General features: G+C 37.2%; 113 protein-coding genes, 1 other RNA gene, 3 pseudogenes and 1 riboswitch (1 of these 118 running past the window's edge). Of the genes and pseudogenes, 80 read left to right on the top strand and 37 right to left on the bottom strand.

Features of this window, described 5'->3' with window-relative positions; all coding sequences use genetic code 11:
* The 9 genes from APS80_RS00645 to ssrA all read left to right on the top strand — a co-directional run.
* Positions 1-147, top strand: a 147-nt coding sequence (locus APS80_RS00645) for a triose-phosphate isomerase (protein WP_211259532.1), incomplete at its 5' end; no start/stop codon positions are given.
* A gap of 1 nt (position 148) precedes the next feature.
* Positions 149-1669 carry a 2,3-bisphosphoglycerate-independent phosphoglycerate mutase gene (gpmI, locus tag APS80_RS00650; protein WP_059106356.1) on the top strand — a complete coding sequence of 507 codons (1521 nt, stop codon included), beginning with the start codon at positions 149-151 and terminating at the stop codon, positions 1667-1669.
* Positions 1670-1759: 90 nt separating this feature from the next.
* On the top strand, positions 1760-3064 hold the full coding sequence (eno, locus tag APS80_RS00655) for a surface-displayed alpha-enolase (protein WP_059106357.1): 1305 nt from the start codon (positions 1760-1762) through the stop codon (positions 3062-3064).
* 257 nt (positions 3065-3321) lie between these two features.
* Positions 3322-3783 carry a hypothetical protein gene (locus tag APS80_RS00660; protein ID WP_059106358.1) on the top strand — a complete coding sequence of 154 codons (462 nt, stop codon included), beginning with the start codon at positions 3322-3324 and terminating at the stop codon, positions 3781-3783.
* A gap of 64 nt (positions 3784-3847) precedes the next feature.
* Entirely contained in the window at positions 3848-4081 is a 234-nt protein-coding gene (gene secG, locus APS80_RS00665) for a preprotein translocase subunit SecG (RefSeq protein ID WP_059106359.1), read from the top strand.
* 330 nt (positions 4082-4411) lie between these two features.
* Complete coding sequence (locus APS80_RS00670; RefSeq protein ID WP_059106360.1) at positions 4412-5152, top strand: alpha/beta hydrolase; 741 nt, start codon at positions 4412-4414, stop codon at positions 5150-5152.
* Between the two features lie 96 nt (positions 5153-5248).
* Positions 5249-7609: a ribonuclease R gene (gene rnr, locus APS80_RS00675; protein WP_059106361.1), complete on the top strand. Its 2361-nt coding sequence runs from the start codon at positions 5249-5251 to the stop codon at positions 7607-7609.
* 22 nt (positions 7610-7631) lie between these two features.
* The gene (gene smpB, locus APS80_RS00680; protein WP_059106362.1) at positions 7632-8102 is read left to right on the top strand and encodes an SsrA-binding protein SmpB; all 471 of its coding nucleotides are present in this window, start codon (positions 7632-7634) and stop codon (positions 8100-8102) included.
* Between the two features lie 121 nt (positions 8103-8223).
* Positions 8224-8585, top strand: a transfer-messenger RNA (tmRNA) gene (gene ssrA, locus APS80_RS10500).
* A 425-nt stretch (positions 8586-9010) separates the two neighbouring features.
* Here ssrA and APS80_RS00685 read toward each other — a convergent pair.
* On the bottom strand, positions 9011-9424 hold the full coding sequence (locus APS80_RS00685; protein ID WP_059106363.1) for a hypothetical protein: 414 nt from the start codon (positions 9422-9424) through the stop codon (positions 9011-9013).
* Positions 9425-9819: 395 nt separating this feature from the next.
* Positions 9820-10065 (bottom strand): hypothetical protein, encoded by a 246-nt coding sequence (locus APS80_RS10955; protein ID WP_232234370.1) that lies wholly within the window; start codon positions 10063-10065, stop codon positions 9820-9822.
* 779 nt (positions 10066-10844) lie between these two features.
* Here APS80_RS10955 and APS80_RS00700 point away from each other — a divergent pair.
* From APS80_RS00700 to APS80_RS00710, 3 genes are all read left to right on the top strand, one after another.
* Positions 10845-11228: a hypothetical protein gene (locus tag APS80_RS00700; RefSeq protein ID WP_059106365.1), complete on the top strand. Its 384-nt coding sequence runs from the start codon at positions 10845-10847 to the stop codon at positions 11226-11228.
* The gene (locus APS80_RS00705; protein ID WP_083498135.1) at positions 11218-11880 is read left to right on the top strand and encodes a Panacea domain-containing protein; all 663 of its coding nucleotides are present in this window, start codon (positions 11218-11220) and stop codon (positions 11878-11880) included. Before APS80_RS00700 ends, APS80_RS00705 begins: the two co-directional genes overlap by 11 nt.
* Before the next feature lie 577 nt (positions 11881-12457).
* Positions 12458-12658 carry a cold-shock protein gene (locus tag APS80_RS00710; protein ID WP_059106366.1) on the top strand — a complete coding sequence of 67 codons (201 nt, stop codon included), beginning with the start codon at positions 12458-12460 and terminating at the stop codon, positions 12656-12658.
* Between the two features lie 224 nt (positions 12659-12882).
* Here the strand turns inward: APS80_RS00710 and APS80_RS00715 are convergent, their stop codons facing one another.
* Positions 12883-13629, bottom strand: a complete 747-nt coding sequence (locus APS80_RS00715) for a poly-gamma-glutamate hydrolase family protein (RefSeq protein ID WP_059106367.1) — start codon at positions 13627-13629, stop codon at positions 12883-12885.
* 149 nt (positions 13630-13778) lie between these two features.
* The gene (gene tsaT, locus APS80_RS00720) at positions 13779-13973 is read right to left on the bottom strand and encodes a type II toxin-antitoxin system toxin TsaT (RefSeq protein WP_059106368.1); all 195 of its coding nucleotides are present in this window, start codon (positions 13971-13973) and stop codon (positions 13779-13781) included.
* A gap of 212 nt (positions 13974-14185) precedes the next feature.
* Here tsaT and APS80_RS00725 point away from each other — a divergent pair, with 212 nt between their 5' ends.
* Positions 14186-14395 (top strand): TM2 domain-containing protein, encoded by a 210-nt coding sequence (locus APS80_RS00725; protein WP_059106369.1) that lies wholly within the window; start codon positions 14186-14188, stop codon positions 14393-14395.
* Between the two features lie 307 nt (positions 14396-14702).
* Positions 14703-14921: a YozE family protein gene (locus APS80_RS00730; protein ID WP_059106370.1), complete on the top strand. Its 219-nt coding sequence runs from the start codon at positions 14703-14705 to the stop codon at positions 14919-14921.
* On the opposite strand, the gene APS80_RS00735 is transcribed toward APS80_RS00730, so the two are convergent.
* On the bottom strand, positions 14922-15158 hold the full coding sequence (locus tag APS80_RS00735; RefSeq protein ID WP_059106371.1) for a hypothetical protein: 237 nt from the start codon (positions 15156-15158) through the stop codon (positions 14922-14924).
* Between the two features lie 389 nt (positions 15159-15547).
* On the opposite strand from APS80_RS00735, the gene APS80_RS00740 reads away from it, so the two are divergent.
* From APS80_RS00740 to APS80_RS00750, 3 genes are read left to right on the top strand one after another with little or no spacing between them, the layout of a single operon-like run.
* On the top strand, positions 15548-16102 hold the full coding sequence (locus APS80_RS00740; RefSeq protein ID WP_059106372.1) for a restriction endonuclease subunit S: 555 nt from the start codon (positions 15548-15550) through the stop codon (positions 16100-16102).
* Positions 16103-16119: 17 nt separating this feature from the next.
* Positions 16120-17676 (top strand): type I restriction-modification system subunit M, encoded by a 1557-nt coding sequence (locus tag APS80_RS00745; protein ID WP_059106373.1) that lies wholly within the window; start codon positions 16120-16122, stop codon positions 17674-17676.
* Complete coding sequence (locus tag APS80_RS00750; protein WP_059106374.1) at positions 17669-18877, top strand: restriction endonuclease subunit S; 1209 nt, start codon at positions 17669-17671, stop codon at positions 18875-18877. The genes APS80_RS00745 and APS80_RS00750 overlap by 8 nt, the downstream gene beginning before the upstream one ends.
* 100 nt (positions 18878-18977) lie before the next feature.
* On the opposite strand, the gene APS80_RS00755 is transcribed toward APS80_RS00750, so the two are convergent.
* From APS80_RS00755 to APS80_RS00765, 3 genes are all read right to left on the bottom strand, one after another.
* Positions 18978-19214, bottom strand: coding sequence for a hypothetical protein (locus APS80_RS00755; RefSeq protein WP_059106375.1), 237 nt, complete (start codon positions 19212-19214; stop codon positions 18978-18980).
* Positions 19215-19403: 189 nt separating this feature from the next.
* Positions 19404-19913 carry a GNAT family N-acetyltransferase gene (locus APS80_RS00760; protein ID WP_059106376.1) on the bottom strand — a complete coding sequence of 170 codons (510 nt, stop codon included), beginning with the start codon at positions 19911-19913 and terminating at the stop codon, positions 19404-19406.
* A gap of 347 nt (positions 19914-20260) precedes the next feature.
* Entirely contained in the window at positions 20261-20692 is a 432-nt protein-coding gene (locus tag APS80_RS00765; RefSeq protein ID WP_059106377.1) for an organic hydroperoxide resistance protein, read from the bottom strand.
* A gap of 170 nt (positions 20693-20862) precedes the next feature.
* On the opposite strand from APS80_RS00765, the gene aroD reads away from it, so the two are divergent.
* Positions 20863-21579 (top strand): type I 3-dehydroquinate dehydratase, encoded by a 717-nt coding sequence (gene aroD, locus APS80_RS00770; protein WP_059106378.1) that lies wholly within the window; start codon positions 20863-20865, stop codon positions 21577-21579.
* A 61-nt stretch (positions 21580-21640) separates the two neighbouring features.
* Entirely contained in the window at positions 21641-22180 is a 540-nt protein-coding gene (locus APS80_RS00775; protein ID WP_059106379.1) for a nitroreductase family protein, read from the top strand.
* Positions 22181-22243: 63 nt separating this feature from the next.
* Here the strand turns inward: APS80_RS00775 and APS80_RS00780 are convergent, their stop codons facing one another.
* Entirely contained in the window at positions 22244-22567 is a 324-nt protein-coding gene (locus APS80_RS00780; protein WP_059106380.1) for a thioredoxin family protein, read from the bottom strand.
* Between the two features lie 138 nt (positions 22568-22705).
* On the opposite strand from APS80_RS00780, the gene APS80_RS00785 reads away from it, so the two are divergent.
* The 7 genes from APS80_RS00785 (at position 22706) to APS80_RS00815 (ending at position 27420) form a co-directional block, all read left to right on the top strand.
* On the top strand, positions 22706-23062 hold the full coding sequence (locus tag APS80_RS00785) for an arsenate reductase family protein (RefSeq protein ID WP_059106381.1): 357 nt from the start codon (positions 22706-22708) through the stop codon (positions 23060-23062).
* Between the two features lie 151 nt (positions 23063-23213).
* A complete protein-coding gene (gene gcvH, locus APS80_RS00790) occupies positions 23214-23594 on the top strand; it encodes a glycine cleavage system protein GcvH (RefSeq protein WP_059106382.1) in 381 nt (126 codons plus the stop codon).
* A 333-nt stretch (positions 23595-23927) separates the two neighbouring features.
* Positions 23928-24320, top strand: coding sequence for a toprim domain-containing protein (locus APS80_RS00795; protein ID WP_059106383.1), 393 nt, complete (start codon positions 23928-23930; stop codon positions 24318-24320).
* Entirely contained in the window at positions 24317-24616 is a 300-nt protein-coding gene (locus APS80_RS00800; RefSeq protein ID WP_059106384.1) for a thioredoxin family protein, read from the top strand. The genes APS80_RS00795 and APS80_RS00800 overlap by 4 nt, the downstream gene beginning before the upstream one ends.
* Before the next feature lie 55 nt (positions 24617-24671).
* Positions 24672-24783, top strand: a riboswitch (SAM riboswitch).
* 82 nt (positions 24784-24865) lie between these two features.
* Positions 24866-25891 carry a methionine ABC transporter ATP-binding protein gene (locus APS80_RS00805; protein WP_059106385.1) on the top strand — a complete coding sequence of 342 codons (1026 nt, stop codon included), beginning with the start codon at positions 24866-24868 and terminating at the stop codon, positions 25889-25891.
* Complete coding sequence (locus APS80_RS00810) at positions 25884-26579, top strand: methionine ABC transporter permease (RefSeq protein ID WP_059106386.1); 696 nt, start codon at positions 25884-25886, stop codon at positions 26577-26579. The genes APS80_RS00805 and APS80_RS00810 overlap by 8 nt, the downstream gene beginning before the upstream one ends.
* Before the next feature lie 22 nt (positions 26580-26601).
* On the top strand, positions 26602-27420 hold the full coding sequence (locus APS80_RS00815) for a MetQ/NlpA family ABC transporter substrate-binding protein (protein WP_059106387.1): 819 nt from the start codon (positions 26602-26604) through the stop codon (positions 27418-27420).
* A 341-nt stretch (positions 27421-27761) separates the two neighbouring features.
* Here the strand turns inward: APS80_RS00815 and APS80_RS00825 are convergent, their stop codons facing one another.
* The 3 genes from APS80_RS00825 to popT form a co-directional block, all read right to left on the bottom strand.
* Positions 27762-28460, bottom strand: coding sequence for a type II toxin-antitoxin system PemK/MazF family toxin (locus APS80_RS00825; RefSeq protein ID WP_059106389.1), 699 nt, complete (start codon positions 28458-28460; stop codon positions 27762-27764).
* A gap of 703 nt (positions 28461-29163) precedes the next feature.
* A complete protein-coding gene (locus APS80_RS00830; protein ID WP_059106390.1) occupies positions 29164-29772 on the bottom strand; it encodes a stage II sporulation protein M in 609 nt (202 codons plus the stop codon).
* A gap of 230 nt (positions 29773-30002) precedes the next feature.
* Entirely contained in the window at positions 30003-30863 is an 861-nt protein-coding gene (popT, locus tag APS80_RS00835) for a polyprenyl-phosphate transporter PopT (protein ID WP_059106391.1), read from the bottom strand.
* A gap of 448 nt (positions 30864-31311) precedes the next feature.
* Here popT and sufC point away from each other — a divergent pair, with 448 nt between their 5' ends.
* The 5 genes from sufC to sufB all read left to right on the top strand — a co-directional run bounded on the left by sufC (position 31312) and on the right by sufB (position 36868).
* The gene (gene sufC, locus APS80_RS00840) at positions 31312-32076 is read left to right on the top strand and encodes a Fe-S cluster assembly ATPase SufC (protein ID WP_059106392.1); all 765 of its coding nucleotides are present in this window, start codon (positions 31312-31314) and stop codon (positions 32074-32076) included.
* Between the two features lie 68 nt (positions 32077-32144).
* Positions 32145-33452 (top strand): Fe-S cluster assembly protein SufD, encoded by a 1308-nt coding sequence (gene sufD / locus APS80_RS00845; protein ID WP_059106393.1) that lies wholly within the window; start codon positions 32145-32147, stop codon positions 33450-33452.
* Positions 33453-33659: 207 nt separating this feature from the next.
* Positions 33660-34898: a cysteine desulfurase gene (locus APS80_RS00850; RefSeq protein ID WP_059106394.1), complete on the top strand. Its 1239-nt coding sequence runs from the start codon at positions 33660-33662 to the stop codon at positions 34896-34898.
* Entirely contained in the window at positions 34888-35337 is a 450-nt protein-coding gene (gene sufU, locus APS80_RS00855) for a Fe-S cluster assembly sulfur transfer protein SufU (protein ID WP_059106395.1), read from the top strand. The genes APS80_RS00850 and sufU overlap by 11 nt, the downstream gene beginning before the upstream one ends.
* Before the next feature lie 133 nt (positions 35338-35470).
* A complete protein-coding gene (sufB, locus tag APS80_RS00860; RefSeq protein WP_059106396.1) occupies positions 35471-36868 on the top strand; it encodes a Fe-S cluster assembly protein SufB in 1398 nt (465 codons plus the stop codon).
* 66 nt (positions 36869-36934) lie between these two features.
* Here the strand turns inward: sufB and APS80_RS00865 are convergent, their stop codons facing one another.
* The 7 genes from APS80_RS00865 to APS80_RS00885 form a co-directional block, all read right to left on the bottom strand.
* On the bottom strand, positions 36935-37708 hold the full coding sequence (locus APS80_RS00865) for a DUF1828 domain-containing protein (RefSeq protein ID WP_059106397.1): 774 nt from the start codon (positions 37706-37708) through the stop codon (positions 36935-36937).
* 52 nt (positions 37709-37760) lie between these two features.
* Positions 37761-37916, bottom strand: coding sequence for a hypothetical protein (locus APS80_RS10690; protein WP_103170805.1), 156 nt, complete (start codon positions 37914-37916; stop codon positions 37761-37763).
* A 1-nt stretch (position 37917) separates the two neighbouring features.
* Positions 37918-38580, bottom strand: a complete 663-nt coding sequence (locus APS80_RS00870) for an ABC transporter ATP-binding protein (RefSeq protein ID WP_059106398.1) — start codon at positions 38578-38580, stop codon at positions 37918-37920.
* Positions 38577-38894: a hypothetical protein gene (locus APS80_RS10890; protein WP_197708587.1), complete on the bottom strand. Its 318-nt coding sequence runs from the start codon at positions 38892-38894 to the stop codon at positions 38577-38579. Before APS80_RS10890 ends, APS80_RS00870 begins: the two co-directional genes overlap by 4 nt.
* Before the next feature lie 155 nt (positions 38895-39049).
* A complete protein-coding gene (locus APS80_RS10895; RefSeq protein ID WP_197708588.1) occupies positions 39050-39472 on the bottom strand; it encodes a hypothetical protein in 423 nt (140 codons plus the stop codon).
* A gap of 65 nt (positions 39473-39537) precedes the next feature.
* Positions 39538-39795, bottom strand: coding sequence for a hypothetical protein (locus APS80_RS10900; RefSeq protein WP_103170836.1), 258 nt, complete (start codon positions 39793-39795; stop codon positions 39538-39540).
* A 549-nt stretch (positions 39796-40344) separates the two neighbouring features.
* Positions 40345-40674, bottom strand: a complete 330-nt coding sequence (locus tag APS80_RS00885; RefSeq protein WP_059106400.1) for a hypothetical protein — start codon at positions 40672-40674, stop codon at positions 40345-40347.
* A gap of 472 nt (positions 40675-41146) precedes the next feature.
* On the opposite strand from APS80_RS00885, the gene APS80_RS00890 reads away from it, so the two are divergent.
* The 4 genes from APS80_RS00890 (at position 41147) to APS80_RS00905 (ending at position 47008) form a co-directional block, all read left to right on the top strand.
* Positions 41147-42682: an NADH dehydrogenase subunit 5 gene (locus APS80_RS00890; protein WP_059106401.1), complete on the top strand. Its 1536-nt coding sequence runs from the start codon at positions 41147-41149 to the stop codon at positions 42680-42682.
* Positions 42672-45239 (top strand): DUF2309 domain-containing protein, encoded by a 2568-nt coding sequence (locus APS80_RS00895; RefSeq protein WP_059106402.1) that lies wholly within the window; start codon positions 42672-42674, stop codon positions 45237-45239. Before APS80_RS00890 ends, APS80_RS00895 begins: the two co-directional genes overlap by 11 nt.
* Positions 45240-45477: 238 nt before the next feature.
* The gene (locus APS80_RS00900; protein ID WP_059106403.1) at positions 45478-45861 is read left to right on the top strand and encodes a Na-translocating system protein MpsC family protein; all 384 of its coding nucleotides are present in this window, start codon (positions 45478-45480) and stop codon (positions 45859-45861) included.
* Between the two features lie 106 nt (positions 45862-45967).
* Positions 45968-47008 carry a hemolysin family protein gene (locus APS80_RS00905; RefSeq protein WP_059106404.1) on the top strand — a complete coding sequence of 347 codons (1041 nt, stop codon included), beginning with the start codon at positions 45968-45970 and terminating at the stop codon, positions 47006-47008.
* Between the two features lie 250 nt (positions 47009-47258).
* On the opposite strand, the pseudogene APS80_RS00910 reads toward APS80_RS00905, so the two are convergent.
* Positions 47259-49106, bottom strand: a pseudogene (locus tag APS80_RS00910) (purple acid phosphatase family protein).
* 155 nt (positions 49107-49261) lie between these two features.
* Here APS80_RS00910 and APS80_RS00915 point away from each other — a divergent pair.
* From APS80_RS00915 to APS80_RS00935, 5 genes are all read left to right on the top strand, one after another.
* Positions 49262-50110: a DUF72 domain-containing protein gene (locus tag APS80_RS00915; RefSeq protein ID WP_059106405.1), complete on the top strand. Its 849-nt coding sequence runs from the start codon at positions 49262-49264 to the stop codon at positions 50108-50110.
* A 13-nt stretch (positions 50111-50123) separates the two neighbouring features.
* On the top strand, positions 50124-50948 hold the full coding sequence (locus tag APS80_RS00920; protein ID WP_059106406.1) for a sulfite exporter TauE/SafE family protein: 825 nt from the start codon (positions 50124-50126) through the stop codon (positions 50946-50948).
* 18 nt (positions 50949-50966) lie between these two features.
* Positions 50967-52286 (top strand): bifunctional metallophosphatase/5'-nucleotidase, encoded by a 1320-nt coding sequence (locus APS80_RS00925; RefSeq protein ID WP_059106407.1) that lies wholly within the window; start codon positions 50967-50969, stop codon positions 52284-52286.
* Between the two features lie 82 nt (positions 52287-52368).
* Positions 52369-53292 carry a lipoyl synthase gene (gene lipA, locus APS80_RS00930; RefSeq protein ID WP_059106408.1) on the top strand — a complete coding sequence of 308 codons (924 nt, stop codon included), beginning with the start codon at positions 52369-52371 and terminating at the stop codon, positions 53290-53292.
* Positions 53293-53404: 112 nt separating this feature from the next.
* Positions 53405-53788: a YutD family protein gene (locus APS80_RS00935; protein ID WP_059106635.1), complete on the top strand. Its 384-nt coding sequence runs from the start codon at positions 53405-53407 to the stop codon at positions 53786-53788.
* Positions 53789-53918: 130 nt separating this feature from the next.
* Here the strand turns inward: APS80_RS00935 and APS80_RS00940 are convergent, their stop codons facing one another.
* The gene (locus APS80_RS00940; RefSeq protein ID WP_059106409.1) at positions 53919-54185 is read right to left on the bottom strand and encodes a DUF3055 domain-containing protein; all 267 of its coding nucleotides are present in this window, start codon (positions 54183-54185) and stop codon (positions 53919-53921) included.
* A gap of 145 nt (positions 54186-54330) precedes the next feature.
* On the opposite strand from APS80_RS00940, the gene APS80_RS00945 reads away from it, so the two are divergent.
* The 9 genes and pseudogenes from APS80_RS00945 to dltD all read left to right on the top strand — a co-directional run bounded on the left by APS80_RS00945 (position 54331) and on the right by dltD (position 61790).
* Positions 54331-54762, top strand: coding sequence for a DUF86 domain-containing protein (locus APS80_RS00945; protein ID WP_059106410.1), 432 nt, complete (start codon positions 54331-54333; stop codon positions 54760-54762).
* Positions 54763-54768: 6 nt separating this feature from the next.
* Positions 54769-55548: a TIGR01457 family HAD-type hydrolase gene (locus APS80_RS00950; RefSeq protein ID WP_059106411.1), complete on the top strand. Its 780-nt coding sequence runs from the start codon at positions 54769-54771 to the stop codon at positions 55546-55548.
* A 3-nt stretch (positions 55549-55551) separates the two neighbouring features.
* Entirely contained in the window at positions 55552-56523 is a 972-nt protein-coding gene (locus APS80_RS00955) for a 2-hydroxyacid dehydrogenase (protein WP_225309966.1), read from the top strand.
* 387 nt (positions 56524-56910) lie between these two features.
* Positions 56911-57317: pseudogene (locus tag APS80_RS00960) on the top strand (YjdF family protein).
* A 254-nt stretch (positions 57318-57571) separates the two neighbouring features.
* Positions 57572-57712 (top strand): teichoic acid D-Ala incorporation-associated protein DltX, encoded by a 141-nt coding sequence (locus APS80_RS00965; protein ID WP_059106412.1) that lies wholly within the window; start codon positions 57572-57574, stop codon positions 57710-57712.
* A gap of 14 nt (positions 57713-57726) precedes the next feature.
* Entirely contained in the window at positions 57727-59190 is a 1464-nt protein-coding gene (gene dltA / locus APS80_RS00970; RefSeq protein ID WP_059106413.1) for a D-alanine--poly(phosphoribitol) ligase subunit DltA, read from the top strand.
* Entirely contained in the window at positions 59187-60401 is a 1215-nt protein-coding gene (gene dltB, locus APS80_RS00975; protein ID WP_059106414.1) for a D-alanyl-lipoteichoic acid biosynthesis protein DltB, read from the top strand. Before dltA ends, dltB begins: the two co-directional genes overlap by 4 nt.
* Positions 60402-60416: 15 nt before the next feature.
* The gene (dltC, locus tag APS80_RS00980) at positions 60417-60653 is read left to right on the top strand and encodes a D-alanine--poly(phosphoribitol) ligase subunit 2 (RefSeq protein ID WP_059106415.1); all 237 of its coding nucleotides are present in this window, start codon (positions 60417-60419) and stop codon (positions 60651-60653) included.
* A gap of 21 nt (positions 60654-60674) precedes the next feature.
* On the top strand, positions 60675-61790 hold the full coding sequence (dltD, locus tag APS80_RS00985) for a D-alanyl-lipoteichoic acid biosynthesis protein DltD (protein ID WP_059106416.1): 1116 nt from the start codon (positions 60675-60677) through the stop codon (positions 61788-61790).
* A 158-nt stretch (positions 61791-61948) separates the two neighbouring features.
* Here the strand turns inward: dltD and APS80_RS00990 are convergent, their stop codons facing one another.
* On the bottom strand, positions 61949-62191 hold the full coding sequence (locus APS80_RS00990) for a NifU family protein (protein WP_059106417.1): 243 nt from the start codon (positions 62189-62191) through the stop codon (positions 61949-61951).
* Between the two features lie 217 nt (positions 62192-62408).
* On the opposite strand from APS80_RS00990, the gene APS80_RS00995 reads away from it, so the two are divergent.
* A complete protein-coding gene (locus tag APS80_RS00995; RefSeq protein WP_059106418.1) occupies positions 62409-62735 on the top strand; it encodes a YuzD family protein in 327 nt (108 codons plus the stop codon).
* Positions 62736-62825: 90 nt separating this feature from the next.
* On the opposite strand, the gene APS80_RS01000 is transcribed toward APS80_RS00995, so the two are convergent.
* Entirely contained in the window at positions 62826-63890 is a 1065-nt protein-coding gene (locus tag APS80_RS01000) for an NAD(P)/FAD-dependent oxidoreductase (protein WP_059106419.1), read from the bottom strand.
* Between the two features lie 484 nt (positions 63891-64374).
* On the opposite strand from APS80_RS01000, the gene APS80_RS01005 reads away from it, so the two are divergent.
* The 6 genes and pseudogenes from APS80_RS01005 (at position 64375) to APS80_RS01030 (ending at position 70228) form a co-directional block, all read left to right on the top strand.
* Positions 64375-64611 carry a YuzB family protein gene (locus tag APS80_RS01005; RefSeq protein ID WP_059106420.1) on the top strand — a complete coding sequence of 79 codons (237 nt, stop codon included), beginning with the start codon at positions 64375-64377 and terminating at the stop codon, positions 64609-64611.
* Between the two features lie 57 nt (positions 64612-64668).
* Positions 64669-65028: a HesB/IscA family protein gene (locus tag APS80_RS01010; RefSeq protein ID WP_059106421.1), complete on the top strand. Its 360-nt coding sequence runs from the start codon at positions 64669-64671 to the stop codon at positions 65026-65028.
* Between the two features lie 504 nt (positions 65029-65532).
* Entirely contained in the window at positions 65533-66747 is a 1215-nt protein-coding gene (locus APS80_RS01015; RefSeq protein ID WP_059106422.1) for an NAD(P)/FAD-dependent oxidoreductase, read from the top strand.
* 129 nt (positions 66748-66876) lie between these two features.
* Positions 66877-68348 (top strand): annotated as a pseudogene (locus tag APS80_RS01020) (M17 family metallopeptidase).
* Positions 68349-68486: 138 nt separating this feature from the next.
* Positions 68487-69803, top strand: a complete 1317-nt coding sequence (locus APS80_RS01025) for a Na+/H+ antiporter family protein (RefSeq protein WP_059106423.1) — start codon at positions 68487-68489, stop codon at positions 69801-69803.
* 47 nt (positions 69804-69850) lie between these two features.
* Positions 69851-70228 carry a PaaI family thioesterase gene (locus APS80_RS01030; RefSeq protein WP_059106424.1) on the top strand — a complete coding sequence of 126 codons (378 nt, stop codon included), beginning with the start codon at positions 69851-69853 and terminating at the stop codon, positions 70226-70228.
* Positions 70229-70275: 47 nt separating this feature from the next.
* Here the strand turns inward: APS80_RS01030 and APS80_RS01035 are convergent, their stop codons facing one another.
* The 10 genes from APS80_RS01035 to APS80_RS01080 all read right to left on the bottom strand — a co-directional run bounded on the left by APS80_RS01035 (position 70276) and on the right by APS80_RS01080 (position 78546).
* Positions 70276-70629, bottom strand: a complete 354-nt coding sequence (locus tag APS80_RS01035; protein ID WP_059106425.1) for a DUF3139 domain-containing protein — start codon at positions 70627-70629, stop codon at positions 70276-70278.
* 334 nt (positions 70630-70963) lie between these two features.
* Positions 70964-72121 carry an NAD(P)-binding domain-containing protein gene (locus APS80_RS01040; protein WP_059106426.1) on the bottom strand — a complete coding sequence of 386 codons (1158 nt, stop codon included), beginning with the start codon at positions 72119-72121 and terminating at the stop codon, positions 70964-70966.
* Positions 72122-72274: 153 nt separating this feature from the next.
* A complete protein-coding gene (locus tag APS80_RS01045) occupies positions 72275-72631 on the bottom strand; it encodes a Na+/H+ antiporter subunit G1 (RefSeq protein ID WP_059106427.1) in 357 nt (118 codons plus the stop codon).
* Positions 72609-72902 carry a Na(+)/H(+) antiporter subunit F1 gene (locus APS80_RS01050; protein ID WP_059106428.1) on the bottom strand — a complete coding sequence of 98 codons (294 nt, stop codon included), beginning with the start codon at positions 72900-72902 and terminating at the stop codon, positions 72609-72611. The genes APS80_RS01045 and APS80_RS01050 overlap by 23 nt, the downstream gene beginning before the upstream one ends.
* On the bottom strand, positions 72899-73381 hold the full coding sequence (gene mnhE1 / locus APS80_RS01055) for a Na+/H+ antiporter Mnh1 subunit E (protein ID WP_059106429.1): 483 nt from the start codon (positions 73379-73381) through the stop codon (positions 72899-72901). Before mnhE1 ends, APS80_RS01050 begins: the two co-directional genes overlap by 4 nt.
* A gap of 1 nt (position 73382) precedes the next feature.
* A complete protein-coding gene (locus tag APS80_RS01060; RefSeq protein WP_059106430.1) occupies positions 73383-74879 on the bottom strand; it encodes a Na+/H+ antiporter subunit D in 1497 nt (498 codons plus the stop codon).
* On the bottom strand, positions 74866-75213 hold the full coding sequence (gene mnhC1, locus APS80_RS01065) for a Na+/H+ antiporter Mnh1 subunit C (RefSeq protein ID WP_059106431.1): 348 nt from the start codon (positions 75211-75213) through the stop codon (positions 74866-74868). Before mnhC1 ends, APS80_RS01060 begins: the two co-directional genes overlap by 14 nt.
* Positions 75213-75641 carry a Na(+)/H(+) antiporter subunit B gene (locus APS80_RS01070; protein ID WP_059106432.1) on the bottom strand — a complete coding sequence of 143 codons (429 nt, stop codon included), beginning with the start codon at positions 75639-75641 and terminating at the stop codon, positions 75213-75215. Before APS80_RS01070 ends, mnhC1 begins: the two co-directional genes overlap by 1 nt.
* A complete protein-coding gene (locus tag APS80_RS01075; RefSeq protein WP_059106433.1) occupies positions 75625-78039 on the bottom strand; it encodes a Na+/H+ antiporter subunit A in 2415 nt (804 codons plus the stop codon). Before APS80_RS01075 ends, APS80_RS01070 begins: the two co-directional genes overlap by 17 nt.
* A 123-nt stretch (positions 78040-78162) precedes the next feature.
* On the bottom strand, positions 78163-78546 hold the full coding sequence (locus APS80_RS01080; protein ID WP_059106434.1) for a kinase-associated lipoprotein B: 384 nt from the start codon (positions 78544-78546) through the stop codon (positions 78163-78165).
* 67 nt (positions 78547-78613) lie between these two features.
* Between APS80_RS01080 and APS80_RS01085 the strand changes: the two genes are divergently transcribed.
* The 7 genes from APS80_RS01085 to APS80_RS01115 all read left to right on the top strand — a co-directional run bounded on the left by APS80_RS01085 (position 78614) and on the right by APS80_RS01115 (position 86173).
* Positions 78614-79210: a peptidylprolyl isomerase gene (locus APS80_RS01085; protein WP_059106435.1), complete on the top strand. Its 597-nt coding sequence runs from the start codon at positions 78614-78616 to the stop codon at positions 79208-79210.
* 22 nt (positions 79211-79232) lie between these two features.
* A complete protein-coding gene (locus APS80_RS01090; RefSeq protein WP_059106436.1) occupies positions 79233-79490 on the top strand; it encodes a DUF1871 family protein in 258 nt (85 codons plus the stop codon).
* Positions 79491-79737: 247 nt separating this feature from the next.
* Positions 79738-80118: a S1 domain-containing post-transcriptional regulator Ygs gene (gene ygs, locus APS80_RS01095; protein WP_059106437.1), complete on the top strand. Its 381-nt coding sequence runs from the start codon at positions 79738-79740 to the stop codon at positions 80116-80118.
* A 301-nt stretch (positions 80119-80419) separates the two neighbouring features.
* Positions 80420-81550 (top strand): NADH-dependent flavin oxidoreductase, encoded by a 1131-nt coding sequence (locus APS80_RS01100; protein WP_059106438.1) that lies wholly within the window; start codon positions 80420-80422, stop codon positions 81548-81550.
* 350 nt (positions 81551-81900) lie between these two features.
* Positions 81901-83445, top strand: a complete 1545-nt coding sequence (pruA, locus tag APS80_RS01105) for an L-glutamate gamma-semialdehyde dehydrogenase (RefSeq protein WP_059106439.1) — start codon at positions 81901-81903, stop codon at positions 83443-83445.
* Between the two features lie 184 nt (positions 83446-83629).
* Positions 83630-84826 carry an ornithine--oxo-acid transaminase gene (locus APS80_RS01110; protein ID WP_059106440.1) on the top strand — a complete coding sequence of 399 codons (1197 nt, stop codon included), beginning with the start codon at positions 83630-83632 and terminating at the stop codon, positions 84824-84826.
* Positions 84827-84928: 102 nt separating this feature from the next.
* A complete protein-coding gene (locus tag APS80_RS01115) occupies positions 84929-86173 on the top strand; it encodes a Glu/Leu/Phe/Val family dehydrogenase (RefSeq protein WP_059106441.1) in 1245 nt (414 codons plus the stop codon).
* Between the two features lie 190 nt (positions 86174-86363).
* Here the strand turns inward: APS80_RS01115 and APS80_RS01120 are convergent, their stop codons facing one another.
* Positions 86364-87380 carry a glycerophosphodiester phosphodiesterase gene (locus APS80_RS01120; protein WP_059106442.1) on the bottom strand — a complete coding sequence of 339 codons (1017 nt, stop codon included), beginning with the start codon at positions 87378-87380 and terminating at the stop codon, positions 86364-86366.
* A gap of 285 nt (positions 87381-87665) precedes the next feature.
* Here APS80_RS01120 and APS80_RS01125 point away from each other — a divergent pair, with 285 nt between their 5' ends.
* The 8 genes from APS80_RS01125 (at position 87666) to APS80_RS01160 (ending at position 99952) form a co-directional block, all read left to right on the top strand.
* Positions 87666-88997, top strand: coding sequence for a glucose-6-phosphate isomerase (locus APS80_RS01125; RefSeq protein WP_059106443.1), 1332 nt, complete (start codon positions 87666-87668; stop codon positions 88995-88997).
* A 227-nt stretch (positions 88998-89224) separates the two neighbouring features.
* Positions 89225-89731 (top strand): TVP38/TMEM64 family protein, encoded by a 507-nt coding sequence (locus tag APS80_RS01130; RefSeq protein ID WP_308447163.1) that lies wholly within the window; start codon positions 89225-89227, stop codon positions 89729-89731.
* Positions 89732-89806: 75 nt separating this feature from the next.
* Positions 89807-90331: a signal peptidase I gene (gene lepB, locus APS80_RS01135; protein ID WP_059106444.1), complete on the top strand. Its 525-nt coding sequence runs from the start codon at positions 89807-89809 to the stop codon at positions 90329-90331.
* A 10-nt stretch (positions 90332-90341) separates the two neighbouring features.
* Positions 90342-90920, top strand: a complete 579-nt coding sequence (gene lepB / locus APS80_RS01140) for a signal peptidase I (protein WP_059106445.1) — start codon at positions 90342-90344, stop codon at positions 90918-90920.
* A gap of 149 nt (positions 90921-91069) precedes the next feature.
* The gene (addB, locus tag APS80_RS01145; protein ID WP_059106446.1) at positions 91070-94555 is read left to right on the top strand and encodes a helicase-exonuclease AddAB subunit AddB; all 3486 of its coding nucleotides are present in this window, start codon (positions 91070-91072) and stop codon (positions 94553-94555) included.
* Positions 94533-98186: a helicase-exonuclease AddAB subunit AddA gene (addA, locus tag APS80_RS01150; RefSeq protein WP_059106447.1), complete on the top strand. Its 3654-nt coding sequence runs from the start codon at positions 94533-94535 to the stop codon at positions 98184-98186. Before addB ends, addA begins: the two co-directional genes overlap by 23 nt.
* Before the next feature lie 262 nt (positions 98187-98448).
* The gene (locus tag APS80_RS01155) at positions 98449-99351 is read left to right on the top strand and encodes a fumarylacetoacetate hydrolase family protein (protein WP_059106448.1); all 903 of its coding nucleotides are present in this window, start codon (positions 98449-98451) and stop codon (positions 99349-99351) included.
* Between the two features lie 214 nt (positions 99352-99565).
* Positions 99566-99952, top strand: coding sequence for a YisL family protein (locus tag APS80_RS01160; RefSeq protein WP_059106449.1), 387 nt, complete (start codon positions 99566-99568; stop codon positions 99950-99952).
* 451 nt (positions 99953-100403) lie between these two features.
* Here APS80_RS01160 and APS80_RS01165 read toward each other — a convergent pair whose 3' ends face one another.
* On the bottom strand, positions 100404-101726 hold the full coding sequence (locus APS80_RS01165) for a CoA-disulfide reductase (RefSeq protein WP_059106450.1): 1323 nt from the start codon (positions 101724-101726) through the stop codon (positions 100404-100406).
* A 50-nt stretch (positions 101727-101776) separates the two neighbouring features.
* Positions 101777-102613 carry a Cof-type HAD-IIB family hydrolase gene (locus APS80_RS01170; protein ID WP_059106451.1) on the bottom strand — a complete coding sequence of 279 codons (837 nt, stop codon included), beginning with the start codon at positions 102611-102613 and terminating at the stop codon, positions 101777-101779.
* Between the two features lie 111 nt (positions 102614-102724).
* Between APS80_RS01170 and APS80_RS01175 the strand changes: the two genes are divergently transcribed.
* The 3 genes from APS80_RS01175 to clpB all read left to right on the top strand — a co-directional run bounded on the left by APS80_RS01175 (position 102725) and on the right by clpB (position 107971).
* A complete protein-coding gene (locus APS80_RS01175; protein ID WP_059106452.1) occupies positions 102725-103033 on the top strand; it encodes a metal-sulfur cluster assembly factor in 309 nt (102 codons plus the stop codon).
* A 280-nt stretch (positions 103034-103313) separates the two neighbouring features.
* On the top strand, positions 103314-105119 hold the full coding sequence (locus APS80_RS01180) for an acyltransferase family protein (protein WP_059106453.1): 1806 nt from the start codon (positions 103314-103316) through the stop codon (positions 105117-105119).
* A gap of 239 nt (positions 105120-105358) precedes the next feature.
* Positions 105359-107971 (top strand): ATP-dependent chaperone ClpB, encoded by a 2613-nt coding sequence (gene clpB, locus APS80_RS01185; RefSeq protein WP_059106454.1) that lies wholly within the window; start codon positions 105359-105361, stop codon positions 107969-107971.
* A 167-nt stretch (positions 107972-108138) separates the two neighbouring features.
* On the opposite strand, the gene APS80_RS01190 is transcribed toward clpB, so the two are convergent.
* A complete protein-coding gene (locus APS80_RS01190) occupies positions 108139-108327 on the bottom strand; it encodes a DUF2929 family protein (RefSeq protein ID WP_059106455.1) in 189 nt (62 codons plus the stop codon).
* A 305-nt stretch (positions 108328-108632) separates the two neighbouring features.
* Here APS80_RS01190 and APS80_RS01195 point away from each other — a divergent pair, with 305 nt between their 5' ends.
* From APS80_RS01195 to APS80_RS01220, 6 genes are all read left to right on the top strand, one after another.
* A complete protein-coding gene (locus APS80_RS01195; RefSeq protein WP_059106456.1) occupies positions 108633-109574 on the top strand; it encodes a beta-ketoacyl-ACP synthase III in 942 nt (313 codons plus the stop codon).
* A gap of 11 nt (positions 109575-109585) precedes the next feature.
* On the top strand, positions 109586-110830 hold the full coding sequence (gene fabF / locus APS80_RS01200) for a beta-ketoacyl-ACP synthase II (protein WP_059106457.1): 1245 nt from the start codon (positions 109586-109588) through the stop codon (positions 110828-110830).
* Between the two features lie 563 nt (positions 110831-111393).
* Positions 111394-112320, top strand: coding sequence for an oligopeptide ABC transporter permease (gene opp3b / locus APS80_RS01205; protein ID WP_059106458.1), 927 nt, complete (start codon positions 111394-111396; stop codon positions 112318-112320).
* The gene (gene opp3C, locus APS80_RS01210; protein ID WP_059106459.1) at positions 112320-113381 is read left to right on the top strand and encodes an oligopeptide ABC transporter permease; all 1062 of its coding nucleotides are present in this window, start codon (positions 112320-112322) and stop codon (positions 113379-113381) included. The genes opp3b and opp3C overlap by 1 nt, the downstream gene beginning before the upstream one ends.
* Positions 113382-113398: 17 nt before the next feature.
* Entirely contained in the window at positions 113399-114481 is a 1083-nt protein-coding gene (locus APS80_RS01215) for an ABC transporter ATP-binding protein (RefSeq protein WP_059106460.1), read from the top strand.
* Positions 114471-115343 carry the 5' portion of an ABC transporter ATP-binding protein gene (locus APS80_RS01220; protein WP_059106461.1) on the top strand. It continues 69 nt past the right edge of the window, so only the first 873 of its 942 coding nucleotides appear in the window; the start codon lies at positions 114471-114473; its stop codon lies beyond the right edge, outside the window. The genes APS80_RS01215 and APS80_RS01220 overlap by 11 nt, the downstream gene beginning before the upstream one ends.

Raw genomic sequence — 115343 nt, forward strand, 5'->3', positions numbered from 1 at the left:
AATGAAACACGCAATCAATACGGCGGTAGCGTGAAACCTAACAACATTAAAGAATACATGGGTCAAGATGACATCGATGGTGCGTTAGTTGGCGGAGCTTCACTTAAAGTTGAAGACTACGTACAATTGTTAGAAGGTGCAAAATAAGATGGCGAAACAACCTACTGCACTCATTATTTTAGATGGTTTTGCGAATAGAGAAAGCGAACATGGGAACGCCGTAAAACAAGCGCACAAACCTAACTTTGACAGATATTATAATGCCTTTCCTACAACTCAAATCGAAGCAAGTGGCTTAGATGTTGGGTTACCAGAAGGTCAAATGGGTAACTCAGAAGTAGGACACATGAACATTGGTGCAGGCCGCATCGTTTATCAAAGTTTGACACGTATCAATAAATCGATTGAAGACGGTGAGTTCTTCGATAATAGTGTGCTCAACCAGGAGATGGATCATGTGCTTGATCATGACTCAGCGCTTCACGTATTTGGCTTATTATCAGATGGTGGTGTTCACAGCCACTATAAACATCTTTTTGCAATTCTAAAATTAGCGAAACAACGTGGCGTATCTCAAGTTTATGTTCATGCGTTCCTAGATGGTCGTGACGTCGATCAAAAATCAGCACTCAAATATATCGAAGAAACAGAAGCACAATTCGAAGCACTCGGCATCGGACAATTCGCATCTGTCTCTGGTCGTTATTATGCGATGGACCGTGATAAACGTTGGGAACGTGAAGAACGCGCTTATAACGCCATTCGTAATTTCGACGGACCAGTATATGAATCTGCTAAAGCAGGTGTAGAAGCCAATTACGATAATGATTTAACAGATGAATTTGTCGAACCGTTCATCGTTGAAGGACAAAATAATGGCGTGAATGACGGAGATGCAGTCATTTTCTATAATTTCCGTCCAGACCGAGCTGCTCAACTATCAGAAATCTTTACAAATAAAGCATTTGATGGCTTTAACGTCGAACAAGTCAATGACCTATACTATGCGACATTTACAAAATACAACGATGATGTCGATGCAGCAATCGTATTTGAAAAAATTGATTTAGTGAATACTATTGGTGAAGTCGCACAGGACAACGGCTTAACACAATTGCGTATCGCAGAAACAGAGAAATATCCACACGTGACTTACTTTATGAGCGGTGGACGCAACGACACATTTGAAGGTGAACGTAGACGTTTGATCGATTCACCTAAAGTCGCTACGTATGATTTGAAACCTGAAATGAGTGCATATGAAGTTAAAGATGCACTATTAGAAGAATTAGACAAAGGTGATTTAGACCTTATTTTACTCAACTTCGCTAATCCTGATATGGTCGGCCACAGTGGTATGTTAGAACCGACAATTAAAGCGATTGAAGCGGTTGATGAATGCTTAGGTGAAGTCGTAGATAAAATCTTAGACATGGATGGCTATGCGATCATCACTGCAGACCACGGTAACTCTGACATGGTCTTAACCGATGATGATCAACCGATGACGACACATACAACAAATCCTGTCCCAGTGATCGTGACGAAAGATGGCGTCACATTGCGTGAAACAGGCCGCCTTGGCGATTTAGCACCAACATTATTAGACTTAATGCAAGTGCCACAACCAGAAGAAATGACAGGCGAATCACTCATCAATCACGAATAATCTCAATCAATTGTTTTGTATCTCAACATGAGCAAGCTATAATAAAATTGAAATAGCTGATTCAACTATTTATATAAGGAGAATGATATTATGCCAATTATTACAGACGTATATGCACGTGAAGTCCTTGATTCACGTGGTAACCCAACTGTTGAAGTTGAAGTATTAACAGAAAGCGGTGCATTTGGACGCGCACTCGTACCATCAGGTGCCTCTACAGGTGAACATGAAGCGGTTGAACTTCGCGATGGAAATAAAGATCGTTATCTTGGTAAAGGTGTGACTAAAGCCGTAGATAATGTGAACGAACTCATCGCTCCAGAAATTTTAGAAGGTGAATTCTCAGCATTAGATCAAGTTTCTCTTGATAAAATGATGATTCAATTAGACGGTACAACAAACAAAGGTAAACTCGGTGCGAACGCTATCCTTGGTGTTTCTATCGCTGTAGCACGTGCTGCTGCTGACTTCTTAGGCCAACCACTTTATAAATATTTCGGTGGTTTCAACGGTAAACAATTACCAGTACCTATGATGAATATCGTCAACGGTGGTTCTCACTCAGATGCGCCAATCGCATTCCAAGAATTCATGATCTTACCAACAGGTGCAGATACATTTAAAGAATCACTTCGTTGGGGTGCAGAAATCTTCCATAACTTAAAATCAATCCTTAAATCACGTGGTTTAGAAACTGCAGTCGGTGACGAAGGTGGTTTCGCGCCTAAATTTAAAGGTACAGAAGACGCTGTAGAAACAATCCTTGAAGCAATCAAAGCAACTGGACTTACTCCAGGTGAAGATGTGTTCTTAGGCTTTGACTGTGCATCATCAGAATTCTACGAAGATGGTGTTTATGACTACACTAAATTCGAAGGTGACCAAGGTGCAAAACGCAGCGCTGAAGAACAAGTGGATTATCTTGAAAAATTAGTGAACGACTACCCAATCATCACAATTGAAGATGGTATGGATGAAAATGACTGGGATGGTTGGAAATTATTAACTGACCGCATCGGTGACCGTGTTCAATTAGTAGGTGACGACTTATTCGTTACAAACACAGCTAAATTAGCTGAAGGTATCGAAAAAGGTATCGGTAACTCAATCCTTATCAAAGTAAACCAAATCGGTACATTAACTGAAACATTTGATGCGATTGAAATGGCTCAAAAAGCAGGTTACACAGCAGTTGTTTCACACCGTTCAGGTGAAACTGAAGATACAACCATCGCTGACATCGCTGTAGCGACAAATGCCGGTCAAATCAAAACAGGTTCTCTATCAAGAACTGACCGCATTGCGAAATACAACCAACTTCTACGCATTGAAGACGAATTATACGAAACAGCTAAATTCGACGGCATTAAATCATTCTATAATTTAGAAAAATAAACACTTTAATATAGTGTAAAGATTAATCATTTCAAGTCCCTGCTAGGATGCCTAGTAGGGACTTTTTGTGTTGGCGAACTGACCAGCTTGAGAGGCACGCTTGATGACCTCATTCATCACGTTGATTACCCGGGTAATAAGATTGTATTCAAAGCTGCCACATGCACGACTTTTTTAAAACGCTTACCATTCATCTTTAAATCATAAACTGTTATAATGATGAGAGTAGTTTACTGAAAGGAAGGCCTGTTGCACAAATGGAGAATAACGAAAAAACGAGAGAAGAAAAGACAGGTAATTTTATAGCGTATGCGTCGTTAATTATGGCGATATTAATGGCTATTCATCTCTTTGTCGTGTTAGATTATCAAGTCGTCAGACAAATGCTTTTAGATAGTAGCCAGAAACCCACAGACAATGCGATAGGTCAAATTATTAACAGCTTCCGCTTTACAGGTGTCATGTACACGATTGCGTATGCGACAGGTATACTCGCAATTTGGAGCAGACATATGTACTTGTGGTGGTTCCTCTTTGTCGTTTATACTACAAACGTATTAACAAATTTAGTCAATCTCAATATGATGTTAAGTGCAATCGCCACACAAAAAACATGGCTTGCGACAATGCCAATTATCATCGTGCTAACCGTTTCTATCATTTTAGCGATCTGGATGGTCGTTGTCTCAGTTAAACGTAAAAGCACATTTAATAGATAATTGATAATTGTCCATCGCATGTGATATAATGCAGGGCGTATATTATGAATGGAGGACAAAATGTATGCATACACTTTTTACAGTTTTACTAATCATAGATTGTATTGCATTAGTCACTGTTGTGTTACTCCAAGAAGGTAAAAGTAATGGACTATCTGGTGCGATAAGCGGTGGCGCCGAACAATTATTTGGTAAACAAAAACAACGCGGTATCGATTTGTTTTTGCATAGAGTTACAATTGTATTGTCCGTCATTTTCTTCTTGTTAATGATTGCGATTAGCTATTTCGGATTTTAGTCTCATAGCGCAATGATATGGACGTAGATAATAGAAAAGCACATATCCATGCGATCATTACATAGGATGTCACTGAGTGTGAAAGAGAAAATCAGCGATAATGTTGCAAGGCAGGACTTGGAAATCTCATGTTACACGTGTACAATGGATCAATCCGTTGTAGTCGGCTACTTGATCGTGAACGTTCAAGTTGGCAAAGATAGATTTCTGTCTTGCCTCTTTTTTTATTTCTTTAAATATAAATGATAAAATAATAGTAATCCATGTTAACCGAGATCACTTACGCCGTTTAGCGCAATAGGGTGGGATCAAGGGAAAGGAAGGGACGTATTGCCTATGAAATTACCTGAACCATTTTTCTTTGAAGAAGGACAACAAGCAGTCTTGCTGCTACATGGTTTTACTGGTAGCTCAGCCGATGTCAGACAGCTCGGCCGTTATTTACAAAAGCAAGGTTACACATGTTATGCACCCCAATATGAAGGACATGGCGCACCGCCAGAAGAGATCCTCCATTCAAGTCCACACGTCTGGTTTAAAGATATGTTAGATGCTTATGACTTTTTAGTCGATCAAGGTTACGACGATATCGTTGTAGCTGGGCTATCGCTCGGTGGTTGCTATGCCTTAAAATTAAGCTTAAACAGAAATGTAAAGGGTATTATAACAATGTGTGCGCCTATGTATATCAAGACAGAAGGTGCCATGTTTGAAGGCGTATTAGATTATGCCCGTAATTTCAAAAAGTACGAAGGGAAAGATCAAGCGACCATCGATCAAGAGATGGAAGCCTTTCATCCAACAGAAACACTTCGCGAATTACAAAGCCAAATTCAAGATGTGCGAGATCACATTGACGAAGTGATGGATCCGATCTTTGTCGTTCAAGCAGAACAAGATAAAATGATTAACACAGACTCAGCGAATATCATTTATGATGAAACGGACGCTGAAACGAAATCCATTAAATGGTATCATAACTCAGAGCACGTCATTACAATTGGCAAAGAAAAAGAACAATTATTTGAAGACATTGAACAATTCTTAAAATCTATTGATTGGGATATGTAAGCACATTAAAGTGCGAGAACCAAAATACACAACGAACACATTCATTATAGACCCAAGTCACAACACACACGCAATTAATGAGAAAGGAGGGGCATGATGAATTTAAAGCAATCCGTTGAAGAAATTATCAAACAACCTGACTATGAACCGATGTCTGTTTCAGACTTTCAGGATGCATTAGGTTTAGACAGTGCTGACTCATTTAGAGATTTAATAAAGGTATTGGTGGAACTCGAACAAAACGGTCTCATCGAACGGACGAAGAAAGATCGTTATCAACGTAAGGAAAAAAGTAAAGATAAAACACATCAATTGGTCAAAGGGAAACTCAGCCAGAATAAAAAAGGCTTCGCATTCTTAAGACCTGAAGAGGAAGATCGTGAAGATATCTTTATCCCACCAAACAAGATCAATCGTGCACTCGACGGCGATACGGTACTCGTTGAACTTCAACGCTATAAAGGTAAGATTGAAGGCGAGGTCAAACAAATTGAACAACATTCTGTGACACAAGTGGTCGGTACCTACAGTGAAGCAAGACATTTCGGCTTTGTCATTCCGGATGATAAACGGATTATGCAGGATATCTTTATTCCAAAAGGTCACCACTTAGGTGCAGTCGACGGCCACAAAGTGTTAGTACAAATTACGAAATATGCTGATGCGACCGATAATCCAGAAGGTCAGATTTCTGCAATCTTAGGCCATAAAAATGACCCAGGTGTCGATATTCTTTCTATCATTTACCAACATGGGATTGAAATTGAATTCCCAGATAATGTGTTAGAAGAAGCGGAAAATGTACCCGACGAAATTAAACCAGAAGAAATTAAAAATCGTCGTGATCTCCGTGATGAGTTAACGATTACGATTGATGGCGCAGATGCGAAAGACCTTGACGATGCGATCAGTGTTAAAGCGTTAAATAATGGCCATACGCAATTGACCGTCAGCATTGCGGACGTCAGCTATTATGTCACAGAAGGTTCAGCCCTTGATCAAGAAGCCTACGAACGTGGTACAAGTGTTTACCTCGTCGATCGCGTCATTCCAATGATTCCACACCGTTTAAGTAACGGTATTTGTTCATTAAATCCAAACGTGGATCGACTTACACTCAGCTGTCGCATGGAACTCGATCAAAAAGGTAATGTCGTGAAACATGAAATCTTTGATAGTGTCATCAATTCTAATTATCGAATGACTTACGATGCGGTAAATAAAATCATTACCGATCATGATGAAGCAACACGCCAACAATATGCAGAACTGACGCCGATGCTCGATTTAGCACAAGACTTATCTAATCGCTTAATTGATATGAGACGCCGTCGTGGTGAAATTGATTTCGATATCAGTGAAGCACAGGTCATTGTGGATGAAGATGGTATTCCGACTGATATTCAATTAAGAAATCGCGGTGAAGGGGAGCGCTTAATCGAATCCTTCATGTTGGCAGCGAACGAAACCGTTGCGGAACACTTTAACCGTATGGAAGTGCCATTCATTTACCGTATTCACGAACAACCGAAATCAGATCGTCTCACTCAGTTCTTCGAGTTTATTACTAACTTCGGTATTGTCGTACGTGGTACAGGTGAAAATATTCATCCATCAACACTGCAAAAAATTCGCCAAGAAGTAGAAGGTAAACCAGAACAAATGGTTATTTCTACGATGATGTTACGCTCTATGCAACAAGCGCGTTATGAAGATACCAACTTAGGCCACTTCGGTTTATCTGCAGAATATTATACGCATTTCACATCACCAATTAGACGTTATCCAGACTTAACGGTTCACCGTTTAATTCGAAAATATCTCATCGATAACTCTATGGATGGTAAAGAAAAACATGAATGGGAAGAAAAACTCCCAGAAATTGCAGAACATACCTCACAACGTGAACGCCGTGCCATAGATGCTGAACGCGACACAGACGAATTGAAAAAAGCTGAATACATGGTGCAACACATCGGCGAAGAATTCGAAGGTGTTATCAGTTCAGTCGCAAACTTCGGTATGTTTATCGAATTACCGAATACAATCGAAGGTATGGTCTCTGTAGCGAATATGACAGATGATTTCTATCACTTTGATGAACGTCACATGGCAATGATTGGTGAGCACAGTGCGAAAGTGTTCAAGATCGGTGACACAGTGAAAATTAAAGTAACCAACGTCGATGTCGATGAACGCATGATTGATTTCCAAATCGTAGGAATGCCGTTACCGAAAAATAATGGTAAGCAACGCCCAGCTCGTGAAAAAACAATCCAAGCGAAAACACGTGGTAAAGCTGGAAACGATAAACAAAATAAATCTAAAAATAAAAACAAGAAGAAACAACGTAAAGGTAAAAACCAACGCAAACGTGAAAAGAAAGGCAACAATCAACACAAACCATTCTATAAAGACAAAAACATCAAGAAAAAAGCACGGAGAAAGAAAAAATAATTCAACAAAGAGGTGACACGTAATGGCGAAGAAAAAGAAAAAATCACCGGGCACACTAGCTGAAAATCGTAAAGCGAGACATGATTATAATATTGAAGATACGATTGAAGCGGGTATTGTGCTTAAAGGTACAGAAATTAAATCCATTCGTCGTGGCAGTGCCAACTTAAAAGATAGCTACGCACAGGTGAAACGTGGTGAAATATATCTTCAAAATATGCATATCGCACCCTATGAAGAAGGCAATCAATTTAATCATGATCCACGTCGACCAAGAAAATTACTCTTGCATAAACGCGAGATCGCCAAATTAGGTAACCAAACGCGAGAAGTAGGTTACTCTATCGTACCGTTGAAGCTCTATTTGAAACACGGTCATTGTAAAGTGTTAATCGGTGTAGCACGAGGTAAGAAAAAATATGATAAACGTCAAGCACTGAAAGAAAAAGCAATGAAACGTGACGTAGATAGAGCGATGAAAGACCGTTATTAAGCGAAACCGTTGCTTAATATGAAAGATTTTGGTACGATAATATGTGCTTTCTGTTAAAAGGTTAAGAAGTTGTAAAATTTTCGTTAATCCCTTTCAGAAAGTACATGTCATTTTTTATAACGGGGGCGTTCTTGGATTCGACAGGGGTCCCCCGAGCTTATTAAGCGTGTCGGAGGGTTGACTCCGTATCAACACATTCAGTTAATAATAACTGGCAAATCAAACAATAATTTAGCAGTAGCTGCGTAATAGCACTCTGCATCGCCTAACAGCATCTCCTATGTGCTGTTAACGCGATTCAACCCTAAGTAGGATACGCTAGACACTGCCGCTTGAAGTCTGTCTAGAAGAGATTCAAACAAGCTAGCATGATGTTGGTCGTCTATCACCGTGCATCATGCGAAATTCCGAGATAGACTACACACGTAGAAAGATTTGTATCAGGACCTCTGGACGCGGGTTCGAATCCCGCCGTCTCCACTTTGATATTTTTTAATATAGCCTAAAACCTTGATATTACAGGGTTTTAGGCTTTTTGTTTTGTGACAAAACATAACAAAAATGAACTATTTTGGCACAAATCTGGCACAAAAAACACTCTTCATATAATAAAGGGGTGGATCTAACAGGTGTCAAAAAGTGTCGAGAAAACAATTCTCTGACTCGTTGACCTTGCTCTTTTTTTATGTTCATAAAGCAAATGCAAGTAAGGGTCGAGTATCTGATAAATTGTCGCATGTCCCAATAAATAAAAAGAGAACTTGGATTTGTATGAATGGCCTCAAATAAAAGAAAAATAGTAGCTCATCGAGTTACTTTATTATTAGAAAATGAAAACAGTGGTTATTGCTATCATTTACAGCAAATAACCACTGTTTTTTCTGAAGTAATAACGTTTTGTCCTAACATCAAATAATAGACTTTATATTTTTAATAAATAGATCAAACGAATCTTTCGTAATATTCATGCGTATTGAAAATCCTGAGTCAGTAGCTATATTCGTATGAATTAAACCGGAATCAAAATTTATATATAAAATCAAATCATTATTGTTTAACTGAATAACTGTTAACCAAAAATCTGGCTCAATAAAGAAGTAGTCAGGGGAGTCATTGGTAAAATTACTAATATTTAAGTTTAAAATATCATCTTCAAAGAGCATAATTTCTCTTTTGATACTAGAGTTTTCATAAGTAATAATCATATTGAAGTAGATATGTTTCATATCATCAATAGTTTTTGATTCTGTATGGTCTAGTGATAAAAGTATATTGTTTTCTTTAAAAGATACATCTTTTAATACTGTTGGATTTATAGACAATGATTAGAGCCCCTTTCTCCAGACTTTATTGGACTATTTTGTTTGTAAGTAGTAACAACTGTTATACAAGATTTGTCTAATACTAAAGTTGTTTTAGAATTTTTATCATACAGTATTTTAGCACCAGTTTCTTTATCAGTGTACTTTTGACCATATCTCATTGCATGAGCAAACTGTTGTTTTGTAATTACTCTTTGACCAGTTTGTTGTAAAGCATGCTTAGTAATTTTCTTAACAAGATGTTTACCCCCCTTGATTAATAACTAAGCTAGTTACAGCTGAGGCTAAATAAGGAATTAACGGAGTGATACGCAGAGTAATAACTCTCTCATCAATGTCATCGTTAATTATATTATGTAATTCAGCTAATTCTTTATCAGATAACTTCGGGTGTATTATTTAATGTATTTCATAGCCAAAGTATTGTCAGGATCTTTTTCGAGTACTTTATTTGCAACTAATTTAATATGCTCCTTAGAAATCATGTCAAAATCAGGTTCTCCCAGTATTTCTAAAAATTCATTTATCAACTTTTCATCTTCAAAATGTGAAAGCTCTAGTGACTGCCAATAGTGATAATATGCTAGGTCATAAGCATGTTCCAAATAATTAAAGTGAAAATGAAAAATACTTCCAGCCATTTCATGATATTCAATCGTATTGATTTGCAAGATTTGATAAATAAAATACTAAATTTTCATTAGCAATGTTATTAGACATAAAATAAGTTGAAACATTATCTAACTGATTAGTTTTTAGTATATCTTGTAATTCTTGTGGTAGTAGTTTTAGTAAAATGTTCATACTTGTCATTTGTTTAACCAATCCGTTCGTTTATTTAATAATTCTTATGAAAAAGATAATTAAAGGTATTTCGAGTAAAATTATCCTACATTTTTCTGTGATATTTGAAATAATTATTTCATATTCCTCTTTTACATGTTTCGTACTATGTAAAACAAAAAGTTTCATTTAAGCAATTATTCGTTGCAGTTAGCACAAAGTTTCAAGCAGTATAATAACGAATTATTTTAAAGTAAAATTTCAGTAAAAACATCTTATTGCTTTAAGGCTGTAGCGTGTTTATACTCTATTTAAATAATAGTAGAGTAGAGGTCATGAAATGCTATACGAAGAAGAACTTTATTATTTAAAGCAACTTATAGCCACTATTTATAGTAAAATGAAATGCTACCATGATGAATTTGTTTCTGCAACACAATTTCGTTATAACTTAAAAAAGACGTGCGTGTATGACGTTTTTGATTATACTAAAATGGAGATAGACGAGCGAGTTATACAAACGATATATTTGTTCCAGGATTTAGTGAAAAAAGATAAGATTGAAATTATACGTGAAGAATTATTTGAATTGGATATTAATAGAAGATTAAAGAACAGCTGATCAATCCATCTTAAATTGTTTAAATATTTAGTCAAAGAGGGCGGAGGTAAATATCCGATAAATAAGTGTTTAAACGACTTATTAGGTTATAGGTTTATTTTTCATAGTGATTTAACTCTCGATGACGTTTATAGGGAGATAGAGCACTATATAAATGAAAACTATAGTGATAATATGGTCAAAATCCAAAATGCTAGTAAATTAGATTATAAAGCTTTACACATATATTTTAAAATCAGCAATCAGTGTTTTCCTTGTGAATTACAAGTGTGGCTTCAAAAAGATCATAGTAATAATGTAAAGTCACATCGAATACAAAAACAAGCTTATTTAGATTGGAATATATACGAAAGAGATGTGCTAAATGCTAAGCGAGAAGGTGAATTTGATGTTTTATAAACACTATTTAATCTTTCTGGAAAACGAAAAAGTGGGTAGAAGACAGGCATTTCACAAATTGATACAACAAGAAAGTGATTTTGATAATATAAATAGTTATGGCTCCCAATTAGATCATTTAGGTCTTGAATATTATACACATATAATTAGTACTTCGTATCAATCAATATCAAGTATTGAAGATAAGGATAGTTTTTTTAGAGATATCGATTACTATGAAGATTTTGAAGAATTTTTAGAGGTTGCTAAAACTACACAAAGTCTATGTGCGATGGATGTGGCGAGATATATTTTAATGCTTCAGCCTACAACTCCATTAAAATTACAAAAATTGCTCTACATTGTTTACGAACGCTATATTTTACAATTTCAAACGCCATTATTTAATGAAGCGTTTTTAGCTTCTAACTACGGTCCAATCATCATTGAAGACTATGATGCATCTCAAAAAGAAAATCAATTACTTTCAGTAGAAGATGATCAATCCATTTTTAGTATGTCAGACAAAGCAACCTTGCCGATAAAATATAAAATTTCTCGTCTCAAAAATAGTGTTTATTTAAGAGAGTTAGTTCAAAGTGTCATAGCAGAATATAAGGACTATAGTGCAGAGGATATGTTAAACATCATTCAATCAAACGATACAGCTTAGTCTAGAGCACATGATTATGCACAAAATGAAACAATGTCTACAGAATTGATTAAAGAAGCTGAACCTGTAAAATACGCTATTAATTAAAAAAACGTGACAATATATTTTATAAAGTATGGTACAATTTTCATATTTCATGTATAAGCATCATAAGGAGTAGTATAGTTAATAATGAGGTGAACAATACAGTGAACAAAAAAATAGAATAATTTATAAAAATAAAGGCCCTTCACTGTAAAATATATGAAAGCAACAATAAATGTAAGAAAAACAACTAAAAAAGAGAAAGTGGAATTTTTAAGATCTTTATTCATCCTTATAACTGTCATTTTATTAATTAAATGGTTGAAATCGTGACAAATAAGTCATTTCGTATATGCTAAACACGTGTTAATTCGATGTTTTAAAAAATTAATTTCAAAAATAGTTTTACATTTACGACAAATGCGTGTATAGTGAGAGTTAAGTAATAAAAGAACGTGAAATTGATTGTGAGTTATTTGTTTAGAATATTCTCCTTTTAATGAAATGTATTTGTTACAAAAATTTCGTGCAAAAGCACATGGAGGTATTTTAGATGAATAGCGGTACAGTTAAATGGTTTAATGCAGAAAAAGGTTTTGGATTTATCGAAAGAGAAAATGCGAATGACGTATTCGTACACTTCTCAGCAATCCAAGGCGAAGGATACAAAACGTTAGAAGAAGGCCAAAATGTTGAATTCGACATCGTTGAAGGTGACCGTGGCGAACAAGCAGCTAACGTTGTTAAAATGTAATTAAACTTAAATTTAATAGATCGTAGCCCTTTATTAGGGCTGCCCTCAAACTGCCGATTGCGCGATGGACGTTATTGGCAGTTTTTTTGTGTCTTATAAATTTTATTCTGATAGGGGATTTAAAATTTCCATCTTTCTATACGTTTAAATTACCGTAATAAAAAATTCTGCCATGTTTGTACATGACAGAATGGGGTGGGGGCGACATAGTAGCACGCCCCTTATTATTCGGCTGTTTTCAACCCGCGGATTAAAGCTGCTGAGAAGTCTTCCATTGCTTCACTGTAATTGTCTGGATTCTCTCTTGAAGCGCGTGTGAGTTCATCGTCTTTAAAGAATTCTCTGCGCAAGCCTTCGGAGATTTCCAATTGCACACCGTTACTGCTTTCGTATTTATTAGTAATGTTCAGGTGAGATTCACCTTCTAAAGCTTTCGGCGCTTTTTTTACAGTGAAATTGGCGTTTTCTAATTCTTCTCTAATTGATTTCTTCAGTGTCGCGTCTTCACCGCCCATGTAGACGACGGATTCATCGCTATCCATGCCGTGTAAAGACACCACGACTTTGGAACGTTTAATCATACGGATTAAGCGTGGTTCGTTAAACTCTGTAGATGTGACGTGTAATCTTGAGTTATGCTCTTTTAATAAACCTCTAAAGGTATACATATTGTATTCGCCTTTGTCAGCGGTCACTTTCGCAAGTTCAGTTGTCCCGGGCTCAATGCCTCCACCATGAATCGCTGTGATGAGAATATCACTATCAGCGTTTTGATGATCAATCTGATAATCTTCACCTTCAGTATTATCTTTCTTCATTTCTTTGAAGTTCTCATAATAATCGGATGAAGTATGATTTTCATTCGAAAAAGGTTTTGCAAAATAAACATAAGCTGCTAGTGCGATGAGGCCAATGACGAGAATTATCGTTAATACAAAGAATATGTAAGAATAAATTTTTTCTCTTCTCATAATTACTCCAGAAATTATTTGATATATCACTATAATTATAGCAGAAAGAAGGTGCAAAACCATATGTATTTTTCATAAAGTTTTGAGCGGTTATATCAGTTTTCGGAGTAGAGAAACCATTTGTGAATTTATACACACCTGATCACAAATTATGTTAAAAATCTACTAAATACTAAGGAGAATAACAGACCTAACGCGCCAAATATGAGTAGCATGACCGTCACACCTAGTAGAGATTCTTTCGATTCTTGGCCGCGTTTTGTTAAATAGAGTGTCAGTGTGATCCCACCAATAATTAAAAAGATGATGGACACCCATAACACGACTGTGAAATGTTGACTCATGACGACACCTCCTAGATTGTACAACTTATCGTAGTTGATACTGCGGATAATGATTAATTCCAATCATACCACTCTTTCTTTACACATAACAGTACAGCGCAATCAAGACACTGACGATAAGATGAAGTTTAGTTTCAATCACTAGCGGCTATATAAGTCACAGGTAAAAAATTGTCACCGTCGATCTGACAACATTACGGGAGGTGAAATCAGTGAGAGAGGTAAACAAAGTCATCTACATCGTACTTGCTTTCCTACTTGGTGGATTCGGTATCCATAATTTTTACGCTGGTAAAATAGGACTTGGTATCTTATTCTTACTTTTCTTCTGGTTAGCAGGTATTACTCACATCATTGCAATCATTCAAGGTATCTTAGCGATATTTAAAAAATCAGATAAAAATGGGAATATACAAGTTTAATTAGACATGATTAACAGCTTCATAAACCTAAAAATTCGTATTGCGCCATCATTCAACGATGGGTGATACGAATTTTTTATACATTATTTTAATATATTCCGTTGTGATTCATAAAATTTATTTTTTGAGAGAAAATGAATGGCTTAAACTTTACATAAAGTTTAGTTTGAAATAAAGTTTAAATCATATTCGTACGTTATACTTTGTGTAACACCTTGTCGAATAGTGAGAAATAAAATAGAGAAAACAACATGTGTTGTGAAGTTTGGATTCATTGAAGAGAGAAAATCCATTTAGGGGTGAGGGTATGTCATTTTATGATTTCGCTGTTGATTTTATCGGTGATGACACGCCGTTAGGTACACTGGCTCTGTCAATCACCTTGGATAAAGATTTTCCTAGAAATGAAACAAATCATCAAAGACTGAGTGATTACTTTTACGGTACATATGTAGACCACGAATTGCTAGAAATAGCAAATCGTGCTTTAAGTTTATATCTATATAATAAAGCGGTAGAATTTTAATTAAGATTCGTAGCACCAATTTTGTGCAGTGAGCGCGTCCCACACGTCTTGGGTTTTGAAGTTGATTTCATCGTTGTATTCATTAAAAGGCTCTAATATACCTTGACGCATCCAACTATTAATTAATGCATTCGGTACACCATCTAAGACCATTTCACTTTTGCTAACTAACAAACACTCCCATTCTAATGAAATATTTGTAAGGTTTACATATTTACATGTATCTAGCTCTTGCAACGGTCTCCCTCCTTATTATTGAAGTTCGTGTATTAAGTTTTACCCATGTTGGCGGGAATAAAACCAGATTTAGGGAATTTGTAAAAAAACAGTAAAACTTTTTTCATTTAGTTTCATTTCGAGACATAGCTAGGGTTTACACCTTTTATTATACCAAAAAATCACTTTAAATGTTAAAAATATATAAAGACATCGCACAACTAAAATAAAAATTTAGAAGTAGGGAATATAAATATATAGATCACATTGGGAATGAAGACGAGGTGCACACACCTTGTCTTTTTGTGGTGAAATCGTTTTAAAAATCTTTGTATCGGTGGATGGATTATGCTATACTAGATCCACAACGATAAATGAAATAAAATATTATTACACTGAAGGGAATGTCAATGAAACTAGAAGAACATGCACAAATTTTACCTGGAGTCTTAACGTCACGGATTGTGGAAGACGAAGCGGGGATGCGTTATAAACTTTACGACAATCATGACTTTTATAAAGATGTATTTGCGCATGTCCCGGTGAAAGTGACACCGAAATATGTCAATGTCGCAGAGAAGAGTGCGAAAGTGATTGTGAAACATGGGAATGTTGTGATCAACTTAACACTCCAAAGAGCTGCGATGGTACATAATGATAACGCAACATTTTTAACCTTTAATTATGCACGCGTAGAATTGAATGATGAGATTGATCCACGATACTTTGTTTATTGGTTTAATCGTTCTAAAGAAGCACAGAATCAAATTTATCGTGCGGTCCAAAGCGGCACACAGACCAAAAAGATATCCATCAGCAGTATACGCGCGATGCACATCACGTTTCCTTCTATAGAGGAACAACGCATTATTGGGAAATTATTTGAAGCAAAAGCAAAAATGAAATTATTGAAACAACAACGCTATGATTTGGAAATGAAATACTTATCCGCAACATTATTTTAATTACTGGAGGAACAAATATGTCAGTCACTGAGAAACAGCGCCAGCAACAAGCTGAATTACACAAACATTTATGGAATATAGCGAATGAATTAAGAGGGAATATGGATGCGAGTGAATTTCGTAATTATATCCTCGGGTTGATCTTCTATCGCTTCCTATCAGAGAAAGCAGAAGAAGAGGTCGCAGAGGCACTTGCAGATGAAGATGTGGAATATGATGAAGCATGGGAAGACGATGAATACCGCGATGATTTAAAAGAAGAACTGCTAGATAATGTCGGTTATTACATCGAACCTCAAGATCTCTTTAGTACGATGGTGAAAGAAATCGAAAACCAAACGTTTGATATCGAACATTTATCACAAGCGATCCGAAAAGTTGAAACATCAACACTCGGACAAGATAGTGAAGAAGACTTTATCGGTCTCTTCAGTGATATGGATTTAAGCTCTACGCGTTTAGGAAATACCGTTAAAGAACGTACACAGCTTATTAGTAAAGTCATCGCTCACTTATCTGAAATACCTTTTGTTCATAGTGATATGGAAATCGATATGTTAGGTGACGCTTACGAATACCTCATCGGTCGCTTTGCGGCAAGCGCTGGTAAAAAAGCAGGGGAATTCTATACACCGCAACAAGTGTCTAAAATTTTAGCCAAAATCGTGACGCTTGGTCATGATAAATTAAGAAACGTCTATGACCCTACATGCGGTTCAGGCTCACTCCTACTTCGTGTCGGTAAAGAAGCAACAGTTTATCGTTATAATGGTCAAGAACGCAACAACACCACATATAACTTGGCGCGAATGAACATGTTGCTTCACGATGTACGTTATGAAAACTTTGATATTTACAACGGCGATACATTAGAAAATCCAGCATTTGAAGAAGAAAAATTCGATGCCGTAGTAGCCAATCCACCTTATAGTGCGAAATGGTCAGCAGATTCAAAATTTAATAATGATGAACGTTTCAGCAGCTACGGTAAACTCGCACCTAAATCTAAAGCCGACTTTGCCTTCGTTCAACATATGATTCATTATCTTGATGATGACGGTACGATGGCGGTTGTGCTTCCACATGGTGTGTTATTCCGTGGGGCTGCAGAAGGTACCATCCGTCAATATCTCATTGAAGAGAAAAATTATTTAGATGCGGTCATCGGCTTACCAGCTAATATCTTCTATGGAACAAGTATTCCAACATGTATTCTCGTATTTAAAAAATGTCGTAAAGCCGATCAAGATTTGCTATTTATTGATGCATCTAATGAATTTGAAAAAGGTAAAAACCAAAACCACTTAACCGACGAACAAGTTGAGAAAATCGTCAATACGTATGCGGAGAGAGAAACGATTGATAAATACAGCTACGCTGCTACGTTAGATGAAATTGAAGAAAACGACTACAACCTCAACATCCCACGCTACGTCGATACTTTTGAAGAAGAAGAACCTATCGATTTAGAACAAGTCCAACAAGACATTAACGACATCGATGATCAAATCGTAGACATTGAAAACGAAATCAACGGTTACCTCAAAGAACTAGGAGTGGCACAACATGACTGATGAAACAAAGCACGTACCAGAACTTAGATTTCCAGAGTTTAAAGATGAGTGGGTAAAAAATGAGATAGGAAAATATATTGATGAAATAAGAAAATTTGATACGCAACAAGATTCAGGTTTCCCAGTAGTTACTTCTTCAAGAAGAGTCTTATATAAACAGGATAATTATTTCGACGGGGAACGAGAATTTAGCAAGAAGAATGTTTTATATAGCGTAGTTCCACCTAATATGATTACTTATAGACATATGAGTGATGACAATATATTCAAATTTAATATAAATTTTTTTAATGAAAACGTACTTGTTAGTAAGGAATATCCAGTTTTTGATGTAAATGAATATGCAGATAAATTTTTTATCTTTTATGAACTGAATAACAATATTAGATTTTTGAAATTTTGCATTAAGCAAAAAAAGGGTGGAACTAGAACACGTTTGTATTTTAATGTTTTAAAAAAATATCAAACTTTTATTCCACATAAATCGGAACAACAAAAAATTGGTGATTTCTTCAGTAAACTCGACCGTCAAATTGAACTTGAAGAGCAAAAACTTGAGCAATTAGAAGCTCAGAAAAAAGGCTATATGCAAAAAATATTCTCACAAGAATTAAGATTTAAAGATGAGGATGGAAATGATTATCCCGAGTGGAAAGTTGAACAAATAGATAATATACTTTCTGAAAGAAAAACTTATCAAAAAAAAGAAAGTAATATACCACATGCAACTCTTTCTACTAATGGTATAAGTTTAAAAAGTGAACGATATGATAGAGATTTTTTAGTTAAAGATAAAAATAAGAAGTATAAAATCAGCAATAAAGATGACATTTGTTATAACCCTGCTAACTTAAAATTTGGTGTTATAACTAGAAATAAAATTGGGACAGTTATTTTTTCACCTATTCATATAACTTTTGAAGTTAATGAGAATTATGATCCTATTTTTATCGAAAAGATGATTACTAGATGGGATTTTATAAATAAAATTAGAAAGTTTGAAGAGGGTACTGTTTATGAAAGGATGGCAGTAAAACCTGAAGATTTCTTAACTTATGAAACGGCTATTCCATTTTTAGAAGAACAACAAAAAATAGGTGATTTCTTTAACGATTTTGACATATTAATCGAAAAGCAATCTCAAAAAATCGATTTACTCAAACAGCGTAAGCAAGGTTTCTTACAAAAAATGTTTGTTTAATTAAAAATAACCACAAAAATAAATGGGTCGGGACAGTCTCGTCGTGATTGGATTCATTAATATGAATATCCAACCATTACGAGGTGTCCCGACTTTTTTGTTATAAAGATACAAATAATAATCCGAAGCCAATGCAGCTGACGGCGAGTGCAAAGAAGTTTGCGAGTCGATCGCCGCGGATGAGCGCAAAGATATTAAATAGTACTACACCTAAGATAAATAGGCTGCATGCAATTTCGACATAGTTCCCTTTAAATACATCATTTAACACCAATAACGGTAAACTTAATGTCAGTAATGCGAGTAATAATGACAATAACGTTGTCGCATGTTTCAAAGTGTCCACTCCTCTTCTTCTCATTTCTTCATTATGGACAGGTGGAAATGAAATCTTTTTCTAAACAAACTCAGCGTTATTATATTGAATTTTTATTTGTTTGACAAATGTGAAGATGTGTTCCTTTGTTGAATCTTTTTTTAAACAGTAGCGATAGGGAATATTATGTCGAAGTGCAAATGGGCTTATTTATAAGTGATAGCTCAACCAGTGTTCATCAATGTAGTTGGAGTCGAGCTTGCGTGCGTTAGGTTCAAAGGCTAACATTTCGAAGTTATGTTGACTAAAGAATATTTTGGCGCTGATGTTATTAGAGGCAACGGATGTTAATAAGATTTCGATGTGCTTAGAGTTACAGAGTTCAATGATGTGATCAAATAATGCGGTAGCGATGATTTCTTCTTCTATGGTTGAGGTTGTTTTCGTAGCTAAGTTCTCCAAGTAAGCTTTGTGTTGTTCTCCTGATGATAGTAACAGTTTGAGACTGATGATACCAACCAGCTCTTCTCCATCGAAGGCACCGATGAATTGGTAGTTGAAGATGTGATTGGTGAGCAAAGTGGTGATGTAATCTTCTACAGAATCTTTAGATGTGTACAGGTTCCATGCGTAGACTTTGCATTTTTTCTTCGTACAGAGTTCAAGAAACTGTGTGTGGTTTAAGATTTCTTTTTGCGTTATAGTTCGAATTTCTAACATTGTAAACTTCACTCCTAATTGAAAAAACGTAACCATAAAGAATAAGAAATTTCAGATAATTAAACTTATCATAAAGGATAACTCTGTGGAGGACAACAGTATTTTTAAAATAATTTAGAAAATCTACATTAGAAGAGGTGAAATAATGAAAAATGTTCATACTTAATTCACAATTACATAGAGATAGGTCAGAAATGAGTGGAGAACTGCAGAAAAGTGAAAAAGTTTGTATTTGGCTTCATGCCTTTCATTTTCAAAAACAATATAAAAAAAGCGACTGAAAGACGAGTAGCAAATCTTTCAATCGCTCCTATTAACGTAAGTCGTGTATGATGCGTTGAAGTGAATTAACCTTCGACTTCAACGCTTAAGTTTGCTTCAATGTTACCGTTTGTTGCTTTAGAGTAAGGGCAGAATTCGTGTGCTTCTTGTAAATATTGTTCAGCGTCTTCTTGAGATACGACGTCTTTTACTTTAGCGTGAATGTCTACGCTTAATTTAGGACTTTCAACATCTGGATTAGGATCGTCTTCTAATCTAACTGTTAAAGTTACTTCTGGTTCTGCGCCTCTTACATTGTGTTGTTTTAAGATTAAATCGAACGCACCGTTGAAGCAAGATGCGTAACCTGCTGCGAATAATTGTTCAGGGTTTGTACCTTTTTCTGAATCTGCTTGAGCTGGAGGTATCACTGCTGTGTCAATCGCTTTATCGTCTGTATGCACATGACCGTTACGGCCACCAGTATTAATTGCTTTTGTTTCATATTGTACTGCCATTATTAAAACCTCCTAATTGTATTGCTTAATCTATGTCTACCCGGTAGCAACTTCGTTTAATCATGAGAGGGTTACTTCAACAATTAAATAAAGCGCTTTAATTACTGTCAGAACTTGACTATTTCATGTACAATAAAATTAAGCAAACGTACGAGAGAAAGGGTGGTTTGATGTCACACGTGGACATTGCGGTCACGATTGCACCAGCGCAACAACTCACAGATTCAATGCTCAGTGATTTGCACCAGTATCAAGCCGCTTACGATATCATTGAACTGCGTATAGATCAGTGGGAAAGTAATCCGATTGCGTTGCTAGAACGTGTGATTGAACAACTTACTTCGCTACAATTAGAAAAACGATTGCTTGTCACGTATCGCACGAAAGCACAAGGTGGTGCAGGTCAGTTAGAAGGGCAAGACTATTTGGAACTACTTCAACAATTATCAACATTTGAAGCGGTCGATATGATTGATGTGGAGTTTGATAAAGCCGCCGATAAAAATGCGTTAATTGACGTGGTTCAACAATTAGGTGAAACGCAAGAGGTCATCGTCTCATATCATGACTTTAATGGTACACCGACGTTAGATGAGCTGAAGCATCTATACTATCAAATGCATAAATTGAGCCCAGACTATTTAAAAGTCGCAGTGATGCCGAAAGATGCTCAAGACGTGTTGAACTTACTGTCAGCGATGGAACTGTCACAACGCACATTACCGCAGCATATCGTGGGTATTGCGATGTCTCAATTAGGTTTAGTCACACGTACCGCACAAGGTGTCTTTGGTGGCAGTATCTCGTATGGTTGTCTCGACGAACCGAAAGCGCCAGGTCAAATCCATGTCGAGAAGCTTAAGCAGTATTTAACAATGTATCGTTAATTTGATACGATACATAGAGTGATTTTTTATATTAATATCCTTTAAGAAGGGGCGAAAATAGATGGAATTACAAGAAGCAATTGCGAACAGAAGAAGTTATAAAAAATATAAACGTGATATGCAAATCGATGATGATGCATTACATGAAGCAATCAAACAAGCAGCCGATGCACCGAACCATAAATTCAGAGAACCTTGGAAAGTCGTTCATGTAACGAAAGATCATTTAGGTGACATGAGTAAACAATTATCACAAATTGCTTATCCAAACGATCCAGAAAAACAACAAAACCACTACAACGATGTAACAAAATTAGGCGGTATGCTCGTTGTTACCGCTCAACAAGATCCACGCCAAAAACAAAATCTTGAAAACTTCATGGCTGTGGGCGCATTTACACAAAACTTGCTCCTATTATTACATGAAGCAGGTATCGGTTCATGCTGGAAAACACCAACATTCATCTTTAATCCTGAAGTTAAAGAAATGTTTAATGTAGCAGCAGATGAAAGTATTGTTGGCTTCATCTATTTAACTGATATGGAAGAACGTGTGATGCATCGTAAACGTCATACAGACGATATCATTCGTACATTTTAAGCATTAAAAAGAGGCCGGGAACATCAATATATGTCCTGGCCTCTATTATATATTTGAATTCAATTATTTATTGAATGTGTCGTTTAAGAATGATTCGACTTGTTCTGGTGATTTGGCATTTGCTGAATGTAAGTGCGCTAATTTTTCACCGTTTTTGAAAACGAGTAGACTTGGGATACCCATCACTTCATTTTCTTCAGCGAGTGATTCGAATTGGTCACGGTCTACAGCATACCAGTTATAGTCATTATATTTTTCAATGATTGGATCAATCCAAAGATCCATTGCTTTACAATCGCGGCACCAGTCGGCTTCGAATTTGACAATCACGGGTTGATCGCTATTGATGACTTCTTTAAAGTTGTCTGTTGATTGAATTGCTTGCATGTATTGTATGCTCCTTTATACAAATTTGTCTTTATTATAACGGACAATGCTCATAAAGAAAAAAATATAGCTTAAAAAAAGAGATTTTTATTTTTTATTTTGATATATTAATGTTAATAAAAAGAGGAGGTACAGTTAATGATCAAATTTTATCACTACAAGAATTGTACGACATGTAAGAAAGCTGCCAAATTTTTAGACACTTATGGCGTGAGCTATGAACCGATCGATATCGTGCAACATACGCCGACTAAAAGAGAGTTTGAAGATATTCTTGAAAAAACACAGCTCGACATCAATAAATTATTCAATACCCGTGGTGCGAAATATCGTGAGCTCGGTCTCAAGGATAAATTAAAATCCATGTCAGATGATGAAAAGCTTGAATTATTAGCGTCTGACGGCATGTTGATTAAACGTCCATTAGCTGTAACTGATGATAAAGCGACGGTTGGTTTCAACGAACAACAATATCAAGACGCATGGGTAAACTAACAACAGAGATCGCTCAAAGTATTGTAAACGCTTAACAGAGCGCGGTGAACGAAAAGTTTATGCAAATTTTTTTGTTTAAAAAGTTGCTTGTAAATATATCATGTGGCATCATTAAGTATGTAAATAGATATTTTTTAGGAGGGGAATTTACGTGTCAGTACCAAGTGAATTAAAGTACACTAAAGAACATGAATGGGTAAAAGTAGATGGAAACGTTGCAACAATCGGTATTACTGAATACGCACAAAACGAATTAGGTGACATCGTATTCGTTGAATTACCAGAAGAAGACGACGAAGTTTCAGAAGGGGATTCTTTTGGTAGCGTAGAATCAGTTAAAACTGTTTCTGAACTTTATGCACCTATCAATGGTAAAGTAACAGAAATTAACGAAGAATTAGAAGACAGTCCAGAATTTGTCAATGAATCACCATATGACAAAGCTTGGATGGTAAAAGTCGAAGTAGAAGACGAAAGCGAATTTGATAACTTATTATCTGCAGACGACTACTCTGAATTAATCGGTGAATAATCACCTGATTCATCCGTCGACTGAGATATAAATTGAAAGATCTTACTTGATTTGGGAGCGGGCCAGAGATTTGCGTGACTCACGTAGATTTCTGTTCTGCTCCTATTTTTTGCGTACATTTTCCACGAGAAAAGGGATGTCTATGCGATGTCTCGTGCTTTTCCTTTTAAACGATATATTAAGACATTGTTAATATTGCTTTAAGCGGAACAGTTTAAATGGACATTTAAAATTAAAACTATTACGCTTGAAGTAGCACAACGATGTTTACAAATACACCAATATGAGAAAAGTAAAGTTGTAGTTAAACATAACTTATTAGAGGTGGATTGCATGAGCATACTCAATAAAGTGATTATTGTCGAAGGCAAGTCTGATAAGAAACGTGTAAAGCAAGTCATAGACGAACCCGTCCAAATCATATGTACGCACGGTACGATGAGCGTGGATAAGCTTGATAACATGATAGAATCATTATATGATCATCAAGTGTACATCTTAGTCGACTCTGACTGTGAAGGTGAAAAAATCCGCAAATGGTTCAAACGTTATTTAAGTGAAAGTAAGCATATACGCGTGGATAAACAGTATTGTGAAGTGGCAAACTGCCCGAAACCTTACTTATCCAAAGTCCTTAGTAAACATGGTTTCCAAGTCCAAGATGAAGAACAAAAAGCTAAAGAACAATTAGCGTATATTGCAGAAAGGGTAAGTTTATTAACATGACATCAATCAGTGATCAATTAACCAATCCAGAACAGAATTTTTCAGAGGATAAGCACTTGATATTCGGTTATACACCGACATGCGGCACCTGTAAAATTTCTGAACGAATGCTGGATGTTGCCAACGAGCTGGCGCAACTGCCACTTATAAAGTTGGATTTAAACTTTCATCCCGAATTCAGCCAACAATTCGAAATCCAATCGGTGCCGGTGTTGTTGATCATGTCGCAAGATCAAGAATGCGACCGTGTTTATGCGTTCCAATCCGTCCCCGATTTGTTAGAAAAATTAAAATAGTTGTTGACGAATCTTGAGCGTGATGATAGGATATATATTAATCAAATAAAAGTAACTCTTATCGAGAGAGGTGGAGGGATGTGCCCTGCGAAGCCCGGCAACCGTCTTATAAAGAAATGGTGCCAATTCACATAAAGTTAACGCCGTTTAACTTTTGAAGATGAGAGAAGGTTAAATGATGCTTTCTCTTATATTCAGAGGAAGCATCTTTTTTATTTGAGAATCAAGGTAAGGAGGTATGGCATTGCGATGATTGAATTAAACCAAGTTGTGAAAAAATATCATACGAAAAAGCAAGACGTCCTCGCTGTGGATCACGTAGATTTAAACATCCAGTCGGGTTCCATTTTCGGCGTGATTGGTTTTTCTGGTGCAGGGAAGAGTACGCTAGTCAGAATGTTTAATCTGCTAGAACGTCCGACTTCTGGCGATATTATCATCGATGGCGAGAATATTGGACAACTTTCCAAAGCCGCACTCAGAAAGAAACGGCAGAAGGTCAGTATGATTTTCCAACATTTTAACTTATTATGGTCACGTACAGTGCTTCAAAATATTATGTTTCCGTTAGAAATTGCTGGTGTGAACCGCAATGAAGCGAAGAAACGAGCAGCAGATTTAGTCGAATTAGTAGGATTGAAAGGAAGAGAGTCAGCGTATCCTTCAGAACTGTCGGGTGGGCAGAAACAACGTGTCGGTATCGCTAGAGCGCTCGCAAACGAACCAAATGTGCTGTTGTGTGATGAAGCAACAAGCGCGCTCGATCCACAAACTACAGATGAAATTTTAGAATTATTATTAAAAATCAAAAATGAGCGAAAATTAACAATCATCATTATTACGCATGAAATGCATGTCATACGTCGAATTTGCGATGAAGTCGCAGTCATGGATAGCGGTCATGTCATCGAACAAGGTACCGTGAAAGAAGTATTTGAAAATCCTGAACATGAAGTGACACGTCGCTTCGTTAAAGACGATTTAAACGATAACTTTGAAACCGCGATTGATGAATTCGTCGATTTATCGCCTAATGAGTATGTAGTGAGATTAAACTTTACGGGTGACAATACGACTAAGCCCATCATTTCATACATAACGAAGACGCAGCATATCGACGTGAATATCCTCGAAGCAGACATCAAACACAGTAAAGATGGAGCGATTGGTTTCCTTCTCGTGAAACTGTCTGCGTTAGACACAGACCAATTCGAGGACTTTAAATCTTATTTAGAATCACAACAAGTAACGGTGGAGGTGTTGAAACATGGATAATTCTTTAGGTGGACTCCTCCAAGAAATGTTAACAATGCCGAATGTAAGATGGGATGACGTTTGGGTAGCGACTTATGAAACACTCTATATGACAGTGATTTCAACGATTTTCGCATTTATCTTTGGATTGATTTTAGGTGTCTTACTCTTTCTTTCAGCGAAAAGTAAATCCAAAGTCGCACGCGTGTTTTATAGTATCGTTTCCTTCATTGTAAACTTGTTCCGTGCCATTCCGTTCATCATTTTGATCTTGTTATTAATTCCATTTACAAGCTTGGTACTCGGCACAATCAGTGGTCCAACTGGTGCATTACCGGCACTCATTATCGGTTCAGCACCATTCTACGCACGCTTAGTTGAAATTGCTTTTAAAGAAATTGACAAAGGGGTTATTGAAGCTGCTTGGTCAATGGGTGCAAATACTTGGACGGTTGTTAGAAAAGTATTAATTCCAGAAGCAACACCAGCTCTTGTATCTGGTATTACCGTTACAGCGATCGCACTCGTTGGATCTACAGCGATTGCCGGGGTTATCGGTGCAGGTGGTTTAGGTAACTTAGCATACTTAACAGGTTTCACACGAAATCAAAACGACGTCATATTAGTTTCAACGATTCTAATCTTAATTATTGTATTTATAATCCAATTCCTAGGTGATTGGTTTACAAATAAACTAGACAAACGATGAAAAACAAAGGGGAGATTTAATTATGAAAAAGATTTTAAGTTTAGTAGTTTTATTTATTGTAGGTGTAACATTAGCTGCTTGTGGTAACGACGGTGACTCTAAAGAGAATAAAACAATCACAGTTGGGGCTTCTCCAGCACCACACGCTGAAATTTTAGAACAAGCCAAACCGATTTTAGAAGATAAAGGTTACGACCTTAAAATTAAAACAATCAACGACTACACTACGCCAAACAAATTATTAGATAAAGGTGAATTGGACGCCAACTTCTTCCAACACACACCTTACTTAAACACTGAGAAAAAAGACAAAAACTACAAAATTGAAGCTGCAGGTGACGTTCACTTAGAACCAATGGCTGTATACTCTAAAAAATATAAAAGCTTAAAAGATTTACCAGAAGGTGCAACAGTTTACGTTTCTAACAACCCAGCAGAAGAAGGACGTTTCTTAAAATTCTTCGTTGACGCTGACTTAATTAAATTGAAAAAAGGCGTTAAAATTCAAGATGCTAAATTCGACGACATTGTAGAAAACAAAAAAGACATCAAATTCAACAACAAACAATCTGCAGAATACTTACCTAAGATTTATCAAAACGAAGATGCTGACGCAGTTATCATCAACTCAAACTTCGCAATCGACCAAAAATTAAGTCCTAAGAAAGACTCAATCGTCTTAGAAAAAGCAGAAGACAACCCTTACTCTAACTTAATCGCAGTTAAAGAAGGACACAAAGATGACGACAGCATCAAAGCATTAGTTGATGCATTACAATCTAAAGAAATCAAAGATTACATCAACAAACAATACGATGGTGCAGTAGTACCAGCGAAATAATAAGAAGTAGAGGCTGAGACGAGACGTCATAGCTTCAGAGAAAAAGCAGTGGTTATTGATTTAACCACTGCTTTTTTCGTTTCTTTATGAGATTTTGGAGGCGTTTCTTTATTACATGGGCCCCTGGACTTTTCATAGTAACTATAGCGCCTATGTAGTGTTTAATAGTGACAAGTCTAAATATATTGATGACATTTTAATGGTTATTACAAAAAAGAGGCCAGATGATGTATCATCTGACCTTCAGCTAAAAGCTGAGAATATGTCATTCTATGAAAGAATGAAGCCGGAATGGTTACCGAGAATTTGTTAACTAAGTATACTAAAAGAAATGTGATTAATCAACTAGAAAAGTATTTTATCTTGAGTTGTTCTTCGATTCTACTCATGTCTTCTTGTGATATTTTAAATGTCCCAGTAGGATCAGAATCATTTATTTTACTTATACGTCTCTTGCTAATAGTAGTGATTGCTGAGATATTAGCATATGTTTCTTTACCTTTGTGATTATAATAAATCCCTATTACTGTTCTAAGTTCTTCAATTTTTTGGTTTAAATCAGACAATAGGTTCTTATCTTGAGAACTAAAGTTAATATCATTTTGGGCAACTCTATATTTTTGAGCTAACTTATTTACTTTACTGCTGGTACTAAGGATTTGCTTTTTTAAATTATCGACTGTCAAGTTTAGAACTGACTCTTTTAACTTCAAATAATTTTTATTGTTTTTTGAAGACAGAGGTAATATGGTAACTGTTTCTTTACCTTTATTATCTTTATTATCTAATACTACACAAAAGTGATTACCTGAGAATTCACTGCCTATGTTGCTCCCTAATTTTGTATATACAACAGTCCCTTTACTATAGTATTTATAAAACCTTTTTTTATCGTTTGTAACGTCATTATATATTGCATATGAATAAAACTCTAGCCAATGAGGCATATACATAACCTTTATGTTTTTGGAATTTGATTTTATATAAGATTGTTTGAGTTTATTGTTTGATTTATTTAATTTGGTTTTTGCTAAATTAATATTTTGGCATCTACTACAATACTCCTAATTATTATATTATTCTTTTTATCACTAAACCTATGTTAAGTATTACTACTACTAAAATCAGCACAAGTACAGTGAATATAAACGTATAAGATGTTTGCTGAAATTGTCATAATTACACTCCTATTCTGAAAATTTTACTGAGGGGGTTAAAACTAGTAACTTTTTAGATGATGTGTTAGATTCAATGATATAAAATGAAGACTTTTTAAAGTGGGGCTATGTACAATAATATCATGTTCTTTCAATAACTCAGTAAAATAAAAGTAACTGCAGTAGTAGGGAGTCAAAAATCATCAGTAAACAGCTAAGAAAAATTAGTTTGAGTAAAAAGATTGCAGTTATAGCTGCAGTAAATTTTATGGTAGTACTAAGATAGAGGTGATACTATTCCTAAATCTCAACAAATTATTTTAGCTATTTTTTTAGTATTATTAGGTTTTAATGTGGCCTTACCTCTCATTGGCGCCTATTTTCAAATTGAACTATTACAGTTTGATTCAATTCTTGTTAAAGCCCTTGATGGTATAACTATACTTATAGCTATCGTATTTGTATATAGACAAATTAAGCGAAAAGGTATTTAGAAGCTATTAACTGTTTTTTCTTTTATGAGTATTAGTTCTTAGTAACTAAAAAAAGTGACCCTCTCTAACTGATATTGTTGGAGAGGGTTATTTTAGGTTAATAAATCAAATAAAGTATCGGCAACATAGGTTTCCATAAAAGCTGCGATAATAATGTACGGTAATGCAATTGAAAAATACATTTTCAACAAGTCGGTAAATGCTACTTTAACAGATATAGTTTGACTTTTATCGTGTTTAAAAAAAGAAATAATCTTATTTATAATCGCTTTGTTGAAAAGGAATAACCCACTGGCTACCACGCATAAGCCAATAACTTCAAGAATGAAGTGGGGCAGAGAAGAAATTATCATCATACTTCCTTTAAAGGCATCTAAACTTATCGCAAATCCAAGGGCAATGCCAGTTAAGATAGATGTACTCAAGATATTAATATAGTACAAAAAGGGGATAGGAATGATTGCTAAGATGAGCATTTGAAATGGGACTCTGAAGCCGTTGTTAATAATATAGTTCAAGATTTTTTCTAAGCCAGACGCTTCATTACTATTAAGATTTGTGTCAGAAAGCATATTGTTAAATGTTTCTGCAGAGGGACTGAAGATAATTGCTAATATCACTGTAATGGTAGTGATTAGTATTGACACGATAAAGAACTTTAATGTTCTTTTGATATAGGTGTTATCTTGAATTTTAAGCATTGTTAAATCCCTTCACTTAAAGTTGTTATCGCTTTGAATGTTAGCATAATTAAAAATTTAACAGAAGGAAATATTAGAACAAGTGGTTTTGGAGGAGAATTTCCTGTGAAGAAGGATAAGAATCTTTGAAAGTTTTCTTGGTCTTAAAAGTAAAATGCCTACAAAATTTTAAAATCAAATATATTTAAAGCAAACAAAAAATCCTCGGCCAAACGTGCCGAGGATTTTCTTTATTGTTCTGCATCTTGTTTTGCGGTGATGTTACCGAGTATAAAGCTGATCGCAAAGCCAATGACTAAAGTGATCAGCGCTAATATCCATTCACCTATTGAGTTTGGTAGGCCAGGGAACACGGCATAAAGTGAACCGATGACGAAACCAAGGATCATCGCATAGGTTAAATATGTAAAATGGTTCAATAAATATTGGATCAATTTACTTGAGAGTAAGAAACCAGTAATAATACCTAATCCGACAATAAGAATAATTGGTAACGCTGAGAAGTTAAATGACACAAGTTCGGAAATCGCAAAGGTTACTGTACCGTATGCGCCGAAGACGAGTAACATGAACGAACCAGAGATACCAGGTAATAACATTGCACTTGAGGCAAAGATACCGGCGATAAAGTATTTAACTACGAGTCCCATACTCAAATCGAGTGATTCTCCGCCGTGTTTGTTTCCACCATTTAATAAGGTGATTACGACTAAAATCACGATTCCGAGTAAGACTAAACCATAGTGTCTTACATCAAAGTTTTCTTTTACATTAGATATTTTAAGTAAATAAGGCACAATTCCAATGATGAGACCTAAGAAGAAAAACATTGTGACAATCGTATGCTCTGAAAGCAAGTAGTTAATAAGTGAACTGAACGAGATAATAGCGAGCCCCATACCAATTACTATAGGTAGTAAGAAGCGGAGACTAGGCCAAAATCTTTTTGAGAACAAGCCACTGACTGATCGAATAAAGTCATCGTAAATACCGAGTAATAGGGCGATTGTTCCACCACTGACACCAGGTACGAGATCGGATAATCCCATACCGAATCCACGCAGGATATTAGACCAACGAAACTTAGACATCTCGTTCTCCTTTCTATATAACAGTTAACACTGATATTAACACATTTTAATGTAACTCGGAATTATTTTATATAGTGAAAGAACGGTACAACAATATGATGTACGTTTAAAAAGAAAGCTTGAACGTTCCATGGAGTTCATTTTAAAAAAGAAGAAAATAAACAGTAGGTACATGATTCACTCAAATAAGGGAATATTACAATTGTAAATTGAGGGTAAAGCCTATTGAGAACAGGGGTTTTGTCATTATCATTTACTGCTTAAAAATGGGCTAGTTAAAAATTATAACGACTTAAGAATTATTTTAAATTAGAGGTTCTAAAGGTTTATATTACTGCTGAATTAAGTTATAATTTACTGATACAGCGAGTTTAAAACCGTTTTGACTATAGATTACAATTATTATAAACTGATATGGAACATATATCATATTACGGAGGGAATATATATGCCATCAACATTAGAAATTAAAGACCTACATGTGTCTATTGAGGATAAAGAAATACTTAAAGGTGTTAATTTAACCATTAATACTGGTGAAGTACACGCAATCATGGGACCTAATGGTACAGGTAAATCTACATTATCATCTGCAATCATGGGTCATCCAACTTATGAAGTAACACAAGGTGAAGTATTATTAGATGGTGAAAATATATTAGAACTAGATGTCGATGAACGTGCAAAAGCTGGATTATTCTTAGCTATGCAATATCCATCAGAAATTACAGGGGTAACTAACGCGGACTTCATGCGTTCTGCAATTAATGCGAAACGTGAAGAAGGCGACGAAATAAACTTAATGCAATTCATTAAAAAATTAGATAAAGAAATGGAATTCTTAGATATCGATCCTGATATGGCGCAACGTTATTTAAATGAAGGTTTCTCTGGCGGTGAGAAAAAACGTAACGAAATCTTACAATTAATGATGTTAGAACCTAAATTTGCGATCTTAGACGAAATCGACTCAGGTTTAGATATCGATGCGTTGAAAGTCGTTTCTAAAGGGATTAATGAAATGAGAGGCGAAAGCTTTGGTTCATTAATCATCACGCACTATCAACGTCTCCTCAACTACATTACACCAGACCAAGTTCACGTGATGTACGGTGGTAAAGTCGTTAAAACAGGCGGCCCAGAATTAGCTAAACGTCTTGAAGAAGAAGGTTACGAATGGGTTAAAGAAGAGTTCGGCGAAAAAGAAGAATAATCAGTTCATTTTTTAAGCAACCAACGCGCTGAAAGTGATATGAATCATCAAAATGGGAGGAAAAAAGTATGACGACTCAAACATTAAACATTTCTGAAGATCAACTTGTTGAGTATTCACAAGCCCATAACGAACCTTCTTGGCTCACAGAGTTACGTAAAGAAGCGTTAGCGTTAACAGAAACTTTAGAAATGCCAAAACCAGATAAAACGAAAATCTCTAGATGGGATTTTGATACGTTTAATCAACAAGATACAACAGGCACAGACTACGATACAATGGATGACTTACCAGATTCATTGAAGAAAATTATCGATGTCGAAAAGTCTGAAAATTTAATTATACAACACAATAACCACATCGCATTTTCTAGTGTGGCAGATTCAGCTAAAAATGATGGCGTCATCATCGAAGGTTTAGCTGAAGCGGTTGTGAATCATCCAGACCTCGTACAACAATATTTCATGAAAGAGGCAGTCACTGTCGATGAACACCGTTTAACTGCATTACACGCAGCACTCGTAAATGGCGGTATCTTTGTTTACGTACCTAAAAATGTAGTCGTTGAACATCCAATTCACTACGTGGTACATCATGATGACGATAACGCAAGCTTCTACAACCACGTTATTGTCGTCGCAGAACAAAGTGCTGAAGTCACTTACGTAGAAAACTACTTATCAGATGCTTCAGGTGAAGGTAACCAAGCAAACATCATCTCTGAAGTCATCGCAGGACCTAACGCCAACATTTCTTACGGTGCGGTGGATTATTTAGATGAAGGGTTTACTTCATATATTATCCGTCGTGGTACTGCAGCCGAAGATGCCTCAATTAATTGGGCACTTGGCTTAATGAATAACGGTAACCAAATCATCGACAACACAACAAACTTAGTTGGGGACCGCTCAACAAGTGAATTGAAATCAGTTGTTGTAGGTACGAATGATCAAAAAATTAACTTAACATCTAAAATCGTACAATATGGTTTAGAAACAGATGGCTATATCTTGAAACACGGCGTTATGCGCGACCAATCTTCTACTGTATTCAACGGTATTGGTCACATCAAACACGGCGGTACAAAATCTGTTGCGAACCAAGAATCTCGTGTGTTGATGTTATCTGAAAACGCACGTGGTGATGCGAACCCTATCTTACTCATCGATGAAGATGACGTAGAAGCAGGTCACGCAGCATCTGTAGGTCGTGTAGATCCTGAACAACTTTACTACTTAATGAGTCGTGGTATTTCTCGTCACGAGGCAGAACGTCTTGTCATCCACGGTTTCTTAGATCCAGTAGTACGTGAATTACCAATCGAAGACGTTAAAGCACAACTCCGTGAAGTAATCGAATTGAAAATTAATAAATAACCTTAGTCAGCGTAACGAGTGAGTCTGGGATAGAGCGCACCAATCGAGATGAGACTATACAACCATCTCAAGAGGTAAGAATCGGAATGGCATGCAACACATGATGAAGCTATCTTACCTTGTTTCCCAGATCCTACGCGACATGTATCATTGTGTTCCAACTAAGGTTGAATCAATGATTTCTATGAAGAAAGGTCTGGGATAACAGTGACCGATACATTAAATGTTTCTGAAATAAAAAAAGATTTTCCGATATTAGCGCAACAAGTGAATGGGCATGACTTAGTTTATCTTGATACAAGCGCGACGAGTCAAACGCCAAGCCAAGTCATCGATGCGACGAGTGACTATTATGAACGTTATAATTCAAATGTACACCGTGGTGTGCATACACTCGGTTCACTAGCGACAGATGCATATGAAAGTGCACGTGAAACGGTACGTCGCTTTATTAATGCAAGATATTTTGAAGAAATCATCTTTACACGCGGTACGACAACTTCTATTAATACAGTCGCACGTAGTTATGGTGATGCGAACGTTGAAGCAGGTGATGATATCGTCGTAACTGAGATGGAACACCATGCGAACATCGTACCTTGGCAACAATTAGCTAAACGTAAAAATGCTAATTTGAAATTTATACCAATGACAGAAGACGGAGAATTAGATATTGAAGCCGTCAAAGAAACCATCACTGACAATACAAAATTAGTTGCGGTGACACACGTTTCTAACGTCTTAGGTACAATCAATGACGTGAAAGCCATCACTGAAATTGCACATGAACATGATGCAGTCATCAGTGTCGATGGGGCACAAGCTGCACCCCACATGGCATTAGATGTGCAAGATTTAGACGTAGATTTCTACAGCTTTAGTGGGCATAAAATGTTAGGCCCAACTGGTATTGGTGTCCTTTATGGTAAACGTCAATTGTTACAAGAGATGGAACCGATTGAATACGGCGGTGACATGATTGACTTCGTTGAAAAACGCGATGCAACATGGACAGAATTGCCAACGAAATTCGAAGCAGGTACGCCATTAATCGCAGAAGCCATTGGTCTCGCAGCAGCGATCAAATATATCGACCAAATTGGTTTTGATGCGATTCATGAACATGAAAAAGCACTGACAACATACGCTTATGATCGTTTACAAGAAGTCGATGGACTTGAAATTTATGGTCCTCCAAAAGATCGTCGTGCAGGCGTCATCACTTTTAACTTGAAGGATGTACATCCACACGACGTTGCAACTGCTGTAGATACTGATGGCATAGCGGTAAGAGCTGGACATCATTGTGCACAACCTCTCATGAAATGGTTAAATCAATCTTCTACTGCTCGTGCAAGTTTTTATATCTACAATACGACAGAAGATATTGATAAACTTGTCGAAGCATTGAAACAAACGAAGGAGTTTTTCTCATATGAACTTTAATAATTTAGATCAATTATATCGTTCAGTTATTATGGATCATTATAAAAATCCGAGAAACAAAGGCACATTGGACAATGGCAGTATGATCGTTGATATGAATAATCCAACGTGCGGCGATCGCATTCGATTAACGTTTGATATTGAAGATGGTGTGATTAAAGATGCTAAATTTGACGGTGAAGGTTGTTCTATTTCAATGTCTAGTGCATCTATGATGACTGAAGCTGTTAAAGGCAATACACTAGCCGATGCGATGAAAATGAGTCAAGAATTCACGAAGATGATGCTTGGTGAGGATTATCATATTACTGAAGAAATGGGGGACATTGAAGCCTTGCAAGGCGTGTCCCAATTTCCGGCACGTATAAAATGTGCCACACTCGCATGGAAAGCATTGGAAAAAGGCACAGTTGAAAGAGAAGGGAAACCTGAAGAGTAAACGACCCAGACTGTTGACAATGTGTAATATTCCATTCACACTTGAGACAACACCAGGATGAATGAGGTTTTTAAATATAAAGTTTTAACACGTGAACAACGCGGTTTTTGAATATATAAAAGGAGTGATTGAAATGGCTAAAAAAGCACCAGACGTGGGTAATTATCAATACGGTTTCCACGATGAAGACGTGTCCATTTTCAGATCAGAACGAGGCTTAACAGAAAATGTAGTTAGAGAAATTTCTAACATGAAAGAAGAACCTGAATGGATGCTTGAATTCAGACTTAAAGCATTGAAAATGTTCTATAAAATGCCGATGCCGCAGTGGGGTGGCGACTTATCAGAATTAGACTTTGACGACATCACATATTACGTTAAACCTTCTGAACACACAGAACGTTCATGGGATGAAGTACCTGCAGAAATCAAACGTACATTTGATAAATTGGGTATCCCTGAAGCGGAACAAAAATATTTAGCAGGTGTCTCTGCACAATATGAATCAGAAGTGGTTTACCACAATATGGAAAAACAATTAGAAGAAAAAGGTATCATTTTCAAAGATACTGATAGTGCGTTACGAGAAAATGAAGATCTCTTCAGAGAATACTTCGCAAGTGTCGTACCAGCTGCAGATAACAAATTTGCAGCGTTGAACTCAGCAGTATGGTCTGGTGGTTCATTCATTTACATTCCTAAAAACGTGAAACTCGATACACCATTACAAGCTTACTTCCGTATCAACTCACAAAATATGGGTCAATTCGAACGTACTTTAATCATTGCGGATGAAGGCTCATACGTAAACTACGTTGAAGGTTGTACAGCGCCAGTTTATGCGACAAGCTCATTACACTCAGCGGTTGTTGAAATCATCGTGCACAAAGATGCGCACGTACGTTATACAACCATCCAAAACTGGGCAAACAACGTATACAACCTCGTAACTAAACGTACAATGGTTCACGAAAACGGTAATATGGAATGGGTTGACGGTAACTTAGGTTCTAAACTTACGATGAAATATCCAAACTGTGTATTGAATGGTCGCGGTGCAAAAGGTAGTACATTATCTATCGCTTTTGCAGGTAAAGGCCAAGTTCAAGACGCAGGGGCTAAAATGATTCATAAAGCACCGAATACGTCATCTACAATCGTTTCAAAATCCATCTCTAAAGACGGTGGTAAAGTGATCTATCGTGGTATCGTTCACTTCGGACGTAAAGCGAAAGGTGCACGTTCAAACATAGAATGTGACACATTGATCTTAGATAAAGAATCTACATCAGATACAATTCCTTACAACGAAGTGTTCAACGATAACATTTCATTAGAACACGAAGCGAAAGTTTCTAAAGTATCAGAAGAACAACTCTTCTACTTAATGAGCCGCGGTATTTCTGAAGAAGAAGCAACAGAAATGATCGTTATGGGCTTCATTGAACCATTCACAAAAGAACTTCCAATGGAATATGCAGTAGAAATGAACCGCTTAATCAAATTCGAAATGGAAGGTTCAATCGGTTAAGATTGCGCTTTTTTGATAAAGTGAAGATGAAAAAGAGGCTGGGATTTAAGTTCCCAGCCTCTTTATTTATGTTAGTATTGATTTGATTTGCGTTTTATTCGCCCAACTTAATATTCGAATGCCTTCATAATTAGCAGCTTGATAGACCCTTTGAGGTACACTATTTTCTATATCGTTAGCGATAATCATCATTTGAGTATCGAGATGATTTCTCTTGGGTCTATTGTGTTTGATATCTCTAAATGCAAAAGCATCAGAAGTCATTTTATTAAAGTCTAAATTGTTAGCAAAATTCAATAGCGTTTCTGGATGAATTTTATCTCCAGGAACAATATAGTCTAATGTATATTTGATACCTGACTGTCCAGCAACTGCTACATTTGCGGTACCTCTGACTTCCTCATCATATAAAAATTTATAAACCTCTTCATAAAAAAGATTAGATACATTTGATTTTACTGTCATAGTTAAATCATATATTTTCAATATACCTTGGATTAAATTATGCTTAGATTGAGCAAAGGAATCCTGTTTTACATTTGTGATTATTTCATCACCATTTAAAAATAAATTAAATTGATTTAGTATGCTTTTAAAAAGTTTCATACGAGTTTTTGTTTTAATATCAATTCCATGCATTTCCAATTCGCTTAAAGTTAGGCCATCATCAGACAATTGCATTTGATTGTGAGGTGATAAATCTGCGTAAATTCTTATATAGTCGTTTAAAGGATTTTTAAAAGGAGTAGTAATCTCGGTGGTACCTTCTAATTTCTTATATTTATAATTGGTTTTGAGCCAATCAAAATATTCATTCATTTTTGCTTCAATTGTTTCCATTGCTTCTCACCCCTGTGAGTGTAGTGATTCTCTAGTGAATAAGATCGATATTTTATTTAGGTAAAGCAAGGTAAACACCGAAAAGTATAAGGAAGATACCGATGACCAAAGCGGCAATAAACAAAGGACCATCTTTTCTACGTGAAACACCTAGAATAGTGAGGAAAATACCAAAGAAAAATGAGAATAACATAATCCAAAATCCCATATCATTCACTCCTTTCAAGTTGAATCATTCGTTGGTGACAATGAGCAATATTTGGCTCATGCGTTACAGTGATGAGTGTAGCATTATTATTTTTATTTAACTCAAAAAGTAAATCCATAATATGTGCCTTGTTTTGATCATCTAAAGAAGAGGTGGGTTCATCTGACAATATAATTTGTGGTTGCATGATTATTGCTCTAGCTAGCACTGCTCTTGAACGCTGACCACCTGAACATTCAAGGGGTTTTTTATTTAATATTGCACCAATTCCAATTTTACTTACGACATAATCAAAATAATCATTTTTATTAATATGCTTTTCTAAGTTTGCGTAAAGAAGAGGCAGCTTAATATTATCTTCTATAGATAATGAATTGATAAGTGCGGCTTCTTGTAGCACAAACCCGATCCTTTTATTTCGCCATTGTGCAAGTTGTTTTTCGTTTAAATTTTTAACGTTAGTATTGAAAAGGTGATAATCACCTTGGTATTTAGTATCAATAAGACCAAGAATATTTAATAATGAAGTTTTCCCTACTCCTGATTCACCGACTATAGCAACTGTTTCTCCTTCACTTACTTCTAAAGAGAAATTCTGTAAGATTGCATATTCTTTATTTTTGAAGTTTTTCTTATTAATCTTCAGTTTGATTATATTATTCATTGTAACACCCCTAAGGAAATAGGAATCTTTTTCAAGTTTATAACAGACAATTCAACTATAATGATTCCAATAACTATATCTATTAAGGTAACTATTAAAAGCGCAATCCAATCTATATCTATCAATCCGAAAGTGCCATAAGTAGCAAAAATAGCATCTTTTTCTAACCAAACTTGATACCTAGAGTAAAAAGTTATTAAAAATATAATCATTATATTGATTAAAAACAATAATCCGAAATAATAATAGAATATAGTTCTTAGTCTTGCGTAGCTCATACCCACTAAAAGATTGATTGTGAATTCTTTAATCATTAATTTTATAGAAGTTGATATGTTCCATAATGCTAGTAACAATAAGATGACGATTAAGATAAACATAAGTAGACCAATCATTTTTATAGAATTAATATAATACCTTTCGAAATATTGAAAGTTTTCTTTTTGACTAAAGAAATTAAGTTTAATGTTTAAGTTATCTTCAACATACTTACTAATATTTTCAGCATCTTTTTTGTTGATTCAAGTAAAACTAAATCCATAAGACCATTTAATTGAAGATCTACGTTTGAATCATTAATAAAACGTTTATTAGCAGGTACAAATATAGAAAAATTATAGTAATTTTTTGAATTTGGAGCATAAAAATTAGAACGATGTGTATTACTATTTAAAACACCATTCACTTTTAATTTGAGAGTTCGATTTAAAACCGAATCTTGTATTTTAATTGAAGTGCCGACAGGATAACTTTCAGCAATTCCAGGTCCGACTACAACAGGTATATCTTCTTTATTATAATCATAATTAAAGTAGAGTTTGTTATTCTGAGGGAAGTCATATTGGTTAAGATTGTATGTAGCTTCATTGATATAGTTTAGCGTTACTTCCATGTCATAATTATTGGCTAATTCAGTAACGAAACCATCAGCCTGAAAAGAATAATTATAATTTTTATTTAAATAATTATATATTTTTGTGTATCTTTTTTATGAATTTTATCTGTATTAATGTCACTATTTGGATCTAAGTTAGCAATATAACTACCTTTTTTATTTAACACTTGGATTTCTTGGTAGCCTTGTAATGTGGAAATTATAGAACGACTACCAATGAAAGAAAAATAATTCACTAGAAACAATAATAAAGTGATACATATTACAATAAGTGGTTTTGTAAGTATTATTTTAGTTAAAAAGAATATAATTATTTTCATAGATTCACACCTTGTTCATAGCTACCAAAATATAAATAACAAATATACTCAGTAAATAGAGATTACTCAATGGGTTTATCTGTATGATTAAATTGAGCATTAATATTAATAAAAAAGAAATAAATAATATCGATAAATTGTGGACAATATAACGTCTTTTAATAGCAGATTTTGTATCTCCTACTAGCACTCTACAAAATATTTCCGTCTTTCTTTTTAATAAAAATTTGTAATGAAACACAATTATTAATAGAGACAAAAATATAACTATCATAATTTGAAAATCAGAAATACTCTTCAAGAAGACATATACTATAGAATTATTTTCAAGTTTTAAAAATTTGGAAAAAGATAAGAGAGTGTCTGAAAGAAAACAAATAAGATATAAACTAAAAGATTCAATCATATCAGATTTTCTAAATAATGAATATCTCATAATTATCTCCTAAAATAGAATCAATGATTCGGGTTTTTTATCTGTTAAGCCCGAATCATTCTAAAACTTTAATTTCCATATTAAGTTACTATTAAAAATTTATAAATATATTATTATTTGCGTGCACCACGGAACCAATAAAATTTCGTGTTATATTTTTTGCCCCATCTAATATCATCCCAAACGGAACCTGTTACTTTTCCATTGTAAGCTGTTTTAATCATTAATGTTCTTCCGCTTCTAACATATTTAAATGATGTGGATCTGTATTTAGATTTACTATAATTCCAAGCTGCTCCATTATATTTTATATTCCAAGATTCATCTGTCGAAGCTCCACTAGCAGCATTACCATAAGTATAAGCATCTGCTATATTTGAACTTAATACAATACTGCTTATTAAAGAGAAAGATACAATAATTTTTATTATTTTATTTGTCATAATAGGTTTCCCTCCTTTTTATAATTTGTGTAATATATAGGGCAATAGTAACTTAATACAATAATGCCACAATAAGATAGTTCGTCAATATATATTTATATAATCTGAACAAAAAATATCATTATAATCTATATATGAGATGTATCTCTATAAGGTGTTAAATTGTGAAACATCATTTTCTTTGTTCTATTGCGAAGAGATTAATGTTAACTTTGACAGCACTACTGAAGTGCTGTATATTAATCATATTGCAGTCAAAAACGGATTCATGCTTTAGCGTTGCGTTAATGAAAAATTGATAATACGAAAAAGATGAATATGAATCATGTTTATTAAATACATACATAGGTAGCAAATGAGCGCTCTAAAGTAGGAGTAGTTCATCTTGAAGCCGACAATACAACACTTGCGTCTCCATGACGTGGTGTTGCTTATTGTCGGTTTTTTTATGTGATAAAGGAGCATCGTTTTAGTGATATCGATTCAGCTGTTATTCATGTTATTTTTAGCTGCTTTAGGTCTTTGTATCTTAAGTAGTTTAATATTAATTTTACCCATAACGTCTAGAAATTATATAAAAGTTCATCTTTGGCTACTTGCGTTGCCTCCGATTATAGCGGTAGTGGGTTTGTTTTCAACTGAACGTCCTGTAATTACTGAATATTGGCAGCTAGACCCATTGGCGTGGTTATTAGCGAGTTTTGTATTATTCATTGGGCTTATTTTACAGCGTTTTTCGTTCAATTATTTGAAAGGGGATCGCAACTATAAAAAATACTTTGTGCTTTTTACTTTTATGACAGTGATTGCTTCATTAGCTTGGATGAGTAACGATATGAGGGTCTTTATTGTCTGCTGGGGACTTACACTGTTTTGCCTCACGCGATTATTACAACTAAATCAACGTTGGCATGTAACAAAAGAAGCGGGGAAAGTCACAACATCTTTATTTTTCATCGCTTGGTTCGCGCTACTTATCGCAATGATCTTATTACATATTTCAACTGATACATGGCAAATAACTTCAGTGTTAGCTTATGTCGATTCTCAAAATATGAATGTATGGTTGCTGCAACTTATCTTACTACTCATTGTATTAGGTGTATTAATTCCAGCTGCACAGTGGCCATTCCAACGATGGTTAATCGAATCTGTGCTCGCGCCGACACCAGTTTCAGCGATTATGCATGCCGGAATCGTCAATGCAGGTGGTATCATCTTAACGCGATTTTCAACATTGTTTAACGGTGGAGATATCGCAACCGTCTTATTGTTATTGTTCGCGACGATGTCAGTATTAATTGGCTCAGGCATTAACTTAGTGCATGTCGATTACAAACGTCAAATGGTTGGTTCGACAATCTCACAAATGGGCTTTATGCTTGTGCAATGTGGATTAGGCGCTTACAGTGCCGCAATCATTCACCTCATTTTACATGGTATCTTTAAAGCGACATTATTTTTAAAATCTGGGTCTGCTTTACGCCATTTTGAAGCGTCTTCACAAATGAACAAACGAACAACGTATAGTTGGATTATCGCTGGTAGGGCGCTTGCTGTGGATATTGCCATCATCTATTGGTTCACGACATCATTAGGTAATTATCAATTAATTAGCGCTATTATTCTCGGATGGTCACTTTCTGTAGCTTGGACACAATTAGTAGCGTTAGGTCAAGGTGCGATTGCACGTGTTGCAGGATTATGTGCGTTAATCATTGTGGGTGCCGTTTATCTCTTTGTCCATCATGTCTTTGAAGGATGGTTAAGTGGTGGCGTCACTGGAGATACACAACCACCACTCCTTGTAGTAATCTGCATTATCGGTGCACTCATGTTAGGAAGTATCGTGACGACACGTTTAGCACAACATCCATCCTCTAAAGCCTTTGCGATACTTTACTTATGGTTAATCCATCTCGGTGAACCACATATGAAAACAGTGGAAGCGCATCCGCATTATTTAAAATATCAACTATTGAGAGGAGAGAAAAAAGATGAATCATGATTTAAAGCATATGGATATCAAAGATTTAGTTAAGAAAGCGTCACGTGTGATCGTCCCGCTCTCTCCTACATCTCAGTTTGCAGCACGTTCTCCGTGGGCAGAGTTGGAAAATGAAACCTTCGAGTCGGTGTCTCGTTGGTCTAGTGCTCATGGTGTCGAAACCCTTCCATCTACAGAAATGTTTCAACAAGCATACCAAAGAGGGGAAATAGATGATGCAATGGTTGAACAGGGTGTCACTCAGTGGATGTCGCAACATCCATTTGAGCAAGATCCTGACGGTGCTCAACACTATTGTCATCATTTGATAACATACGATTATAAACCTTCAGATGAAGTTCATTTAGATGAGGCGGTACACATTGATCAGCGTTTATTCAACGAAAATGAACAGAGGGTCACTGATCATACCATACCTTTAAGTCATGACGTGTTGGATAATAATGGGTATCCACTTAGCGATACGGTCAATTACCATATGATGAAATGGTGTAAACTATTTTTGGACCGTGCACGTTCTTCTTGGACATTACCCATGCGTGAACAAGGTTTTTATAAAGCGTGGAGACATCTTGTAGTCCATGATCCAGCGTTACCGAAAGTTCAACGTCAGCGCTTAAAATCATTGCCTTCACAATCTGAAACGGCACTCTTACAAAGCTTATCGACCTTAGCAATACCAATGTCAGAAGTTCAAAGTTATCTAGAAGGGCATTTGCTGGAACTGAATGGCTGGGCAGGTATGCTGCGTTGGCAACAAGAACACACAGACGTGGAGACACCGTTACTCTTGGATTATTTGGCGATACGAATTTCATTAGAATGGGCATTTTTAGCTGATGTACTTCCAGTTTCAAGCCCATCACGTCAAACAATTTCAGAAGAAATGATAAGAAAGTATGTTAATAATTGGATTTTAACGGGTGGTTTGACTAAAGCCTCATGGCAACAATTATCCATCTATGCACAACATCGTTATATTCAGTTTGCGTTGCAATTTGATGAACAAACAAGAAAAATCATCTTGTTAGAAGCTTGGGAAGCAACGTACGAAGCTCAGTTGCAATCTCAATTGTTAACGGAACCTATTGAACGTGATGAATCGAATCGCGTCGATGCACAGCTCGCTTTTTGTATAGATGTCAGATCCGAACAGTTTAGACGACAACTTGAATTCGCAGGTCCTTTTGAAACCATTGGTGTGGCAGGCTTTTTCGGCTTACCGATTCAAACCTGTGAACTAGGCAGTCATCATGCACACGATTCACTTCCTGTGATGAAACGGCCACAACATAGAATTGAAAGTTATGCCGATGATGAAAAAGCGGCTCACTATCAACAACGAAAAGGTGTGATTGGGACGCTTCGGTATACCTTTAAAAATATGAAACAAAATGTCATGCCGAGTCTGTTATTACCAGAATTAAGTGGACCTTGGTTAACGATGCAAACCGCAACGCGTAGTTTTGTGCCTCGCAAAATAGGTCAACTGATAGAGAAAGCCTCATCGAAATGGCTGCACAAACCTACCACATATTTAACCTTAGATTATTCTCATCACGATAAAGAACATCATCTGCCGGTGGGTTTAACGCTAGATGAACAAGTGTATTATGTTGCGCAAGGGTTGAAATTAATGGGCATAACCGATCATTTTGCGCCGCTCGTTGTGTTATGTGGTCATGGGAGTCAAAGTACGAATAATCCTTATGCTGCATCTTTAGATTGTGGTGCTTGTGGTGGACAGGCGAGTGGTTTTAATGCGAAAGTGCTCGCACAATTATGTAATAAAAATAAAGTGAGAGAACGGTTAAAAGTACAAGCAGCGATTCATATTCCCGATGAAACTGTATTTGCAGCGGCTCAACATCAGACAACGACGGATACATTAGAATGGCTCGAGGTTCCTGAATTACCGGAACGCGCAAAAGCGGCTTACGAGAAGATAAATTTGGTTATGCCACAAGTGAGTACCGAAGTACGTCGTTTACGGTTAGGTACATCACAAGAGAAACAGAGTAAAAACGAAGCGTTTCGACGTGCTTATGATTGGAGTGAAATACGTCCAGAATGGGGCTTAGCGCACAATGCATCCATTATCATTGGACGTCGAGAGTTAACCACGAACTGTAATTTAGAAGGGCGGTCATTTTTACATAATTATGACTGGCGACAAGATCCAGATGGTTCCCTGTTGAATGATATTATTTCGGGACCAGCAACAGTAGCACAATGGATCAACTTACAATATTATGCTTCTACGGTTGCGCCACATTACTTTGGTAGCGGAAATAAAACGACACAGACTGTCACTTCAGGGATAGGATTAATGCAAGGCAACGGGAGTGATTTAATGACAGGTTTACCTTGGCAATCTGTCATGCAATCAGATGATATCATGTACCATTCACCGATCCGATTGCTCGTCGTCGTTCAAGCACCGACACATTATATTTCACATTTATTAGAAAGCAACAGTGATTTTACCCAAAAAGTAGAACATGGATGGATCAAACTCGCTTCAATCGACGAAGTGATGGATTGGCATCATTGGTGATCAGGCTGTGTTAGAATCAGAGGTCTCATTTTCAATCTGAACAGGCGTAAATAACTCATAAGATAGAAAAAGTTGTGTGTTTGATGGGAGTAGCCATTAAAAGTAGCAAGTGATAATATATAAGAGTATCTATCACATTTGTGTCTATGATGTGAATAGATAGGGTAGACAACAACTATATGTTGTAAAAAACAGTGTTCCATAAAAACTGATTGAAGATAGAGAAAGGTAGATTTGCATGCATCAAACTAAAGGATCGTGTGAAGCGGAAATCAGTAAAGCGATCACGAAATGGGAAAAGGAATATCTCGGACGAGGTTCCATTTCTGTGAAAACGGATATCTTGAGAGATATGATTATCGTGGATTTGCAAGGCATACTCACAGCCGCGGAATATGCGGTTTCTCAGACACAGGAAGGACTATTGTCGATTAAACGGACACGTTCTACGCTGGTCGAATCCGGTGTTTCCCAATTATATGAAATGATTGCTGAAATCACTGGCACGACAGTTAAAAGCTTTCACACGGACATTAGCTCACGTACGGGTGAACGTTTGATCGTGTTTAAGTTAAACGAAAATATTGAAAATCAATTTGAAACAGCGCACAATAAAGCATAAATGACTATTTTAAATAGTGGGTCGATAGATGGGCCCACGACGCTTTGAATGAATTGGAAATGTTAGATTATATTTTGTATTTGTTATAAAAAGGGGCTATATTTTAATGATTATTGCAATATTGATATTGTTATTTGCCTCGCTATTTTTCTCGGGTAGCGAAACGGCATTAACGGCTGCGAATAAGATGAAGATACACACCGCAGCACAACAAGGAAATAAAAAAGCACAGAAATTATCAAACTTATTAAGTAAACCAAGCGAATTCATCACAACGGTGTTGATTGGTAATAATATCGCGAATATCATTTTACCAACCCTCGTAACAGTGATGGCGGTTGATTTAGGCTTGAGTGTTGGTGTAGCGTCAGCGATTACCACAGTCACAATTTTAATTATTTCAGAAGTTATACCGAAATCAGTGGCAGCGACATATCCGGATCGTATTGCTTATCTTGTTTATACACCAATCCGATTTTTCATTATTATTTTCAAACCATTTACGAAAATTTTAAATGCGATTACAGATGGTATTAATAAGTTACTTTCTGGAGGTCAAGAACAAAAGCAACGTTATTCTAAAGAAGAAATCCGTCAAATGGTGACAATTGCAGGTAGTGAAGGTGCATTCAACGAGCGTGAACGCAGTCGTCTACAAGGTGTCATGAACTTCGATACGTTGAAAGTGACAGATGTGAATACGACACCACGTATCAACGTGATTGCCTTTTCAAATGAAGCTGATTATGAAGAGGTATATGATACGGTTATCTCACATCCTTATACGCGTTATCCGGTTTATGAAGGTGATATTGATAACGTCATCGGTGTATTCCACTCTAAATACTTACTTGCTTGGAGTCGTGAACAGCAAAACAATATTGAAAAATACATGTCTGAACCATTGTTTGTGAATGAACATAACCGTGCAGAATGGGTGCTTAGAAAAATGACAAGCACACGTAAACATCTCGCAATCGTTCTCGATGAATACGGTGGTACTGATGCGATTGTGTCTCACGAAGACTTAATTGAAGAAATGTTAGGCATGGAAATCGAAGACGAAATGGATGAAGAAGAACAACGCAAACTCGAATCTAACGTTTCCGCACGCAGCGATTTACGTAAAGCAAGAAAGCAATCGTAAGAATTAGGGCGTGCACATTTCCCGGGAAATAGTAGAGCGATTGAGTTGTTGGGAGAGACTCATTGAGGCGCTCTCGTTTCGCATATATTCTTCTTGCTAATCTATTTAAAAGTACTCCTTTTTAAAACAATACTAAATATATAAGAAAAGCCCGCTACAAAGTCAGAAATCTTTGTAGCGGGCTTATTTATGTGATGATTCAAGAAGGTGAATTTGTGTCGAACTTTTAATGTATCCTAATGATGATCGTTTATTTATCTTTTTTAATACCAAATTCGTCGATGAGTTCTTGGCGGCGTGGTTCGCCTTGCGCAATGTCACCATGTAATTAATAAATTTTAACTTTCAGTTCGTCCTCATCTACTTCATACACTGCATAGTTTTGATCAGATGAATCACGGTTATTGACGTGGTCACTGTTTTTCGTATGTTGAATGTCAAATGCATCTGTTTTTTGTGGTTGATCAGCAATTTCGAATAAACTGTGGAAATGATCGAGTTGTTTTTGAGTTAAGTCTTTGAATTCAGGTCTGAAGTGTTTAATTTCTTCTAAAGATCTGCCGCCGAGGTCTGCGATGGCTTTTGTACCACCCATGTTAGGAATGACGTAAACAGAGCCTTTTGGATTGTCATAATATGTGACCCCATCATCACCTGTGACTTGTTTAGCATCTTCTACTTTAGCATCGGCGAAACTATTTTTCGTATTACTATATTGTAAAACTTTTGAACGTGACAGCACGTGGTCGTGACCTTGGAGTACTAAGTCAACGTCTAATTCATCAAGTTGTTTCACGAGTTCTTTATGAACTTTTTTAATTTCGTCATCAAACATGAAGTAGAATGAGTGTGCGTACATGGGTTTGTGAAGATTGAAGATAATCCAATTGGCACCATTTTCTCTTGCTTGTTTGATGTCTTTTTTAATCCATTCCATTTGGTCTTTACCGAGTGCTTTTCCTTCAGGATTATCTTTGCCTTTTTTATTATCATTGGTATTCGCAACGACCATATGTGCACCATTGTAATCGAATGAATAATAAGAACCACCGTTCATCGCATTATTGGCTTTGGGTACATTGAAGTGATCATTGAAGCTACCTAGTAATTTATCATCATCTTCATCTAACGCATATTCATCATGGTTACCAGGGACGGGAGCCATAGCCATCTTCATAAATGAAGGGCGAGAACGATCATATAAATCTTTCCATTCATCTTCAACTTCCGCATGTTCTACGACGTCACCTGAATGGACGACGAAATCAGCATTTCCAGCAGTATTGATCGCTTGGTTTAAGGTATCAGCTCCAAATAATGCTTCATCGCGCACATTTTCATTCCAATAAGCATTTTGTGTATCAGCGTATTGGATGAATTTGAATGAGTCCCCATTATTGCCAGATGTTTTGAATTGTCCGACTTCACTTTTCGGACCACTTTCACTACCCACATAAAAATAATAATTTGTGTTTGGTTTTAAGCCCTTAGCTTGAGCTTTGTAGTTGTATTCTTTTTGTTTTGTTAGATTCGCTTTACCATGAATGTCTCCTGCAGTCCATTGCGGACCAGACGCTTGTGCATCTGTGTAATAACCGTTGATCGTTTCGTTGCCGTTTTTGTCTTTAATGATTTCACCGTCGTCATCTTTTTTCACATCTTCGAAAATAATGTTGCCATTTTTATCGCGTTCGAGATATTTAGAATCTACTTTTTTAGTTTTTGCGTCAAACACTTGTGCATCACTGAAATCTCCTGTTTCTGAAATCCACACTTTAGCGTCGTCAAATTTATCCGTCGTGAACCAATTGAATCCCATTTCAGATTTTGTATCACCTTTGAAGTTTGTTGTCACACGGCTTGGTGCGTTTTCCGTTTGTACGGGCGCTAATTCAGGCTTTTGATTTGTGAGTTGGATGCCGTTTGATTGTGCTTGTTCTGTTGCTTGAGGTTGCGCTTGTTCCATTTGATCAGGTGCTACACCACCACCGCTTGCCTGTGCGGTATTTGTCCCTTGTGCTAAAGTGAGCAATAACGTTACGCTAGCTAAACCGGTAAAGATACGGTGCTTGTTTTTCAATGAGAACCCTCCACTCATATAATGTATTGCACTTTTACCGTAACAATTGAACGTTAAATAACTGTAAAACTCGAGTGTGAATTTAGTGAATTAATTTTATTAAATCCATGTAAATCAACGTGTCTAAAGTGAATCCTTAAATTTATCTATGGTATCATAAACATGGTGATACTATGATAAATATTGGACTAACAGGATGGGGCGACCACGACACGCTATACGAAGACCTACAGCGCAAATCAGACAAACTCAAGACGTATGCGAGTCATTTTCCCATCGTAGAATTAGATGCCACGTATTATACAGTACAACCTGCACGCAATATTAATAGTTGGATAAAACAAACACCGGATCGCTTTCAGTTTGTGGTGAAGATCCATCAAGCGCTCACCCTACACGCAGAAGTGGAAGACTTTGCAGAATCAAGAGCAGCGCTATTTAAACAATTTAAAGATATGTTAGAGCCACTCGCTGCATCCGGTAAGTTGGCTATGGTTTTAGTACAATTCCCACCATGGTTTGATTGTAATGTAAAAAATATTACGTATATTCGCTACGTGCGAGAACAGTTAAAAGACTTTCCAGTCTGTATCGAATTTCGCCATCAATCATGGTTTAATGACCGTTTTAAAGAAGAAACGTTGAGTTTTCTCACACAACATGAACTCATTCATGCAGTGTGTGACGAGCCACAAGTCGGACAAGGTTCTGTGCCGTTTGTGAATCGCATTACGAATACGACGGCTTTTGTACGTTATCATGGACGGAATAAACAAGGGTGGACGAAACAAGATATGACAGATCAAGCATGGCGAGACGTACGTTATTTATATGATTATAGTGAAGAAGAACTTACGGAGTTAGTGAATAAAGTACGCGTACTAGATCAAAAAGCAAAAGACGTCTATGTCGTATTTAACAATAATTCAGGTGGACATGCCGCACAAAATGCGAAAACATATCAACGACTATTAGGCATCGATTATGAGGGCTTAGCACCACAGCAATTAAAATTATTCTGAGGAGTTTGTTTCGATGTTAACGATTATATTATTAGTGCTTATAGGTGGTTTATCAGCGATTTTAGGGTCGCTCGTAGGAATTGGTGGGGGCATCATTATCGTGCCTACACTCCTCTATTTAGGTGTCGAACACGATCTGTTAAATGATATTACGCCACAGATTGCAATTGGGACTTCCTCTGTGATTTTAATTGTGACAGGGTTGTCCTCCACTTTAGGCTATCTGAAAACAAAACAAGTTGATGTGAAGAATGGCTCTATCTTTCTATTTGGTTTATTACCTGGGTCATTAATAGGGACATTCATCAGTCGTTATTTAACACTCGATTCCTTTAATTTATACTTCGGTATCTTTCTCATCTTCGTGGCAGCGTTACTCATAGTCAGAAATAAATTAAAACCGATTAAATACTTTGCGAAAGAAAAATACGAAAAAACATATATTGATGCGGAAGGTCATACATATCATTATCATGTGCCGCCATTCGTCGCTTTTGCGACAACGTTAGTGATTGGATTGATCACTGGCTTATTCGGTATTGGTGGTGGGGCATTGATGACACCCCTCATGTTAATCGTCTTCCGTTTCCCACCCCATGTGGCAGTGGGTACAAGCATGATGATGATTTTCTTCTCAAGCTTAATGAGTTCCTTTGGTCATATTATCCAAGGCCATGTAGCTTGGGGTTATGCGCTCGTGCTCATGATCTCAAGCTTTATCGGAGCTCAAATCGGAGTGAAAGTCAATCAACAGTTCAAGTCAAATACAGTTGTAACTATGCTTAGAACGGTATTATTACTACTTGGATTGTATTTAGTTATCAAATCATTACTATAAAATAAGGAGAGGATATGAATGAAGTTAACGATTTATCATACGAATGATATACACAGTCATCTTGCAGAATATGCACGCATCACTGAGTATATTTCAGAGCACAGACCTTTATTAAATCATCCCTCTCTTTACTTAGATATTGGAGATCATGTCGATTTATCTACACCTGTTACCGAAGCAACCTTAGGTAAAAAGAATATTTCGTTATTAAATGAAGCTGGATGTGACCTCGTGACGATCGGCAATAATGAAGGGATGACGATTTCACATGACGCATTGAATGCACTATATGAAGATGCTGATTTTGATGTAACATGTGCGAACGTATTTGACGAACAAGGTCAGTTACCAAATCGCTTTGTGTCATCCTTAATTAAAGAAGTAGCAGATACACGTATTCTTTTCGTCGCAGCCACTGCACCGTTTACGCCGTTTTACCGTGCACTTGATTGGGTTGTCACTGATCCGCTAGAAGCGATTAAAGATGAAGTTCACGCGCATGAAGGGGATTATGATGTATTGATTGTCCTAAGTCATGTGGGTGTCTTCTTTGATGAGCAATTGTGTCAGGAATTACCTGAAATTGATGTGATCTTAGGCAGCCATACCCATCACTACTTTGAACGTGGTGCGGTAAATAATGGTGTGTTGATGGCCGCTGCTGGAAAATACGGACATTACTTGGGTGAAGTGACTTTAGAGATCGAAGATAAAAAGGTTACTGATAAAACTGCGATGTTACATCCGCTAGAGACGTTGCCTGAAGTCGAAACACATTTTGACGAAGAAGGAAAAACATTGATGAACACGTCTGTGTTATCGAAACCGACTTATTTGCCTAGAGAAACAGACGTCATCACACGCACGGCTTATTTATTAGCAGAAAGTATTTATGAGTTTAGTCAAGCGGATGCGACGATTATCAATGCGGGCTTGATAGTTAAAAGTATCTATAGTGATGAAATAACGGAATACGATATCCATCAAATGTTGCCACATCCAATTAATGCAGTGCGCATTCGATTAACAGGCGACGTACTCAAAGCTGTTATTGATAAAAGTCAAAAACAAGAATATATGCATGAACACGCACAAGGATTAGGGTTTAGAGGCGATATCTTTGGCGGTTATATCTTGTATAATCTTGGCTTTATCGAGTCTGAACAACGTTACTTCATTAATGGTGAAGAAATCAAAGATGATGAGACGTATACGTTAGGCACGGTCGATATGTATACCTTTGGCCGTTACTTCCCAATGTTGAAAAATCAACCAATCGAATATCTGTTACCCGAATTTTTAAGAGATATTTTCAAAGAAAAATTATTACAATTGTGAACGTTTACTTATATACATTCCTTTTTATGTCGTTTTTCGTTATAATAAGAAATGACAACTAAACAGGAGGGTATGTGTTGTTATGGCTACCAAAAACGAAGAAATTTTACGTAAACCAGATTGGTTGAAAATCAAACTTAACACTAACGAGAACTACACAGGCCTTAAGAAAATGATGAGAGAAAAAAACTTAAACACCGTGTGTGAAGAGGCAAAATGTCCAAACATACACGAATGCTGGGGGTCTCGACGTACTGCTACATTTATGATTTTAGGTGCAGTTTGTACACGTGCTTGTAGATTCTGTGCTGTTAAAACAGGTTTACCGAACGAACTTGACTTAAATGAACCTGAACGTGTAGCAGAATCAGTCGAATTGATGAACTTAAAACACGTGGTCATCACTGCAGTAGCGCGAGATGATTTAAGAGACCAAGGTTCTAATGTGTACGCTGAAACGGTACGTAAAGTACGTGAACGTAACCCTTATACAACGATTGAAATCCTACCATCAGATATGGGTGGCGACTATGAAGCATTAGAAACACTCATGGATTCAAGACCTGATATCTTAAATCATAATATTGAAACAGTAAGACGTTTAACACCGAGAGTACGTGCGCGTGCAACTTATGATAGAACGTTAGAATTCTTAAGACGTTCTAAAGAATTACAACCTGATATTCCTACTAAATCTAGCTTCATGTTAGGATTAGGTGAAACGTACGAAGAAATTTATGAAACAATGGACGATTTACGTGCTAACGACGTCGATATCTTGACGATTGGTCAATATTTACAACCGACACGTAAACACTTGAAAGTGGAAAAATACTACACACCGTTAGAATTCGGTAAACTGCGCAAAGTCGCATTAGAAAAAGGATTTAAACACTGTCAAGCAGGCCCATTAGTACGTAGTTCTTATCACGCAGATGAACAAGTTAACGCAGCAGCAAGAAGAAAACAACTTTTCGGTGAAGAACAAATCACTTCAGACAATTAATAAGTAATGTGAAGATCAGGCTTAGTTGAAGGAGAGTGTCTCTGGCGTTTCAACTAAGTCTTTCTTCGGTTCAATATGGAAATAAAAAATGAAAGATTTAGGTGATTTGCATATGATACAAGCGGATGGCCGTTATTTTGAAATGGTGAGTGAGTACCGCAATGCATTTGATGAGGAACAATTTGCGAACCGATATTCTGATATCTTAGATAAATACGATTTTGTCGTTGGCGATATCGGATATGATCAATTGCGTCTCAAAGGATTTTATAAAGATGCGAATAAGAAGGTAGAAGCGGGTAAACGTTTTTCCGCGATACAAGACTATATTTTAGAGTATTGTAATTTCGGTTGTGCTTATTTTGTATTGAGACGGTTGGATGAAAGTGGAGCATTGTCTCGCATGACCCAATCTGATGAATCAGAACCCGAGATAGATGAACAGGATAAACTGAAAGACGTCAAAATCAAACCGACAATTCAAACGCATTCTTAAGGAAGTTCTGGTAGATGAAGTCGCTTTTTGGATGTACTGAATGGGAGCGTGCCTCTCACTCATCAAAATTTCATAAGATCTTCACATTAAAAAGGATGGCAACAGCGCCAGCCTCTTTTTATACTTTATTTTATTGAATCACTTCTGATAAATAGGCTTGAATTTCGTCTCCTTCAGACTCTGAAACACCGAGTATAAAGGCGATATAACCTTCTTCTTCTAAATCATCGGTACCAATAATACCAAATTTATTCGTCTGCATATTTAATACTATGGTTTTCCCGTAATGTCTATCTGTTTGGATCAGCATGAGATCGTAGCGACTTTCTTCACCCACGAAACCAACGAACTGTACTTGTGCTGGCTCTTCATCATCATATAAAAACATATCTATCATCGTGCGTGTAACTCCTTTCGTTAGGCGAACGTTTTAAAAATGAATAGGTACAGTATAACCCGAAATCCCATGTGCTTCAAAGTTGTGATATGATGTAAGTGAAGCATAATATTTATACACTTGGACCGTGGTGGAGGTGCGGGAGATGTATTTTGTTGATAAAGCAAAATTAGAATATAAACTAAATTATTTAAGACAACTCACTGAGGATTACCCCAAAAATAAAGACAACACATATGCTATAGAGCGTATCGGTCAGATGTTGATTGAGACAGCGGTAGACATCGGCAACGTGATCATCGATGGTTTTATCCTCAGAGATCCTGGGAATTATCAAGATGTGATCGATATCATGGCATTAGAGAAGGTGATCTCTTCAGATACACAACATTACATCAATCGCACGGTTGCTAAGCGAAAATTGTTCGTACATGATCATGATCGATTATCGCTCGATGAGGTCTTACCGTTATTTGATGAAGCAACGCCATATTATCAACGTTTCGTAGATGAAGTCGTTTATTTTTTAAAAAACGAAAATGTACCAATTACAGCTTTTGGTAAAAAGGGAGAATAGATTTAAATGAAACAATATAAAGGATATCTTATTGATCTAGATGGAACGATGTATAAAGGAAGTCAACCGATAGATGGGGCAGCACAATTTATTGAATACTTAAACAATCATGATATCCCTCATTTATTTGTCACAAATAACTCAACTAAAGAGCCTGAAGATGTGGTTGAAAAATTAAAAAATGTAGGTGTCACAGCGTATAGCGATGAAATCGTTACTTCTGCGTTGGCGACTGCTGAATATATATCAAATGAACATAGTGGTGCGTCCGTTTATGTCATTGGCGGAGATGGTTTACGTAATGCGATTAAAAATGAAGGATTGACGATTAAAGAAGATGAACATGTCGATTACGTGACGATCGGTCTTGATGAAGCGGTCACATATGATAAGTTAGCGACAGCGACACTCGGTGTTCGCCAAGGTGCGAAATTCATTTCTACTAATAAAGATGTTTCCATTCCGAAAGAACGCGGTTTCTTACCTGGTAATGGTGCGATTACAAGTGTAGTATCTGTTTCAACTGGGGTTGATCCAGTGTTTATCGGAAAACCAGAACCTATCATCATGGATAAAGCGCTTGATATCTTACAATTACCTAAAGTTGATGTAGCGATGGTAGGCGATTTATATGATACCGATATCATGTCAGGTATCAACGTCGGTGTGGATACAATTCATGTCCAAACCGGAGTAACGACAAAAGAACAAATTGAACAAAAAGAAGTACCACCGACATATACATTTAAAGATTTAAACGAAGTGATAGCAGAATTAGAAGGGTAGGGGATGGCTATGACGAAACCTAAAATTTTAGTAACGCGCAAGATACCGCAAACCTTTATCGATCAGCTAGAAACGATCGGTGAAGTGAAGATGTGGGATAAAACGTATGAAGCGATGCTGAGAGATCAATTTCTTGAAGAAGTGAAAGATGCGGCAGCTTGTTTTATCACATTAAGTGAGCAAATTGATGAAGAAGTCTATGAAACAGCAACACAGTTAAAAGTCGTCGCGAACATGGCGGTTGGTTACGATAACATTGACGTAGAAGGTGCTCAAACACACGACATCGTCATCACGAATACGCCGGATGTGTTGACTGAAACGACTGCTGAATTAGGGGTAACGCTCATGTTAACAGTGGCACGCCGAATTGTAGAATCTGAACATTACGTGCAAGATGGAAAATGGCAAAGTTGGGGGCCTTATCTCTTTGCCGGCAAGGATTTACACCATTCACGCGTTGGTATTTTCGGTATGGGTGATATCGGTAGAGGTGTAGCCCGTCGTCTACAGGGCTTTAACACAAGCATCATGTATCACAACCGTTCTCGACATTTAGAAAGCGAACAAACATATGGCACACTTTACGTGACGTTTGAAACATTGCTTAAAGAAAGTGACTTTATCATATGTACGGCGCCACTCACGAATGAAACACGACACAAATTTAACCGTGAGGCATTTTCAATGATGAAATCAGATGCCATCTTTATTAATATCGGCCGTGGTGCTGTCGTAGATGAAGAGGCGTTGATAGAAGCGATTGACCAACAACAAATTGCGGGTTGTGGGTTAGATGTGTTACAAGAAGAACCGATAGCAATGGATCATCCATTACTTAAATATCCGAATGTAGTGATTACACCTCATATCGGTAGTGCATCGGTAGAAACACGTAACCGGATGATTCAATTATGTGTCGATAACATTGAAGCCGTCTTGTCAGATAACGAACCATTAACGCCTGTAAAATAAAACTAAATACATTCATTTAACTTCGTGTAAGTGATGTGTGAGAGCCAAATTGATGTGGCTTTCTAATCTCACTTACACTTTTTTATGCGCTTCTAAGTTAGCAAAATTTAGATTATAATTTTTATAAGAATCATATACATACAAACTTGCAATGTAAAAATAATTAAATTATAATTGTTTTCAAAAATAGAGCATTACAATGAATTGATTTTATTTTGATGTAAATCAAATGGAATACCTAGTTTTAAATCTCCGTGTGACTCAAAGCTGAAAGAAAACAGTGATTAAAGTACAGTGAATATAAACTGAATTTTCAGAATACTAAAGTATATCTTCAATTCATTGAATGTCTTGTATATATTTTTCTAAATGATATAGGAGGGCGTAATGAAACTAACGATATTTCATGACGATCAGTACTTTGTGGGATTAGTAGAATATCGAACTAAAAACAAGGTGACCTTTTCAAAATATATCTTTGGCCCTGAACCAGATGACGACACCGTCTTACGATTTATTGAAAATAAACTATTAGTTTTAGTAAACCAGAGTCGCGTTAAGGTTAAGAAAAAGTTACAGTAAAACGAATTAACCCTAAACGCTTACAACGAAAGGTCGCTAAAGAACAAAAAGAAAAAGTCATGACTACACAATCACAACAGGCGTTGAAACTAGAACAAGAATTAAAGAAAAAAGAAGCTAAAAAGAAAAATAAACAGAGGATTAAAAAGGAAAAAGAAAGAAAAAGGGCAATCAAAAAACAAAAAGCGAAAGCAAAACATAAAGGGCATTGATGTGCCATGTTACGCATCAATGTGGACGCAGTTTTTAAAGGGTTAATGATGTTGTCTAGACATGGATAAAAAGTTGTTCAATTAAATTATAAATATAATTGAACGGATGTATAAATTAGAGTATAATATAAAAGGATATTATATCATAGGACAATATCGCAGAAATATACCATAGAATAATTTATATTCCTTTGAATTAATTTATTCCATAAATAATCAATCTTTGCAAAATGAAAGTGCTCGAGAGGTGAAACATGATAGAAGCAAACAACACGAAATTTCAACGCGTTAAAGTGGTACTATTAACGTTGCTCTATTTAGTCATATTTATCGCACTCTACCTCATTTATGGCTCAGGTGATACACAAAATAACTTTATTTATAATGAATTTTAATTTTGGAGGCTAGCGTGAAAGATTTAATTGAAATACTGACTAAATATGAACAACAATGCCCTGAAGTGATTGCTGTCAGACACCGTGATGAGACGTTAACGTATGCGCAATTGGGTCAATATTCAAATCAACTGGCTGCGAAGTTACGAGATACAGAAGCACCTGTCGTGCTATATGGACATATGTCTCCGTACATGATTGTGGGAATGGTTGCGGCGATTAAAGCAGGATGTGGCTATGTACCAATAGATACCTCCATTCCAATAAATCGAATTGATAGTATTCTTGATAAGGTACAACCACAGTATATTTTTAATACGGCGAATGACACGATTTCATTCAAACAAGGCGAGGTCCTTACGCCAGAGATAATTGATCAAGATGCGGCAAGTGAAGCCATCGCTGAGATGTCACAAACTGATATTTGCTATACGATCTTTACTTCAGGTTCTACCGGTGAACCTAAAGGGGTGCAAATTAGCTATTCAAGCTTACTTGAGTTTACGCAATGGATGGTTGAGTTAAACGACTCTGAAATGCAGCAACAATGGCTCAATCAGGCTCCGTTTTCATTCGATTTGTCTGTCATGGCGATTTATCCAGCATTAATGTCTGCAGGCACATTGAATTTAGTCGATAAAACAATGATTCATAAACCAAAAGAATTGAGCGATATGTTAGAACAACATCCAATCGATGTATGGGTATCTACACCTTCATTTATGGAAATGTGTTTACTGTTACCACAGCTAACTGAAACGCATTATCCAAGTTTACATCGCTTGTTCTTCTGCGGAGAAATTTTAACGCATCGCACAGCGCAACAACTCGTTCAACGTTTTCCAAATGCGACCGTCTACAATACATACGGGCCTACAGAAGCAACTGTAGCCGTGACCTATGTGAAAGTGACGCAGGCGCTATTAGATCAATATAGTAGTTTACCTGTGGGCATATCAAGAAAGGGCGCAGAGCTTAACTTAACGGAAGAAGACGAGCTTACAATTACAGGTAATAGTGTGAGTTATGGTTATCTTCAAAATCCCGATAAGACGAATGAAGTCTTTGATACGACTGGTGAAGAAAGAGTCTACTATACAGGTGACAAAGCACAATTTAAAGATGGCCTATGGTTCATCCACGGTAGACTAGACTTTCAAGTTAAACTGAATGGTTATCGAATGGAGCTTGAAGAAATAGAAACGAAGCTCAGACAAACACCGTATATTGAATCAACGGTGGTCGTTCCTATCTATAGAGGAGATAAAGTCACTTCGCTTTCAGCAGCAGTTGTATTGAATTCAACATTAACAGAACAACTATCTGAGCAAGCGGTGATTCAAGAGACGAAATTACAACTCAAATCAGTGTTACCTGAATATATGATACCGAAAAAGTTTGTTACTTTAGCACAACTTCCGATGACTCCAAATGGAAAAGTGGATCGCAAAGCGATAGCTGAGGTTGTGACACGATGATTCCTTATAGTAATTTTACGTTCTTTTTCATAGCCGGTATTTTACTCTTACCTGTCATTATTATGGGATGTTTCGGGAAACGGAGTAAACTTTATAATGGCATCATAACGGTCATTTTATTGGTGCTTATTTTTGCCTCAGATGAATTTAATTTATGGGGCAATCGTTATGTGAGTTATCAGTTGTTAAATTTTATAATTTATAAGATTTGGCAATTAGCGATTATTATGTATTATTGGAAATCACGCCAACGTTCTAATACATTTGGTAAATTTTTCATGGTTATTTTCTTATCCATTTTACCGTTAATCATCGTTAAAGTTTGGCAGAGTTCGTGGTTAGGCGAGTATCGTGTTCAATTCCACGAGATTAAGCTTATCCAAGCCATCGGTTTCTTGGGGATTTCTTATATTACCTTTAAGAGCGTACAACTGTTAATGGAAATTAGAGATGGTTCGATTAAAGAAGTGAAAGCTGGGAACGTATTGCAGTTTATTACGTTTTTCCCAACCATTTCAGCAGGGCCGATTGATCGTTATAAACGTTTCGTGAAAGATGAAAGCAAAGTATTACCCCGTGACGGTTATATTGCGCTATTACAAAAGGCATCTCACTTATTGATGATGGGGTTCTTGTATAAATATATCATCGCTTATTTAATCAACCAGTATGCTGTTCAACCTTTATTACCACAACTGAGTGAATGGGGTTCGAAATGGCTCTACATGTATGCTTATAGTTTCTATTTATTCTTTGATTTTGCTGGCTATAGCTTGTTTGCGATTGCCTTCAGTTATGTGATGGGGATACAAACGCCACCGAACTTTAACCAACCGTTTAAAGCGCGTAACATTAAAGATTTCTGGAATCGCTGGCATATGTCGTTGTCGTTTTGGTTTAGGGATTGTGTCTACATGCGTGCGCTTTTCTTCATGTCGAAGAAAAGGTTGTTGAAAAGTCAATTAGCAATGTCGAATATCGCATTTTTAATTAACTTTTTCATCATGGGTGTGTGGCATGGATTGGAATGGTTCTACATTTTATATGGTTTGTACCACGCTATGTTGTTTATTGTTTACGGATTTTATGAACGGTGGAGAAAACAACATCCACCTAGATGGAAAAATCAATTTACGAATCTCTTAAGCATTGTCGTTACATTTCATTTTGTTGCGTTCGGATTTTTGATTTTTTCTGGAAATTTAATTTAATAAGGAGAAACAGACATGTCATTTAGAGAAGAAGTACTTAATTTATTAGCATCAGTTGCAGAAAACGATATCGTCATTTCGAATCCAGATATCTTATTATTTGAAGAGGGCATCATTGATTCGTTTCAGACAGTAGGATTGTTATTAGAGATTCAGAACCAATTGGGTATTGATGTTTCAATCATGGACTTTGATAGAGATGAGTGGGCTACACCTAATCAAATCGTAGCGGTACTTGAAACATTAAGATGATGAAAAGATTTTTTACCCCTTATTATCAGTGTACTACTGTTTGGCATATTTTTATTATTGCCTGCACGTTTATTTTCTAGTTTAGTGAATGAAAATGCCGTTATGTCACAACGGTTAGCACTCACAGACACAGTCTTAAAAGGCACATTAAACCAAGATTATATGATGCAGTCAAAGCAATTTTTACCGATTTATGGCTCAAGTGAACTAGGGAAGGTCGATCCGTTTCATCCTGGACTCATTTTAAACACGCGTAAATCATTTAAGCCTACGCCGTTTTTAGTGGGTACTGGTGGATCAACAGATCTCGTGAATGCGGTCGAATTAGGCGCTCAGTATGATAAGTTAAAAGGTAAAAAATTAGTATTTATCATTTCCCCACAATGGTTTACAGAACATGGGCTAACAAAAGAGAATTTTGACGCGCGGATTTCTAAAGCACAAATCAATCAGTTATTTAAACAGAAAAAATTAAGTCAGCCGTTAAAGCAAGCGTATGCAGAGCGACTACAACAGTTTAAGCATGTGGAGAATCGTCCATTTTTAAAAGCTATCGCACAACAAAAGGCGGAACCTCATACGAATTATTTAACATCGTTTTATAGTGAACAGTTGAAAAAAATTGAAGCGATCAAGTCGTTATTACATTTTAACAAGAGTGAACTGCTTCAAGCGGACGGTGTGGCCAATGCGAATGCGGATTGGTCTAAGATGAAACAAGCAGCGATTCAATATGGACAAAAACATTCGGCATCGAATGCGTTTGGCATCCGAGATGAATATTGGAAATTGATTAAAAGTCATAAACGGAAGATTAACCGTGATTATGAGTTTAAGGAGAACTCTCCAGAATTTAAAGATTTGGAATTACTCGTTCGTACATTAAAAGAAGCGGGGGCTGATGTAACGTATGTCAGTCTGCCATCCAATGGCAAGTGGTATGATCATATTGGAATTAAGCAAGAGCGGAGAGAGCAGATTTATCAAAAGATCAATCAAACCGTGACTGACAATGGTGGCGAACTTTATGATATGACAGATAAAGACTATGAGGATTATGTTATTGCGGATGCCGTCCATGTAGGATGGAAAGGTTGGGTCTATATTAATGAATATTTAGACCAACACGTGAAATAGCCAACTTGTTTCACTTTATAAAAATGATTAAATAAAAACAGCGCTCAATAGCGATCGTACCATGACGCTAGCGAGTGCTGTTTTGAGTTTCAAATGGATGATTGTTGATTTTGTTCGTGAAAAATGATTTTTGGATGAATAATTTTGGAATTTAGTAATTAGAAGACTTGTTCAACTTCGATGACACCAGGAACTTCTTCGTGAAGTGCGCGTTCGATGCCGGCTTTTAAAGTAATCGTTGAACTTGGGCAGGTACCACAAGCACCGTGTAGTTGTAGTTTTACGATACCATCTTCAACGTCAACGAGTGAGCAGTCACCGCCGTCTCTGAGTAAGAATGGACGTAATTTTTCAATGACTTCAGCCACTTGGTCGAACATGGTTGCATTTTCAGTAGGCATTTAAGATGCCTCCTTTCAACTTAAGTAATTCGTCTCGTTATGATTATGATTTAATTATAAAAGAAACACCTAGAAAAATCCATCATTCCATTTAATTTTAAAGATGAGGATAAGCGATTAACTTTACTTTAACAAGGGGGATGCGCTACAGTAAAGCTAGATATGTTTGACGCGTTACAAGCGAGGTAAAACGTGAAGCTACAAGGGGGATATAAAGATGAAAAAGATCAGTGTCGTAGTCTATGGAGCAGATGTTGTGTGTGCAAGTTGTGTCAACGCACCGACTTCTAAAAATACGTATGACTGGTTACAACCGTTACTCAAAAGAAAATATCCAGATATCGACTTTGAATATACGTATATCGATATTGAAAAGGATACAGAAAACCTTTCAGATCACGATCAACATTATATTGAACAAATTGAACAAGACGAATTATTCTATCCACTCATCACAATGGATGATGAATATGTTGCGGATGGATTTATTCAGTTAAAAGATATTACGAGATTCTTAGACAATTACCAAGGTCATACCGTTTAAGTGTAAAAAATGAGAAAGTGATATAGAAATAGCAGGGTGGCATTATCATGCCATCCTGCTATTATTCGTGTATTGGTTAAAAGTTCGGGATTAACCATTGTGATATTTATAGAGCCATAGTACCCCTGATTTTAAAATAGAGGCTAAGCGACCTGTCACTGTCCGATCCATGATATAAGCAAAACCTTGTTTGTCTCCTAAAGAACCTAAGAAACCTTGAATTTTGATCTCAGGCATTTTTTCAGGAAGCGGCTTGCCTTCCCATTGTGTTTTAAGGACATGTGCGATTTGGTCACCTTGATTTTCAGCGAGTTGCGCACTTGGCGCAAATGGTAATTCTGCGCAGTCACCAACCACATAAACATTAGGGTAGGTTGGCACTTGATGATATTGGTTCAAGATAACACGGCCACTTTTACTTGTATCAATTGGCAATTGACGTACAATTTCAACCGGTTGGATTCCTGCTGTCCATACGACAAGATCGAGTGATTCAGGTTGGTCATTATTGTAAATAACACCTGGTTCAACTTTCGTAATATTAGAATTTGCGACGACATTGACGTTGTTTTTCTTGAACCATTTTGCAATATAACGGCTTAATTTTTCAGGAAAGGCAGGAAGGATGCGTTCACCACGATCGTAGAGAATGACGTTTAAATCTTTACGACTTTCACGTAATTCGCTCGCGAGTTCAATACCGCTGAGTCCAGCCCCCACGATACCGACTGAAGCATCTTTCGGCAGTTCACTGATATGTAAAAATGTATCTCTCGATTTAGAAAGTGTTTGAATACTGTGCGTGTGTTCCTCTGCACCAGGTACATTATGGTATTTGTCTTCACAACCTAAACCGATAATGAGCTCATCGTAATCGACCTTGTTGTTACCCACAGTGATGATTTGACCGTCTAAGTCGATATCAGTGATTTCACCATATACGATGTTGAGTTGATCAGATTGTGGAAATTCAATTCTTAAATCCTTATCTGATTTCGTTCCTGCTGCAAGTTCGTAAAATTCTGGTTTTAAACTATGATATGGCATGCGGTCAATTAGTGTAATGACATAGTCATCCGGTATAGCGTTGGGTAATATACAAGATAAGATACGCATATTACCATAGCCTCCACCAAGTAATACTAAGTTCTTCATTTCTCAATACCCCTTTATTTAAAATTATTTCTGGCGCTAGCTCATTAAATTACGTTATGTTGATTCCCCTTTAATCACGTGCGTCATATTTACTGCGTGAAATGTGATGCACTAGCCCCTAACATATAAAATGAAACATAGCGTCGTGATGTCTTGTTACATATATGATATCGTTATTTCATCATATCGTGTGGCGTTATTTATTGAACGACAATGTATGTACAAGACGATCGCGTCTCATGGAAACTATGTTTTGTTCAATTTCATTATAAACGTTTTCAAATATGACTACAAACAAATTTGATAAAATTGTGACAACCGTTGAAATAGCAGTATTTTCCAACTATAGAAAGGGAATTTGAAGCAAAGTTTTCATAAGATTTAAAGATGAGATTCCGCGTCATATTTTTAAGCAAGTTATTAAGCAGGAGCGGTTTGAATTTGATATAATACAACAATCGATAATTTATTGAGAGGGTGTCAAATGAATCCAATAGTAGAATTCTGCATATCAAATATGGCAAAAGGCGGAGATTACGTTTATAATGAATTAGACAAAGATCCGAATGTTGATGTGTTAGAATACGGTTGCTTACAATGTTGTGGGCTTTGCTCATCTTCGTTGTATGCATTAGTGAATGGCGATTTCGTCAAAGGCGATACACCTGAAGAATTGCTACAAAACATATACGATCACATTAAAGAAACTTGGATATTCTAATCACATGAACATGATGATATAGATAGTTCAATTTACGATATAAAGGAGTAGATTTTCATGTCTGCAATTAACTTAACAGAAGCTGCAGCATACGAAGTAAAAGATATGCTGAAACAAAATGAAATGGAAGATGGTTACTTAAAACTAAAAGTAAACGGTGGCGGATGTACCGGTTTAACTTACGGCATGTCAGCAGAAGAAGCACCAGGAGAAAACGACGAAGTCAGCGAATTCTACGGTTTAAAAGTGTTAGTAGATAGAGACGATATTCCCGTTTTAAACGGTACGACCATCGACTTCAAACAATCATTGATGGGTGGCGGTTTCCAAATTGAGAATCCAAACGCCATTGCATCTTGTGGTTGTGGTAGTTCTTTCCGCACAGCTAAAGTAGCGGGTACACCTGAAGATTGCTAATCCATTTTGTTTCCAGCGTGTACAGTTTCATTTGATGAAACAAGATTGAGACATGAATACATTGAGCAAGGCATGACTTCTAACTGATTTAGATTGTGCCTTGTTTTTTTATGAAAATATTTATGAAAATCCATATATCATTTGATTAGTGCTTGAAAAGATAAGGTAAAAACTATAAAATTAAATGTGGATGAAAAATGTCTTTTCTATGAATAGTTTGCAAAAATTGGGGTATATATATAGATATCGTAGCTGTGTTACATATAATAATATTAACTTCATTTATTAAAATGGAGTGATTTTATTTACGTCACACAGTTTTAAATATTTGCGTAAGTCGTGCAGGATAAACATGAATTGTAGTGTGTTTATTACGGTTTGATAGAGAATTGCCTCAAATGACAAACAGTTAACAACAGCGCTTAGCGGTGGCTACATCACGTTATGTGGTATAGCGAAAGACTGTAGTGCAACAAAATATTAACGAAAGTTTAGGTGAATATAATGGCTCAAGAACGTAAAAAAGTAGTAGTTTTAGGTGCAGGTTACGCTGGCTTACAAACAGTTACTAAATTACAAAAACAACTTCCTAAAGATGAAGCAGAAATTACTTTAATCAACAAAAATGATTACCACTACGAATCAACATTACTTCATGAAGCTTCAGTAGGTACAAGAAGCTATGAAGATATCATTTATCCTATCAGCAGTGCGATAAATGAAGATAAAGTAAACTTCATTAAAGGTGAAGTTACTAAAATTGATCGCAACGCTAAAAAAGTTGAAACAGACGCAGGTGTATTCAACTTCGATATCTTAGTTGTCGCTTTAGGTTTCGAACCTGAAACATTTGGTATCGACGGAATGAAAGACTATGCATTCCAAATCGAAAACATCTTAACTGCACGTAAATTATCTCGTCACATCGAAGATAAATTTGCGAACTACGCAGCTTCTAAAGACAAAGATGACAAAGACTTAGCTATCTTAGTTGGTGGTGCTGGATTCACAGGTATCGAATTCTTAGGTGAATTAACTGAACGTGTTCCAGAACTTTGCAACAAATACGGCGTAGATCCTAACAAAGTTAAAATCACTTGTGTAGAAGCTATGTCTAAAATCTTACCTCAATTCTCAGAAGAACTTGTTAACTACGCAGTTAACTACTTAGAAGAAAGAGGTATTGAATTCAGAATCGGTACACCTATCACAGCTACTAACGAAAAAGGTTTCGTAGTTAAAGTAGGCGACGATGAAAAAGAAGAACAATTAGAAGCTAACACTACTGTATGGGCAGCTGGTGTTCGAGGTAACCACATCATGGATGACGCATTCGAAGGCGTTAAACGTGGTCGTATCATCAACAGCCAAGACTTAACAATCGATGGCTACGATGACATCTTCGTTATCGGTGACTGCTCAGCATTCATCCCAGAAGGCGAAGAACGTCCATTACCAACAACAGCTCAAATCGCTATGCAACAAGGTGAACATACTGCTAAAAACATCGAACTCTTATTACACGGTCAACCAACAGTTCCATTCAACTTCGTTAACCGTGGTACAGTTTGCTCACTAGGTCAACATGATGGTATCGGTACTGTTTACGGTAAAGATATCAAAGGTAAAAAAGCTTCATTCTTGAAAAAAGTTATCGATACACGTTCTATCTTCAAACTTGGCGGTATCGGCTTAGCTTACAAAAAAGGTAAATTTTAATTCATAACTAAACTTAAAATAGAATGACCATATGAATAGGTCATCACTGAGAAGGAGTGAGACAGAGATCAAGTGTAAACTTAGGTTTCTGTTTCGCTCTTTTTTTATTAAACAAAAAGGGGGATCCACATGACAACACAGTTTACATATCATAGTAAAAGAATTTCTAACACCGTGATTTTAGGATTGTCAGAAGAACTTGAGGCGTTATCTCAACTTGAACTCGAACAACAGAATCTAGTTAAAGACTTAACAGAATTAGAAGATTTGAACATGGTGACGCGTGATGTTGGACGCATCAACTCAACACTTTATCATCTAAATGGACAACCGATAAGACTCGTAACAGTAGGTTTAGGTACGTTAAAAGAAGCTACTGAAACGACGTTATCACGTGCATTTGGTTATCTGTTCCAATTTTTAAAGCAAGAAAAGATCACTCACGCTGATTTATTATTTGAAACGTTAGATTTAACTGAATCTACTGACCAAATAGCTGAAGTCATGGGTATTCAAAGTGAGCGTGCGATTTATCGATTTGATAGTTTTAAAACATCTGAGAAAACAGCTTACGAATTGAACCTCAATATCATAGAATCAGACGAAGCCTTTTCAAATTCAGTTAATCAAGGTCAAATCATCGGACAAAGTATAAACTTGGCACGTAATTTTAGTCAATTAACACCGAACATCTTAACGCCTGCGTACTATGCCAAACTCATCGAACAACACTTCGCTCAAAGTACGGTCGAAGTCGATATCAAAAATGGTGAATCACTCGAACGAGAAGGCTTTGGACTCATCCACGCAGTAGGAAAAGGATCCATGCACGAACCTGCACTTGTGACGTTAACGTATCATGGCGGACCACAAGATGCGTCTCCGATTGCGCTAGTAGGTAAAGGCATTACTTATGATTCAGGTGGCTATTCCATCAAAACAAAAACAGGTATGCAAGAGATGAAATTTGATATGTGTGGTTCAGCGAATGTCGTCGCAATGATTGAAGCAGCACGTCAGCTTAAATTACCTGTGAATCTCGTTGGAGTATTAGCGATTGCTGAAAATATGATCAGTGATGCAGCCATGAAACCAGACGACGTGTTCTATGCGCACAGTGGTGAGTCTGTCGAGGTATTAAACAGTGATGCAGAAGGACGCTTAGTATTAGGTGACGCAGTGCATTATGCGAGCCAATTTAATCCTAAAGTCATCATGGATTTTGCGACACTCACAGGGGCAGCGATTGTAGCGCTTGGTGAAGATAAAGCAGCAGTCTTTAAAAATAATGATGAGACGCCATTGAGCGACATTTTAACCTTGGCAGAACAATATGGTGAATCTCTGTTCGAACTCCCAGTGACTCAAACTGAACAGCAACGTATACGTCAATCTGATGTGGCCGATTTAGTGAATCATACAAATAAACAAGGAAAAGCACTGTTTGCAGCGGCCTTTATTGGTCATTTCGCTGGTGAGACACCTCATTTACACTTTGATGTGGCTGGACGGCTACCACACCCGTTGCGTCTTATAATGGGCCTAAAGGGCCAACAGGCGTCTTAGTACGTACAATCGTCGCATGGTTACGTTCACTTTAGTGAACTTAACCGTGCTTTTTTTATTGTAGTCAAATAAATCCACAGCTTTATTAGCGTGTATTGACATTTATTTCGTGAATTGATACCATTAGCTCTATTAACACTTTAGTCCGCTAATGAGATAAAGGAGTGGGAACTTTGCTAAACGCTGTGGTCATAGCAGTCATACTGATGGTCGTACTCTGTTTACTTCGGTTGAACGTCGTAATCAGCTTGTTTATCAGTGCGATTGTTGGAGGCTTAATCGCAGGTATGAATGTCACTGAGGTCGTGACTGTTTTTACGGATAATATTGTTGATGGTGCAGAGGTTGCGTTAAGTTATGCGTTACTCGGGGGCTTTGCAGCATTAATTTCTTATAGTGGGATTACCGACTATTTAGTAGGGAAAATGATTCAAGGAATCCACGCTGAAGATAGTAAGCAATCTCGTATTAAAGTCAAAGTGGTTCTCGTGGTTGCTTTACTCATTCTTAGTATTTTGAGTCAAAATTTAATACCCGTACATATTGCTTTTATCCCAATTGTGATTCCACCATTAATCAGTTTGTTTAATGAACTTCAAATGGATCGTCGCCAAATTGCGTTAATTTTAGGCTTCGGGTTATGTTTTCCTTATGTACTCATGCCTTATGGGTTTGGGCAAATTTTCCACCAAATCATCGCAAATGGTTTTGACAAAGCGGATCATGCAATCGAATTTAATATGATTTGGAAGGCAATGCTTATTCCGTCATTAGGTTATATCGTCGGTTTGGTTTTAGGATTAATTTTCTACAGAAAACGTCGTCACTATGAGACGAAACAGCCAGCTGAGACATCTAACGTCGTAGAATTGAAACCTTACGTCATTGGGGTGACGATTGTAGCAATTATTGGTACTTTCTTCGTTCAAATGTTAACAGAGTCTATGATCTTTGGGGCTTTAGCAGGTGTACTCATCTTCTTTATTTCAGGCGTTTATAAATGGAAAAACATCGATCACCAGTTTGTTGAAGGGTTACAGTTAATGGCTTATATCGGTGTTGTGATATTAACTGCTAATGGTTTTGCGGGTGTGATGAATGAAACAGGAGATATTGAACATTTAGTACAAAGCATTAGCCAAGTGACAGGTGATCATAAGTTACTTAGTATCATCGTCATGTATGTCGTTGGACTCATCGTGACATTAGGCATTGGATCATCCTTTGCGACGATACCAGTCATTGCAGCGTTATTTATTCCACTCGGTGAAGCATTAGGATTGAGCACGATGGCACTCATCGCATTAATCGGTACAGCGAGTGCGTTAGGTGACTCTGGTTCACCGGCTAGTGACTCTACATTAGGACCTACGGCAGGGCTAAATGTCGACGGACAACACGACCATATCAGAGATACTTGTATTCCAAACTTTGTCTTCTTTAATATTCCATTAATCATTTTTGGCACAATCGCTGCAATGGTTTTATAATGAATAGTAAGTAAACAATGAATAACGTTGAAGTGAGGATGAATGAAATGGATACCAATATGTTAGAAACGTTAGGTATGGAAGTTGAAACACAAAAAGAAGGTTATGTTGTGATGTCCATGCCAGTGACAGATCGTGTAAAACAGCCCTTTGGCTATTTACACGGTGGTGCGAATTTAGCGCTAGGAGAAACGGCATGCTCAATAGGAGCTGCATTGATGATTGATACGTCACAATACATTCCATTAGGGCTAGAAATGAATGCCAATCATATTGCATCTACGACGGAAGGCACGGTCTATGCGACAGCGAAAGTGCTTCATGCAGGCAAAACTACACAAGTATGGAATATCGACATTACAGATGACACAGGACGTTTAATCAGTGTCATGAGAGGCACGGTCGCTATCAAGCCCCGCAAATAATACAAGAAGCGCAGTGAAGTTGAACTTAATTACTTCATTGCGCTTTTTTATTTAATATCATATGACTCTTTGAAATTTTTAGGTTTCTTTGCATTGCGTGGGAGATTTAAAAATGCATCTCCTACAATCTTATTATCTTCATCATAATAGTATTGATATACATTGTACGGTTCATCTTTAAAAACGACTTCATAATAGTTATACCCCGTATTATAAGAAAACATATTTTCTTCACTTTTGACTTTATCTTCCCAACCTTTTTGTTTAAAAATTTGATGTACTTCTTGTTGTATTTTTTCTTCTTTATGTTTTTGATACATATACCTATCTAAACAAAACAATGAAATTATAATTGTTAAAATAATTACTATCATCAAAGTAATTTTCAATACTTTTTTCATCAAAAACTCCTTTAAATTAAAATTAAAGATGCATTCATATTATTATATTTTTATAATGTGCTAGTGCGTATAATAAGTCAAATAATAGAAGAAATAAGTATGAAAAATAACCTTTATTAAAGGGTAAAGTTTAAATAGCTGGAAGCGTAAACGTAGAGGCTAGGAATTCTAAATTTGATGAAACAAAGTCATACAAAAAGGAAACATCGAAATAACGATTTCGGTGTTTCCTTCTCAATATATTATACTTTTGGATTACATATTAATGATATAAAGGGAGGGGAACGTCGAAATGCTACCCAACATTGTACTTCGACGTTCCCTTCCCGTTATATTAGGCGTTAGAAACTTGGGGCTGTTGCGCGGTATAATAACTTGCGATACGATTGGCTGCTTCGCGACCACCCATAATATTTCTTGCGAATGGGCCGAGTTCTAGGTCTGCTAAGCCACCTGCGACGAATAATTGTGGTAACCATTCGAGTTCTGGCGTGATACTTGGTAGGCCACATTGAGCCATGGGTGCATGATGGTTTAAAATCAAGTCTTTAATGTATGGCGCTTGCAACATCGTATTTTTAAAGCCTGTAGCTAACAAGATATGGTCATAGGTATAGCTACCGTCTTTAGTGTGTATTTGATGATCTTTAATCGCTTTAATTGGGATTTGATGTCTTATAATACGTCCTTTCTCAATATGTTTTTTGAGACGTAAATAGAGATCTTGTGGCATCGAACCTTTATGACGCTCACGAGTTAGAATATGCATACGTTGTTCAGAAGATTCGATTTGACTAAAGTGGGTCATATTTTTCGGCCCAAGCCAACCTGGGTCTGCATCGAAATCATGTATCTCGATATCTTTATTCATCCATAAATGGAGTTGCTTTTCAGGGTGCTCAGTTAGTAGGCGATGACATAAATGAGCTGCACTGATACCACTGCCGACGACATGTGAGGTGTCATCGTAATTGATCTCGCCGTCTTCAAAGATATGTTGTACGTCAGGTTGATTTTGGTACATGTCAGGTATGTTAGGTGTTTCAGTACAACCTGCTGCGATAATGACATAGTCTGTAATCAACTGTTGTTGGTCTGATAGGGTAATATGCCATTGTTGACCTAAACGTTCTATGTGTTCCACATAACCTTGCATGTGGGTATCATTTAAATCATACTGATGCACTAAATCATGAATATGATACATAAACATATCGCGCTGAGGACGTTTATATTTTCCTAAATACGCATTGGTAAACTGATTTTTCTTCGCATATTTCTTCAAGTGGAAGGGATCTGGATGACAGTGATGTACACAAGGAGAGCGTAAAAACGGCATATCAATGCGCGCAGTGTATTTCTTGAATTGTTCACATAATGACGCGTGGGGGTCAATCATTGTAAGTGAATTGGCGGGAAGGCCTTCTGTGCGCAATTTAATCGCTATTGTAACTGCTTGAATACCACCGCCTATGATTGTCCAATTTGTCATGATCATGCACCTCTTTAAAATCGTAACTATTACGATTTAATATACCATATCATGGCGCCCATGACAATATACATTGAGATAAGATGGCATCATTATTTTATGGTCATACAAAAAAGGTCGGAACCTCATAGGATTCCGACCTTTATATTTGTCTCACACTTTTTTATCTTTTAAATCTTCTTTCACACCGTCATATTTCGTATGCTTAGAAGCAGGTGATTTCAAGTTGTAAGCTGACTTCACGATCAAGTGACTTGAAAGTGGGCCAGTGATCAGTATGAATATAATACCGATGATGAGTTGCATGTTGACGTAACCATCTCTTCCGATAAAGAAGAGGAAGACGCCTGTAATCAGTAGCATCGCACCGAGTGTTGCTGCTTTACCAGCTGCATGGGAACGTTCATAGACATCTCTTAATCTAATGAGCCCAAGTGAAGCAATCGCACTGATCAGTGATCCAAGGATAACGAGGATCAGTGAGATACTAATGATGATCGTCGTTATCATATTCAATCACCTTACCTTTATCCATAAATTTCGCGAATACTGCTGTACCTAAGAAGGCGAGTATACCGATTAATAGAATTGCCACAATCATGTACTCAGTACCTAAGAAGATACTGAATAAGGCAACGATAGCCATGAGTTGGATACCCATTGCATCGATGGCGACAACTCTATCTGCAAGCGTAGGTCCAATGATGACACGCACTAACATGCCTAACATAGATAACGCGACAATAACTAACGCAATGATGAGGATAATATTGTAATTCATTCAGATTCGCCTACCTCTCTTACGACTTTTTCAAGTGACGATTTAATACTTTCTGTTTCTTCCTCTGTTGTACTGAAATCAATGCAATGGATGAAAATTTTAGTACGATCATCACTCACACCTAAGACGACGGTACCCGGTGTTAATGTGATGAGATTTGAAAGTAATACGATTTGCCAATCTGTCGTTAAATCTGTGTGATACACAAAGAAAGCAGGTTCATGTTTTAACTTCGGTTTTAAAATAATACGAAGTACATCAATGTTGGCTTTAATGAGTTCGATTAAAAACACACCGACCAATTTGATGATTTTATAAAATGTTTTGATGTAAAAACGACCTGGTAGGATACCTCTCATTAAGTAAACTAAAATCAGCGCAAAGAGGTAACCTAAGATAAAGTTATTCAGTGTATAGCTTCCGGTAACGAATAACCAGAAGACGGATAATATGAGATTTAATAGGATTTGTACTGCCATATTATTTACCCCCCAATACACTGTCTACGTAAACACTAGGATTGATAAATGGTTCAGCTGCTTCTTTAACGACTGGATATAACGCATCTGCAGATAACGCATAAATAACTGTAACCGCTACGGCAATCACTGCTACAGTAATTAAGCCACGGTGACGATTGTTTTTACTATACGTATAACCTTTGGCTTCTCCGAAAAAGCCTTTGAGGAAGATGCGAATCACTGAGTAAAGCACAACTAAACTTGATAAGAGCACGACAATACCAGTAATGTAGAATCCTTTTTCAAAGGTTGCTTGGACAATGTAGAATTTACCGTAGAAACCACTGAGCGGTGGAATACCTGCTAAGCTGAGTGCTGCGATAAAGAATGTCCAACCTAATACTGGATAGTGCTTGATAAGTCCGCCGTATTGCCGCAAGTCGTTGGTTTTCGTAATTTTATACATAATGCCGACTAAAAAGAAGAGGGCAGCTTTGATTAACATATCGTTAAGGGTGTAATAAATGGCACCCATCATACCTGCTTCGTTCATCATAGCGACACCGACTAAAATGACACCAACCGCAATCATGATGTTGTAAAGGATGATTTTTTTCGCATCGTAATAACTGATGGCACCAACACAACCAAAGATGATCGTTAGAATCGCTAAGAACAAGATGACGTAGTATGAAAAGCTTGCGGTATCTCTGAAGAAGAGACTGACTGTTCTTGCCATTGCATAAACACCGACTTTAGTAAGTAGGGCACCAAAGAATGCGATGATGGCTGCAGGTGGTGCGTAATAAGCACCAGGTAACCAAACGAACATTGGGAACATACCTGCTTTTGTCGCAAAGACGAAAATGAACATGATGAACACGATATTAACAATCTGACTATCGTGTGCAGATAATGTGCTTAATTTATCGCTGATATCAGCTAAGTTCAACGTACCGACGACAGAGTAGAGAATACCGACTGCGATAACGAAGAAAGCTGAACTAGTCACGTTCACGAGTAAGTATTTGATCGTTTCGCTAAGTTGTATGTTCGTACCACCGATTACTAATAGGATGTAAGACGCCATGAGGAACACTTCGAAGAATACGAATAAGTTGAAGATGTCTCCTGTGATGAATGCGCCGATAACCCCAGTAATCATGAACATAATTGAGAAGTAATAATAGTATGTTTCTCTAAACAAACCGACTGAACGGTAAGAATAAAGTATGATTAACATCGTTACGATTAAACTTGTGATGACAAGTAAACCACTAAATACGTCAACGACAAAGACGATACTGTAAGGTGCGTCCCAAGAACCAAGTTCTAGTTTAATTGGGCCGTCTCGCCAGACGTTGATAAAGTTAATGATTGCAACGATCAAGGTTAAGATTGTCCCAGTTAATGCGACATAACGTTTAATACGTGGTCGCTTACCGATAAAGAGTAATACGAGTGCTGTAAAGATAGGGATGAGTAGTAAACCTACAATCAAATTACTTTCGATCATCGTCTAACACTCCCCTCATATTTTCTACGTTGTCCGTACCTAACTCTTTATAACTTCTAAAGGCGAGTACAAGGAAGAAAGCAGTTACCGCAAATGAAATAACGATAGCGGTTAAGATCAATGCTTGTGGAATAGGATCCACATATTCCGTTACGCCTTTTTCGAAAATAGGTACTTCACCTTTTTTCAATCCACCCATTGTGATGATGAATAAATTGGCAGTGTGTGTTTGTAGGGTAGTCCCGATAATGATGCGTATCAAACTTTTAGAAAGAATGAGATACACACTCATCGTTGTGAGAATACCACATACGAATATCATTAGTATTTCCATTACTCATTCTCTCCAATCGCTAAAATGATAGTCATTACAGTCCCTATAACTGCTAACATTACGCCTAAGTCAAAGAACGTAGCCGTATGTAGTTCCATAGGTTCTAAGATACCTAGCGGAATTTCAAATGGGGTATGGGTGAAGAAGTTTTTATCGTACAACCAGCTCGCCATTGGTGTGGTTGCACAAAAGACAAGCCCAATACCGATTAAGATTTTGAAATCCCAAGGGAAGATTTTACGCATCGTTTTAATATCAAATGCCACAGTGATAATGACGAGTGCACTTGATAAGAGTAGACCCCCAACGAAGCCGCCACCAGGTGTATAGTGACCAGCTAAGAAGAGTGATAGTCCAAACATGACGATGAGGAAGAAAATCACGACTGCTGAAAACTGAAAGATTAAATTATTATTCTGTCTGTTCATCGTCTTGACCTCCTTCATATTCGTGTTTATGTTTCGCACGTAATTTAATCATCGTATAAACACCGAGTCCTGCAATACCAAGTACAGATGATTCGAATAATGTATCGGTACCACGAAAGTCGACGAGGATGACGTTGACCATATTTTTACCATGAGCCAAATCAAAGACATGTTCTTTGTAGAATGAATTGATTGAGTCAAAGTAACGGTTGCTGTATGCGATTAAACCTAAGATCGTCACAACAGCACCTGTACCTAGTGCGACTAAGAAGTTCGTCAATTTGAATGACGGCGTTTCTTTATGTCGATTTAAGTTTGGTAGGTGATAGAAACATAATAAGAATAATGCTGTAGAAATAGATTCAACGACGAATTGTGTTAAAGCTAAGTCAGGCGCATTAAAGAAGATAAAGAATATCGCGACTGAATAACCTACCGCACTCGCCATGATGATGCTGAACAATCTTGAGCGTGCAAAGACAATCATCGTTGCAGCTGTGAGAATAATAACGATGATGATTAATTCGAATGGTCGAATTTGACTCACATCGTCAAAGTTTAAACTAAACGGTGTGACGAGTAATGTCACAGCTGTGATAGCGATGAGTGAGATAAAGATAATGATTAAGTTATTACGTGTAAATCCAGTCACATAACTGTTTGTTAATTTGCTTGATGTACTAGGGATGTAATTACCAATTGTGTCGTACCAGTGGTTGAATTTTAATACATCCGGTTGAGCTTTGAGTAAACGAACCCAATAGCTGAACGTTAAGATCATTAAGATACCTACAGCATAGACCGCTAATGTAGAGAAGAACGCCGGTGTGAAGCCATGGAAGAAATGGAATTCGACATGACCAATCGGAGTCTTGCTCACTGCGTTGACTGCAGGGGAAATAATCGTATTCGCAATGATACCTGGGAAGAAGCCAAATACGATAACAAGAATGGCTAATATTCCGGGTGATAATAACATTAAGATAGAGACTTCATGTGGTTTATTCGGTAATTGATCAGGTTTATAAGAACCTAAGAAGATTTGGCCGATAAAACGCACAGAATAAACAAATGTAAAGATACTACCCACGATCGCAACGATAGGAATTAAGATACCAATTGTATTGAGTGAGAAGATACCCGCATTTGTCACTTCGAGCATGCTTTCTAAGAAGTTTTCTTTAGATAAGAAACCATTGAACGGTGGTACACCAGCCATACTTAATGCAGTGATGATTGTAATGGTGAATGTGATCGGCATGATAGTCAACAAACCACCAAGTTTTTTAACATCACGTGTACCTGTTGAGTGATCGACATCACCTGCCACCATGAAGAGACCACCTTTGAATGTAGCGTGGTTAATCAAGTGGAAGATCGCTGCTGTGAATGCTGCAGCATATAGCTGACTGTTTTCACCTTGGTAATGATAACTTACCGCACCGATACCGAGCATGGCCATAATCATACCGAGTTGAGATACGGTAGAAAATGCGAGGATACCTTTTAAGTCTTGTTGTTTTGTCGCATTTAATGAAGCCCAGAATAATGTGATGAGACCGACTGCTGTCACTGCCCAAATCCAGCCTTGTGATACCGCAAATATCGGTGTCATACGTGCAACAAGATAAATACCTGCTTTAACCATTGTTGCTGAGTGGAGATACGCACTGACAGGTGTTGGTGCTTCCATTGCGTCTGGTAACCAAATGTAAAACGGAACTTGTGCAGATTTAGTCATCGCACCTAAAAGAATAAGTACCATGGCTAAGATAAAGTAAGGACTCGTTTGAATTTGATCTGCATTCGCAATGAGTTCACGAATACTTGTTGAATTTCCCGCGATAGATAATAAGATGATACCACCTAATAAGGAAACCCCACCGAAGACGGTGATAATCAGTGATTTTTGGGCACCATATAGTGATTTTTGTTTGGTTCTCCAGAATGAAATTAATAAGAAACTAGAGAATGAGGTTAACTCCCAAAATAAGTATAAAATGATGACGTTATCAGATAATACAACGCCTAACATTGCCCCCATAAAGAGTAATAAGTAACAGTAGAAGTTACCGAGCTGTTCTTTTTTACTCAAATAGCCGATTGAATACAATACGACTAAACTGCCGATACCTGTAATTAAAAGACTGAATAGCAGACTTAAACCGTCCACGTATAAGTCAAAATTCATGCCAAATTGAGGCATCCAGTTTAGATGTCGCAAAATTGGATTACCTGACATGGTTGTCGAAATATAAGTTAAGAAATAAATAAATAAAACGACAGGGACAGGCAATACAAACCAACCTAAATGTATGCGTTTTTGGAAGCGATACAAGATAGGGATGATAACTGCGAATATTAGCGGTAAGAGCACCGCTATATGTAACCAGCTCATATTTTGCCCCTCCTTAAATAAGCTAATGTAGTTTCATTATACATCAATCGCCCCATTCTGAAAAACGACGCAAAGGTGTCATTCAGGGAATTTTGAGCACTATTAAATAGGTAGAGAAAGGGACTATTTAAAGGTATGTTTATATTGACGACCGTAATCTTCTTTCAATTGTGACAAGTTTTTGAGGGATAATTGTGCATGGTTCGTATCTTGTTGTTTGAGTTTATTTTCTAAGTCGGTAATCGCTTGTTGCAAAGAATCTTCGTAGTTCATCACTTCTACGTTGAACGGTTTAAGAGCTGACTTAGGTGTATAGCGCTTTTCATAATGACTGAGTGCACGACGTTCATGGAAAAAGACATTTTCCGTTTCTGTTGGATGATGCAGGTCACCTTGTTTCGGATGCTTGATTACTTGTTCTACTTGAACGAGGACTTTATCCTCAGTTTCTTCTTTAATCGTCACACCGTACACGCCCGTTTTATGGGCAAATCGATATAATGTCATTGAATACATCCTCTCTTATTTGTGTTAAAATGATATATCATATCTTAACATGAAACGGAGAATGAAAATGACGAATTATCCTCAATTAAATAAAGAAATTCAAGAGAATGAATTTAAACTAACGATGCATACGAATAAAGGCGATATGACATTTAAATTATTCCCAGATTTAGCACCTAAAACAGTTGAAAATTTCGTAACTCATGCGAAAAATGGTTACTATGATGGCATTACATTCCACCGTGTTATTCATGACTTCATGATTCAAGGTGGTGACCCTACGGCAACAGGTATGGGTGGCGAGAGCATTTATGGTGCAGCATTTGAAGATGAATTTTCATTACAATTATTCAATTTATACGGCGCGCTCTCTATGGCTAATTCAGGTCCAAATACAAATGGTTCACAATTTTTCGTCGTACAAATGAACGAAGTCCCAGATACAATGCTAAGTCAATTATCACAAGGTGGCTGGCCTGAACCGATCGTCGAGGCATATGGCACACACGGTGGTACACCTTGGTTAGACCAAAAACATACGGTATTTGGTCAACTCATTGAAGGTGAAGACACATTAGAAGATATCGCAGCAACAAAAGTAGGTGCTCAAGATAAACCAGTTCATGATGTTGTAATTGAAACAATCGACGTCGAAGATAAGTAAAATATTGAAAGGAGAACGTTAAATGGATAACAGTGAAGTCAACATCCGTTTATATCAGTTATTAGCTGATTGGAATCCGATGCATTTACCTGAACAATCCATGGGTGATGCTGAAGTCTACGACATGATGGATATTGTTCATCAATATGAAGATCCTCAATTCATCGCACATCGCTTCCAAGACATTTATCGTTTCACTTTTGAAGAAGAAGTGCCTTTTGACGCATGCTACGATAAAGCGGTTGAAGCGACACAATTACAGACACATTGTAGTTTGTAGTTTTGAATGAGGCTGAAAATAGGGGACTTGAACAGCATCGATAGATTTACCAAAGTGAAATTGTCTACAGCAGGGTAGTTTCACTTTTTGTTTTATAGAGGCAATTTCTTATTAAAAAACGAGTGGAAGGTCATATTACTTACTTGTAACTAAAGTTAAATCCATATTTTCCCTGCTTTATGTTAGTCGACAGCATTCATTTGTGCTATCATTATATTGTTAATTAAAAGTACAAGGGGTTATCACGTTGGATTTTCAATATAAAGTAGGTCAACATATTAAAGTACGTGTGACTGGTATTCAACCGTATGGCGCTTTTGTTGAAACCCCTGACAATACTGATGGATTAATTCACATCTCCGAAATCATGGATGATTATGTGCATAACTTACGAAAATTTTTATCAATAGGACAAGTTGTCAAAGCGAAGATTATATCTATTGATGACGAAGGCAAATTAAACCTGTCTTTAAAGGATAACGATTATTTTAAAAATTATGAACGTAAGAAAGAAAAACGCTCAGTATTGGATGAAATTAAAGAAACCGAAAAATATGGGTTTCAAACAATTAAAGAACGCTTGCCAGGTTGGATTAAACAGTCCAAACAAGCAATTAAAGAATCGTAAATTGTTTGGTTCTAGCCAGAGATTAGAACAACATATCTCGACGCTATAGAGATGCGCTTGAAGATATACGAATTCAAGTAGAAAAGACGGTGTGTGCTATCAATGATAGTTGATAGGGCGCACCGTTTTTTATATGTTGAAGGTGATTTTACCTTCAGCAACAAAGCTTGTAATGAGCGTGATTCTGTATCCTAATAGTAATGTTTTAAAAATATAAGTGGTGCAAAGCAAATCACTTCATAGATATAATTAATTTAAGTTAAACTAAACCCAGTTATTAAATATAGGAGGTTTTATTACGATGAACGAAAAATTCAAACCGCTTTTTGATCCTTTAACCTTGCCAAATGGTGCTAAGCTTAAGAATCGTTTTACACTTGCCCCTTTAACACACGTGTCTTCTCATGAAGATGGTACTGTCTCAGATGAAGAACTCGAGCACATGGCATTACGTTCTAAAGATGTGGGCTTAGCTATTACGGCAGCCAGTTTTGTGACTGACATCGGTAAAGCCTTCCCAGGTGAACCGTCAGTTGCACATGATTCAGATGTTGAAGGTATGACGCGTTTAGCTAAAGAAATGAAAAAGAATGGCGCTAAAGCAGTGGTACAAATCCATCACGGTGGTGCACAAGGCTTACCTGAGTTTACTCCAAATGGCGATGTTGCAGCACCAAGTCCAGTTGATATGGAAAGCTTCGGCTACCCTGAACACCACGCACGTGAACTCACACATGATGAAATTGAAGCGACGATTCACGACTTTGGTGAAGCTACACGTCGCGCTATCGAGGCTGGCTTTGATGGTGTAGAACTTCACGGCGCAAATCACTATCTTTTACATCAATTCGTCTCTCCATATTACAATCGTCGCGATGATCAATGGGGTGAAGATCGTTTATTATTCCCTCGTCGTGTCATTGATGAAGTCGTTGATGTTGTTCAAAAATATGCTGATGATGATTTTATTATCGGTTACCGTTTATCTCCAGAAGAAGCGGAAAAACCAGGTATTACAATGGAAAACACTGAAACATTGGTTAATATGTTACTAGAAAGACCCATTGATTACATTCACGTTTCATTATGGAAAATGAATTCCACAACACGTGAAGGTAAATATCAAGGTGAAAAACGCCTTAAAACCATTCATGACTGGATTAACGGTCGTGTACCTCTCATCGGTATCGGTCAAGTTTATGATGCAGAGCATGCATTAGAAGCGATTAATAGCGGTGACATTGAACTCGTTGCCTTAGGTCGAGGCATCCTCTTAGATGCAGAATTCATCAGTAAACTCGCTGCAGGTAAAGAAGATGAAATTGATGTGACGTTCGACCCAGAACGAGAAGACTTACACCAATTACCTCCAAAACTGTGGGAACAATTTAATAAAGGATTCTATCGTGTTCCACGTAAAGATGATAAATAATAGTATTTAATTACAATTCGCATCTCGGCGCATGTGCAAGACATGTACCGAGGTGCTTTTTTAATGTTTTGGCATAATTTTTATTTGAAAAATAGGGCCCAGAGGCACTCATTTTTGCTAAAAAGACGCACAATTGTGAAAAATGCGTTTTAATGCTGAAAAAAGCGTGTATAAAAAATTAATAAATCGTGTTCCTACGCACTTTAAAATGGTTGAATATACGAAAACGCGTAAATTTAGTAATAATGAAAATATTTTTAAGAAAACAATATAATTATCTTGTGTCAAAACCTATATCTGTGTCATTATATGTGTAAGGGTTTTCCTAAATAAAACAAAGGGGGATTATTATGATTCCATATAAACATGAACCATTTACAGATTTTACCCAACAAAGTAACGTAGACGCTTACCAACAGGCCATCGAAAAGGTAGAAAGCGAATTGGGCAAAACGTATCCTTTAATCATTAATGGAGAGCGTATTTACACTGACGATACAACACGCTCTTATAATCCATCTGATAGAGAAGAAACAATTGGTTATGTTTCAAAAGCAACTCAAGAACATGCGCAACAAGCTGTAGAAGCAGCGAAAGAAGCGTTTAAAACATGGCGTAATGTAGACCCAGAAGTGAGAGCAAACATTCTATTCCGTGCAGCAGCGATTACACGTAGACGTAAACATGAATTCTCAGCATTGTTAACAAAAGAAGGCGGTAAACCATGGAAAGAAGCAGATGCAGATACTGCTGAAGCGATTGACTTCATGGAATATTACGGTCGCGAAATGCTCCGCTTAAAAGACGGTAAAAAAGTGGAAAGTCGTCCAGGCGAGTACAATCAATACGATTATTTACCAATTGGTGTAAGCGTTGTCATTTCTCCGTGGAACTTCGCATATGCGATCATGGCAGGTACAACAGTGGCTCCGGTTGTTACAGGTAATACGGTATTATTAAAACCATCATCAAATACGCCAGTCATTTCATATAAATTTATGGAAGTACTTGAAGAAGCAGGTTTACCAAAAGGCGTTGTAAACTGGATTCCAGGTTCTTCAGCAGACATCGGTAACTATTTAGTTGAACATAAAGATGTTGGACTTATTTCATTCACAGGTTCAAAACGTGTCGGTACAGATATTATGCAACGTGCTTCAAAAATCCAAGAAGGTCAAAACCACATGAAACGTGTCATTGCTGAAATGGGTGGTAAAGACACAATCGTTGTTGATGATGAAGCAAACTTAGATACTGCTACAGATGCAATCGTTACTTCTGCATTCGGTTTCTCAGGTCAAAAATGTTCTGCATGTTCACGTGTCATTGCAGTGGAAAGCGTTTATGACAAGTTATTAGATCGTGTGAAAGCAGCAACTGAACAATTAACAGTGGGTAATGCAGCAGATCACAACAACTATATGGGACCAGTTATTGATGAAAAATCACTCAATAAAATTAAAGATTATCTTGAAATTGGTGAAGAAGAAGGTCGCTTAGTGACTGGAGGTAAAGTTGACGAATCAACAGGTAACTTTGTTTATCCAACGATTTTCGGTGACTTAGCCCATGATTCACGCGTGATGCAAGAAGAAATCTTTGGACCAGTTGTTGGTTTCAGTAAAGCGAAAGATTTCGATCAAGCGATTGAATATGCGAACGATACAGAATATGGTTTAACAGGTGCCGTGATTTCTAACAACCGTATGAAACTCGAACAAGCACGTCGTGACTTCTTAGTAGGTAACTTATACTTTAACCGAGGATGTACAGGTGCTGTCGTAGGTTATCAACCATTCGGCGGCTTCAAAATGTCTGGTACAGACTCTAAAGCAGGTGGCCCAGATTACCTCGTATTACACATGCAAGGTCGTACAGTCTCAGAACATCTATAAGATAAACTAAATAGATTTTACTTACGCCAAAGATATATTGACAGAGACGAAAATGCGTTGTGATATATTTTTGGCGTAAAATTTAAGAAATAATGAGCAAATAGTGTTAATCTTCTTAAAATAAGTTATGATATAGGTGTAAATGCTTACTTTTAGAATTTAATAAAAACAAAGGGGAGATATTATGACAAGATCAGAAGAAATTATCGAACTTACAAACCACTATGGGGCGCAGAACTATGTACCACTACCGATCGTAATATCAGAAGCTGAAGGGGTTTGGGTGAAAGACCCTGAAGGCAATAAATATATGGATATGTTATCAGCATATTCAGCAGTTAACCAAGGACACAGACATCCGAAAATTATCCAAGCATTAAAAGATCAAGCAGATAAAGTAACGTTAACATCTCGTGCATTCCACAGCGAAAACTTAGGCGCTTGGTACGAAAAAGTGTGCAAACTTTCTGGTAAAGAAAAAGCACTTCCAATGAACACTGGGGCAGAAGCGGTAGAAACTGCATTGAAAGCAGCACGTCGTTGGGCTTATGAAGTGAAAAAAATCGAACCAGATCAAGCTGAAATTATCGCGTTCAATGGTAACTTCCACGGACGTACGATGGCACCGGTTTCACTATCTTCTGAAGCTGAATATCAACGCGGTTATGGTCCTTTACTAGACGGATTCCGTAAAGTCGATTTTGGTGTTATTGAAGCAGTTAAATCAGCAATCAATGACAACACTGCAGCGATTTTAATCGAACCGATCCAAGGTGAAGCGGGTATTAATGTACCACCTGAAGGTTATCTTAAAGAAATTAGAACACTATGTGATGAACATAATGTACTCTTTATCGCGGATGAAATTCAAGCAGGATTAGGCCGTTCAGGTAAGCTATTCGCAACCGATTGGGATGACGTCAAACCTGATGTATACATTTTAGGTAAAGCGTTAGGTGGCGGAATCTTACCGATTTCTGTCGTGCTTGCAGATGAAGAAGTATTAGGCGTCTTCACTCCTGGTTCTCACGGTTCAACATTTGGGGGTAACCCACTTGCTGCAGCGGTATCTATCGCAGCATTAGATGTTATTATCGATGAAGATTTACCAGGTCGTTCTCAAGAATTAGGCGAATACTTCAAAGGGGAATTACAAAAAATTGATCATCCAGAGATCAAAGAAGTTCGCGGTCGCGGTTTATTCATCGGTATTGAATTAAACGAAAATGCACGTCCATATTGTGAAGCGCTTAAAGATCAAGGATTGTTATGTAAAGAAACACACGACACAGTCATTCGTTTTGCACCACCTTTAATTATCAGCAAAGAAGAATTAGACTTCGCAATTGATAAAGTGAAAAATGTTTTTGAGAATAAATAACAAGCACAGAAGTTAACAGCGACCTTTTAAAAGGGTCAACATATGTTACAATTTAAGTAAGAAAGCGAAATCATTAGTTACGAAAAAGAGGCGAAATGGATCATGACTGAAGAAAATAATTTAGTGACTTCCACTCAAACGATTATCAATGAAGCATTGCACAAATTAGGTTTTGATGATGGCATGTATGAGTTAATTAAAGAACCGTTAAGATTTTTGAAAGTACGTATTCCAGTCCGTATGGATGATGGTACTGTTAAAACTTTTACTGGATTCCGTGCTCAACATAACGACGCAGTAGGACTTACAAAAGGTGGGGTACGTTTCCACCCTGATGTGAATGAAGAAGAGGTTAAAGCACTCTCAATGTGGATGACTTTAAAATGTGGTATCGTCGATTTACCTTATGGCGGTGGTAAAGGTGGTATCATTTGTGATCCACGTCAGATGAGTATTCACGAAGTTGAGCGTCTATCTCGCGGATATGTCCGTGCGATTTCACAATTCGTAGGACCGACAAAAGACATTCCAGCGCCAGACGTCTTTACAAACTCTCAAATCATGGCGTGGATGATGGATGAATACAGTTCACTAGATAAGTTCAATTCACCTGGTTTTATCACTGGTAAACCTATTGTACTCGGTGGTTCTCAAGGCCGTGACCGTTCTACTGCACTCGGTGTAGTTATTGCGATTGAACAAGCTGCGAAACGTCGCGGTATCGATGTTAAAGATGCACGCGTAGTGATTCAAGGTTTCGGTAATGCAGGTAGTTTCCTAGCTAAATTCTTATATGACATGGGCGCTAAAGTTGTAGGTATTTCTGATGCATACGGTGCGTTACATGATCCAGAAGGTTTAGACATCGATTACCTACTAGACAGAAGAGATAGCTTTGGTACAGTGACAAACTTATTTGAAGATACGATTTCAAACAAAGAATTATTTGAAATTGACTGTGACATTTTAGTGCCAGCAGCGATTGCTAATCAAATCACTGAAGACAATGCGCTTGACATTAAAGCAAGCATCGTTGTTGAAGCGGCAAATGGTCCAACAACACCAGAAGCAACACGTATCTTAACAGAACGTGACGTGTTACTTGTACCAGACGTACTTGCAAGCGCAGGCGGTGTGACAGTGTCTTACTTCGAATGGGTTCAAAACAACGAAGGTTACTATTGGACAGAAGAAGAAGTAAATGAAAAATTACGTGATAAACTCATTACCGCATTTGATACGATTTATGAGCTTTCACAAAACAGAAAAATTGATATGCGTCTCGCTGCTTACATCGTCGGTATTAAACGTACAGCAGAAGCAGCACGCTACCGTGGTTGGGCTTAAACAATAGACGATAAAATTTCATAATAGGCGAAAGCACGACAGTGATACGTGAGTCACTGCCGTGCTTTTTTATGTGTTATTATTTTCGCAGTGTGGATCATCGACATAAAAAACTGCCGAACAAGGATGAGACCTTGTCCGACAGTCGTGTCGTCACGTGCTTGTGGTCGACGATGTTAAAATACAAGCCTTATTCGTATTCGCTTACGACGCCTTTGTAAACATCAGCGTAGTTAGTGAATAAACCATCTACACCTAAGTTGTTCATTTCTCTCATTTCGTCAGCTTCATCGACTGTGTAAGGGTGGATGAGGAAACCATTTTGTTTAAACATTTGTGTGTTTTGTGCGTTTAAGTCACTGTATTCAGGTCCAACACCTACAACGATTTGACGTAAGTATTCGATATCTTTGGCAGTGAGATCTTCAATTTCTCCTTCTTCCATTAAACGAATTAAAGGGAGGCTAGGATTTAATTTATGCATTTTTTCTAAGCTTTCAGGTGAGAAAGATTGAATTAACACATGACCGTTTTGAAGTGAGTCATTCGTTAACATATTGTGTTTATCTAACACGTCGATTAATTTTTCTTCCATACCGGGATAAACATCAGGTGATTTAGTTTCAATGTAGTAGTTTGCATCAGTACCATAGCGTTCAAGGATTTCATCTAATGTAGGGATTTGTGCACCTTCATAATCTTTGCTGGCATATTCAGGTGTATCTTCGTTGAACCAGCTACCTGCATCTAATTTTTTAAGTTCTTTTAATGTATAATCTTCAACACGGCCTTTACCGTTCGTTGTACGATCGACTTCTTCATCGTGCATGGCGATGAGGTGACCATCTTTTGTCATTTGTAAATCGATTTCGATGTAAGAAGCGCCGATTTCGTTATGACTTTTATCATATGCATTGAAAGTATGTTCTGGTGCATAACCACTCGCACCACGGTGAGCGACAGTAGTGAAACGTTCACCAGTTAAGTTAGTAGTGTAACCAAATTGTTGACCAGTTTGTTGCTGTTGTAAAATCGCAGCGTTCATTTCAGTTTGTGCATTTTGATTTTGTTGTGGGGCTTGTTGTTGTTCAACTTCTTCAGGAGCTAAGCCACCGCCACTCGCTTGTGCTTCAGTTGTAAGGCCTAATCCTAAACCAAGCATCGTAGTGAATGAAAGACTAGTAAATAATAAACGTTTGGGTTTCATTAATTGATTGCACTCCTTTATTTTTAGTACAACTCCAAAGTATCAAAGTTTCGTGGTTATGACAATATGATTTACACAATGTTTAGAAATATAAAACGAAATACATATTATTTCCTAGTGTTAAGATGTTTGTAGTGATTTAAATTCGGTTATACCTTACATCGAGTAAGGAATCATACACATTAAGGAAAAAATGAATCATATTCGTAAGTTGGACGTTTGAATCGCGCGTCACAACTTAGTAAAATGAATCTGAACTCTAACACATGACAGGAGGCGTATTTTATGACGCACATTCAATTAGATTACAGTAAAGCCTTATCATTTATCGGTGAACATGAACTCACTCAACAAGAAGACTTAGTTAAATTAATCCATCAAACCATCCATGAAGGTACAGGGGCAGGCAACGACTTCTTAGGTTGGCTAGACTTACCAGTGGATTACGATAAAGAAGAATTTTCTCGCATTCAAGATGCAGCACAATGTGTAAAACAAAACTCAGAAGTGCTTGTTGTTATCGGTATTGGTGGTTCTTATCTAGGGGCACGCGCAGCTATTGAAATGTTGACATCTTCATTTAGAACCAACACTGAATACCCAGAAATTGTCTTTGTAGGTAACCATTTATCATCATCTTATACAGCTGAATTAATCGATTACTTAGATGGTAAAGATTTCTCAGTCAATGTTATCTCTAAATCAGGTACAACAACAGAACCTGCCGTCGCATTTAGAGTGTTCAAACAATTATTAGAAGAAAAATACGGTAAAGACGAAGCGAAAACACGTATTTTTGCGACAACAGATAAAGAAAAAGGCGCACTTAAACAGCTCGCTACAAATGAAGGATACGAAACATTCGTCGTACCTGACGATGTCGGCGGTCGTTATTCCGTATTAACTGCCGTTGGTTTACTTCCTATTGCTGTCGCAGGTATTGATATTGATGCGATGATGAAAGGGGCAGCACAAGCACGTGAAGAGCTTTCATCTGATAACTTATCAGACAACATTGCTTATCAATATGCTACATTACGTAATATCCTTTACACTAAAGGTTACACAACAGAAATGTTAATCAATTTCGAACCATCTATGCAATATTTCAATGAATGGTGGAAACAATTATACGGTGAATCTGAAGGTAAAGACTTCAAAGGTATTTATCCTTCAAGCGCTAATTACACTACAGATTTACATTCATTAGGTCAATACGTACAAGAAGGTCATCGTTTCCTATTTGAAACTGTAGTGAAAGTTGATGCGCCTAAACATGAAATTACAATTGAAGAAGATAGCGATGATTTAGATGGCTTGAATTACCTAGCTGGAAAAACAATGGACGAAGTCAACACGAAAGCATTTGAAGGTACATTGCTCGCACACACAGATGGAGGTGTGCCAAACTTAGTCATCCATATTCCACAAATTGATGAAACAACATTTGGTTATCTCGTATATTTCTTTGAACTTGCTTGTGCAATGAGTGGTTACCAACTTGGAGTGAATCCATTCAACCAACCCGGTGTAGAAGCCTACAAACAAAACATGTTTGCGTTACTCGGTAAATCTGGTTATGAAGATTTAAAAGCTGAGTTAGAAGATCGCCTCTAAGCGCGATAAAGTCATGTGAACCAAACATCTATACGTTTGGTTAAAAATAAACTGCAATAGAAGAGTCTGAGACATCTTTTTAAAGACATTACGTCAGTCTTTGAAGTGTTTCAGGCTCTTCTTCGTTTGGGCTCTCGTACCTCAGACTGATTTTATGCAATAGTATTTCAATTGAGTAGGGAGTTCTATATAATATGACTTACATGGAACAGCGAGGATGAACTGAGATGGACACAATCAATACATGGTTTGAATATTTTGAACAACTTGGGCCATTAAAATATATTTTTGGCTTTATATTACCGTTTATAGAAAATTTTATACCTATCTTACCGATCATTGCATTTGTCATTTTTAATGTGAATGCTTATGGATTTTGGATCGGCGTATTGCTTGCGTGGCTCGGTATTGTCACAGGAAGTTACATCGTTTTTGTGATATTTAGGAAGTTCTCGAACAGTAAGTTTATGAAAAAATTAAAGCAGCGTGAATCTGTGAAACGGTTGATTCACTTTATAGACCGTAATGGGATTGTACCCATCTTTATTTTGTTGAGCTTTCCTTTTACACCGAGTTCGCTCATTAACGTTGTCGCAAGTATTTCACATATTAAGTCACATTATTATATATGGGCGCTCTGTATTTCAAAATTGATCATGGTGAGTATCGTCGGATTTTTGGGTAAAGATATACGAACGTTCTTTACTGACCGACTCGTCTCATTATTTCTATAGTTGTTATCATCGTAGTATGGATCGTAGGACGTAAGATAGAACAACATTATATGCATGCTTCAGAGGAGTGACGAAGTGAGACGAATAATAAAACATTTGCTTTCTATTATCATTGCGCTTATCATTGTACTGTTACTTCAAGCGCTGGTAATCAGTGGAGCGGTCGTTCCGAATTCGCAAATGGCACCGACACTTCAGAAGGATGATCGTGTGATTGTCAATAAAGCTAAAGTATTGATTAATCAGCTTGATACTGGAGATGTCATCGCTTATAGACAAGATGGAAAATTAAAAATGAGTAGAGTCATTGGTAAACCTGGTGAATCAGTGGTATATGAAAAGAGTCAACTTTACATAGATGATAAACAGGTGGATGAATCTTATATCGATCACAATAATATTCAATCGTTAGCACTGAGAGATTTATCAGGTTCTGAAGGCGACATCGTACAGCCGAATGCGTATTTTGTATTGAATGATGATCGAAGTCGTAAGGCAGATTCAAGAACATATGGTTTTATTCAAAGAAAAGATATTGTGGGAAGTATTACATTACGTTATTACCCATTTGAACAATTTAAGTTTGATTTTAATAGATGAGGTGTGAATCGTGAAAAAAGAAATAACTGAATGGATTGTCGCCATAGGTGTTGCCTTAATCATTTTAGTTGTAGTCATTAATTTTGTAGGTAAAAGTTATACGATCAAGGGTGACTCTATGGATCCTACATTAAAAGATGGCGAACATGTCATCGTCAACATGATTGGTTATAACCTAGGCGGACTTGAAAAAGGCAATGTGATTGTGTTCCACGCCGATGAATCTTCTGATTATGTTAAACGTGTCATCGGTATGCCTGGTGATAAAGTGGAATATAAAAAAGATCAACTTTATGTTAATGATAAAAAAGTAGACGAACCTTATTTAGACTACAATAAGAAACGTAAACAAGTTGAGTATATTACTGCAAATGACTTAGATGTCAGCAGTTTACCTAATTCAAACGGTGAAGAAAAAATTCCTAAAGGAAAATTACTCGTACTAGGAGATAACCGTGAAGTTAGTAAAGATAGTCGTTCATTTGGGTTAATTAATGAAGACCAAGTGGTTGGTAAAGTTTCATTCAGATTCTGGCCAATCAATAACTTTAAAGTGAACTTCAATCCAGATACGAACTACGGCAGTTAATCATAAGGTATAAAGGAGAAGGCTAGGACAGTCAACTGTTCTAGTCTTTTTTTAAACCTCTATATATTAGGGAAGGCAAGCATTATACCAACTGTTATCTCGCACCGCCTGACGTGTGTTAAAATAAAAGTTAAGAAAGGGGAAATGTTATGGAACTTCATGCCTATCTCGGGCGCGCAGGAACTGGGAAATCCCATGAAATGCTCGAGGAAATTACAACTAAAATGTTACAAGATCCTTTAGGTGATCCCATTGTAATCATCGCCCCTACGCAAAATACGTTCCAGCTTGAACAATATTTTGTGAATAACCCCGAACTGAATGGCAGTTTACGTACTGAAGTGCTCCACTTTGAACGTTTAAGTCACCGTATTTTCCAAGAAGTGGGCGGATTAACAGAACAGCCTCTGACAAAAGCTGCGACTGAGATGATGATTTATGATTTATTACAACAACATCAATCAGAATTGAACCTCTATCAATCTCAAGTGAAATATTATGGCTTTAGCGAGAAATTATATGAGCAAATTCAAGATTTTAAACGCTATGCTGTGACACCTGAAGCGATCCAATCCTTTACTGAAGAGACGCCCCTACAAACGAGAACGAAAGATAAACTACAAGATATCGCATTAATCTATCAATATTTAGAAGCACGCATTGAAGGCGAATATGTGTCTCCGGAAGATAGTTTACAGCGTTTCATTGAAATGATGCCGAAGTCAGAATGGTTAGCACACACAGAAATTTACATTGATGGATTTCATAACTTTTCAACACTGGAATATCAAATGATCGAACAACTGACCCGTTGTGCGAAGCGAGTCACAATCGCCTTAACGACAGATGGTGACAAGGATCCATTTAGTCTATTTCGTAAACCGACAGAAACGTTAACACAAATTGAAGAAATTGCAGATAAACTGAACATTTCATTACATACCAAACAATTCAAAGCGCCTCAACGCTTTCAACAACCCGCACTGAACCATCTAGAACAATCATTTGATGCGTTACAATTTGAACCTTCTGCACAACATGAGGGTGTTCAGGTGTTAGAATCATCCTCCATGCGAGAAGAAGTGAATGAAATCGCTAGACGTATCCTGAGAGAGAATCGAGACCAAGGACGCCGTTATCAAGATATTGCGATATTGTACCGTGATGACACGTATGCGCAATTGTTAGAATCCATTTTGCCGCAGTATGATATTCCTTATCATATCGATGTGAAACAATCGATGACGTACCATCCCGTCATGGAAATGTTACGGTCACTGATTGAAGTGATTCAGACGAAATGGCAATTTGATCCGTTAATGCGCTTATTTAAAACGGATGTGCTTACGCAAAAATTCTCCAATAGTCAGTATCTCATAGACTTGCTAGAGAACTTCGTGCTCGAACGCGGTATCTACGGAGCTCGATGGCTAGATGAGCGTTACTTTAACGTAGAGCAATTTAACCGTATGGGTAGAAAGCAACAAACGTTAACCGATGACTTGCGTGATACGTATGAACACGTGATTCAGTTGAAAGATGATGTGCTACAAAAAGTCTTATATGTAGAAAATCAATTTAAAGATTGTCACGATGCAACCGCTTTTGCGACAGCATTTTATGAAGCGTTAGAACACTTTGAACTTCCAAACCAATTGATGACTGAGCGTGATCGCTATGAATTAGATGGACAACCGAGAAAAGCTGAAGAAATCGACCAAATATGGAACGGATTGATTCAAACGCTTGATGATATGGTTGCGGTCTTTGGTGAACAAGAAATGACTCAACAGCATTTCTTAGAACTCTTTGATATTGGTCTAGAACAACTCGAGTTTAACATGATTCCACAAACGTTAGACCAAGTCAGCATTGGTACGATGGATCTCGCCAAAGTGGATAACAAAGCGCACGTTTATCTCGTAGGAATGAATGATGGTGTGCTACCACAAACCGTTACGCTATCCAGTCTCATTACAGATGAAGAGAAGAAATCGTTTGAAACTCATGCGAACATTGAACTGAGTCCAACGTCAGATATATTACAAATGGACGAAGCCTTTGTCTGCTATATAGCAATGACGCGTAGTAAAAGCGCGGTGACATTCTCTTATAGTTTGATGGGTACGAGCAATGATGAAAAAGAAATCAGTCCCTTTTTATCTCAAATACTAGAGCTTTTCAGTGGCTTAACTGTGAATAATATACATCACCAACATCAAGCAAACCCACTGACATTAATGGAACATCCACATCAAACGAAAATCGCATTATTTGAAGCGTTGAAAGCTTGGCTTGATGAAGAAATCGTCGCTGATAGTTGGTTAGATACGTACCAAGTGATGCGCGATGATGAGCGTCTGAATGAGGGACTCGATTATCTATTGACCGCATTAACCTATGATAATGAGACCGTTCGACTCTCTAACAATTTGGCTGAACAGTTGTATGGTAAGACGATGAACGCCAGTGTATCTTGTTTCGAAGGCTATCAAGAATGTCCATTCAAACACTATGCGTCACACGGCTTACGATTAAATGAACGGACGAAATACAAACTTGAGAACTTTGATCTCGGTGATATTTTCCACCAAGTGTTACGTTTCATTTCTGAAAAAGTGGTAGGAAACTTTAAACAGTTAACACGAAAACAAATGCAACAACTCACAGCTGAAGCATTAGAAACCATTTTACCGACTGTGCAGTTTAACCTGTTAAATTCATCCGCGTATTATCGTTATCTATCCCAAAAAATCGGTGCGATCGTTGAGACGACGTTAACTGCATTACAATATCAAGGTAGCCATTCTAAATTTAAGCCAGAACGTTTCGAAACTGGCTTTAGAAGACGGCCACGTAACCCTCAAGAATTACAATCCGTACCATTGAAAACATCTCAAGGCATTCCGATTAACATTCGAGGGCAAATCGACCGAATAGATACGTATACCGATCACGATGAAAGTTTCGTTAATATTGTAGACTATAAATCATCATCAGGCAGTGCCTCGCTAGATCTCACGAAGGTATTTTACGGCAGACAAATGCAAATGGTGACCTATATGGACATTGTGCTACAAAATAAACAACGCCTTGGCTTGAGAGATTTTACTAAACCAGGAGGCATGTTGTATTTCCACGTCCATGAACCGCGCTTAGATTTAGCGTGGAATGAACTTGATGAGACGAAACGCAATCAAAAATTTCTTCAGTCATTCAAATTGAGTGGTTTGGTGAACGAAGATCCGACTGTATTAGAAGCAGTGGACACACGTCTTGAACCAAGCTTTAAATCAGACATCGTGCCAGTGGGATTGAAAAAAGATGGCACTGCGAATGCGAACAGTCAAGTGACAGACGAACAAACGATTTACAAATTAATTCAACATAATAAACGTAATTTCATCGATATTGCATCACAAATTATGGATGGTCATACAGAAGTGGCGCCAATGAAATATGACGATAAATTACCGTGTGAATTTTGTAGCTTCAAACCCGTTTGCCATGTGGATGGCATGATCGATAGCAAACGATATCGCACAGTGGATGAATCCATTGATCCACTGAAAGCAATCCAAGAAATCAAACTTGAAGGAGAGGAGGAAGACGATGGCACCAAAGATTCCAACTAAGCCAGCAGATGTGCAATGGACCGATAACCAATGGAAAAGTATCTATGCGAAAGGTCAAGATACACTCGTTGCTGCAGCTGCAGGTTCAGGTAAAACCGCTGTCCTTGTAGAACGCATTATTCAACGTATTATCAATGATGGGATAGACGTCGATCGCTTACTCGTCGTGACGTTTACGAATGCCAGTGCACGTGAGATGAAACAACGTGTGGAAGCACGGATTCAACAAGCTTCATTAGAACATCCTGATAATGAACATTTAAAAAATCAACGTATTAAAATACATCAAGCACAGATTTCTACGTTACACAGCTTTTGTTTGAAAATGATACAACAACATTATGATGTGTTGGATATTGATCCTAATTTTAGAACCAGTAGTGAAGCGGAAAATGTCTTGTTATTAGAACAAACCATTGATGAAGTGTTGGAACATCATTATGATCTCCTCGACCCTGATTTTGTTGATTTAACGGAACAGCTTTCATCAGACCGTAACGACGACCAACTCAGATTGATGATTAAATCGCTGTATTATTTCAGTGTGGCCAATCCTGCACCATATGAATGGTTAGAACAACTGTCAGAGCCATATGAAAATGCCGACCAGCAACAACAGCTAGGACAATTATTAAACGATACGGCCATGGTATTTATGAACGCAGCGTTAGAATCTCTTAAACAGAGTTACGATTTATTCCACATGTTAGAAGAAACGGACAAACAAATCGCTGTCGTCGAAGAAGAACTTGGCTTTATGCAGCAAGTGATGGAAGGGCCGGTCTTAGATAGTGCACGTATCGCACAGCATACGATGGGGCGTTTTCCTCAGAAGACGAAGAAAATAAGAGAAGCGAACGAGACGATGTTAGACACGTATGATGATGCGAAAAGTCATTTTGATGACTATAAAAAATGGATCGAAAAAGTACAAGTCGATTATTTTTCTCGCTCTAAGGATGCGTTAACTGAAGAAATGCAACGCTTGGCACCCCGTGTACGTTATCTGGCACGTGTGACTACTGATGTCATTCGCACATTTGGTCAGAAGAAACGCTCACGCAACATCTTGGATTTCTCAGACTATGAACACTTTGCGTTAAGTGTGCTGACTGAGCAAGATGGAGCACCTTCAGCGATTGCTGCAGAATATCGTAATCATTTTGAAGAAATTTTAGTCGATGAATATCAAGATACAAACCGTGTGCAAGAAAAGATTTTATCCAGTATTAAACGGGGCACAGAAACAAACGGCAATTTATTTATGGTTGGCGATGTGAAACAATCCATTTATAAATTTAGGCAAGCTGATCCGAGATTGTTTATTGAAAAATATAATCGCTTTACGACAGACGGCAATCAATCGGGTATGCGCATTGACTTGTCTCAAAACTTCCGTTCTCGAAAAGAAGTCCTCACGACGACCAACTATTTATTTAAACACATGATGGATCCTGCGGTTGGAGAGATTGAGTATGACGATGCAGCGCAACTCTATTATAGTGCAGCCTTTGATGATGCAGCGCGACCGGTTGAACTCAATGTGTTAGTAGAAGATCAAGAAAACGATCTCACCGGTGCAGAACAAGAAGCCGACTATATCGCCCAACAAGTCGAAGATATTATGGCAAATCGCACGGTTTATGATGCAAAACAACAGCAATACCGTAAACCAACCTATAAAGATATCGTCATCTTAGAGCGTAGTTATGGGGAAGCACGAGATTTACAACAAGCATTTAAAGACCATAATATTCCATTTCATGTGAACAGTAAGGCAGGGTACTTTGAACAACCTGAAGTGCAATTAATCTTGTCATTTTTACGTACGATAGATAATCCATTACAAGACATCTATTTAGTTGGCCTCATGCGTTCTGTCATATATCAATTTACAGAAGATGAACTTGCAGCAATCCGTGTGGTTAGCCCGAATGATGCGTATTACTATCAATCGATTGTTAACTATATGCAAAGTGATCAAGCTAATACTGCTTTAGTGGACAAATTACAACGGTTTTTAGATGACATCGAACACTATCAACATTTAAGTCAGAAAATGCCGGTGTATCGTCTGATCGAACGATTCTACAATGATCACTATGTCGTGCAATACTTCAGTGGGATTATTGGTGGTCGTAATCGTCGAGCGAACTTATATGGTCTGTTAAACAAAGCCATCGAATTTGAAGATTCTAGTTTCCGTGGTTTATATCAATTTATCCGATTTATCGATGAGTTGATTGAGCGCGGTAAGGATTTCGGTGAGGAAAATGTGGTCGGTCCAAATGACGACGTTGTTTGTATGATGACGATTCATAGCAGTAAAGGGTTAGAATTTCCATTTGTCATCTATGGTGGCTTATCTAAATCCTTTACGAGAAGGGATTTAAGTAAACCAATCATTCTGAATCAAAAATATGGTATGGGTATGAAATATTTTGATGTAGATCAGAAATTAACGTATCCTTCACTCGCGTCAGTGACCTTTAAAGCCATAGCGGAAAAAGAAATGATTTCTGAAGAGATGCGCTTAATCTATGTGGCTTGTACACGCGCGAAAGAACAACTTATCTTAGTCGGTCGCACGAAAGAAGAACAAGAAATCGACAAATGGGTGAAAAAACCAGTATCAGGAGATAAGCTTCCTGTCAGTTTGCGTTTAACAGCAAAACGGCCGATAGACATGATTTATCCTATATTAGCTAAACATCAAGACCCATCATTACCATTGTCGTTACGTTTTGAAGACCATATCGATGAAGTTGATGAACATATGCGACCTGTCGTGCAGATTCAAACAGCTTATTTCGAAGATATGCATCTAATAGATGATCAAGCGTCAGATGAAAAACGCACCGTATCAGATATCAAACATTCTGACCATGGGGACGATGGATTAAAACAACAAATCAGTGACCAGTTGACGTATCAATATCCGCATGAATCAGATACTGTAAAACCTTCTAAACAATCTGTGTCAGAGTTGAAACGGCAGTTAGAAACAGAAGAAGCCGGCACCAATTACGACCGTGTACGCCAATATCGTGTCGGCTATGCGTCTTATGAAAGACCACAATTCATGAGTCAGCGCAAACGACGTCGAGCTAATGAAATCGGTACGTTGATGCACTTCGTCATGCAACATTTGCCATTTGTTGAAGGTGGCTACAATGCATCCTCTCTTGATGCTTACATCGATACCATGATTGAAAGACAATTGATTCAACCTGAGGATAAAAAAGATATTAGTTACGAAGATATTATTTATTTCACACATACTTCACTCTATGATCGTATCGTTCATAGTGATGCCGTATATCGAGAACTCCCTTTTGTCGTTAATGAAGCGAAAGTAGATCAAATCGATGATAGTAGCGGGGACGTCTCTATCATTCAAGGGATGATCGACCTCATTTTTGTGGAAGATGGAAAATACAACTTTGTCGATTATAAAACGGACGTCTTTAACCGCAGAAAAGGTATGACAGACGAAGAAATCGGTGAACAACTGCGCCAACGTTATCAAATTCAAATGACGTATTATCGCAATACGTTAGAAACCATACTGGGTCAAGAAGTTCAAGGCTACTTGTATTTCTTCAAATTTGGTCAGTTATCGATTGATTAGTAAAATGAATGCATTGAACATATTTTAAGGAAGAAAGGGGCAGTGCGTGACCTTGTACTGTTAGGATAAAAGTGATTGGGTCTCTACCCGACATTTTTATCTCACCCCTTAACATCCTTTTCGTTGAGCAGTTTTTAACATATCAATATTTATATGCTTTTACGTACGAATTTTTAGAAATTTCGGTACTTATTTATTTGTGATTTACCTAGAACTATAGTTATAATATGAATAATATACAGATGAGGAGCTGAAACAATTTATGAAATTCTTATCATTTAAACATAATGATCAGACATCTTTTGGAGTGAAAGTGAAACGCGAAGAAGCGGCTTGGGATTTAACCAAAGTGTTTGCAGATTTTGCAGAAGGTGAATTCAATCCTAAAACTTTACTCGAAGGCTTACAACAAAATCAGTTGATTGATTTTCAAGAACAAGTGCGTAAAGCAGTTGTCGCAGCAGAAGATAGCGGTAAAGGTGAAGATTATAAAGTCCAATTCGCAGACATCGAATTCTTACCCCCAGTTACACCAACAAATAATGTCATCGCATTTGGTCGTAACTATGAAGCCCACGCAGATGAGTTAAACCATGAGGTACAACGACTTTACGTATTTACAAAAGCGGCTTCTTCATTAACAGGTGACAATGCGACAATTCCTAATCATCAAGATATTACAGACCAATTAGATTATGAAGGTGAACTCGGTATTGTCATCGGTAAGTCTGGTGAAAAAATTCCTAAAGGTTTAGCACTCGATTATGTTTATGGTTATACCATCATCAATGATATTACAGATCGTAAAGCGCAAAAAGCACAAGATCAAGCTTTCTTATCCAAAAGTTTAACAGGGGGTTGCCCAATGGGTCCTTACATTGTAACTAAAGATGAACTCCCTACACCTGAAGATGTGAACATCGTAACTAAAGTTAATAACGACATTCGTCAAGATGGTAATACGAGTCAAATGATTTTAAAAATTGACGAGTTAATTGAAGCCATTTCTAAATATGTAGCACTACATCCAGGTGATATCATTGCGACAGGTACGCCAGCAGGTGTCGGCGCAGGTATGGATGAACCCCAATACCTTCAACCTGGTGATGAAGTGAAAGTAACAATCGATAATATCGGTACATTAACCAATTATATTGCTGAATAAGCGATGATTATTTTATATAAGCAAGTGGGATGGGTTAAACCATTCCACTTTTTTGAATGGAGTTATAGTAATGGGAGTTTTTAAGATAAAAACTTTCATGATCTTGATAGAGACGCCGTTCTTTTGAAAATCCGCGTGAAATTGATTATACTAGTATGAGCAATTCAATCTTTAGATGTTCATGTTGAAAATGAGATTGACTGGGGGGAATACATTGATACATCTACACATTACGAGCTGGGTCTTATTAATTATTTTATTCTTAGTGAGTTATTATTTTTACTCAGCAAAAGATGGCGCATCAAAAGTTGCAACAATCTTACATATGATTCTAAGACTCATGATGGTGTTCGTACTGTTTACAGGATTCTGGCTATTGATTCAAGCATTCACGGGCCAAAGCGGTACGCACATGTTACTCACATTGAAAATGGTAGGCGGTGTAGCAGTCGTTGCACTGATGGAAATCACATTGACCAAACGTAAAAAAGGGCAAAATGCGATGGCACTCTTCTGGAGTTCAATCGTCGTTACGATTATCACCATTGCATTAGGTGTGATCTTACCATGGGGTCCAATCACAAAAATGTTCGGCCTCTAATATAAAGAAGCGCAAGTATACCCATCACGTATACTTGCGCTTTTTTTAAAATCTTAATCCTTTGTAATGAAGATGAAAAAGCAAATTTACTGTTGATAATTAAAAAGCGACTCTACTCAAATGAGTGTGTAAAGTGGTTTAATTAGATTGCTGAACCCTCCGAGACTCCTGAGGCATTCAGCCGAAACAGAAAATCCATTTTGGCAAATACACGTAGTAATTTAAAGTATTATTTATTAGCCAAAATTAGTTGGCAGTAGCTGACTGGATTGAAGATGCACTCAGTTGAGCTTTTTCAATCCTACTCAGCCTTGCAGGGGTGGTACAACGAAATCTTTATACAAGATTTCTGTACCTCTCCCAAGTGAGGCGCCTAGGAAAGCGAGGAGAAGTAAGCAATCTATAGAAAATAACTTATAGATTGTAATTATCAGCTATAAAAAGAAAACTTTTATTTACTGCTTGCTTTATAGCCAATCATATTAATTAAATCTTTTGGATGGCTGTATGGTGGGGCATAAGTGACTTCAAACTCAGTCAATTCATCTATCGTCATTTGATTTTGCATTGCCATAGACAACACATCAATACGCTTATCTACACCCTCTTCACCCACAGCAGCTGCTCTTATGATTTTACGCGTTCCTTTTTCAAAATAAACACGTAAAAGAATCTCTGTATTTCCTGGGTAATAATCCGCATGTGCATCTTGTTTCACTTCTACCATTTCATAATCAAAATCATCTAACCCTTGTGGATTAATTCCGACACTCGCAAACGTATGGTCGAAGAATTTCACGATATTGCTTCCTAAGTAACCTTTAAACGTGATGCTGTCGTCACCCGCGAGCTGTTGTGCAATGATAGAGGCAGCACGGTGCGCGCCCCAAGCTAAAGGCACATGAGCAGGATAATCTACATGACGATAATGAGACGTAATGATGTCACCTAATGCATAGATGTTTGGAACATTGGTTTGGAAGCGCTCATTAACTGGAATGTAACCGTTGTCATCCATTTCGACACCAGAATTCTGTATAAACTGAGAATTCGGTTTGACGCCAACGCCTTCAATAATCATGTCATATTCACCTGATGTACCTGATTTGAAATAAACGGTATGATCTTCTACTGATGAAACTTTTTCATTTAAATAGTAGGGAATATCGCGTTCCTCTAATTCATCTAAGATAGGTTTGTTCATATCCTGATCCATTAATTTGTTGATTTTTTCAGAGCGATGAATCATCGTAGGTTGGACACCACGTTCGTATAAGTTCTCTAATACTTCTAAGCTAATGTAGCCAGCACCAATCACAAGTGCGTTTTTCACGTTGTGGGTCGTGATATAATCAACGATCGCGTCTGTATCTTCCATATTACGTAGTGTGAAAGCCATCTCGCTATTGAGGCCGAGATTATTTGCGCTACAACCTGGGCTTAAAATTAATGTGTCATACGTGGTTGTGAACGTTTCATCTGCTTGTCGATCATGTACAGACATACGGTTGTGCTCAGCATCAATGCCAGTTACTTCATGATAGGTATATACTTTGACTCCTTTATTGTCGTAGAATCGTTCGGGTGTCAGTGGTAATAAGTCGTCTCGCTCTTTTACTACGTCCCCGATATAATACGGTAACCCACAATTTGCGAAACTCATGTCACGATCTTTTTCGTAAATAATGATTTCACTCTCTGAGTCTAAGCGTCTAATTTGGCTCGCGACGGTCGCACCACCCGCAACTGCGCCTACGATTACGATTCTATTCATCATTTAACCTCCAATCCGTCGTTTTATTTGTTTGGTTTTTTAAGAAAGTGTTAGCTATATTTTGGTTCTTCATAAGACATGTTCAAATCGAAAAAGTCATTTAAATATCGTCCGATTCCATCTTCATTGTTATTGTAAGTGACATGATCGCCCATCTCTTTTAGAGAATCGAGCCCGTTATCCATTACGATGCCATGTCTAGCGTATTTAATCATATCGATATCATTATCTTCATCACCAAAGGCAATGATTTGGTTGCGATCGATATTTAAGTAATCTTTGACGTATTCGATACCACGTGCTTTGTTGATGCCTTTATTGACAATCTCGATGACAGGGAAGGGTGAGCCCCAGCGTCGATGTTCTATATTTTCAGCGTAAAATTGAGTGAGCATGCGTTTGATTTCAACCATGATGCTTTCTTCAGCTTCTACTAGTATAGATGTTGGTGCTTGGGTAATGTTGGTTAACAAATTGCCAACTTCAATTTTTGGATTTCCCATTGAAAAGCCATCAAAAAGACGTTGGTCATAGTTATCTATGTATACGTGATCTTTAATTTCTGCAATGATATTCGAAACCCCGAAGTCTTTGAGTGATTCGATAATGCTGGTAGCGATGCCAGTATCGAGTGTTTCATGCATCGTTTCAAAAGAAGGATCTTGCGGATGATGGACATACGCCCCGTTAAAGTTAACTACCGGCGTCGTCATATTGAGGGCTTGATAATACTGTTTACAAGCACGGAAAGGGCGACCGGTTGCAATCATCAGTTGATGGCCTTCAGAGCGAAGTCGCTGTAATACAGCTTTCGTATAAGGAGAAATCGTTTTTTCGTCGTTCAAAAGTGTGCCGTCTAAGTCAAGGCATATAAGATAAGGTTTCATAAGTGCCCCCTACGTTGTTTTTTAGATGTATGAATATCATAGCATTTTATTGGCGTTTTGTAAGATATTTGATATATTGTTATTAACATGTTTTGCCAGGGGGTGAAATAAATGGAGGAAGCTTTAAAGGACAGTATTCTAGGTGCTTTAGAGATGGTAATTGACCCTGAAATTGGTATCGATATAGTCAATTTAGGTTTAGTATATAAAGTAAATCTTGATGATGATGGTATATGTAATGTAGAAATGACATTAACTTCAATGGGCTGCCCACTCGGACCACAGCTCATTAACCAAGTTAAAATGGTATTAGCTGAAATACCAGAAATACAAGATACTGAAGTGAACATCGTATGGGATCCACCATGGAATAAAGATATGATGTCACGATACGCTAAAATTGCTTTAGGTATCGGTTAATACAATGTATATTTATTAACAAAGGACTAAATGATAGGATGAGGAACGCCATCGATCATTTAGTCTTTTTTATATGCGTTCATTTTAAGAAAATGGAAAAAACGTAATGCTTACCCTTATATAGCTGTTTCACCAGTCGATACATACCACAAAATGTTTGACCCTATATACTAAAATCATTGCAGTTATGTTACAAAAGGATTAAAATTATAATGATCGAAAGCATATTTACACCAAAAAGATTGGAGATTATTAATTTAGAAAAGAGAGTATGTGAAACATGAATAATAAGGTTAATACGAAGAGATATATGCCCGGTCTCGATGGCTTAAGAGCAATTGCAGTCATTGGGATTATTATATATCACTTGAATAAAAAGTGGTTGACTGGGGGATTTTTAGGGGTAGATACATTTTTTGTTATCTCTGCTTATCTTATTACAAGCTTGTTATTAAAAGAATATCAGGAAACTGGTACAATCCAACTTAAAGCATTTTGGTTAAGACGAATTAAACGGTTGATACCAGCCGTATTCGTGATGGTAGGTGTTGTGATTGTTGCAACGCTTATTTTTAAACCTGCAGAAATCGTGAACATTAAACACGACGCCATCGCTGCAGTTGTCTATCTTTCTAACTGGTGGTATATCGCTACAGATGTGAATTATTTCGACCAATTTGCATTTACGCCACTCAAACATCTTTGGTCATTAGCTATCGAAGAACAATTTTACATCTTTTTTCCGTTAGTCTTAGTATTGTTATTAATATTCGTTAAAAAACCTAAAAACATCACGTTGATTTTTTGGATGATTTCATTGATTTCTTTATTCGTTATGATCATCCTAGCTGGTCCACACACGGGTCATTCCAGAGTCTATTTCGGTACTGACACGCGGTTACAAACGCTATTACTCGGTGTCATCTTAGCATTTTTATGGCCGCCATTTAGATTAAAATCACGTGTACCCAATGCATTGAGATTGGGATTAGATTTGATTGGACTTGGAAGTTTAGCTGGACTCATCATCTTGTTCTTTGTGGTTAATGATGATCAAGCTTGGATTTATAACGGCGGCTTTTACTCAATTTCTACACTGACATTATTGATTATTGCGAGTGCTGTATTACCTTCAGGTGGATTTGCACATCTCTTAGGTAATCGTGTTTTTGTTTACATAGGTAAACGCTCATATAGTTTATACTTATGGCATTTCCCAGTGATTAGCTTTGTTCATTCATACTATGTGAGTGGCCAAATACCAGCTTATGTCTATGTGATTGATATCTTACTCACGGTGGTCATGGCAGAATTGTCTTATCGCTATGTAGAAACGCCGATACGCCGACATGGTTTGAAAGCCTTCAGCTTAAAACGACAATATAGAACACCGTTACTCAGAACACTTATACTATTGTTGTTTTTCGTCCCAGTTATTTTCGTTTTTGCGGGTGCATTTGATAGCTTAGGAAAAGAAGATACGGCAAACAAACCGACGACATTTAATACGTCAGAAATAGAAAATAGAATTGTAAAACCGATACCTATTGATGACGAAGTGCGTGATAAAGTAGGACTCAAACATGATAAGAAAGAAGAACCTAACACGGATTTACAACCGCTGATGATCGGTGACTCGGTGATGGTCGATATCGGCAGTGAGGTTAAAAATAAACTTCCAAAAGCAAAAATTGATGGTCAAGTAGGTAGAAATCTCTACGACGTCCCAACCATTGTTAACGAACACTACAAAGATTATCACGGCAAATCAAATCAAGTTGTGTTAGAGCTTGGTACAAATGGTGACTTCACGAAAGGTCAGTTAAATGAATTAATTGATCAATTTGGTCAAGCGCAAATTTATCTTGTAACGACGCGAGTACCTCGAGAATATGAAAGTCACGTAAACCAACTCATGCATGAAGCTGCTGAAAAGCATGATCACGTGCACGTCATTGATTGGTATGCACGTTCAGAAGGGCATACAGAATACTTTGCGCCAGACGGCATTCACTTGGAACCAGGTGGTGTTCGTGCTCTAACGGATGAAATTGTCAAAGCTCTAGAATCTCAACAAAAACATTAATATTTTGATCATTACAGAAGCGGTAAGAGATTAACGATAGTTAAACTGAGAAGCGTCATATCAAGGTTTACATCGTTTATCAGTCTTATCGCTTTTGTTTATTATTTTTCTTGAAAAAGTGAAGCTTAACTGTTGATTATTTATCTCAAAAGGACTACAATATAATCAAGGTCAAAGAAAGTCAAAGTCAAAAGAACGCATTACTTTGATCATATGATTGATAAATGAGGTGAAGCAATTTGGATGTAAATCAAATGACTTACAAAGTCCAAGAGAGTTTACAAAAAGCAATTGGACTTGCCCAAACCTATGAAAATCAAAATATTGAAATCGAAGCAGTGTTAAAAGCTGCATTAGAAGAAAATGAAAGTTTATTTAACAGTATATTAGAAAGAGCCAATATAGACACCGAAGCACTCGGACAAAGTTATACCAATAAACTCAAAAACTATCCTAATGTACAAGGTGATAATGTACAATACGGACAATATATCAGTCCGAAAACAAACGAATTATTTAATAAAGCTGAATCTTATATGTCATCCTATGAAGATGAATATATTTCAATGGAACATTTATTACTTGCGGCGAATGATATCGATGATACAACGAAACAATACATCGGTAATAAAATAGAAGTCGTGAAAGAAATTATAAATAAAGTCAGAGGGGGAAATCACGTGACATCACAAAATCCAGAAGTGAATTACGAAGCTTTAGAAAAATATGGCCGTGACTTAGTCGAAGAAGTACGTCAAGGCAACATGGACCCCGTTATTGGACGTGATGAAGAAATCAGAAATGCGATTCGTATTTTAAGTCGAAAAACGAAAAATAATCCTGTCCTTATCGGTGAACCTGGTGTAGGTAAAACGGCAATCGTTGAAGGTCTTGCGCAACGTATCGTAAGAAAAGACGTGCCTGAATCACTACTTGATAAAACAATCTTTGAATTAGATTTAAGTGCCATGGTTGCTGGTGCTAAATATCGTGGTGAATTTGAAGAACGCTTAAAAGCAGTATTGAAAGAAGTTAAAGAATCTGATGGACGCATTATTTTATTCATAGACGAAATTCACATGTTAGTCGGTGCAGGTAAAACAGAAGGTTCTATGGATGCCGGAAACATGTTGAAACCGATGTTAGCACGCGGTGAATTACACTGTATCGGTGCTACAACATTAAATGAATACAGAGAAAATATTGAAAAAGACTCTGCCTTAGAACGCCGTTTCCAAAAAGTTCAAGTCAGTGAACCGAATGTAGAAGATACTATCTCTATATTACGTGGCTTAAAAGAACGCTACGAAGTCTATCACGGTGTACGTATCCAAGACCGTGCATTAGTTGCTGCTGCTGAACTTTCTGATCGCTACATTACTGATAGATTCTTACCAGATAAAGCAATCGACTTAGTCGACCAAGCTTGTGCGACAATCCGTACAGAAATGGGCTCTAATCCTACAGAATTAGACCAAGTGAACCGCCGTGTCATGCAGTTAGAAATTGAAGAAAGCGCGTTGAAAAATGAATCCGACAACGCTAGTAAACAACGTCTACAAGAATTACAAGAAGAACTTTCAAATGAAAAAGAAAAACAAGCTGAAATTCAATCTCGTGTCGATCAAGAAAAAGATAAAATCAGCGCACTTCAAGATAAACGTACTGAATTAGATGAAAGTAGAAAAGCATTAGAAGACGCTGAAAACAACTATGATTTAGAAAAAGCGGCAGAATTACAACATGGTAAAATCCCTCAATTAGAAAAAGAATTGCGTGAATTAGAAGATGCGTTCCAAGATGAACAACCAGACGGTCAAGATCGCATCATTCGCGAAGTGGTTTCAGACGAAGAAATCGGTGATATCGTCAGCTCATGGACAGGTATCCCTGTATCTAAACTCGTTGAAACTGAAAGAGAAAAATTATTGAATCTCTCAGATATTTTACACGAACGTGTCGTAGGTCAAGATAAAGCGGTCGACCTCGTTTCAGATGCGGTTGTGAGAGCACGTGCAGGTATTAAAGATCCGAATAGACCGATTGGTAGCTTCCTCTTCTTAGGTCCTACGGGTATCGGTAAAACAGAACTTGCGAAATCACTCGCATCTACACTCTTTGATTCTGAAAAACACATGATTCGCATCGATATGAGTGAATATATGGAAAAACATTCTGTCTCTCGTTTAATCGGAGCTCCTCCAGGCTATGTAGGTCATGATGAAGGGGGTCAATTAACAGAAGCGGTTCGTCGTAATCCATATTCAGTCATTCTATTAGATGAAATTGAAAAAGCACATACCGATGTGTTTAACGTCTTACTTCAAATCTTGGATGAAGGTCGCTTAACAGATTCTCAAGGTAGAAGCGTCGACTTTAAAAACACAATCATTATCATGACAAGTAATATCGGTTCACAAATCTTACTTGAAAATGTGAAAGATAGTGGTGTAATTACCGAAAATACAGAACAAGCAGTTATGGCGAATGTGAACGAATACTTCAAACCAGAAATATTAAACCGTATGGATGATATCGTGCTCTTCAAACCATTAACTGTCGACGATATGAGCTTAATCGTAGATAAGGTAGTTACTCAACTTAATATTCGATTAATGGATCAACGTATTTCTATCGATGTGTCAGATAAAGCGAAAAAATGGTTGGGTGAAGAAGCTTACGAACCTCAATTCGGTGCAAGACCATTGAAACGCTTTGTACAACGACAAATCGAAACACCACTTGCGCGTCGTATGATTAGAGAAGATATGCCAGAAGGTACAACTGTGAAAATTGATTTAACAGATGATGGTTTGACATTTGACCAAATAGAACCAGAAACTGTGCAATAAGTAAGTGGAAACGTACAGAAAATCTAATAGCCTTTCAATAGATAAGCTGTCGGTAAATACATTCTGTTTACCGGCAGTTTTTTATGTTTGAGAATAAAAAAAGCACTTTAACGTGATCTCCAATTGTAGATCAATCGTTAAAGTGCTTACTTTTTTTCGTGAATTTGTTATTTGTTATATGAGCCAGATTTAGCTTTAATGGCTAGATCGAATAATCCGACAAAGATTGTGAAAACAACTGCCATAACTACGGGTACAACTAGGTTAAGTGGACCGCCACCGTTTAGACTGTTGAGAACGAAACCAACCATCTCAAGTAAAAGGACAGCCCAAACAAATACCATGATGTATTTCATAGGGATATGCCTCCAATTTTTATGCTATATAGTATTATTATAAAAGTCTGAACACTAAATAGCAAGGTGCGGCAGTCGTTAGAATTTAACAATTTTGTGCGTACACGTTTGTTGCTATGCATGTGAATCGTCATTATGCCCGTGGCCACGGGACGAAATGTGATAAGCTATTACAGAAAGATTCGGACACATTTGCGTTAACCCATCAATAGAAGGGGTATAGTTCTTGTATTATAAAGAATTTTTATGTTAAATTAATACCTGGTATTAAATAATAAATATTAAATTAAGAAGGTGTACGACCCGTGAATATAGGTATAAAAGGATTTGGCGTATATGCACCTGAAAGAGTAGTGGATAACGCCTACTTTGAATCATTCTTAGATACATCTGATGAATGGATTTCTAAAATGACCGGTATTAAAGAAAGACGTTGGGCAGCAGAAGACGAAGATACTTCTGATATGGCTTACAAAGCAAGTTTGAAAGCAATTGAAGACGCAGGCATTGAAGCAACAGATATTGATATGATTCTCGTTGCGACATCTACAGGGGATTATGCATTCCCAACTGTAGCAAATATGTTGCAACACAAATTAGGCATTGATAAAGTAGCTTCAATGGATCAGCTTGCAGCATGTAGTGGCTTTATGTATTCATTGATCAACGCAAAACAATTTATTCAATCAGGCGATTATCACAATATACTTGTAGTCGGAGCTGATAAACTATCTAAAATTACAGACCTCTCTGATCGCTCTACTGCAGTCCTCTTTGGTGACGGTGCAGGTGCAGCGATACTCGGCGAAGTGTCAGAAGGTCGCGGTATTTTAAGTTATGAACTCGGCTCAGATGGCAGCGGCGGTAAACATTTATATCTTAATCCAGAAAACGGTAAAATATTTATGAACGGTCGTGAAGTGTTCAAATTCGCAGTGCGCATTATGAACGAAGCTTCATCTAAAGCGATCGATAAAGCGAATATCTCACCAGATGACGTCGATATGTTTATTCCACACCAAGCGAATATTCGTATCATGGAATCTGCGCGCCAACGCATTGGCTTACCTGAAGAAAAAATGAGTGTGTCAGTGAATCGCTATGGTAATACATCAGCGGCATCAATTCCGTTAAGTATTGCACAAGAACTTGAAAACGGTAAAATCAAAGACGATGATACACTCGTATTAGTAGGTTTTGGTGGTGGCCTAACTTGGGGCGCCGTAACATTGAGATGGGGAAAATAGGAGGATAAGACATGAGCAAAGAACAACGTGTTGTAATCACAGGTGTCGGCGCGTTATCTCCAATTGGTAACGACGCACACACAACATGGGAAAATGCATTAAAAGGTGTGAATGGGATCGACACCATCACACGTGTAAGTACAGATGATTTCAACGTTCACTTAGCAGGTGAATTGAAAGACTTTAATGTAGAAGATTATATTGATAAAAAAGAAGCTCGTCGTATGGACCGTTTCACTCAATACGCAGTTGTTGCGGCAAGACAAGCAGTTGAAGATGCGAAATTAGACATCAATGAAGATACAGCTGACCGTGTCGGTGTATGGATTGGTTCAGGCATTGGTGGCATGGAAACATTTGAATATGCCCACAATCAATTATTAAAACGTGGTCCACGACGCGTGAGTCCATTCTTCGTACCGATGTTAATTCCAGATATGGCTACAGGACAAGTCTCTATCGATTTAGGCGCTAAAGGTCCTAACGGTGCAACCGTGACAGCATGTGCTACAGGTACAAACTCAATTGGTGAAGCCTTCAAAATCGTTCAACGCGGTGATGCAGATGCGATGATTACGGGTGGTACAGAAGCACCAATCACACATATGGCGATCGCAGGATTCAGTGCGAGCCGTGCTCTATCAACAAATGAAGACAAAGAAACTGCATGCCGTCCATTCTCTGAAGGACGCGATGGTTTCATCATGGGTGAAGGTGCCGGTATCGTTGTCATTGAATCACTTGAATCAGCTAAAAAACGTGGTGCTACGATTTATGCTGAACTTGTTGGTTATGGCTCAACAGGTGATGCTTACCATATCACTGCTCCAGCGCCAGAAGGTGAAGGTGGTGCACGCGCAATGCAAGCTGCTCTAGACGACGCTGGTATTACTGCAGAAGACGTTCAATACTTAAACGCTCATGGTACAAGTACGCCAGTCGGTGACTTAACCGAAGTTCAAGCGATTAAACACACATTTGGATCAGCAGCACAATCACTTAAAGTAAGTTCTACAAAATCCATGACAGGTCACTTACTCGGTGGTACAGGTGGTCTAGAAGCTATCTTCTCTGCGTTATCTATTAGAGATAGTAAAGTCGCACCAACCATTCATGCGGATCATCAAGATCCAGAATGTGACTTAGATATCGTGCCAAATGAAGCACAAGATCTTGATATCACGTATGCGATGAGTAACAGTCTTGGCTTTGGTGGTCACAATGCAGTATTAGTCCTTAAAAAGTATGAAGATTAATCGCTAAAGTTTTTAATATAAATACGGAAAAATATCAATATAGTATTCCCACTGATGTGAGAGGTTCACTCTGACAGTCAGTGGGATATTTTTGTGTGAATATGTGTATTTTACGTATCTTTTGTTATTTAAAACTAACGTTATTGAGTTAAATATATATAAGAATAGATAAAATATATGATTTTAGAAAAAAGTGAAAGTGATCATTTAAGTGTGAATTGACATGTTTTGAAATGAAAATGTAATGAACAGATTTCCCAATTTTCCATGGAAAAGCATACTTTTAGTAGGAATATTTAAAAATTTGCCCTTTATTGTAGATAAACGGATAAACCCTTACATGCTTTAAACATACACTCAACATTATAAATATTATTATATCGAGCATACTTATTTATATTAATGTAGTTTTGGCTTAATCAATAAACTTAAATAAAATAGTTAGATACTACAAAAGAATAAAAAAGTCAATATTGATTATCTGATTTTCAATAGGTATAATATTATTAAATATTTCTGAATATTTTAAAAGGAATGTTTATTGTGAAAAGGGGGATGGATATATGCTTAGATATGTTTTAAAACGTATAGGTTATATGGTGGTTTCTCTATTCATCATCATGACCATTACTTTTTTTCTCATGAAATTGATGCCTGGTTCACCGTTTAACGATGAAAAGTTAACGCCAGATCAAAAAGCAATCGTGAATGAAAAGTATGGATTGAATGATCCAGTCATTATTCAATATGTGAATTACGTCAAGAATATCGTGACTGGTGATTTTGGGAACTCATTTCAATATAACAACCAACCTGTTTGGGATCTCATTAGTCCGAGATTAATACCATCGATCGAAATGGGAATCGCTGCGATGGTTATCGGCGTCATATTGGGACTGATTCTCGGCGTGGCAGCAGCAACGAAACAAAATACTTGGGTGGATTATTCTGCTACAGTCATTTCTGTTATCGCTGTCTCAGTACCATCATTCGTGTTAGCTGTGTTACTCCAATATGTGTTCGCAGTTAAATTAGAATGGGTACCTGTCGCAGGATGGGAAGGTTTTTCAACGGCTATTCTACCGTCACTGGCACTGTCTGCGGTCGTCTTAGCCACAGTTGCACGTTATATTCGTGCTGAAATGATAGAAGTGCTCAGCTCTGACTACATACTACTCGCTAGAGCTAAAGGGAACTCTACGATGCGTGTATTATTCGGTCATGCATTACGTAACGCATTGATACCGGTTATTACAATCATCGTACCGATGCTCGCAAGCATTTTAACAGGGACATTAACCATTGAAAATATTTTCGGTGTACCTGGTTTAGGGGATCAATTCGTAAGATCTATTCAAACGAATGATTTCCCAGTCATCATGGCAACGACACTACTCTTCAGCACACTCTTTATCGTATCTATTTTTATCGTGGATATTTTATACGGTGTGATTGATTCAAGAATTCGATTGCAAGGGGGTAAAAAATAATGACAAAAGATAAATTTAACGACGAAATAGAGCCCTCCAATACAGTCATGACACATACAGCTGAAACATTAACTGAATCAGATTTTGTGCGAAGTGACTATGATATTGAAAAAGAACCAGAAATGCAGCGTGAAAGTAAGAGTTTCTGGCAAGACGCTTGGTTACAACTGAAACAAAATAAATTAGCCATTGTCGGACTGATCGGTTTAGTGCTGATCATCATCTTAGCTTTAGTGGGTCCGTTATTGAGTAATCACACATACGAAGAACAAAATATTGAACACCGTAACTTACCCGCAAAAGTACCGGTCTTAGATAAAGTACCATTCTTGCCATTTAACGGTGAAGGTACAGAAGGTGATGCGTACGAAGCGGCAGGAGCCAAAGAAAATTATTGGTTTGGGACAGATCAACTGGGCCGTGATTTATGGTCTAGAACTTGGCAAGGTGCGCAAGTCTCTCTCTTCATCGGTGTCATTGCAGCGTTGCTCGATATTTTTATCGGCGTCGTCTATGGTGCGATATCCGGATTCTTCGGGGGTCGACTCGATGATATCATGCAACGTATCATCGAAATCATTGCTTCAATACCGAATTTGATTATTGTTATTTTATTTGTACTCATTTTTGAACCCTCTATTTGGACAATCATTTTAGCGATGTCTATCACAGGGTGGATCGGTATGAGCCGTGTTGTTCGAGGGGAATTCTTGAAATTGAAAAACCAAGAATTCGTGCTCGCTTCACGTACACTCGGTACATCTAACATGAAACAAATTTTCAAACACATTTTACCGAATGCGCTAGGACCTATCGTGGTTACATCAATGTTCACAGTACCGAATGCGATCTTCTTCGAGGCATTCTTAAGCTTCATCGGTATCGGGGTACCAGCACCGAGAACATCACTGGGTTCTTTAGTTAACGATGGTAGACAAATGTTACTCATTCATCCACATGAATTGTTTATACCAGCGGCCATCTTAAGCTTACTCATTCTATTTTTCTATCTATTTAGCGATGGCTTACGAGATGCATTCGATCCGAAAATGCGTAAATAACAAAGGGGTGAAGGGAAATGACAGAACGTATATTAGAAGTCAAAGATCTACATGTCTCCTTTGATATTCATGCTGGGGAAGTCCAAGCAGTACGAGGTGTAGATTTTTTCTTAAACAAAGGTGAAACATTAGCGATTGTAGGTGAGTCTGGTTCAGGAAAATCAGTCACAACGAAAGCAATTACTAAATTATTCCAAAAAGACGAAGGTAGAATTAAAAAAGGCGAAATCTTGTTTATGGGAGAAGATTTAGCAGACAAGTCTGAACGAGAATTAAATCAATTACGTGGAAAAGAAATTTCTATGATTTTCCAAGATCCGATGACATCACTTAACCCAACGATGAAAATCGGTAAACAAGTCATGGAGCCACTGATTAAACATCGAAATTACAATAAAAAAGTTGCTAGAAAACGCGCATTAGAAATCTTGAAACTAGTTGGCTTACCCCATGCAGAAGAACGCTTCAATGCCTATCCGCATCAATTTTCTGGGGGTCAACGTCAACGTATTGTCATCGCAACTGCACTCGCTTGTGAACCTAAGATTTTAATTGCCGATGAACCGACGACAGCACTTGACGTAACGATGCAGGCACAAATTTTAGACTTGATGAAAGAATTACAAGGCCAGATTGATACATCTATCATTTTCATTACACATGATTTAGGGGTTGTGGCGAATGTGGCTGATAAAGTCGCCGTCATGTATGGGGGTCAAATGATCGAATCAGGGGATGTCGATGAAATCTTCTATGATCCGAAACACCCTTATACTTGGGGCTTATTATCTTCTATGCCAGATATGGACACAGATATTAATACAGAATTACTCGCTATTCCTGGGACACCGCCTGACTTATTAAATCCGCCTAAAGGTGATGCGTTTGCAGAACGAAGTCAATATGCGTTAGATGTAGACTTCAAGGTTGAGCCACCATGGTTTAGAGTCTCTCCTACACACTATGTGAAATCGTGGTTACTCGACGAACGTGCACCAGAAGTAGAGTTGCCTCAAATGGTACAAAAACGGTTAAGACCGATGCCAAATAACTACGATCAACCGATTAAAGTAGAGAGGGTGACGTTCGATGACAAATAATGAAATTTTATTACAAGTGAAGCATTTAAAGCAATATTTTAACGAAGGGAAACACAACGAAGTCCGCGCGATAGATAACATCTCATTTGATGTATACAAAGGTGAAACGCTCGGCTTAGTCGGTGAGTCTGGCTGTGGAAAATCAACGACAGGTAAGGCTATCGTGAAACTAAACGACATTACTGGGGGAGAAGTATTATACGAAGGGGTCAACATACAACAAATAAAAAATCGTAAAGACTCACTGCAATTCAACAAGAAAATTCAAATGATTTTTCAAGACCCATATGCGTCACTGAATCCTCGTTTGAAAGTGATGGATATCGTCGCAGAAGGCATCGATATTCACCATTTAGCGGCTAATAAAAAAGACCGTAAGAAACGGGTTTATGATTTGTTAGAAACAGTGGGGTTAAGTAAAGAACATGCGAACCGTTATCCGCATGAATTCTCAGGGGGTCAACGTCAGCGTATTGGCATCGCGCGTGCATTAGCAGTAGAACCAGAATTTATCATAGCTGATGAACCTATTTCAGCGCTAGATGTTTCTATACAAGCCCAAGTCGTTAATCTGTTGTTTAAATTGCAAAAAGAACATAACATTACGTTTTTATTTATCGCTCATGATTTGTCTATGGTGAAATATATTTCTGATCGCATTGCAGTGATGAACCAAGGTAAAATTGTGGAACTTGGAACGGCAGATGAAATTTATAATCATCCATTACACGATTACACGAAATCATTATTATCAGCAGTACCTCAGCCAGATCCAGAGAGCGAGAAAAAAAGAAAACGAATCACTTACGAAGAAGATGAAACGAAAAATAAAGACAGATCGCTTCAAGAAATTGCGACAGGT

Source organism: Staphylococcus auricularis (assembly GCF_001500315.1).
In the GTDB taxonomy this organism is placed as follows: Bacteria; Bacillota; Bacilli; order Staphylococcales; family Staphylococcaceae; genus Staphylococcus; species Staphylococcus auricularis.

What these genes read in the sequence shown, in the direction of transcription:
- sufU (WP_059106395.1), top strand. Translation starts at nt 34,888, where the DNA reads ATGAACTTTAATAATTTAGATCAATTATATCGTTCAGTTATTATGGAT.
- APS80_RS00785 (WP_059106381.1), top strand. Translation starts at nt 22,706, where the DNA reads ATGATCAAATTTTATCACTACAAGAATTGTACGACATGTAAGAAAGCT.
- APS80_RS01010 (WP_059106421.1), top strand. Translation starts at nt 64,669, where the DNA reads ATGTCTGCAATTAACTTAACAGAAGCTGCAGCATACGAAGTAAAAGAT.
- rnr (WP_059106361.1), top strand. Translation starts at nt 5,249, where the DNA reads ATGAATTTAAAGCAATCCGTTGAAGAAATTATCAAACAACCTGACTAT.
- APS80_RS01130 (WP_308447163.1), top strand. Translation starts at nt 89,225, where the DNA reads ATGGACACAATCAATACATGGTTTGAATATTTTGAACAACTTGGGCCA.
- APS80_RS00895 (WP_059106402.1), top strand. Translation starts at nt 42,672, where the DNA reads ATGAATCATGATTTAAAGCATATGGATATCAAAGATTTAGTTAAGAAA.
- APS80_RS00915 (WP_059106405.1), top strand. Translation starts at nt 49,262, where the DNA reads ATGATAAATATTGGACTAACAGGATGGGGCGACCACGACACGCTATAC.
- APS80_RS01005 (WP_059106420.1), top strand. Translation starts at nt 64,375, where the DNA reads ATGAATCCAATAGTAGAATTCTGCATATCAAATATGGCAAAAGGCGGA.
- APS80_RS00750 (WP_059106374.1), top strand. Translation starts at nt 17,669, where the DNA reads ATGACTGATGAAACAAAGCACGTACCAGAACTTAGATTTCCAGAGTTT.
- APS80_RS01155 (WP_059106448.1), top strand. Translation starts at nt 98,449, where the DNA reads ATGAAATTCTTATCATTTAAACATAATGATCAGACATCTTTTGGAGTG.
- APS80_RS01115 (WP_059106441.1), top strand. Translation starts at nt 84,929, where the DNA reads ATGACTGAAGAAAATAATTTAGTGACTTCCACTCAAACGATTATCAAT.
- APS80_RS00780 (WP_059106380.1), bottom strand. Translation starts at nt 22,567, where the DNA reads ATGCAAGCAATTCAATCAACAGACAACTTTAAAGAAGTCATCAATAGC.
- APS80_RS00715 (WP_059106367.1), bottom strand. Translation starts at nt 13,629, where the DNA reads ATGAGAAGAGAAAAAATTTATTCTTACATATTCTTTGTATTAACGATA.
- sufB (WP_059106396.1), top strand. Translation starts at nt 35,471, where the DNA reads ATGGCTAAAAAAGCACCAGACGTGGGTAATTATCAATACGGTTTCCAC.
- APS80_RS01175 (WP_059106452.1), top strand. Translation starts at nt 102,725, where the DNA reads ATGGAGGAAGCTTTAAAGGACAGTATTCTAGGTGCTTTAGAGATGGTA.
- APS80_RS01180 (WP_059106453.1), top strand. Translation starts at nt 103,314, where the DNA reads ATGAATAATAAGGTTAATACGAAGAGATATATGCCCGGTCTCGATGGC.
- APS80_RS10890 (WP_197708587.1), bottom strand. Translation starts at nt 38,894, where the DNA reads ATGATTAAAGAATTCACAATCAATCTTTTAGTGGGTATGAGCTACGCA.
- APS80_RS00950 (WP_059106411.1), top strand. Translation starts at nt 54,769, where the DNA reads ATGAAACAATATAAAGGATATCTTATTGATCTAGATGGAACGATGTAT.
- APS80_RS00830 (WP_059106390.1), bottom strand. Translation starts at nt 29,772, where the DNA reads ATGCTTAAAATTCAAGATAACACCTATATCAAAAGAACATTAAAGTTC.
- secG (WP_059106359.1), top strand. Translation starts at nt 3,848, where the DNA reads ATGCATACACTTTTTACAGTTTTACTAATCATAGATTGTATTGCATTA.
- opp3b (WP_059106458.1), top strand. Translation starts at nt 111,394, where the DNA reads ATGCTTAGATATGTTTTAAAACGTATAGGTTATATGGTGGTTTCTCTA.
- APS80_RS00945 (WP_059106410.1), top strand. Translation starts at nt 54,331, where the DNA reads ATGTATTTTGTTGATAAAGCAAAATTAGAATATAAACTAAATTATTTA.
- APS80_RS00900 (WP_059106403.1), top strand. Translation starts at nt 45,478, where the DNA reads ATGCATCAAACTAAAGGATCGTGTGAAGCGGAAATCAGTAAAGCGATC.
- APS80_RS01165 (WP_059106450.1), bottom strand. Translation starts at nt 101,726, where the DNA reads ATGAATAGAATCGTAATCGTAGGCGCAGTTGCGGGTGGTGCGACCGTC.
- gpmI (WP_059106356.1), top strand. Translation starts at nt 149, where the DNA reads ATGGCGAAACAACCTACTGCACTCATTATTTTAGATGGTTTTGCGAAT.
- APS80_RS01090 (WP_059106436.1), top strand. Translation starts at nt 79,233, where the DNA reads ATGGATAACAGTGAAGTCAACATCCGTTTATATCAGTTATTAGCTGAT.
- APS80_RS00995 (WP_059106418.1), top strand. Translation starts at nt 62,409, where the DNA reads ATGAAAAAGATCAGTGTCGTAGTCTATGGAGCAGATGTTGTGTGTGCA.
- APS80_RS00885 (WP_059106400.1), bottom strand. Translation starts at nt 40,674, where the DNA reads ATGACAAATAAAATAATAAAAATTATTGTATCTTTCTCTTTAATAAGC.
- opp3C (WP_059106459.1), top strand. Translation starts at nt 112,320, where the DNA reads ATGACAAAAGATAAATTTAACGACGAAATAGAGCCCTCCAATACAGTC.
- APS80_RS01015 (WP_059106422.1), top strand. Translation starts at nt 65,533, where the DNA reads ATGGCTCAAGAACGTAAAAAAGTAGTAGTTTTAGGTGCAGGTTACGCT.
- APS80_RS00865 (WP_059106397.1), bottom strand. Translation starts at nt 37,708, where the DNA reads ATGGAAACAATTGAAGCAAAAATGAATGAATATTTTGATTGGCTCAAA.
- addB (WP_059106446.1), top strand. Translation starts at nt 91,070, where the DNA reads ATGGAACTTCATGCCTATCTCGGGCGCGCAGGAACTGGGAAATCCCAT.
- APS80_RS00935 (WP_059106635.1), top strand. Translation starts at nt 53,405, where the DNA reads ATGATACAAGCGGATGGCCGTTATTTTGAAATGGTGAGTGAGTACCGC.
- APS80_RS00990 (WP_059106417.1), bottom strand. Translation starts at nt 62,191, where the DNA reads ATGCCTACTGAAAATGCAACCATGTTCGACCAAGTGGCTGAAGTCATT.
- APS80_RS01050 (WP_059106428.1), bottom strand. Translation starts at nt 72,902, where the DNA reads ATGAATTACAATATTATCCTCATCATTGCGTTAGTTATTGTCGCGTTA.
- popT (WP_059106391.1), bottom strand. Translation starts at nt 30,863, where the DNA reads ATGTCTAAGTTTCGTTGGTCTAATATCCTGCGTGGATTCGGTATGGGA.
- APS80_RS10690 (WP_103170805.1), bottom strand. Translation starts at nt 37,916, where the DNA reads ATGGGATTTTGGATTATGTTATTCTCATTTTTCTTTGGTATTTTCCTC.
- aroD (WP_059106378.1), top strand. Translation starts at nt 20,863, where the DNA reads ATGTCACACGTGGACATTGCGGTCACGATTGCACCAGCGCAACAACTC.
- APS80_RS01000 (WP_059106419.1), bottom strand. Translation starts at nt 63,890, where the DNA reads ATGAAGAACTTAGTATTACTTGGTGGAGGCTATGGTAATATGCGTATC.
- addA (WP_059106447.1), top strand. Translation starts at nt 94,533, where the DNA reads ATGGCACCAAAGATTCCAACTAAGCCAGCAGATGTGCAATGGACCGAT.
- APS80_RS10900 (WP_103170836.1), bottom strand. Translation starts at nt 39,795, where the DNA reads ATGAAAATAATTATATTCTTTTTAACTAAAATAATACTTACAAAACCA.
- APS80_RS00705 (WP_083498135.1), top strand. Translation starts at nt 11,218, where the DNA reads ATGTTTTATAAACACTATTTAATCTTTCTGGAAAACGAAAAAGTGGGT.
- lipA (WP_059106408.1), top strand. Translation starts at nt 52,369, where the DNA reads ATGGCTACCAAAAACGAAGAAATTTTACGTAAACCAGATTGGTTGAAA.
- APS80_RS00710 (WP_059106366.1), top strand. Translation starts at nt 12,458, where the DNA reads ATGAATAGCGGTACAGTTAAATGGTTTAATGCAGAAAAAGGTTTTGGA.
- APS80_RS00815 (WP_059106387.1), top strand. Translation starts at nt 26,602, where the DNA reads ATGAAAAAGATTTTAAGTTTAGTAGTTTTATTTATTGTAGGTGTAACA.
- APS80_RS01075 (WP_059106433.1), bottom strand. Translation starts at nt 78,039, where the DNA reads ATGAGCTGGTTACATATAGCGGTGCTCTTACCGCTAATATTCGCAGTT.
- APS80_RS00905 (WP_059106404.1), top strand. Translation starts at nt 45,968, where the DNA reads ATGATTATTGCAATATTGATATTGTTATTTGCCTCGCTATTTTTCTCG.
- APS80_RS01080 (WP_059106434.1), bottom strand. Translation starts at nt 78,546, where the DNA reads ATGACATTATATCGATTTGCCCATAAAACGGGCGTGTACGGTGTGACG.
- APS80_RS00745 (WP_059106373.1), top strand. Translation starts at nt 16,120, where the DNA reads ATGTCAGTCACTGAGAAACAGCGCCAGCAACAAGCTGAATTACACAAA.
- APS80_RS01170 (WP_059106451.1), bottom strand. Translation starts at nt 102,613, where the DNA reads ATGAAACCTTATCTTATATGCCTTGACTTAGACGGCACACTTTTGAAC.
- APS80_RS01100 (WP_059106438.1), top strand. Translation starts at nt 80,420, where the DNA reads ATGAACGAAAAATTCAAACCGCTTTTTGATCCTTTAACCTTGCCAAAT.
- smpB (WP_059106362.1), top strand. Translation starts at nt 7,632, where the DNA reads ATGGCGAAGAAAAAGAAAAAATCACCGGGCACACTAGCTGAAAATCGT.
- APS80_RS01070 (WP_059106432.1), bottom strand. Translation starts at nt 75,641, where the DNA reads ATGAACAGACAGAATAATAATTTAATCTTTCAGTTTTCAGCAGTCGTG.
- APS80_RS00965 (WP_059106412.1), top strand. Translation starts at nt 57,572, where the DNA reads ATGATAGAAGCAAACAACACGAAATTTCAACGCGTTAAAGTGGTACTA.
- APS80_RS00740 (WP_059106372.1), top strand. Translation starts at nt 15,548, where the DNA reads ATGAAACTAGAAGAACATGCACAAATTTTACCTGGAGTCTTAACGTCA.
- APS80_RS01030 (WP_059106424.1), top strand. Translation starts at nt 69,851, where the DNA reads ATGGATACCAATATGTTAGAAACGTTAGGTATGGAAGTTGAAACACAA.
- tsaT (WP_059106368.1), bottom strand. Translation starts at nt 13,973, where the DNA reads ATGAGTCAACATTTCACAGTCGTGTTATGGGTGTCCATCATCTTTTTA.
- APS80_RS10955 (WP_232234370.1), bottom strand. Translation starts at nt 10,065, where the DNA reads ATGGCTGGAAGTATTTTTCATTTTCACTTTAATTATTTGGAACATGCT.
- APS80_RS00775 (WP_059106379.1), top strand. Translation starts at nt 21,641, where the DNA reads ATGGAATTACAAGAAGCAATTGCGAACAGAAGAAGTTATAAAAAATAT.
- APS80_RS01035 (WP_059106425.1), bottom strand. Translation starts at nt 70,629, where the DNA reads ATGAAAAAAGTATTGAAAATTACTTTGATGATAGTAATTATTTTAACA.
- mnhC1 (WP_059106431.1), bottom strand. Translation starts at nt 75,213, where the DNA reads ATGGAAATACTAATGATATTCGTATGTGGTATTCTCACAACGATGAGT.
- fabF (WP_059106457.1), top strand. Translation starts at nt 109,586, where the DNA reads ATGAGCAAAGAACAACGTGTTGTAATCACAGGTGTCGGCGCGTTATCT.
- APS80_RS00925 (WP_059106407.1), top strand. Translation starts at nt 50,967, where the DNA reads ATGAAGTTAACGATTTATCATACGAATGATATACACAGTCATCTTGCA.
- mnhE1 (WP_059106429.1), bottom strand. Translation starts at nt 73,381, where the DNA reads ATGGCAGTACAAATCCTATTAAATCTCATATTATCCGTCTTCTGGTTA.
- APS80_RS01125 (WP_059106443.1), top strand. Translation starts at nt 87,666, where the DNA reads ATGACGCACATTCAATTAGATTACAGTAAAGCCTTATCATTTATCGGT.
- APS80_RS00870 (WP_059106398.1), bottom strand. Translation starts at nt 38,580, where the DNA reads ATGAATAATATAATCAAACTGAAGATTAATAAGAAAAACTTCAAAAAT.
- dltB (WP_059106414.1), top strand. Translation starts at nt 59,187, where the DNA reads ATGATTCCTTATAGTAATTTTACGTTCTTTTTCATAGCCGGTATTTTA.
- APS80_RS00810 (WP_059106386.1), top strand. Translation starts at nt 25,884, where the DNA reads ATGGATAATTCTTTAGGTGGACTCCTCCAAGAAATGTTAACAATGCCG.
- eno (WP_059106357.1), top strand. Translation starts at nt 1,760, where the DNA reads ATGCCAATTATTACAGACGTATATGCACGTGAAGTCCTTGATTCACGT.
- APS80_RS01110 (WP_059106440.1), top strand. Translation starts at nt 83,630, where the DNA reads ATGACAAGATCAGAAGAAATTATCGAACTTACAAACCACTATGGGGCG.
- sufD (WP_059106393.1), top strand. Translation starts at nt 32,145, where the DNA reads ATGACGACTCAAACATTAAACATTTCTGAAGATCAACTTGTTGAGTAT.
- dltC (WP_059106415.1), top strand. Translation starts at nt 60,417, where the DNA reads ATGTCATTTAGAGAAGAAGTACTTAATTTATTAGCATCAGTTGCAGAA.
- sufC (WP_059106392.1), top strand. Translation starts at nt 31,312, where the DNA reads ATGCCATCAACATTAGAAATTAAAGACCTACATGTGTCTATTGAGGAT.
- APS80_RS00730 (WP_059106370.1), top strand. Translation starts at nt 14,703, where the DNA reads ATGTCATTTTATGATTTCGCTGTTGATTTTATCGGTGATGACACGCCG.
- APS80_RS01045 (WP_059106427.1), bottom strand. Translation starts at nt 72,631, where the DNA reads ATGATAACGACGATCATCATTAGTATCTCACTGATCCTCGTTATCCTT.
- APS80_RS00795 (WP_059106383.1), top strand. Translation starts at nt 23,928, where the DNA reads ATGAGCATACTCAATAAAGTGATTATTGTCGAAGGCAAGTCTGATAAG.
- APS80_RS00955 (WP_225309966.1), top strand. Translation starts at nt 55,552, where the DNA reads ATGGCTATGACGAAACCTAAAATTTTAGTAACGCGCAAGATACCGCAA.
- APS80_RS01040 (WP_059106426.1), bottom strand. Translation starts at nt 72,121, where the DNA reads ATGACAAATTGGACAATCATAGGCGGTGGTATTCAAGCAGTTACAATA.
- APS80_RS00920 (WP_059106406.1), top strand. Translation starts at nt 50,124, where the DNA reads ATGTTAACGATTATATTATTAGTGCTTATAGGTGGTTTATCAGCGATT.
- pruA (WP_059106439.1), top strand. Translation starts at nt 81,901, where the DNA reads ATGATTCCATATAAACATGAACCATTTACAGATTTTACCCAACAAAGT.
- APS80_RS10895 (WP_197708588.1), bottom strand. Translation starts at nt 39,472, where the DNA reads ATGGAAGTAACGCTAAACTATATCAATGAAGCTACATACAATCTTAAC.
- APS80_RS01215 (WP_059106460.1), top strand. Translation starts at nt 113,399, where the DNA reads ATGACAGAACGTATATTAGAAGTCAAAGATCTACATGTCTCCTTTGAT.
- APS80_RS00805 (WP_059106385.1), top strand. Translation starts at nt 24,866, where the DNA reads ATGATTGAATTAAACCAAGTTGTGAAAAAATATCATACGAAAAAGCAA.
- APS80_RS01190 (WP_059106455.1), bottom strand. Translation starts at nt 108,327, where the DNA reads ATGAAATACATCATGGTATTTGTTTGGGCTGTCCTTTTACTTGAGATG.
- APS80_RS00765 (WP_059106377.1), bottom strand. Translation starts at nt 20,692, where the DNA reads ATGGCAGTACAATATGAAACAAAAGCAATTAATACTGGTGGCCGTAAC.
- APS80_RS01120 (WP_059106442.1), bottom strand. Translation starts at nt 87,380, where the DNA reads ATGAAACCCAAACGTTTATTATTTACTAGTCTTTCATTCACTACGATG.
- APS80_RS01085 (WP_059106435.1), top strand. Translation starts at nt 78,614, where the DNA reads ATGACGAATTATCCTCAATTAAATAAAGAAATTCAAGAGAATGAATTT.
- APS80_RS00940 (WP_059106409.1), bottom strand. Translation starts at nt 54,185, where the DNA reads ATGATAGATATGTTTTTATATGATGATGAAGAGCCAGCACAAGTACAG.
- APS80_RS00800 (WP_059106384.1), top strand. Translation starts at nt 24,317, where the DNA reads ATGACATCAATCAGTGATCAATTAACCAATCCAGAACAGAATTTTTCA.
- APS80_RS00760 (WP_059106376.1), bottom strand. Translation starts at nt 19,913, where the DNA reads ATGTTAGAAATTCGAACTATAACGCAAAAAGAAATCTTAAACCACACA.
- APS80_RS00660 (WP_059106358.1), top strand. Translation starts at nt 3,322, where the DNA reads ATGGAGAATAACGAAAAAACGAGAGAAGAAAAGACAGGTAATTTTATA.
- APS80_RS01060 (WP_059106430.1), bottom strand. Translation starts at nt 74,879, where the DNA reads ATGATCGAAAGTAATTTGATTGTAGGTTTACTACTCATCCCTATCTTT.